Source organism: Amphritea atlantica, from assembly GCF_900111095.1.
GTDB lineage: Bacteria > Pseudomonadota > Gammaproteobacteria > Pseudomonadales > Balneatricaceae > Amphritea > Amphritea atlantica.
The window spans coordinates 1-111,394 of the sequence record NZ_FOGB01000002.1 but is presented as its reverse complement, the minus strand read 5'-3'; the positions used below and the strand labels follow the sequence as shown (position 1 = coordinate 111,394).

102 protein-coding genes are annotated in these 111,394 nt (G+C 51.5%); 64 read left to right on the top strand and 38 right to left on the bottom strand.

What is annotated here, in order from left to right:
* The first annotated feature begins 359 nt into the window (after positions 1-359).
* Both BMY09_RS03750 and BMY09_RS03745 read left to right on the top strand, forming a co-directional pair.
* Positions 360-758: an HPF/RaiA family ribosome-associated protein gene (locus tag BMY09_RS03750; RefSeq protein ID WP_175483434.1), complete on the top strand. Its 399-nt coding sequence runs from the start codon at positions 360-362 to the stop codon at positions 756-758.
* Entirely contained in the window at positions 758-1,432 is a 675-nt protein-coding gene (locus BMY09_RS03745) for a Bax inhibitor-1/YccA family protein (protein WP_091354233.1), read from the top strand. Before BMY09_RS03750 ends, BMY09_RS03745 begins: the two co-directional genes overlap by 1 nt.
* 137 nt (positions 1,433-1,569) lie before the next feature.
* On the opposite strand, the gene BMY09_RS03740 is transcribed toward BMY09_RS03745, so the two are convergent.
* Positions 1,570-1,767 carry a hypothetical protein gene (locus tag BMY09_RS03740; protein WP_091354231.1) on the bottom strand — a complete coding sequence of 66 codons (198 nt, stop codon included), beginning with the start codon at positions 1,765-1,767 and terminating at the stop codon, positions 1,570-1,572.
* A 278-nt stretch (positions 1,768-2,045) separates the two neighbouring features.
* On the bottom strand, positions 2,046-2,777 hold the full coding sequence (locus BMY09_RS03735) for an NUDIX hydrolase (protein WP_245756493.1): 732 nt from the start codon (positions 2,775-2,777) through the stop codon (positions 2,046-2,048).
* A 147-nt stretch (positions 2,778-2,924) separates the two neighbouring features.
* Between BMY09_RS03735 and BMY09_RS03730 the strand changes: the two genes are divergently transcribed.
* Together BMY09_RS03730 and BMY09_RS03725 are read left to right on the top strand one after the other, a co-directional pair.
* Complete coding sequence (locus tag BMY09_RS03730; protein ID WP_091354226.1) at positions 2,925-3,941, top strand: SPFH domain-containing protein; 1,017 nt, start codon at positions 2,925-2,927, stop codon at positions 3,939-3,941.
* Entirely contained in the window at positions 3,941-4,876 is a 936-nt protein-coding gene (locus tag BMY09_RS03725) for a diacylglycerol kinase catalytic domain-containing protein (protein ID WP_091354224.1), read from the top strand. Before BMY09_RS03730 ends, BMY09_RS03725 begins: the two co-directional genes overlap by 1 nt.
* Before the next feature lie 104 nt (positions 4,877-4,980).
* On the opposite strand, the gene BMY09_RS03720 is transcribed toward BMY09_RS03725, so the two are convergent.
* The 7 genes from BMY09_RS03720 to dnaA form a co-directional block, all read right to left on the bottom strand.
* Positions 4,981-5,820, bottom strand: coding sequence for a type II toxin-antitoxin system HipA family toxin (locus tag BMY09_RS03720; protein WP_091354222.1), 840 nt, complete (start codon positions 5,818-5,820; stop codon positions 4,981-4,983).
* Between the two features lie 161 nt (positions 5,821-5,981).
* Positions 5,982-6,302, bottom strand: coding sequence for a HipA N-terminal domain-containing protein (locus BMY09_RS03715; protein ID WP_091354220.1), 321 nt, complete (start codon positions 6,300-6,302; stop codon positions 5,982-5,984).
* The gene (locus tag BMY09_RS03710; protein WP_091354217.1) at positions 6,290-6,598 is read right to left on the bottom strand and encodes a helix-turn-helix domain-containing protein; all 309 of its coding nucleotides are present in this window, start codon (positions 6,596-6,598) and stop codon (positions 6,290-6,292) included. Before BMY09_RS03710 ends, BMY09_RS03715 begins: the two co-directional genes overlap by 13 nt.
* A gap of 598 nt (positions 6,599-7,196) precedes the next feature.
* Positions 7,197-9,623, bottom strand: a complete 2,427-nt coding sequence (gene gyrB / locus BMY09_RS03705; RefSeq protein ID WP_091354214.1) for a DNA topoisomerase (ATP-hydrolyzing) subunit B — start codon at positions 9,621-9,623, stop codon at positions 7,197-7,199.
* A 28-nt stretch (positions 9,624-9,651) separates the two neighbouring features.
* Positions 9,652-10,731 carry a DNA replication/repair protein RecF gene (gene recF / locus BMY09_RS03700; RefSeq protein WP_091354211.1) on the bottom strand — a complete coding sequence of 360 codons (1,080 nt, stop codon included), beginning with the start codon at positions 10,729-10,731 and terminating at the stop codon, positions 9,652-9,654.
* 56 nt (positions 10,732-10,787) lie between these two features.
* Entirely contained in the window at positions 10,788-11,891 is a 1,104-nt protein-coding gene (dnaN, locus tag BMY09_RS03695; RefSeq protein WP_091354209.1) for a DNA polymerase III subunit beta, read from the bottom strand.
* Between the two features lie 29 nt (positions 11,892-11,920).
* Positions 11,921-13,537: a chromosomal replication initiator protein DnaA gene (gene dnaA / locus BMY09_RS03690; RefSeq protein WP_091354206.1), complete on the bottom strand. Its 1,617-nt coding sequence runs from the start codon at positions 13,535-13,537 to the stop codon at positions 11,921-11,923.
* Positions 13,538-14,057: 520 nt separating this feature from the next.
* Here dnaA and rpmH point away from each other — a divergent pair.
* The 4 genes from rpmH (at position 14,058) to mnmE (ending at position 17,984) form a co-directional block, all read left to right on the top strand.
* A complete protein-coding gene (gene rpmH / locus BMY09_RS03685) occupies positions 14,058-14,192 on the top strand; it encodes a 50S ribosomal protein L34 (protein ID WP_091354204.1) in 135 nt (44 codons plus the stop codon).
* Positions 14,193-14,216: 24 nt separating this feature from the next.
* The gene (gene rnpA / locus BMY09_RS03680) at positions 14,217-14,594 is read left to right on the top strand and encodes a ribonuclease P protein component (RefSeq protein ID WP_091354201.1); all 378 of its coding nucleotides are present in this window, start codon (positions 14,217-14,219) and stop codon (positions 14,592-14,594) included.
* Positions 14,595-14,621: 27 nt separating this feature from the next.
* On the top strand, positions 14,622-16,292 hold the full coding sequence (yidC, locus tag BMY09_RS03675) for a membrane protein insertase YidC (RefSeq protein WP_091354199.1): 1,671 nt from the start codon (positions 14,622-14,624) through the stop codon (positions 16,290-16,292).
* Between the two features lie 324 nt (positions 16,293-16,616).
* Positions 16,617-17,984: a tRNA uridine-5-carboxymethylaminomethyl(34) synthesis GTPase MnmE gene (gene mnmE / locus BMY09_RS03670; protein WP_091354196.1), complete on the top strand. Its 1,368-nt coding sequence runs from the start codon at positions 16,617-16,619 to the stop codon at positions 17,982-17,984.
* A 5-nt stretch (positions 17,985-17,989) separates the two neighbouring features.
* On the opposite strand, the gene BMY09_RS03665 is transcribed toward mnmE, so the two are convergent.
* From BMY09_RS03665 to BMY09_RS03655, 3 genes are all read right to left on the bottom strand, one after another.
* Entirely contained in the window at positions 17,990-18,832 is an 843-nt protein-coding gene (locus BMY09_RS03665; protein WP_091354194.1) for a helix-turn-helix transcriptional regulator, read from the bottom strand.
* A gap of 87 nt (positions 18,833-18,919) precedes the next feature.
* Positions 18,920-19,786, bottom strand: a complete 867-nt coding sequence (gene aguB / locus BMY09_RS03660; protein ID WP_091354192.1) for an N-carbamoylputrescine amidase — start codon at positions 19,784-19,786, stop codon at positions 18,920-18,922.
* 79 nt (positions 19,787-19,865) lie between these two features.
* Complete coding sequence (locus BMY09_RS03655) at positions 19,866-20,957, bottom strand: polyamine ABC transporter substrate-binding protein (RefSeq protein ID WP_091354189.1); 1,092 nt, start codon at positions 20,955-20,957, stop codon at positions 19,866-19,868.
* 133 nt (positions 20,958-21,090) lie between these two features.
* On the opposite strand from BMY09_RS03655, the gene trxC reads away from it, so the two are divergent.
* The 17 genes from trxC to BMY09_RS03570 all read left to right on the top strand — a co-directional run bounded on the left by trxC (position 21,091) and on the right by BMY09_RS03570 (position 35,735).
* Positions 21,091-21,528 (top strand): thioredoxin TrxC, encoded by a 438-nt coding sequence (trxC, locus tag BMY09_RS03650; RefSeq protein ID WP_091354187.1) that lies wholly within the window; start codon positions 21,091-21,093, stop codon positions 21,526-21,528.
* A gap of 911 nt (positions 21,529-22,439) precedes the next feature.
* A complete protein-coding gene (gene mnmG / locus BMY09_RS03645; protein WP_091354185.1) occupies positions 22,440-24,329 on the top strand; it encodes a tRNA uridine-5-carboxymethylaminomethyl(34) synthesis enzyme MnmG in 1,890 nt (629 codons plus the stop codon).
* On the top strand, positions 24,329-24,961 hold the full coding sequence (gene rsmG / locus BMY09_RS03640; protein ID WP_175483432.1) for a 16S rRNA (guanine(527)-N(7))-methyltransferase RsmG: 633 nt from the start codon (positions 24,329-24,331) through the stop codon (positions 24,959-24,961). The genes mnmG and rsmG overlap by 1 nt, the downstream gene beginning before the upstream one ends.
* Entirely contained in the window at positions 24,958-25,755 is a 798-nt protein-coding gene (locus tag BMY09_RS03635) for a ParA family protein (protein ID WP_091354180.1), read from the top strand. Before rsmG ends, BMY09_RS03635 begins: the two co-directional genes overlap by 4 nt.
* Positions 25,756-25,758: 3 nt before the next feature.
* Positions 25,759-26,640, top strand: a complete 882-nt coding sequence (locus BMY09_RS03630; RefSeq protein ID WP_091354177.1) for a ParB/RepB/Spo0J family partition protein — start codon at positions 25,759-25,761, stop codon at positions 26,638-26,640.
* A 208-nt stretch (positions 26,641-26,848) separates the two neighbouring features.
* Positions 26,849-27,265, top strand: a complete 417-nt coding sequence (locus BMY09_RS03625; RefSeq protein WP_091354175.1) for an ATP synthase subunit I — start codon at positions 26,849-26,851, stop codon at positions 27,263-27,265.
* Positions 27,266-27,280: 15 nt separating this feature from the next.
* Positions 27,281-28,123, top strand: coding sequence for a F0F1 ATP synthase subunit A (atpB, locus tag BMY09_RS03620; protein WP_091354173.1), 843 nt, complete (start codon positions 27,281-27,283; stop codon positions 28,121-28,123).
* Between the two features lie 83 nt (positions 28,124-28,206).
* On the top strand, positions 28,207-28,431 hold the full coding sequence (gene atpE / locus BMY09_RS03615; RefSeq protein WP_425424959.1) for a F0F1 ATP synthase subunit C: 225 nt from the start codon (positions 28,207-28,209) through the stop codon (positions 28,429-28,431).
* A gap of 63 nt (positions 28,432-28,494) precedes the next feature.
* Positions 28,495-28,965 (top strand): F0F1 ATP synthase subunit B, encoded by a 471-nt coding sequence (locus tag BMY09_RS03610; RefSeq protein ID WP_091354167.1) that lies wholly within the window; start codon positions 28,495-28,497, stop codon positions 28,963-28,965.
* 12 nt (positions 28,966-28,977) lie between these two features.
* Positions 28,978-29,517 carry a F0F1 ATP synthase subunit delta gene (locus BMY09_RS03605; protein ID WP_091354164.1) on the top strand — a complete coding sequence of 180 codons (540 nt, stop codon included), beginning with the start codon at positions 28,978-28,980 and terminating at the stop codon, positions 29,515-29,517.
* 15 nt (positions 29,518-29,532) lie between these two features.
* On the top strand, positions 29,533-31,077 hold the full coding sequence (gene atpA / locus BMY09_RS03600) for a F0F1 ATP synthase subunit alpha (RefSeq protein WP_091354162.1): 1,545 nt from the start codon (positions 29,533-29,535) through the stop codon (positions 31,075-31,077).
* 74 nt (positions 31,078-31,151) lie between these two features.
* Positions 31,152-32,015 (top strand): F0F1 ATP synthase subunit gamma, encoded by an 864-nt coding sequence (gene atpG / locus BMY09_RS03595; RefSeq protein WP_091354160.1) that lies wholly within the window; start codon positions 31,152-31,154, stop codon positions 32,013-32,015.
* Positions 32,016-32,052: 37 nt separating this feature from the next.
* Positions 32,053-33,429, top strand: a complete 1,377-nt coding sequence (gene atpD, locus BMY09_RS03590; protein ID WP_091354157.1) for a F0F1 ATP synthase subunit beta — start codon at positions 32,053-32,055, stop codon at positions 33,427-33,429.
* Between the two features lie 35 nt (positions 33,430-33,464).
* Complete coding sequence (locus BMY09_RS03585) at positions 33,465-33,890, top strand: F0F1 ATP synthase subunit epsilon (RefSeq protein ID WP_091354156.1); 426 nt, start codon at positions 33,465-33,467, stop codon at positions 33,888-33,890.
* Between the two features lie 149 nt (positions 33,891-34,039).
* A complete protein-coding gene (locus BMY09_RS03580; RefSeq protein WP_091354153.1) occupies positions 34,040-34,726 on the top strand; it encodes a CsgG/HfaB family protein in 687 nt (228 codons plus the stop codon).
* Between the two features lie 11 nt (positions 34,727-34,737).
* Complete coding sequence (locus tag BMY09_RS03575; RefSeq protein ID WP_245756492.1) at positions 34,738-35,100, top strand: DUF4810 domain-containing protein; 363 nt, start codon at positions 34,738-34,740, stop codon at positions 35,098-35,100.
* Complete coding sequence (locus tag BMY09_RS03570) at positions 35,100-35,735, top strand: DUF799 domain-containing protein (RefSeq protein ID WP_091354151.1); 636 nt, start codon at positions 35,100-35,102, stop codon at positions 35,733-35,735. The genes BMY09_RS03575 and BMY09_RS03570 overlap by 1 nt, the downstream gene beginning before the upstream one ends.
* A gap of 105 nt (positions 35,736-35,840) precedes the next feature.
* On the opposite strand, the gene BMY09_RS03565 is transcribed toward BMY09_RS03570, so the two are convergent.
* The 5 genes from BMY09_RS03565 to BMY09_RS03545 all read right to left on the bottom strand — a co-directional run bounded on the left by BMY09_RS03565 (position 35,841) and on the right by BMY09_RS03545 (position 40,269).
* Positions 35,841-37,580 (bottom strand): flotillin family protein, encoded by a 1,740-nt coding sequence (locus BMY09_RS03565; RefSeq protein WP_091354149.1) that lies wholly within the window; start codon positions 37,578-37,580, stop codon positions 35,841-35,843.
* Positions 37,581-37,597: 17 nt separating this feature from the next.
* Entirely contained in the window at positions 37,598-38,260 is a 663-nt protein-coding gene (locus tag BMY09_RS03560; protein WP_091354146.1) for a YqiJ family protein, read from the bottom strand.
* The gene (locus BMY09_RS03555) at positions 38,253-38,942 is read right to left on the bottom strand and encodes a PspA/IM30 family protein (protein WP_091354145.1); all 690 of its coding nucleotides are present in this window, start codon (positions 38,940-38,942) and stop codon (positions 38,253-38,255) included. The genes BMY09_RS03560 and BMY09_RS03555 overlap by 8 nt, the downstream gene beginning before the upstream one ends.
* Positions 38,935-39,429, bottom strand: coding sequence for a hypothetical protein (locus tag BMY09_RS03550; protein ID WP_091354142.1), 495 nt, complete (start codon positions 39,427-39,429; stop codon positions 38,935-38,937). The genes BMY09_RS03555 and BMY09_RS03550 overlap by 8 nt, the downstream gene beginning before the upstream one ends.
* 99 nt (positions 39,430-39,528) lie before the next feature.
* Positions 39,529-40,269 carry a TrmB family transcriptional regulator gene (locus tag BMY09_RS03545; RefSeq protein WP_091354139.1) on the bottom strand — a complete coding sequence of 247 codons (741 nt, stop codon included), beginning with the start codon at positions 40,267-40,269 and terminating at the stop codon, positions 39,529-39,531.
* A gap of 137 nt (positions 40,270-40,406) precedes the next feature.
* Between BMY09_RS03545 and glmU the strand changes: the two genes are divergently transcribed.
* From glmU to BMY09_RS03520, 5 genes are all read left to right on the top strand, one after another.
* Positions 40,407-41,774, top strand: coding sequence for a bifunctional UDP-N-acetylglucosamine diphosphorylase/glucosamine-1-phosphate N-acetyltransferase GlmU (gene glmU, locus BMY09_RS03540; RefSeq protein ID WP_091354136.1), 1,368 nt, complete (start codon positions 40,407-40,409; stop codon positions 41,772-41,774).
* Positions 41,775-41,786: 12 nt separating this feature from the next.
* Positions 41,787-43,616 (top strand): glutamine--fructose-6-phosphate transaminase (isomerizing), encoded by a 1,830-nt coding sequence (gene glmS / locus BMY09_RS03535; RefSeq protein WP_091354134.1) that lies wholly within the window; start codon positions 41,787-41,789, stop codon positions 43,614-43,616.
* 316 nt (positions 43,617-43,932) lie between these two features.
* Complete coding sequence (locus BMY09_RS03530) at positions 43,933-45,891, top strand: methyl-accepting chemotaxis protein (RefSeq protein WP_091354131.1); 1,959 nt, start codon at positions 43,933-43,935, stop codon at positions 45,889-45,891.
* Between the two features lie 317 nt (positions 45,892-46,208).
* Positions 46,209-47,582, top strand: coding sequence for a DUF1800 domain-containing protein (locus BMY09_RS03525; RefSeq protein WP_139203128.1), 1,374 nt, complete (start codon positions 46,209-46,211; stop codon positions 47,580-47,582).
* Positions 47,583-47,584: 2 nt separating this feature from the next.
* Entirely contained in the window at positions 47,585-48,775 is a 1,191-nt protein-coding gene (locus tag BMY09_RS03520; protein WP_091354126.1) for a DUF1501 domain-containing protein, read from the top strand.
* Positions 48,776-48,827: 52 nt separating this feature from the next.
* Here BMY09_RS03520 and BMY09_RS03515 read toward each other — a convergent pair whose 3' ends face one another.
* Positions 48,828-50,840 carry a sigma-54-dependent Fis family transcriptional regulator gene (locus BMY09_RS03515; protein WP_091354124.1) on the bottom strand — a complete coding sequence of 671 codons (2,013 nt, stop codon included), beginning with the start codon at positions 50,838-50,840 and terminating at the stop codon, positions 48,828-48,830.
* A 371-nt stretch (positions 50,841-51,211) separates the two neighbouring features.
* On the opposite strand from BMY09_RS03515, the gene BMY09_RS03510 reads away from it, so the two are divergent.
* The 8 genes from BMY09_RS03510 to BMY09_RS03475 all read left to right on the top strand — a co-directional run bounded on the left by BMY09_RS03510 (position 51,212) and on the right by BMY09_RS03475 (position 62,929).
* Positions 51,212-53,356, top strand: a complete 2,145-nt coding sequence (locus BMY09_RS03510) for a hydantoinase/oxoprolinase family protein (RefSeq protein WP_091354121.1) — start codon at positions 51,212-51,214, stop codon at positions 53,354-53,356.
* A gap of 34 nt (positions 53,357-53,390) precedes the next feature.
* Complete coding sequence (locus BMY09_RS03505) at positions 53,391-55,724, top strand: hydantoinase B/oxoprolinase family protein (RefSeq protein ID WP_091354118.1); 2,334 nt, start codon at positions 53,391-53,393, stop codon at positions 55,722-55,724.
* Positions 55,725-55,839: 115 nt separating this feature from the next.
* On the top strand, positions 55,840-56,340 hold the full coding sequence (locus BMY09_RS03500; RefSeq protein ID WP_091354115.1) for an acetone carboxylase subunit gamma: 501 nt from the start codon (positions 55,840-55,842) through the stop codon (positions 56,338-56,340).
* 113 nt (positions 56,341-56,453) lie between these two features.
* On the top strand, positions 56,454-56,906 hold the full coding sequence (secB, locus tag BMY09_RS03495) for a protein-export chaperone SecB (RefSeq protein ID WP_091354112.1): 453 nt from the start codon (positions 56,454-56,456) through the stop codon (positions 56,904-56,906).
* A 661-nt stretch (positions 56,907-57,567) separates the two neighbouring features.
* Positions 57,568-58,824 (top strand): cytosine permease, encoded by a 1,257-nt coding sequence (codB, locus tag BMY09_RS03490; RefSeq protein WP_091354110.1) that lies wholly within the window; start codon positions 57,568-57,570, stop codon positions 58,822-58,824.
* Complete coding sequence (locus BMY09_RS03485; protein ID WP_091354107.1) at positions 58,824-60,041, top strand: PucR family transcriptional regulator; 1,218 nt, start codon at positions 58,824-58,826, stop codon at positions 60,039-60,041. The genes codB and BMY09_RS03485 overlap by 1 nt, the downstream gene beginning before the upstream one ends.
* A gap of 13 nt (positions 60,042-60,054) precedes the next feature.
* A complete protein-coding gene (gene codA, locus BMY09_RS03480) occupies positions 60,055-61,311 on the top strand; it encodes a cytosine deaminase (protein WP_091354104.1) in 1,257 nt (418 codons plus the stop codon).
* Between the two features lie 127 nt (positions 61,312-61,438).
* Positions 61,439-62,929: an FMN-binding glutamate synthase family protein gene (locus BMY09_RS03475; protein ID WP_091354102.1), complete on the top strand. Its 1,491-nt coding sequence runs from the start codon at positions 61,439-61,441 to the stop codon at positions 62,927-62,929.
* A gap of 60 nt (positions 62,930-62,989) precedes the next feature.
* Here BMY09_RS03475 and BMY09_RS03470 read toward each other — a convergent pair whose 3' ends face one another.
* Together BMY09_RS03470 and BMY09_RS03465 are read right to left on the bottom strand one after the other, a co-directional pair.
* A complete protein-coding gene (locus BMY09_RS03470; RefSeq protein WP_091355220.1) occupies positions 62,990-63,196 on the bottom strand; it encodes a PA3496 family putative envelope integrity protein in 207 nt (68 codons plus the stop codon).
* 208 nt (positions 63,197-63,404) lie between these two features.
* A complete protein-coding gene (locus tag BMY09_RS03465; protein ID WP_091354099.1) occupies positions 63,405-64,286 on the bottom strand; it encodes a MurR/RpiR family transcriptional regulator in 882 nt (293 codons plus the stop codon).
* Between the two features lie 241 nt (positions 64,287-64,527).
* Between BMY09_RS03465 and BMY09_RS03460 the strand changes: the two genes are divergently transcribed.
* Positions 64,528-65,664 carry a TRAP transporter substrate-binding protein gene (locus BMY09_RS03460; RefSeq protein WP_091354096.1) on the top strand — a complete coding sequence of 379 codons (1,137 nt, stop codon included), beginning with the start codon at positions 64,528-64,530 and terminating at the stop codon, positions 65,662-65,664.
* Between the two features lie 172 nt (positions 65,665-65,836).
* Positions 65,837-66,094 carry a hypothetical protein gene (locus BMY09_RS21995; protein WP_139203127.1) on the top strand — a complete coding sequence of 86 codons (258 nt, stop codon included), beginning with the start codon at positions 65,837-65,839 and terminating at the stop codon, positions 66,092-66,094.
* Between the two features lie 70 nt (positions 66,095-66,164).
* Here BMY09_RS21995 and BMY09_RS03455 read toward each other — a convergent pair whose 3' ends face one another.
* Both BMY09_RS03455 and BMY09_RS03450 read right to left on the bottom strand, forming a co-directional pair.
* The gene (locus BMY09_RS03455; protein WP_091354093.1) at positions 66,165-67,544 is read right to left on the bottom strand and encodes a TRAP transporter large permease; all 1,380 of its coding nucleotides are present in this window, start codon (positions 67,542-67,544) and stop codon (positions 66,165-66,167) included.
* The gene (locus tag BMY09_RS03450) at positions 67,541-68,095 is read right to left on the bottom strand and encodes a TRAP transporter small permease subunit (RefSeq protein ID WP_091354092.1); all 555 of its coding nucleotides are present in this window, start codon (positions 68,093-68,095) and stop codon (positions 67,541-67,543) included. The genes BMY09_RS03455 and BMY09_RS03450 overlap by 4 nt, the downstream gene beginning before the upstream one ends.
* Positions 68,096-68,287: 192 nt before the next feature.
* On the opposite strand from BMY09_RS03450, the gene BMY09_RS03445 reads away from it, so the two are divergent.
* The 9 genes from BMY09_RS03445 (at position 68,288) to BMY09_RS03405 (ending at position 78,765) form a co-directional block, all read left to right on the top strand.
* A complete protein-coding gene (locus BMY09_RS03445; RefSeq protein WP_091354090.1) occupies positions 68,288-68,884 on the top strand; it encodes a YjaG family protein in 597 nt (198 codons plus the stop codon).
* Positions 68,884-69,144 (top strand): hypothetical protein, encoded by a 261-nt coding sequence (locus BMY09_RS03440; protein WP_091354087.1) that lies wholly within the window; start codon positions 68,884-68,886, stop codon positions 69,142-69,144. The genes BMY09_RS03445 and BMY09_RS03440 overlap by 1 nt, the downstream gene beginning before the upstream one ends.
* A 17-nt stretch (positions 69,145-69,161) precedes the next feature.
* Complete coding sequence (locus BMY09_RS03435; protein ID WP_091354085.1) at positions 69,162-69,596, top strand: hypothetical protein; 435 nt, start codon at positions 69,162-69,164, stop codon at positions 69,594-69,596.
* Positions 69,597-70,191: 595 nt separating this feature from the next.
* Complete coding sequence (locus BMY09_RS03430; protein ID WP_091354082.1) at positions 70,192-70,998, top strand: response regulator; 807 nt, start codon at positions 70,192-70,194, stop codon at positions 70,996-70,998.
* Between the two features lie 50 nt (positions 70,999-71,048).
* Positions 71,049-71,411: a response regulator gene (locus tag BMY09_RS03425; protein WP_091354079.1), complete on the top strand. Its 363-nt coding sequence runs from the start codon at positions 71,049-71,051 to the stop codon at positions 71,409-71,411.
* Between the two features lie 13 nt (positions 71,412-71,424).
* Positions 71,425-71,919, top strand: a complete 495-nt coding sequence (locus BMY09_RS03420) for a chemotaxis protein CheW (RefSeq protein ID WP_091354077.1) — start codon at positions 71,425-71,427, stop codon at positions 71,917-71,919.
* Between the two features lie 41 nt (positions 71,920-71,960).
* Positions 71,961-74,102, top strand: a complete 2,142-nt coding sequence (locus BMY09_RS03415) for a methyl-accepting chemotaxis protein (RefSeq protein WP_091354073.1) — start codon at positions 71,961-71,963, stop codon at positions 74,100-74,102.
* Positions 74,103-74,123: 21 nt separating this feature from the next.
* Positions 74,124-77,954 carry a response regulator gene (locus BMY09_RS03410; protein ID WP_245756491.1) on the top strand — a complete coding sequence of 1,277 codons (3,831 nt, stop codon included), beginning with the start codon at positions 74,124-74,126 and terminating at the stop codon, positions 77,952-77,954.
* Positions 77,955-77,967: 13 nt separating this feature from the next.
* Positions 77,968-78,765: a hypothetical protein gene (locus tag BMY09_RS03405; protein WP_091354070.1), complete on the top strand. Its 798-nt coding sequence runs from the start codon at positions 77,968-77,970 to the stop codon at positions 78,763-78,765.
* Positions 78,766-78,772: 7 nt separating this feature from the next.
* Here BMY09_RS03405 and BMY09_RS03400 read toward each other — a convergent pair whose 3' ends face one another.
* Positions 78,773-79,717: an NADP-dependent oxidoreductase gene (locus tag BMY09_RS03400; RefSeq protein ID WP_091354067.1), complete on the bottom strand. Its 945-nt coding sequence runs from the start codon at positions 79,715-79,717 to the stop codon at positions 78,773-78,775.
* Between the two features lie 145 nt (positions 79,718-79,862).
* Here BMY09_RS03400 and BMY09_RS03395 point away from each other — a divergent pair, with 145 nt between their 5' ends.
* Together BMY09_RS03395 and cysZ are read left to right on the top strand one after the other, a co-directional pair.
* The gene (locus tag BMY09_RS03395; RefSeq protein WP_091354063.1) at positions 79,863-80,087 is read left to right on the top strand and encodes a hypothetical protein; all 225 of its coding nucleotides are present in this window, start codon (positions 79,863-79,865) and stop codon (positions 80,085-80,087) included.
* Positions 80,088-80,113: 26 nt separating this feature from the next.
* Complete coding sequence (cysZ, locus tag BMY09_RS03390; RefSeq protein WP_338024085.1) at positions 80,114-80,914, top strand: sulfate transporter CysZ; 801 nt, start codon at positions 80,114-80,116, stop codon at positions 80,912-80,914.
* Between the two features lie 57 nt (positions 80,915-80,971).
* Here the strand turns inward: cysZ and phoR are convergent, their stop codons facing one another.
* The 4 genes from phoR to BMY09_RS03370 all read right to left on the bottom strand — a co-directional run bounded on the left by phoR (position 80,972) and on the right by BMY09_RS03370 (position 84,544).
* The gene (gene phoR, locus BMY09_RS03385) at positions 80,972-82,285 is read right to left on the bottom strand and encodes a phosphate regulon sensor histidine kinase PhoR (RefSeq protein WP_091354056.1); all 1,314 of its coding nucleotides are present in this window, start codon (positions 82,283-82,285) and stop codon (positions 80,972-80,974) included.
* 9 nt (positions 82,286-82,294) lie between these two features.
* A complete protein-coding gene (gene phoB / locus BMY09_RS03380) occupies positions 82,295-82,990 on the bottom strand; it encodes a phosphate regulon transcriptional regulator PhoB (protein WP_091354052.1) in 696 nt (231 codons plus the stop codon).
* A gap of 104 nt (positions 82,991-83,094) precedes the next feature.
* On the bottom strand, positions 83,095-83,985 hold the full coding sequence (gene ubiA, locus BMY09_RS03375) for a 4-hydroxybenzoate octaprenyltransferase (protein ID WP_091354048.1): 891 nt from the start codon (positions 83,983-83,985) through the stop codon (positions 83,095-83,097).
* Between the two features lie 16 nt (positions 83,986-84,001).
* Positions 84,002-84,544, bottom strand: a complete 543-nt coding sequence (locus BMY09_RS03370; protein ID WP_245756490.1) for a chorismate--pyruvate lyase family protein — start codon at positions 84,542-84,544, stop codon at positions 84,002-84,004.
* A 90-nt stretch (positions 84,545-84,634) separates the two neighbouring features.
* On the opposite strand from BMY09_RS03370, the gene BMY09_RS03365 reads away from it, so the two are divergent.
* Positions 84,635-85,210, top strand: a complete 576-nt coding sequence (locus tag BMY09_RS03365; RefSeq protein ID WP_091354040.1) for a DUF1415 domain-containing protein — start codon at positions 84,635-84,637, stop codon at positions 85,208-85,210.
* 28 nt (positions 85,211-85,238) lie between these two features.
* On the opposite strand, the gene BMY09_RS03360 is transcribed toward BMY09_RS03365, so the two are convergent.
* Positions 85,239-86,753 (bottom strand): diguanylate cyclase, encoded by a 1,515-nt coding sequence (locus BMY09_RS03360; RefSeq protein WP_091354036.1) that lies wholly within the window; start codon positions 86,751-86,753, stop codon positions 85,239-85,241.
* A 241-nt stretch (positions 86,754-86,994) separates the two neighbouring features.
* Between BMY09_RS03360 and BMY09_RS03355 the strand changes: the two genes are divergently transcribed.
* Positions 86,995-87,288: a hypothetical protein gene (locus tag BMY09_RS03355; protein WP_091354033.1), complete on the top strand. Its 294-nt coding sequence runs from the start codon at positions 86,995-86,997 to the stop codon at positions 87,286-87,288.
* Positions 87,289-87,349: 61 nt separating this feature from the next.
* Here the strand turns inward: BMY09_RS03355 and phoU are convergent, their stop codons facing one another.
* The 5 genes from phoU to BMY09_RS03330 form a co-directional block, all read right to left on the bottom strand.
* On the bottom strand, positions 87,350-88,084 hold the full coding sequence (gene phoU, locus BMY09_RS03350) for a phosphate signaling complex protein PhoU (protein ID WP_091354031.1): 735 nt from the start codon (positions 88,082-88,084) through the stop codon (positions 87,350-87,352).
* A 16-nt stretch (positions 88,085-88,100) separates the two neighbouring features.
* A complete protein-coding gene (pstB, locus tag BMY09_RS03345; protein ID WP_091355214.1) occupies positions 88,101-88,934 on the bottom strand; it encodes a phosphate ABC transporter ATP-binding protein PstB in 834 nt (277 codons plus the stop codon).
* 24 nt (positions 88,935-88,958) lie between these two features.
* Positions 88,959-90,647, bottom strand: coding sequence for a phosphate ABC transporter permease PstA (gene pstA / locus BMY09_RS03340; protein WP_091354028.1), 1,689 nt, complete (start codon positions 90,645-90,647; stop codon positions 88,959-88,961).
* 26 nt (positions 90,648-90,673) lie between these two features.
* Complete coding sequence (locus BMY09_RS03335) at positions 90,674-92,950, bottom strand: ABC transporter permease subunit (protein ID WP_091354025.1); 2,277 nt, start codon at positions 92,948-92,950, stop codon at positions 90,674-90,676.
* A gap of 160 nt (positions 92,951-93,110) precedes the next feature.
* Positions 93,111-94,082 (bottom strand): PstS family phosphate ABC transporter substrate-binding protein, encoded by a 972-nt coding sequence (locus BMY09_RS03330; RefSeq protein ID WP_091354022.1) that lies wholly within the window; start codon positions 94,080-94,082, stop codon positions 93,111-93,113.
* A gap of 219 nt (positions 94,083-94,301) precedes the next feature.
* Here BMY09_RS03330 and BMY09_RS03325 point away from each other — a divergent pair, with 219 nt between their 5' ends.
* Positions 94,302-94,700: an acyl-CoA thioesterase gene (locus tag BMY09_RS03325; RefSeq protein WP_091354020.1), complete on the top strand. Its 399-nt coding sequence runs from the start codon at positions 94,302-94,304 to the stop codon at positions 94,698-94,700.
* Positions 94,701-94,707: 7 nt separating this feature from the next.
* Here BMY09_RS03325 and BMY09_RS03320 read toward each other — a convergent pair whose 3' ends face one another.
* The 4 genes from BMY09_RS03320 to BMY09_RS03305 form a co-directional block, all read right to left on the bottom strand.
* Complete coding sequence (locus BMY09_RS03320; protein ID WP_091354019.1) at positions 94,708-95,937, bottom strand: nucleoside recognition domain-containing protein; 1,230 nt, start codon at positions 95,935-95,937, stop codon at positions 94,708-94,710.
* Positions 95,938-96,022: 85 nt separating this feature from the next.
* A complete protein-coding gene (gene uvrD / locus BMY09_RS03315) occupies positions 96,023-98,239 on the bottom strand; it encodes a DNA helicase II (RefSeq protein ID WP_091354017.1) in 2,217 nt (738 codons plus the stop codon).
* 286 nt (positions 98,240-98,525) lie between these two features.
* Positions 98,526-99,476: a homoserine kinase gene (locus BMY09_RS03310; RefSeq protein WP_091354014.1), complete on the bottom strand. Its 951-nt coding sequence runs from the start codon at positions 99,474-99,476 to the stop codon at positions 98,526-98,528.
* 16 nt (positions 99,477-99,492) lie between these two features.
* The gene (locus BMY09_RS03305; RefSeq protein ID WP_091354011.1) at positions 99,493-99,780 is read right to left on the bottom strand and encodes a DUF2782 domain-containing protein; all 288 of its coding nucleotides are present in this window, start codon (positions 99,778-99,780) and stop codon (positions 99,493-99,495) included.
* A 115-nt stretch (positions 99,781-99,895) separates the two neighbouring features.
* Here BMY09_RS03305 and polA point away from each other — a divergent pair, with 115 nt between their 5' ends.
* Complete coding sequence (gene polA / locus BMY09_RS03300; RefSeq protein WP_091354008.1) at positions 99,896-102,637, top strand: DNA polymerase I; 2,742 nt, start codon at positions 99,896-99,898, stop codon at positions 102,635-102,637.
* Positions 102,638-102,933: 296 nt separating this feature from the next.
* Here the strand turns inward: polA and yihA are convergent, their stop codons facing one another.
* Complete coding sequence (yihA, locus tag BMY09_RS03295) at positions 102,934-103,560, bottom strand: ribosome biogenesis GTP-binding protein YihA/YsxC (RefSeq protein ID WP_091354004.1); 627 nt, start codon at positions 103,558-103,560, stop codon at positions 102,934-102,936.
* A 205-nt stretch (positions 103,561-103,765) separates the two neighbouring features.
* Between yihA and BMY09_RS03290 the strand changes: the two genes are divergently transcribed.
* The 9 genes from BMY09_RS03290 (at position 103,766) to tatC (ending at position 110,899) form a co-directional block, all read left to right on the top strand.
* A complete protein-coding gene (locus BMY09_RS03290) occupies positions 103,766-104,368 on the top strand; it encodes a c-type cytochrome (RefSeq protein WP_091354001.1) in 603 nt (200 codons plus the stop codon).
* A gap of 131 nt (positions 104,369-104,499) precedes the next feature.
* A complete protein-coding gene (locus BMY09_RS03285) occupies positions 104,500-105,123 on the top strand; it encodes a thiol:disulfide interchange protein DsbA/DsbL (protein WP_091353998.1) in 624 nt (207 codons plus the stop codon).
* Between the two features lie 149 nt (positions 105,124-105,272).
* Complete coding sequence (locus tag BMY09_RS03280) at positions 105,273-106,808, top strand: GGDEF domain-containing protein (RefSeq protein WP_091353994.1); 1,536 nt, start codon at positions 105,273-105,275, stop codon at positions 106,806-106,808.
* A 100-nt stretch (positions 106,809-106,908) separates the two neighbouring features.
* The gene (gene ubiB, locus BMY09_RS03275; RefSeq protein WP_091353992.1) at positions 106,909-108,546 is read left to right on the top strand and encodes a ubiquinone biosynthesis regulatory protein kinase UbiB; all 1,638 of its coding nucleotides are present in this window, start codon (positions 106,909-106,911) and stop codon (positions 108,544-108,546) included.
* A gap of 104 nt (positions 108,547-108,650) precedes the next feature.
* Entirely contained in the window at positions 108,651-109,040 is a 390-nt protein-coding gene (gene hisI / locus BMY09_RS03270) for a phosphoribosyl-AMP cyclohydrolase (RefSeq protein WP_091353989.1), read from the top strand.
* 8 nt (positions 109,041-109,048) lie between these two features.
* On the top strand, positions 109,049-109,384 hold the full coding sequence (locus BMY09_RS03265; protein ID WP_091353986.1) for a phosphoribosyl-ATP diphosphatase: 336 nt from the start codon (positions 109,049-109,051) through the stop codon (positions 109,382-109,384).
* Between the two features lie 111 nt (positions 109,385-109,495).
* Positions 109,496-109,741, top strand: a complete 246-nt coding sequence (gene tatA / locus BMY09_RS03260; RefSeq protein WP_091353983.1) for a Sec-independent protein translocase subunit TatA — start codon at positions 109,496-109,498, stop codon at positions 109,739-109,741.
* A 17-nt stretch (positions 109,742-109,758) separates the two neighbouring features.
* Positions 109,759-110,142 (top strand): Sec-independent protein translocase protein TatB, encoded by a 384-nt coding sequence (gene tatB, locus BMY09_RS03255; protein ID WP_091353981.1) that lies wholly within the window; start codon positions 109,759-109,761, stop codon positions 110,140-110,142.
* Complete coding sequence (gene tatC / locus BMY09_RS03250) at positions 110,129-110,899, top strand: twin-arginine translocase subunit TatC (RefSeq protein WP_091353978.1); 771 nt, start codon at positions 110,129-110,131, stop codon at positions 110,897-110,899. The genes tatB and tatC overlap by 14 nt, the downstream gene beginning before the upstream one ends.
* Positions 110,900-111,394 lie beyond the last annotated feature (495 nt).

Genomic DNA, 111,394 nt, shown 5'->3' with positions numbered 1-111,394 from the left:
GCGATAAAACACTCGCCGCGAGGGCGCACCTCCCACCCAACATCCTAGAATGGCTACATCTGTAGGAGCCCTTTTCAAGGGCGATAAAACACTGACCGCGAGGGCGCGCCTCCCACACCAGCATCCGACAATGGCTGTATCTGTAGGAGCCCTTTTTAAGGGCGATAAAACACTCGCCGCGGGGGCGCGTCTCCTACAACAGCAGGAAGCAGTGTAACCGCCTGAAGTTAAACCATTTCAATCATAAGATCGGTTTTTTCGATCTATTTTTATATTTAATTCGAATATTACTTGCTGTTTTCTGGCCCTAAGATAAAACCTCAATGCACTATATCCCTACCAGAATGCAGGAGAGCAAGATGAAAATTAATCTGAAGGTTCGCCATGTTTCTATAAAAAAAGGGCTGGAAGAGTATGTCCGCCGGCGGATGACGTTTGCACTGGCATCACGATATGACCAGACAAATCAAATTAATGTCACTCTTTCCGATATTAATGGCCCGCGAGGGGGCGAAGATAAGCGCTGCCAGGTACGCATCCTGATCGCAGGGCAGCGCGATATCGTCATAGACGATGTGCGGCAAAACTGGCAGGAGGCGATTGATAGCGCCGCCTCACGGGCCAGCAGAACTCTTACACGACGCCTGGCTCGCACACGCAGCAAGGGCATCCGTCCCAAAAACAGGTTGCTCAACGAATCGCAGCTGGGGACAGAAACAGAATACGACGAATATTTGTCTGTAGCAGGAGAACACTAATGGACAAGCCTATCAGCTCAAGCCCGGCATATGCTGCGGGCTCCGACTCAACCCGCATCCAGAACCGGGTGCTTAAAAACACCTATATGCTGTTGTCGATGACACTGCTGTTCAGTGGCGCGACCGCAGGCCTCTCCATGGCCCTGAATCTTCCACATCCAGGTATCATTATTACCCTGGTTGGCTACTTCGGTTTGCTGTTCGCCACCTCGAAGTTTCGTAACAGCGGTTTAGGCATCGTCTGCGTATTTGCACTGACCGGATTTATGGGGCTAACCCTGGGACCGATACTGAGTGCCTATATGAGCTTGCCAAACGGCGGACAGATCATCATGAATGCCATGGCGGCAACCGGGGTTATCTTCCTCGGCCTGTCAGCCTATGTTGTCACCACCAATAAAGACTTCAGCTTTATGGGCGGTTTTTTAACGGTCGGCATTCTGGTGGCGTTCCTGGCCGGTATCGGCGCGTTTTTCTTTGAAATAGCCGCGCTGTCTCTGGTGGTTTCCGCCATGTTTGTGCTGTTAATGTCGGGTCTCATCCTCTACGAAACCAGCAACATCATCCACGGTGGTGAAACCAACTACATCATGGCGACAACCACACTGTTTGTGTCGATCTTTAATCTATTCACCAGTCTGCTTCATCTGATGGGGTTTATGAGTGATGAGTAAAGCGGCATAAAACAGGGGGGTCACCCCACTAAATTCACCTCAGAGGACACCGGAAGCACAGAGATAAAACGCTAACGGGGGAGGAAAAGCCAACAAAAAGCCCGCAACTGCGGGCTTTTATCATTGAGATTAACCTATTAGCTGGTAATGCATTCAGGGCAGGGCGCGGAAGGCGCACACTGATACATCGCCGCTTCATTCAACGGCGCAGCAGCGTTACTGCGCGAGCCCAGGTAAAGCAGTTTTTCTTTGTCAGGCAGGGAAGCACAGGTCTCGTTATGCACCACAAACTCACCCGCCGCATTTGCACCCGTTTCCACATAGAACTTAGCCATATCAATTTCTCCTGTAATTATTAGTCTGTGGCAGCTACAACAGGGCTTCCACCACATCTTTGACCACGATGGCCCGACTGAATAGTCAGATAAAAACCGGGGAAATAGCCTGGAAAGGCTGTAAGTTATTCAACGAATCTACGCTGATTTTGTGCCTTACAGAACAAAACCGGACCATTTGTCACCCACAAACGCGGTCAACAGAGGAAAGAGCAAAAACTATTCCGGGTTATGGCAAACATAGAGAAGCTCAGCTACGCCAGGAATAATGAACCGACTTAATCTTCCAGGTTTCGCACAAAACGGTATTGCTCAGCATCTGCGGCAAGCCGGTATAAAATAGCCGGTCTCCCGGCGTCTTTTCGGAACTTACCGGTATCCTCCAAAAGGTTTGCCTGTTCAATACGGCGACGAAACGAGCGTTTTTGCAACGGTTTGCCAATGAGCAGCTCATGCAGGTGCTGCAACTCAGGAAAAGTAAACTCCTCCGCCAGGGCATAAGCGGGCACGATAGAGTAGAGCGCTTTTTGCTTTAGCCTTTCACGACCAGCCTCAATGATCGTCATATGATCAAACGCCAGTGTCATCTCCGGCAGTTGTTCAACATCAACCCATTGCGCATCAGCCACCGTTGCTATTCTGACCTCGCAGGCCTGATAAGCCATCAGCGCGGTATAACTGACCGTAACCGACCAGCCCCGTTTATCACGCTGGTTGTTGCCATAGCTGGCCAGTTGCTCAAGGTAGGGCGCAGTTATTCCGGTTTTATCCTCAATGACACCATTAATAGCCTGTGTCAGATCAGCCACCCGATGGACATCGATAAATCCCCCCGGTAACCCCCATTTGCCCAGCTCTGGATGACTCGCCCGTTCCACCAGCAACACCTTTAACACGCCATCATGATAGGTAAACAGTGCAGCATCGACGGTTACCAAAGGGCTATCGAACTGCTTTGGGTCATATTGCTGCAGGTAAGTTGCTTCATCCATTACTGATTGTTCTGACATATTCAGGCTGCTTTAGGGTTTAGAAGGGGATAACGCCATTCTAATTAATTTGTGTCTTTTTGTCACTTAGTGCTTGACACAATAAGTGACCATAAGCCACTATTTATATTAGTGACATAAAGACACTATATTGAAGGAGAGATAATCATGTTTGGAATTAAATTCTTTAAAGCCGACGCAGCAACGTACGCCATTAAAACAGCCAACGGTAAAGTCCGCCGAAAAGGCCAGGGCATCAGTTTCTGGTATAACCCGGCGACAGCCTCCATTGCCTGTGTGCCGACCAGCGTGCAGGAAGCCTCATTTATCTTCAACCTACAGACAGAAGACTTCCAGGAGGTGCGGGTTCAGGGGCAGCTGAGTTATCGCATTGTTAACCCCGACCAGTTGGCGGAGGTGATGAACTACACCGTGAGCCCCAGAGAAAACCGTTATACAACAGAAGACCCTTTGCGCTTAGATGATCGCATGATCCGCTTCGTACAAAACCGCTTTCAGGCAGATATACAGGCCGTCAAACTAAGAGAAGCCCTGAAACTGACGAAACAACTCATGACGAACACTCAGCAGGGGCTGGCAGTTGAACCAGCACTGCAGACCCTGGGCATCGAGGTGGTGGATCTGAGTATCACCGGCATTACTCCCGCGCCGGAAACCGTCCGGGCACTGGAAGCGGAAGCCCGGGAGTCGATTCTCAAAGAAGCGGATGACGCCATCTATCTGCGCCGGAAAGCCGCGGTGGAACAGGAAAGAACCATCCGGGAAGCCGAGTTACAAACCGATCTGGAAGTGCAGAAAAAAGAGCAGGAAATTAAACAGGAGCAGGTTACCAACGAGCGCAACCTGATGAGGGCCAGAAAAGAGATCGAACAAGAGAGACTTCAGGCCGATATCGAAGCAGAAAGTCAGCGAATCCAGCTGGTACAACTGAATGCTAAAAACGGCAAGATTGAAGCGGAAACACAGGCCTACGCGATTGAAGCGCAACTGAAAGCCTATCAAAGCATCCCCGTGGAAAGCCTCAAAGCCATGGCGATGAGCAACATGCAGGCCGATCAGCTGTTCGCCTTTGCTTTCGATTCTTTAGCACAAAACGCCGCGAAAATTGGTGAGTTAAATATCTCTCCAGATCTGTTCTCTCAACTGATGAAAAAGGCCGGATAATGACTACGACAAATCAAACCCGCTATGTCCTGGTATGGCGCAAAACAAGGCTTGAAGAGCTGGTAGGGCGGTTTAATACCTGGCCTCAGGCGCAATTCTACCTCGAACACAATCAGGCTGATCCCAGTGACTATCTGGCCGAGCATGATCTTTACCGACAGCGCGTACAGGAGATCGAGCAGGTATTAAAAGCCCGTGGGCGGTTTCAGTCCCTCAGCCGTCAATACCTGCCCAGCTTCCAGTTCGGGCCAGATGATGTGGTCGTGGTGATTGGTCAGGACGGTCTGGTGGCAAACACCCTGAAGTACCTCGACGGACAGCCGGTCATCGCCATCAACCCCGATCCTCAGCGCTGGGATGGCATCCTGCTGCCTTTCGAAACGAAAGACCTGGACAGTGTCATCAGCACCGTCAGCAAAGGACAATCTACCGTTAATGAGATCACCTTTGCGCAGGCGCGAACCAATGATGGCCAAACCCTGTTAGCCATCAATGATCTGTTTATCGGGCCAAAAAGTCACACCTCAGCCCGTTATTCCCTGACCTGGGACGGGCAGACGGAACAGCAATCCTCGTCGGGAATCATCGTCTCCACAGGGTTTGGCTCTACCGGCTGGTTTGCGTCCGTCTTGGCCGGTGCTGTTGGTGTCATGAAAGAAACCGGCACTCAGAACCACCCTCTACAGGGTGGGTTTGACTGGAGCGCACAGAAACTGCAATTTGCCGTGCGGGAACCTTTCCCCAGCCGAACCTCATCCACCTCATTAGTGTTTGGCGAGGTAAGCCTGAACAAACCACTGAGTTTAGAATCCATGATGCCGGAGAATGGGGTTATCTTCTCCGATGGTGTGGAAAATGACTACTTACTGTTTAACTCTGGCTGCAGGGTAACTATTGGGCTGGCAGAAAAGCGGGGGAGGCTGGTAATGGGATAACCGGTAGGCAGGCGAGTATCGTTACACTAAACTCACCACAGAGGACACCGAGGGCACAGAGATAAAGCTCTAACGGAGAAGGGCCACGCTCAGTATGATTAAAGCTACTCATTTGATTGAGGTTTTTCAGCACAAATAGCTCTATATCTGAGCGCCAGCAAATCTTTCATCTTCTCCTTGAGATGTTCCGGAACATAGGATCTATCAATCAGTTGATTAGCCAGCCCTAGTTTCTTCCCGAATGATTTTATTGCCTTCTCAGCAGCAACAGATCTCAGGCCTATCTTTTCAGCTAACATCATGAAGTCCTGCTTGGTGTAGTAACCAAAATAGTCATGAGCCTCAGAAAAAACTCCTTCCTTTTCACTTTCTAATAAAGGCATCGCCAACTGGCCAATGCCATCCGTCGGATAAAACGCTGTGCACAAGATATCGTAATTCGGAGTTAACCTATCGTAGGTAAGGCCTTTGTTATCGGGCTGCCGAATAACGCTGAAGTTCTTTAAGTGCTGATCGTCATTACCAACCAGATAAGAAAGCAGAACCCTCTTAAAATATTCGTTCTGCACGGCCATTTTATTTCCAGTCACTGTCCTCAGCAGTACCCCGGCAGCTTCATACGAGCTGTCATACTTATCATCTTTTAAACGGTCTGAAAGGGAGCAGAGATCTTCCTGATGCAACTTCCCTGTTGAGGTCCGATCATATCGCTTGGTGATATATGCTTTTTCTCCATCTGAAAACTCAACCAAACCAGACTCAGCGGTCTCTATTCCCATCGCACGGCTAATGCCCATACAAAGGTGCTCCATTTCAGCACAGGCCTCTAAACCATCGGGGGACGGCTTTAATATATACTCGCCATCACTTGTTGTTGGTACTAAGGCTGACGTATCAGAATCTACTTTCAATGAAAGTTTCTGCTGAACCCCGGAAATGGACATGCCTTTAGTGAACTGGCGACCTTTTTGAAAAAACGCCTATCGAGAAACACCTAAAGCCGCCGAAACTTTGTCGGAACCATAAAAGGCCTTAGCCGCAACATCTTTCATCAGCGGATTTTTATTGCTACTCGCCAGCGCTTCTAACGAGATATAACAGTGTGTCATGGCTGAGCTTCCTTCAACGTTACGGCTCCGGCTAAATCATCTCCGTTTTGCAACAACAGTCCAAACGTGTCTCTTTCATCAATTTTCTGGTTGACTGACTGAACCTCTTTCATCCAACCCTCAGCTGCCAAATTTTCAAAAAAAGGAAACAATACATCAGACTTAAACGGCTCTTGCTGCAGAGGTAGCCTGTATGAGAGAGGAGCCCCGTCAGCAAAATAGTCAGGCTTGTATTGAAACTCAAAACCACCACCGTCTATTTCTCTCAGCTCACCAGCCACTTGAGCGTTAAAAAATACAATTGCTATCCTACCCATAGCTTTTTACCCAGCGCAGCCAATACTGCGATCATAAGCTCAGCCTTCACATTAGTCTGACCCTTTTCAATTTTTGAAATGGTCATATGAGATACGCCACTATAGGTAGCAAGATCCTCTATCGTCACGCCCTGATCCTTCCTGGCTTGTTTAACGACTTCAGCTAAAGACTCAATTGGTTTGAAGTCTTGCTGCTGACGAAGCAATGAGAGTTCAGCAGCCTGCTTCTCATAAAGCACCCCCAAGTCGGTCAGGAAAGACTGGACTTCAGCGTTAGAGAGTTTCGTATCGCTCATCAGAACATAACCCCTTGCTTATTTTTAGACTAATCTAAAGACAATTTATAAGTAATAATAGATAAGTCAAAGCAATATGTAAATTATTGCTTATTTTTAGACTATAAATAGCAAAAAAATAATAGATAGCTTATTTTTAGTGTTGTAACAAACACAGTAACTCATGAACGAGTGAGTTCAGCGTATCTGAGCCGATTGATCAGCTTATTGATCTTGACCCTTTCATTAGGTGGTAACACCGCACTAAACTCACCACAGAGGACACCGAGGGCACAGAGATAAAGCAATAACGGAGGAGAGAAATTAAAAGGGGTCAAAGCCCTTTTACCTAAGAGTACCTCAAAGAGAAATCGACTCAATTAGCCGAATCAACTATCTCGCACGTTGATGATCCCCTCTATGAAACCGAGGATTGAAGTTTTCCCATGCTTTTGGAAAAGAAAACGCGCAGGGAAGTTGGCGAGGCCGACCAGGCAGTGGGCGGTTTTTAGATTATTATTCGATATTAAGTTTGCACAAACACAAGTAATTTTCAGACATAAAAAAGCAGCCATTTCGGCTGCTTCTTCGTTTATGTCACCCTAAATGACAACACCCATCAAATATCCAGATTGGACACATTCAACGCATTGGTCTCGATAAAGTCACGGCGCGGCTCTACTTCATCGCCCATCAGGGTGGTGAACAGCATATCTGCAGCGATGGCGTCGTCGATGGTGACGCGCAGCATACGGCGCTGTTCCGGGTCCATGGTGGTTTCCCATAGCTGTTCCGGGTTCATCTCGCCCAGTCCCTTATAGCGCTGGATGTAGTAGCCGCGTTTGGACTGTTCCATCAGCCAGTTAAGACCGGTGGTAAAGTTGGAGGTGGGCAGGGTGCGTTCGCCACGTTTAAAGTAGGCGGTCTCTTCCAGCAGTCCGTCTAGGGTGTCACCCAGACTGGTCAGCGCGTTGTAATCGCGGGACTCGAAGAATGCCTGGTCAAAGGTGTAGTGATGGCTAACGCCGTGCTGAATCACTTTTACGCTGGGCAGGAAGATGCCCTGGTGCTCCATATCCTCAGCAGCGGAGGAGGTGTAGACATCACCACCATCCAGATGGTCACCCAGTCCATCGCAGACCTGATCGATCCATTCGGCAACCTTCTGTTCATCTTTCAGATCATCCTGTGTCAGGCGAGTGGTATAGACCATCTGCCGCAGAATCGGCTCAGGATAGAGGCGGGAGAGACGGATAAGCATCTTATCAACGGCGCGATAACGGTTAACAATCTCTTCCAGACCGGTGCCGCTGATTGGTGGAGCATCGGCATTCACATGCATCGATGCGCCTTCCAGCGCGCCCTGCAGCAGGTAGTTTTCCAGCGCATCATCATCTTTCAGATACTGCTCCTGCTTACCTTTTTTGATCTTATACAGAGGCGGCTGGGCGATAAATACATGGCCGCGCTCGATAATCTCTGGCATCTGCCGGAAGAAGAAGGTGAGCAGCAGGGTGCGGATGTGTGATCCATCCACGTCGGCATCGGTCATGATAATGATGGAGTGGTAACGCAGTTTGTCGGCGTTAAACTCTTCCCGGCCGATACCGGTGCCCAGTGCGGTAATCAGAGTGCCGACTTCGGCTGAGGCCAGCATCTTGTCAAAACGGGCTTTCTCGACGTTGAGGATCTTACCCTTCAGCGGCAGAATCGCCTGCGATTTACGGTTGCGGCCCTGTTTGGCTGAACCACCCGCAGAATCACCCTCCACGAGGTAGATTTCAGAAAGGGCCGGATCTTTCTCCTGACAGTCGGCCAGCTTGCCGGGCAATCCGGCGATATCCAGGGCACCTTTACGGCGGGTCATCTCACGGGCTTTACGCGCCGCTTCCCGGGCACGGGCAGCATCGATCATCTTCGATACAACCGCTTTGGCGTCCTGAGGGTTTTCCTGCAGGTAATCGTTAAGCTGCTCATACATCGCCTGCTCAACCGCAGTTTTCACCTCAGAGGAGACCAGTTTGTCCTTGGTCTGGGAGGAGAACTTAGGGTCGGGCACTTTAACCGATACGATGGCGGTGAGACCTTCCCGGCAATCATCACCGGTGGTGGCGCCTTTAGCATTCTTATTGAGCTTTTCCGCTTCGATATAGTTGTTCAGGGCACGGGTGAGGGCGGTCCGGAAACCGGACAGGTGAGTACCACCATCACGCTGAGGGATGTTGTTGGTAAAGGAGTGGATATTTTCCTGATAGCTGTCGTTCCACTGCATCGCCACTTCAACGCCAACACCATTCTCATGCATAACATTGATATGGAACATCTTGTTAACGGGGGTTTTGTTGGTGTTGAGGAAATCAACAAAGGAGCTCAGCCCCCCTTCATAGGCAAACAGCTCCTCTTCACCGCTGCGCTCATCCTTAAGCCGGATAGCCACACCGGAGTTGAGGAAGGAAAGCTCCCGCAGGCGTTTCGCCAGGATATCGAATTTAAACTCGAGCTGGTTGTGGAAGGTATCTTCAGAGGGCCAGAAGCGCACTGAGGTGCCGGAGGTTTCTGTCTGACCAACCACTTTCAGCGGCTCATCGGGAACACCGTGGCGGTAGGTCTGCTCATAGACATCGCCTCTGCGGCGGATAGTCAGTCTCAGCTCGGCAGAGAGGGCGTTAACTACTGAGACACCCACACCGTGGAGACCACCGGAGACTTTATAGGAGTTATCATCGAACTTACCGCCGGCATGCAGTACCGTCATGATAACTTCGGCCGCCGATACCCCTTCCTCTTCATGCAGTTCAGTCGGAATACCCCGGCCGTTGTCTGACACCGTGACGCTGTTATCGCCATGGATCGTCACTTTTATCTCACTACAGTGACCGGCCAGCGCCTCATCGATCGAGTTATCAACAATCTCGAAAACCATATGATGCAGACCAGTACCATCGTCCGTATCGCCAATATACATTCCCGGGCGCTTACGAACCGCATCCAGTCCCTTTAGGACTTTAATACTGGAAGAATCGTATTCCTGATTTTCGACGCTCATTCAGTTCTCCTGGCTTGCTTTCCGGGCGCTACAGGCACCCGTCTTGTATGTTGAAAAAACGTAACCCGGCTGGCTCTGACCAGTACTCCGTCAAAGCATCCTTATCAACACAGGTGATAAAGCACTGACTGGCTGTTTTTTCTAAATAGTTACAGAACAGTCGGCTATGGTGCTGATCCAGCTCTGACGGTAAATCATCGATCAGATAGATACAGGCCCGACTGTTCAATTTGTAAAATAAAACTCCCTGCGCCAGTTTAAGGGCGCTCACCACCACCTTTTTCTGCCCCCTTGAGAGACGTTCTGACGCGGTGTGGCCATCTACCTTAAGCCGCAGGTCGGCCCGTTGCGGACCGGCACTGGTGTAACCCTGACGCAGATCGCGTTCAAAGTTTTCATCCAACACCTGATCCAGGCCACGTTTTTTGTCCCAACCGGGACTAAAACTCAGATCGATGCTGATGCCCTCAAGCAGGTCAGCAAGGATCAGATCAAATTCGGGTTTTAATGCTTCAATATACAGTTCGCGAAGCGTATTCAGCTGCTCCGCGTAGCTAATAAATTCCTGGTCCCAGACCACCCGAATCCGTTGCTCGATTTTACCATATTTCAGCAGAGAATTTCTCTGTTTTAATACCCGTCTGAAACCACGCCAAAGCCTTATAAATTCAGGATTTGAGTGAAATGAGCCCCAGTCGAGAAATTGCCGCCTGATGGCCGGACTACCTTCGAGAATCATGAAGGTTTCTGAGTTGATCACCTGGATCGGTAACAGCTCGGCGAGGGTGGTGATATCGATGTTATTGCCGGCATAGCGGATGCGGCAATCGCTCTCCAGATTGCGCTCCACTCCCAGGGGCTGACTGACGCCACTACCCATCGCATCCAGCTGAGCAAACACGGTGCAGCGCTGTGAACCGGTCTGGATCAGATGGTTGAGCTTATTGGTGCGAAACGAACGGCACAGACCCAGCAGGTGGATCGCTTCAAGCACACTGCTTTTACCGCTGCCATTGGCACCGTGAATAATATTGATACTGGGTGAAGGCGCGAGACTGAGGTCGCTGAGATTGCGAACCGCACGAATATTGAGTTGGGTTATCGGCATATCGGCTATATAAGGAGGGGAGGTATAGGAAGGGGGCCTGTGGCCCCCTAACAGAATTACATCCGCATCGGCATAACAACGTAGAGAGAGTTGGCATCGTCCAGCCCCTCAATCAGCGCACTGCTGTTAGAGTCAGCCAGGGTAAAGCGCACCACCTCAGAGCTGACAATCGACAGCACATCCAGCAGGTAGTTAACGTTGAAACCGATCTCCAGGGTATCGCCTTCATAATCCACAGCAACGGTTTCTTCCGCTTCTTCCTGCTCCGGGTTGTTGGCCATCACCTGAAGATAACCGCTGGTCAGCGACAGACGCACACCACGGTATTTTTCGTTCGACAGAATCGCAATCCGGCTGAATACCTGGCGCAGCTCCTGACGGGTGCCCAGCATAAACTTGTCGCCACCCTGTGGAATAACGCGCTGATAATCGGGGAACTTGCCATCAACCAGCTTAGAGGTGAAGGTGAAATCACCAGCGTGAGCGCGGATATGGTTGGCACCGACCACCAGTTTTACCTGATCATCGCCGCTTTGCAGCAGACGGGCCAGTTCGAGGATACCTTTACGGGGCACGATAAACTGATGGTTTGCCGGACCGTTGGTATCGACCTGTGCAACACTGGTCGCCAGACGGTGACCATCGGTAGACACCGCGCGCAGGCTGTTCTCGGTGATCTCCAGCAGCATCCCGTTAAGGTAGTAACGGACATCCTGTTGGGCCATAGAGAAACCGGTCTGATCGATCAGATGGCGCAGCTGACTTTGCAGAACATTCAGCTCAAACGATTCAGGACTGTCTTCAACATTGGGGAACTCAGCCGCCGGCAGGGTAGAGAGAGTAAAACGGCTGCGTCCCGCTTTGATCACCATCTTCTGACCCGTGAGAGTCAGTTCGATCTGGGCTGAATCCGGCAGGGATTTACAGATATCCATCAGTTTACGTGCCGGCACGGTGATCGAACCCGCTTCAGCCGGTTCATCCAGCTGCACCCGGCCCACCAGTTCAACTTCCAGATCGGTTCCGGTCATCGACAGCTGATCACCCTCTGCAACCAGCAGAATGTTGGAAAGCACTGGCAGTGTCTGACGACGTTCCACAACACCTGCAACCAGTTGCAGTGGTTTAATTAGCGCTTCTCGCGAAATAACAAATTTCATCTTTTTGCTACCCTTAATTGATCAGCCTGCTACGCGGTCAGATGACGCAACAGATTCTGATAATCCTCTCTTATATCCGTATCGGTCTCACGCAGCGAAGCTACTTTACGGCAACCATGCAGTACTGTGGTGTGGTCCCGTCCACCAAAAGCATCGCCAATCTCAGGCAAGCTGTGATTGGTCAGCTCTTTAGACAGGCTCATAGCGACCTGTCTTGGCCGTGCCACAGAACGACTGCGTCGTTTCGAAAGCAGGTCCGATACTTTGATCTTATAGTAATCGGCTACAACCCGCTGAATGTTATCAATACTAACCTGTTTATCCTGCAATGCCAGCAGGTCTTTCAGTGATTCTTTAATAAAAGGTGTGGTGATCGCATTTCCGGTAAAATGGGCATTGGCAATCACCCGTTTCAACGCCCCTTCAAGTTCACGGACGTTGGAGCGGATCTTCTGCGCCAGGAAGAAAGCGGAGTCATCCGGCAGACGCACCTGGGCCTCTTCTGCCTTTTTCATCAGAATCGCCACCCGGGTTTCCAGCTCCGGCGGTTCAATCGCCACGGTCAGACCCCAGCCAAAGCGGGATTTCAGCCGCTCCTCAACACCGTTGATCTCTTTCGGATAGCGGTCACTGGTGAGGATCATCTGCTGGCCACCCTCGAGCAGCGCATTGAAGGTGTGGAAAAACTCCTCCTGGGAACGCTCCTTACCGGCAAAAAACTGAATATCATCGATCAGCAGAGCATCTACAGAGCGGTAATAACGCTTAAAATCGTTGATCGCATTCAGTTGCAACGCCTTTACCATGTCCGCCACAAACCGCTCAGAATGCAGGTAGACAATCTTCGCTTTCGGATTGCGTTGTAACATCTCCATCCCCACCGCATGCATCAGGTGGGTTTTACCCAGACCGACACCACCGTAGATAAACAGAGGGTTATACGAACCACCGGGGTTATCGGCCACCTGCTGAGCCGCCGCCAGCGCCAGTTGGTTGGACTTACCCTGAACAAAGGAGTTAAAGGTAAACGACTGGTTCAGATTGGACTGATGGCGCACGCTACCCTCAACATCGACACTGCGTGACGAGCCTGACTGGGCAGAAGGGGGCACAATAATTTCACGGTGGTTGATCGGCTGAAAGCTGCTGTCATCAATTGCCAGCTGCTGCGGAGCATTTTCTTCCACCGGTTGAGGTCGTGAAGCAGCCTGAGGCCGATTATCAAAGCTGTTCTGGGAATCAAAACTGCCTTGAGAGTCAAAGTTAGCCTGGGAATCAAAGTTGCCCTGATTATCATAGCCAGAGGAGAACGACCCGGAATCATCGAAGCGGTTGGCCGGACGACGAGCCGGTGCCGGCGGTGGTGCAGGGCGGGCAGGGCGCTGAGAGAAACCATTGGCGCGGCCTGCGATATCGATACTGACTTTGGCTGCGATATCACCACTGACCGTGTTGACGATCTCACGGATGCGGTTAAGGTATTTATCGCTCACCCAGTCCTTAACAAACCGGTTCGGTGCCAGCAAAACCAGCCCGGTATCAGACTCTGGTGACACCTTCAGAGGCCTGATCCAGGTATTGTATTGTTGGGAGGGGAACTCATCCTGAAGATTCTGAAGACACTGTTCCCACAACTCAGCCGACATAGCTAATCCTTAAACATCCTCTGTTTTCACTGCTGTTGAGTGACCGAGAACAAGACCGTAAACGTAAAAAATAATAGCAGATAATACCCTTTAAACGCCCGCTTATCCACAGTTAGACGCAATCTGTTGCTAATTCTTTTCTGCTGGTTTTTCAAACAATTAGCAAAGATTCCACAGTTTGCGCGGGAAACAGCGGGGCGATGCAAAAAACTATCCATACTTTAAAAACAGTTAATATTCAGACCTATCAACAGAGTATCTATCTGTTTTTATTACTTTAATATGAGTTAATAACAGATTATTGTGCATATCTGAAAATAACGCCTGAGAATAATGTTACAAAGGCCAGAAACGGCTTTATTATCTGTCTGAAAAAGATCGTCACAGCTTTTTTATGATTGATGTCAGGAATTGTTTGCAAAGCGGATATCTTTTCTCTACAATTTCGCGTCTGTTTTTGACCGTGGGATTCAGCCAACCTTACTGATACCACCACACTGTATGTTAGTAGGACTGACCAATGAAAAGAACATTTCAACCAAGTAACCTGAAGCGTAAACGCACTCACGGTTTCCGTGCACGTATGGCAACTAAGAACGGCCGTGCTGTTATTAACCGTCGTCGTGCTAAAGGCCGTAAGCGTCTGTCAGCATAATTTTTTGCCTGTCAGGCTCTCTGAATGAATGAATTCAGCTATCCCCGCCAGTTAAGACTTTTAACTGGCGGGGATTTTAAACAGGTATTCAGCCGAGCCAGCCTCAAGGTGTCAGATAAACATCTGTTGATCCTTGCCCGTCCAAACGATCTCGATCATCCCCGTGTCGGCTTTGTCTTCTCCAAAAAAAATATCCGTTTAGCTGTTAATCGTAACCGCGTTCGGCGTATCATTCGCGAGTCTTTCCGTCTTAATCAGCATAAGCTGCCTAATGTCGATATCGTTATTCTGGCCAGACAGGGTCTGGGAGATATCGAAAACAGCAACGTTCACGCCCTTATTAATAAGAGCTGGAACCGCCTGATTGGCCGAGCCAAGGCAAAATCTGACAAATCAACTTAAAACTTATAACTGAATGGTCCAGAAACCATGGATGTACAGCGCATTATATTGATCGCAGCACTGGCAATTATCTCCTATATGCTGGTGCTTCAATGGAACCAGGAATACGGTGCTCAGCCGGTAGCGGTTGCCCAGACCGAGTCTGTTTCAGCCTATCAGTCCAGTAACGAAACTGCGGCTCCGCAAGCGGGTGATCTGCCTCCAACGACAACTGAGGTGGCTGCTAACAACGATCTGCCGGAAGCTCAGGCCGTTGCGACAACAGCACAGCAACAGCTGATCTCTGTTAAGACCGATGTTCTGGAGCTGCTGATCGATACTAAGGGTGGCGATATCATCCAGTTGACGCTGCCAAAGCACAAAGCAGCGCTGAACGATGATAAACCCTTCGTGTTGCTGGAGCAGAATGGCAATCGTACCTATGTATCTCAGAGTGGTCTGATCGGTAAAGATGGTCTCGACGCTAAGAAAGAGGGTCGGCCGCAATACACCACAGCCAAAAACAGCTATCAGTTGGAAGGCGACAAACTGACCGTTGATCTGGTGCATACCGGTGATGACGGCGTTGTAGTCACCAAACGTTTCGTCTTTACCAAAGGCAGCTACAAGATTGAACAGGATTTCCTGATCAACAACGGTTCTGCTGAAGTATGGCAGGCTAAGCTGTTTGGTCAGATCAAGCGTGACGGTTCAAAAGACCCTTCGCAAACCACCAGTATGGGGATGCAGGCATTTCTGGGTGCAGTGTTCTCTACCGCGGATGAGCACTACGACAAATTTTCCTTCAAAAAGCTGGATGAAGCCAACGTTAAGAAAACCAGCTTGGGTGGTTGGGTTGCTATGTCCCAACACTATTTCCTCAGTGCCTGGATCCCAGCGCAGGATCAGGAAAATAACTATAGCAGCCGGGTAAGCAACGGTAACTATATTGCCGGTTTTGTCGCACCTGAGTTTTCTGTTGCACCTGGTGAAACAAAAACCGTTAGTGCAGGTTTCTACGCCGGACCAAAAGAGACCGATCTGCTGGAACAGGCGGCACCGAATCTGGAGCTGACGGTTGATTACGGCATTCTCTGGTTCATCGCCACACCGTTGTCCTGGTTGCTGAAAACGATTCACAGCTTTGTGGGTAACTGGGGTGTCTCTATCATCTTTATTACCATCATCGTTAAAGCCCTGCTGTTCCAGGTAAATGCGAAAGCATTCAAATCGATGGCTAAGATGCGTAAATTTGGCCCCGAGATGACCCGTCTGAAAGAGCTGTATGGCGATGACCGTCAGAAGATGTCTCAGGCAATGATGGAGCTGTACAAGAAAGAGAAGATCAACCCACTGGGAGGCTGTCTGCCTATTGTTGCGCAGATGCCAATATTCATCGCTCTGTACTGGACGCTGATGGAGTCGGTTGAACTGCGTCATGCACCCTTTGCACTGTGGATCAATGACCTGTCGGTGATGGACCCCTACTTCATGCTGCCCATCCTGATGGGTGCGACCATGTTTATTCAGCAGTTGCTGAACCCGACCCCTCCCGATCCGATGCAGGCGAAGATTATGAAGATGCTGCCAATCGTCTTCACCTTCTTCTTCCTCTGGTTCCCGGCTGGTCTGGTACTGTACTGGCTGGTGAACAACATTCTGTCGATTACACAGCAGTATATAATCAACAAGCAGATAGAAGCTGAAGGCAGTAAGTAAGCCTTCACTAACTTAGAAAAAAGGCCTCTGATGAGGCCTTTTTTTCGCTTCGCTTAAGTAGCCAGAACGGAAACTCCGTTTCCTGCTAGTGGTTAGACGCGACTACGTCGCTTGCTAGAAAAAGCTTAAGAGCCTCTCAACGTTTTAGGCAATAGCACGATTGCAGGCTTTTTCTAACGATTAGCGAGCACGCAGTGCCGTTCTGGCTACTTAAGCGAAGCTGCGTCTGAGTTGTGATAAAATCCCATCTTCTCAAAGTATATAATAAAGCGCTTATATCAAAGCTCTTATATCAAAGCGCTTAAAAAAGTTTCCGAGGCTTCAATGACGCTGATTAACCAGGACACCATCGCCGCACAAGCAACGCCGCCAGGACGCGGAGGCGTGGGTATTGTCCGGGTTTCAGGAAAGCTGGCTGCAACGATTGCCCAGCAGGTGGTGGGCTTTGTGCCTAAGCCTCGCTATGCCCATTACGGGCCATTCTTTGACGCCGATAATAATCAGCTGGATCAGGGATTAGCACTCTATTTTCCCGGGCCGAACTCCTTTACCGGCGAAGATGTGCTTGAGCTTCAGGGCCATGGCGGTCCGATTATCATGGACTTTATCCTGCGCCGGGTGGTGGAGTGCGGTGCGCGACTGGCCAATCCCGGTGAATTTTCCGAGCGCGCCTTTCTCAACGATAAACTGGATCTGACGCAGGCTGAAGCGATCGCCGATCTGATCGATTCCAGTTCTGAACAGGCTGCCCGCTGCGCCCTGAAATCTTTGCAGGGAGCATTCTCCGAGCGGGTACATCAGTTGGTTGAAACGCTGACCCAACTGCGCATCTATGTCGAAGCCGCTATCGACTTTCCGGAAGAGGAGATCGATTTTCTCGCCGATGGCAAGGTCGCCGGTGATCTGCAGCGCATTATTGATAAACTGGCAGAAGTTAAACAGGAAGCACGGCAGGGCAGTATCATCCGTGAGGGGATGAGTGTGGTGATCGCCGGAAGACCCAATGCGGGGAAATCCAGCCTGCTGAATGCGCTGGCAGGTAAAGAGTCGGCGATTGTTACCGATATCGCCGGTACTACAAGGGATGTGCTGCGCGAGCATATCCATATCGATGGTATGCCACTGCATATTATCGATACAGCAGGGCTTCGGGATGCCCCCGATGAGGTTGAGCGGATCGGTATCAGCCGCGCCTGGGATGAGATTCAGAAAGCCGACCGGGTGCTGCTGATGGTGGATGGTACAACAACCGCCACCGATGACCCGGAACAGATCTGGCCTGAGTTTGTCAGCCGGCTTGAAGACAGAAGTAAGATCACGGTGATCCGTAATAAATGCGATCTGACCTCGGAACAGCCGGTTATTGGTGAGCATGATGGCCATACCCTGATCTCTCTCTCGGCCAAAGCGGATATCGGTGTGGATAACCTGCGCCAGCATCTGAAAGACTGTATGGGCTATGCCAATACCACCGAGGGTGGTTTTCTTGCCCGGCGTCGCCATATCGATGCCCTGAACCGGGCGGAAAGTTTACTCCTCACTGGCCAGGAACAGCTGATCTACGGCGGCGCCGGAGAACTGCTGGCCGAAGACCTGCGTCAGGCACAGCAACATCTGAGTGAGATCACCGGTGAATTCAGTTCCGATGATCTGCTGGGACGGATCTTCAGCTCATTCTGTATCGGTAAATAATCGGCTCAGCGATATTTGATAGGGTCTTCCATCGAGCCGACAGGCACATTTTTAAGACACTCCAGAAAGATGGAGAAGAGTTCTCCATGGGAGGTGATCTCAAGTTTCTGGTGGATACGTTTGCGATAAACCTTAACGGTTTCCGGGCTGATCTCCAGTAACCGGGCAATCGATTTACTGGAGTGTCCGCGAAGAATACACCTGACAATTTCGCATTCCCGGTCACTCAGGCATGAGGAGCCAAATAACTGAAACGCCTTTTCCAGATGGGCTCCAACCCGTCCGGTATCCTGAGACAGATCCGATCTGATCTCCGGCCAGTGACTTCGGATCAGTGATATAAACAGTGATTCAACCAGGTCTAAGCGATGCAGGTCATCGGTTGTCAGAGCTGATCGGTTATCTCTTAGCCCCAGGGACAGATGGATCTGAACGCTCTCATTGATATTCACAATCAGAGAGGTTTCATCCCGTAGCCGGGTAGGGACATAAAAGTTTTTAAAATAGTCGCTTTCAAAGAAGTCATCGGGCGCGATATCTCTGAGATGATAAAAACCATCTTCCACACGTTGTTTAGACAGCTCGTAAAAAGGATCGAGTAGATAAGCCCCCTCAAAGTAAGGAATCCAGCAGTTCTCTATCTCTCTTTTATGGAAATCATTAAACAGGGGGCGGGGCAGTTCACCAGGAATAAAGGCATAACCCATGACAGTGTCATATGCCGAGAGGTATTCACAGATTTGGCAGAGTAAACCCGGGAACTCATCTGTACCGATGGCCGCCACCGCCTTAGCACTGAGATCAAAAACCTCTTTTATCTCCTTATTACTGATCAGCGGTGTATGCATTGGGTTTCCTGAGTTTATAGGCTTCTCCTTAATAGTATAGGGTTCCGATAAAGATAAAAACGGGCCATATTAACGGCCCGGATGTTGTTAAAAGTGAGCAAAAGATAGTATTTCTTTATAGTGTTCAGGTCTGCGGTCTCTGAATAGCCCCCAGCCGTCTCTCTGTTTTGCTATCTGATCCAGATCGAAACTGGATAACAGAACCGTTTCGCTGTCACTATCACCATCAGCAACCAGTTCGCCTGTCTGATCGGCGATGAACGATGAGCCATAGAATTTTATCGGTGTGTTACCCTCAGTCTCCTGACCTGTTCGGTTGGATGCGATAACCGGCAGGATATTTGCGGCGGCATGCCCTTTCATCACATTCCGCCAGTGATCGGCGCTGTTATGATCCGGATCGGATGGTTCACTGCCTATCGCTGTGGGATAAAAAATCATCTCGGCTCCCTTAAGAGCCATAATACGCGCGGCCTCAGGAAACCATTGATCCCAGCAGATACCCACTCCAATCCTGCCATAGCGGGTATCATGAACCATAAACCCGGTATCCCCGGGACTGAAATAGTATTTCTCTTCATAACCCGGGTTTTGTGGAATATGCATTTTCCGATAGGTATCACTCACTGATCCATCGGCATCGATAACCACCAGAGAGTTAAAACGGGTATTTCCCGCGCGTTCGAAAAAAGACAGTGGTAACACCACCTCTAACGCTTTAGCCAGCTCAGAAAAGTGCGCTATCAGCCCGCTTTCTTCGACGGTTTTTGCCAGCTCATTGTGACAACTATGCTGCTCAGCACAGAAATAGGGGGTTTCAAATAGTTCCTGTAACAACACAATCTGCGCACCTTGCTGAACAGCCTGCCTGACCAGTTGTTCCGCTTTGGCCACGTTGCTCTGAATATCCCATGTGCAGGACATCTGAGTCGCTGCGACGGTTACTTTTCTCATTCTGTGTCTCACTAATCGTTGTTATTCAAAGCCTGCAGCCAAACCTGACTACAGACTGACAGCATTCAGAAACAGGTCTTCATCGTCCTGTTTTAATCGATGTCCAGGCACTGGTTAACCTGCGATCAAATTTTGCTGTATGCGCTTTTTGTGAGAAGAGATTCGCTTTCAGCTCTTCATCAGGATAGATCCCCTGATTGGTGCGTATTGCCTCATCCAGAAATGGCCCAACCTTGGTGTTCGGCACGGCATACATGACGAAGTTCGATATATCCGCAGCATTTTCAGGTTTCAGAAGGTAGTTAATAAATTGATGGGCCGCGTCGCTGTTAGTGCTATCAGCAGGTATCGCTACCAGGTCAAACCATGCAATAGTGCCCTCTTTTGGGATGGCATATTTAAGGGTTGATTTCATACCCGCCTCATCTGCTCGTTTCTGGGCACGGAGAAGGTCACCGTTATAGCCAATCGTCACACATACATCACCATTGACCAGATCCTTAACAAGGTTCCCCGAGTTAAAGTACTTTATATTCCCGCGCACTTTCTTGAACAGATCAGTCGCTTTACTCAGGTCTGCTCTGTCTTCACTATTGGGATCAAGTCCCAGATAATTTAAAGTAATCGCCATTATTTCTGAGGGTGAATCCAGTAAAGCGATACCGCAATCTTTCAGTTTCGAAGATATCTGCTGATCAAAAATCAGATCGAGAGTATTAAATGGACGGTCTCCTAAACGCTGCCTGAGCATATCTTCGTTGTAACCCAGTCCAATTGTCCCCCAGGCATAGGGGATACCAAAACGGTTACCCGGATCATTCATCTCTGCATTTTTAAGTAGCGCTGGATCAAGGTTGCGATAGTTAGGAAGTTTTGATCGGTCTAATTCCTGATAAATACCTGCTTTAGCCTGGCGCTCAAGGAATGAGCCGGAGGGTACAACCAGATCATATCCTGAGTTGCCTGCCATCAGTTTCGCTTCAAGTACTTCATTGGAATCATAAACGTCATAGTTAACTTTGATCCCGGTGTCAGCTTCAAAGTTTTTAATAACCTCCGGCTTTATGTAATCCCACCAGTTATAAACGTTGAGAGTCTGTGACTCTGCCGCCGCAAACCCTGAAAAACTTAACGCCAGGCCTGCGACTAAACTGATCTTTATTATTTTCATGATGTATCACCATTACCATTGATTGCGTTGATCTTTAGCCTAGAAGTATTTGAAAGTGCCCGGTATCCCCACTACGTGGTACAATTTTCCTGTTTATAATTCATCACTGACAGATATAGCAAAGGTGGTATCAATGGCCCTGAATATCAGCTGCCCGGGTTGTTCGACCCTCAACAAAGTGCCTGCAGAGCGTCTTCAGGACGGCCCGAAATGTGGTAAATGCAAACAGCCACTGTTTCAGGGCAAACCAGTAGATCTGACAGCAGCAAACTACCAGAACATGGTGACCCGTAATGATATTCCGGTTCTGGTTGATTGCTGGGCCAGCTGGTGCGGCCCCTGCAAGCAGTTTGCTCCGGTATTTGAACAGGCTGCCGGGCTGTTTGAACCGAAACTAAGACTGGCCAAGCTCGACACTGAAGCTGAGCAGACCATTGCCGCACAACTACAGATCCGTTCCATTCCCACCCTGATTCTGTTTAAGCAGGGCAGAGAGAGTGCCCGAATCAGTGGCGCTCTACCTCTGGGACAACTAAAGCAATGGCTGAACCAAAACGGGGTTGATCTCTGATCACCCCCTGATTTTCTCATCTAAACCTGCCGTTTCCTCTCCAGCATCACCCAGCCCGATTTATCCCCAACGCTACTGCGCGCTGTATACAACACGCCAGCAAAAGTTATAAACAGTTATTAAAAATCCACACATTAGAAAATAGTTATATTTTTCATACTCTTACATTAACCATCTTCAAGAGGAATAAAATTTATCAACACTTTTCTGTGGATAAGCTTTGAATTAACAGCGTATAAACTGTGCAGAGCCGGTGCTTATCTTATGCCACTTGAAAATTTAGCAACTGAGTCATCATTCGCTCATCGGTAAAACATTGTTGCTCCGGGCAGGTGAAACAACTGATAGCCCCTGTATAGAATCACTAATATGGCCAACATCAGGCTGATTCGCTTCAGATCGGTTATCCAAACGATAGATCAGCCGTCGCCACACCATTCTTTACAGCAGAGATGTTCTGGATAAACCTGCCTGGCAACAGAATTTATCCACTAATTCCTGTGTATAAACTGTATAACTGTATGGGAACAACCGCTTAGCAAAACTGTGCATAATAGTGTCTGTGCATAAACAGCCTGGTTATACACAGCTCTGTGACACCCTGTTCAGAGGTTAAACGCAGCTATACAACAGGGTTATATGATCATTAATCTATTGATAAATAAGTAATAAAATTGGTTATCAACTGAAAAACGCTGCCTCATTAATAGAAGTAAAAATAAAGAACATATCTTAAGAACATATTTAACTTATATATAAAAGATTAAAAAAAAGTAACCGATTAAAAGGTGTACAAAGTTTAACCATTTCTATATTGACCCCTTAGGTTTATACTTAGCGCCTTTTTCTGAGCCACTGCCTTCAGGCATAACAACCCGGGCTCTCTTCAATTAGATAATGAGGTTAAGTGAGTGGACTATCCTGACCACTTTGATGTGATTGTAATTGGTGGTGGCCATGCCGGTACTGAAGCTGCATTAGCTGCAGCCCGGACAGGCGTTAAAACCCTGCTGTTAACCCATAACATTGAAACCCTGGGCCAGATGTCCTGTAATCCGGCGATTGGTGGTATCGGTAAAAGTCATCTGGTTAAAGAGATCGATGCGTTAGGTGGAGCGATGGCGATTGCCACCGATAAGGGGGGGATTCAGTTCCGTACCCTCAACTCCCGTAAAGGTCCGGCAGTACGTGCCACCCGCGCGCAGGCAGATCGTATTCTCTATAAAGCGGCGATTCGTGAAATTCTGGAAAATCAGCCAAATCTACAACTGTTCCAGCAGGCAGCGGATGATCTGATTGTGGAAGGCGAGTCGGTCAAAGGGGTGGTAACACAGGCGGGTCTGCGTTTCTTTGCCAATAATATTGTGCTTACTGTCGGTACTTTCCTCGGTGGTAAGATCCATATTGGTCTGGATAATTACTCAGGCGGACGTGCAGGTGATCCTCCCTCAATCGCGCTGGCTGACCGGTTACGGGAGCTGCCATTACGGGTTGACCGGTTGAAAACCGGCACACCACCGCGCATTGATGCCCGCAGTGTCGATTTCAGTGTGATGCAGGAACAGCCGGGTGATACTCCGACTCCTGTGATGTCGTTTATGGGTTCTCTGGCAGATCACCCCCGTCAGATCAGTTGTTATATTACCCATACCAATGAACGTACCCATGATATTCTGCGTTCCGGACTGGATCGTTCACCGATGTATACCGGAGTTATCGACGGCGTCGGTCCGCGCTACTGTCCATCAGTGGAGGATAAGATCGTCCGTTTCGCCGACAAAACCAGTCATCAGGTATTTGTTGAGCCGGAGGGTCTGACCACCCATGAACTGTATCCGAATGGTATCTCCACCAGTCTGCCCTTTGATATTCAACTGGCAGCGGTTCGCTCTATCAAAGGCTTTGAAAACGCTTTTATTACCCGTCCAGGGTATGCGATTGAATACGATTATTTCAATCCGCAGGATCTGAAACATACGCTGGAAACGAAACTGATCAACGGTCTTTACTTTGCTGGTCAGATCAATGGCACTACCGGTTATGAAGAGGCCGGTGCCCAGGGATTGCTGGCGGGGGTTAACGCCGCCTTGCGGGCACAGGAGAAGGAGCAATGGTATCCCCGTCGGGATGAAGCCTATCTGGGAGTTCTGGTGGATGATCTGATCACCATGGGCACCTCAGAGCCTTATCGTATGTTTACCAGCCGGGCCGAATATCGCCTGATTCTGCGGGAAGACAATGCCGATCTGCGTCTCACAGAGAAGGGCCGTGAACTGGGCCTGGTGAGTGATGAACGCTGGCAGCGTTTCTGCGATAAGCGCGAAGCGATTGAACTTGAGAATCAGCGCCTCAAAGAGACCTGGATTCAACCGGGTAGCGCTGAAGCGGAGCTGCTCAACGGGCAACTGCAGCAACCGATTAGCCGGGAATATAATCTGCAGGATCTGGTTAAGCGGCCAGAACTGAATTACGCCGCGGTTGCCGGGCTGAAAGGGGAGCCCGTGAGCGATCCCCAGGTAGCGGAACAGGTCGAGATTCAGATCAAATATGCCGGATATATTGATCGTCAGAAAGAGGATATCGATAAGGTTCGCCGCCAGGAAGATACGCTGCTGCCGGTTGACTTCGATTACGCCTCGGTGGGTGGTCTGTCCAATGAACTGACCGCCAAGCTGGAGCAGGTCCGACCTGAAAGTATCGCCCAGGCAGCCCGGATTCAGGGCATGACACCGGCGGCGATCTCGCTGTTGTTGATCCACCTGAAAAAGAAACAGATGACCAATAAAAAGGCTCAGGCTTGATGCAGCAGTATCGAAACTTACTGGAACAACAGTGTCATCAGATCGGCCTTCAACTGAGCGATGCGCAGTATGAGCAGCTATTGCAATATCATGCACTGCTGATCAAATGGAATAAAGCATTCAACCTGACGGCGGTCCGCTCTCCCGAAGAGATGATCAGCCGGCATCTTATCGATAGTCTCAGCGTGCTGCCCTATATCGATGTTGAGCGTCTTATTGATGTCGGTAGTGGCCCGGGATTGCCGGGTATTCCCCTGGCGATCTGCCGTCCGGATCTGCCGATCACTCTGCTGGATAGCAATATTAAAAAAAGCCGTTTCCAGTTTCAGGCTAAAGCCGAGCTGAGACTGGACAATGTTGCAGTAATCCATGAGCGGGTGGAAAAATATCATCCGGATACCCTTTTTGATGGGGTTATATCAAGGGCATTTGCCTCATTACAGGATATGATTCACTGGACTTCACATCTGTGCTCTGACACGGGTGTTTTTCTTGCAATGAAAGGAATGTATCCTGAAGAGGAGATTGAGTTATTACCCGAGTCGATTAATCTGCGTCAGAGTATCCGGCTAACCGTACCGGGCACCGATGGCGAGCGGCATCTGCTGATGTTAGGGAGAACTTCAACGTGACCAAAATATTAACCATCACCAACCAGAAAGGTGGCGTGGGTAAAACCACAACCTGCGTGAATCTGGCAGCTTCACTGGCAGTCACCAGGAAGCGTGTGCTGATGATTGATATGGACCCTCAGGGCAACGCCACCATGGGCAGCGGCGTGGATAAGCACAACCTGAAAAACTCCGTTTATGAAGTGCTGATTGGTGAAGCAACCCTGGAAGAGTCGATTATCAGAAATGCTCCCGCGGGCTATGATATCGTCGGTGCTAACGGCGATCTGACCGCCGCTGAAGTTGAGCTTCTGCAGCTACCGCGGCGCGAATTCCGGATGAAAATGGCGCTGGAGAAAGTCCAGGATCAGTATGACTTTGTACTGATCGATAATCCCCCCTCGCTGAACCTGCTGACGGTTAACGCGCTGGCCGCTTCCAGCGGTGTCATCATCCCGATGCAGTGTGAGTATTATGCGCTGGAGGGGATCAGTGCACTGGTGGGAACGATCAATAAAATCAATAAGCGGCTCAATCCTGAACTGAAGATTGAAGGGATTTTGCGCACCATGTTCGATCCCCGTATGAGCCTGACCAAAGATGTCTCTGACCATCTGGTGGAATATTTTGGCGATCAGGTGTATCGCACCGTGATTCCGCGCAACGTACGTCTGGCGGAAGCCCCCAGTCATGGGCTACCGGCACTGATGTATGATAAAAATTCCCGGGGTTCGGTGGCCTATCTGGCGTTGGCGGGGGAGCTGATTCGCAGATCGGCTCAGAATGATAAACAGGCAGACAAACAGGAAGGCTGATCGATGGCGGTTAAAAAGCGTGGTTTAGGGCGGGGGCTGGATGCACTGTTATCAACCAGTACTAAATTTGCTGAGGACGCTGTAACCGATGCGAAGTCGGAAGGTGGCGATGGCTATCGGCTGATGCCGATTGATCAGATTCAGCGGGGTAAATACCAGCCCCGTCGGGATCTTGAACCTCAGGCACTGGAAGAGCTGGCAAACTCTATCAGAGCTCAGGGGGTGATGCAGCCCATCGTGGTCCGCCCGGTGGGTGAAAATCTGTATGAGATTATTGCCGGCGAACGTCGCTGGCGGGCCAGTCAGATGGCAGGGCTTGAGGATATTCCTACCGTAATTCGTGATGTGCCCGATGAAGCGGCAATTGCGATGGCGCTGATCGAGAATATTCAGCGGGAAAACCTCAACCCGATGGAGGAAGCGATCGCCCTGGATCGCCTGAAAATCGAGTTTGAACTGACCCAGCAGGAGGTTGCTGATGCGGTGGGTAAATCCCGCTCTTCGGTGACCAATCTGCTGCGTCTGATGCATCTCACCGATGAGGTGAAAAAGATGCTCGAATACGGTGATCTTGAGATGGGTCATGCCCGGGCATTGCTAGGTATGGATGGCCCGGATCAGATTATCGCTGCCAAAGAGGTGGTGGGTAAAAATATGTCTGTGCGGCAGACAGAAGACCTGGTGCGCAAGCTGCAGCAGAAAAAAAATGAGCCCGCTAAAGAGCCTAAAAAACCTGATCCACTGCTTAAAGATCTGTCAGATTCGCTTTCCAGCAGGCTGAACAGCAAAGTATCCATCAGCGAAAATGCCGCCGGTAAGGGGAAAATTACCATCGCTTATGAAAACCGCGAAAAATTTGAAGCGATCCTTAAAGCCCTGCAATAATTAAGGTTTTTCTGCAGCGTAAGATCGCTGCAGATACCGCTACTAGGGTATTTACTTAGTTCTTCTACTCTGCAGGTCTAATACAAAAGTGCAAATCGGCCTGAATCGTGTTGAAGCTGATGCATTAAGCCCCTATAATGCGCTGGCTGTGAAAGGACGTGTTTACGGTTTTTTTACACAGATGAAGGGAAACTGAGGCTGTATTTATATGAGAAAAGGGCACCGGAAACCTGGCGTTCATACTCGTATCGCCTTGCAGCAGTTTAGGAAAGTCTTCCTGATTCAAGTAGTTAGTTTAGTAATAATTGCGGGAGTTTTACTTCTGCATAGCCTGAGTGCGGCCTGGTCATCCCTCTGTGGTGGTCTGATATTTTTGCTGCCCAGCTATGTGTTTGTCTATCGTGCACTGGTTGTGCAACAGACAAAAAGTACTCCTGGCGCTGTTATCCGGCAGCTGTATACGAGTGAAATATGGAAAATGGGCTTATCCATCGCACTCTTTATTGCGGTGTTTATCCTGATTCAACCTCTGAATCCATTTTCCCTATTTGGCACTTATATATGGCTTCAGCTGACCGGCTTTATTGCCCAGCTGAGGCTGAATAACAGTTTCTTAAAACTTTGAATGAGAGAGATAGTAATGGCTAGCGAAATGACTTCCTCAGCCTACATATCCCACCACCTGACGAACTGGACGTTTGGTGTGCATCCTGAACACGGACTGGGTTTTGCCCATACCGCTGAAGATGCTGCTGCGATGGGATTTTGGGCAATTCACGTTGATACCATGCTGTGGTCTGTAGGTTTGGGCCTGTTTTTTATCTGGATGTTCCGCAAAGTTGCTAAATCAGTAACTTCCGGTGTGCCAGGCAGCACTCAAAACTTTGTTGAAGTGATCATCGAGTTTATCGAGGATAACGTTAGCAGTATCTTCCACTACAAAAATGCGTTGATTGCCCCGCTGGCACTGACCATTTTTGTCTGGGTCTTCCTGATGAACACTATGGACCTGGTGCCAGTTGACTGGATTCCGTTCCTGACTCAGAAGATCGGTGAAGCGTTCGGAGCTGATCCACATCACGTCTATATGAAGGTCGTACCGACTACCGATATCAACGCAACCCTGGGGATGGCGATTGCGGTGTTTGGTCTGATTCTGTACTACAGCATCAAAATGAAAGGTATTGGGGGTTTCCTGGGTGAGCTGGCATTCCAGCCGCTGGGTAAATGGATGCTGCCATTCAACTTGTTCCTGGAGATCGTAGGCCTGCTGGCGAAGCCGGTATCACTGGCGCTGCGACTGTTCGGTAACATGTATGCAGGTGAGATGATCTTTATCCTGATCGCTCTGCTGCCGTTCTGGGCGCAATGGCTGTTGTCAGTGCCATGGGCGATCTTCCACATTCTGGTAATTACGCTGCAGGCGTTCATCTTCATGGTTCTGACGATTGTCTATCTGGCCATGGCGCATGAAGACCACTAAGTAGTTGTAATAACTGAATAATTAAACGATTTCTTTTTAAACTTAAACTTTAGCAATTAAATATCGGAGAAAAACTGATGGAAATGGCATTGCTGTACATCGCTGGTGCACTGATGATGGGTCTGGGTGCTGTAGGCGCCGCTGTAGGTATCGGCATCCTGGGTGGTAAGTTCCTTGAAGGTGCTGCACGTCAGCCTGAGCTGATCCCACTGCTACGTACTCAATTCTTCATCGTAATGGGTCTGGTTGACGCCGTACCTATGATCGGTGTTGGTCTGGGTCTGTACGTACTGTTCGCTGTTGCATAAGTAGAGCTACATACGTCCCTTTATGGGTAACTACTTTTTAAGACAACCGCGAGAGGTAATGGCGTGAATATCAATCTAACCATCTTTGGTCAGATCATTGCATTTGCCTTCTTCGTTGTATTTTGTATGAAATATGTCTGGCCACCAATTACTGGTGCGCTGGCAGAACGTAAGAAGAAAATTGCAGAAGGTCTGGACGCTGCAGACCGTGCTCAACGCGACTTGGAACTGGCTCAGGAAAAAGCCATGGCCGATATGCGTAAGAGCAAGGAAGAAGCAGCCGCCATCATTGAACAGGCTAATAAGCGAGCTAACCAGATCGTTGATGAAGCAAAAGAGAAAGCACGTGAAGAGGCTACCCGCCTTGTAACGGCTGCTCAGGCTGAAATCGATCAGGAAGCAAACCGTGCCAAAGAAGTTCTGCGCGCTGAAGTTGCTGCTCTTGTAGTAGCCGGTGCTGAGAAAATTCTTGAAGCGTCTGTTGACGCTAACGCGCACGCTCAGCTTGTTGAAAAACTAGCTGCTGAGCTTTAAGCGAGGTTTACGATGGCTGAACTCAATACAGTCGCTCGACCTTATACCAAAGCCGCTTTCGAGCACGCTGTGGCAAAGGGAAACCTGGACCAGTGGTCTGATATGCTGACTACTGCAACTGCAGTGGCGCAGCATGAGACGATGAAACTGGTTCTGGGTAATCCCGGACTGACCAGCGAGCAGAAAGCTGATGCAATGATTACCGTCTGTGAAGAACAGATGGCAGATCCGTCGGCAAAGAACTTTATCTCTTTACTGGCCGAAAATCAGCGTCTGGCTTTGTTACCAGAGATCTCTGCGCAGTTTGAACAGTTGAAAGCCAATCAGCAGCATTCTGTTGAGGTAAGTGTGACAACTGCCTTTGATCTGGGCGAGCAGCAGCAACAAAAATTAACTCAGGCACTGAGCTCCAAGCTGGGCCGCGAAGTGAGTCTGACTACCGAGGTGGACAAGTCCATTATCGGTGGTGTGATCGTTCGAACCGACGATATGGTTATCGACGGCTCTATTCGTGCTCGACTGGCTAAGCTAGCCGAAGCAATGAACTCCTGAGTGTGAGGATTAAACATGCAGCAACTGAATCCATCTGAGATCAGCGAGATTCTTAAGAGCCGCATCGAGAAACTTGATGTCTCTTCTGAAGCCCGTAATGAAGGTACTATCGTCAGCGTTTCTGACGGTATCATCCTGATTCACGGCCTGGCTGACGTAATGTACGGGGAGATGATCGAATTCCCTGGCGGTATCTACGGTATGGCGCTCAACCTTGAGCGTGACTCTGTAGGTGCTGTAGTACTGGGTGACTATCAGGGTCTGGTAGAAGGTATGACCGCGCGTTGTACCGGCCGCATCCTGGAAGTACCTGTTGGTCCGGAACTGCAGGGTCGTGTAGTAGACGCCCTGGGTAACCCGATCGACGGTAAAGGCCCTATTGAAACTAAACTGACTGACCCTGTCGAAAAGGTTGCACCCGGTGTAATCGAGCGTCAATCAGTTGATCAGCCAGTACAGACTGGTCTGAAATCTATTGATGCGATGGTGCCAATCGGCCGTGGTCAGCGTGAGCTGATTATCGGTGACCGTCAGATCGGTAAGACTGCGATCGCGATTGACGCTATCATCAACCAGAAAGGTACCGGTGTTAAGTGTGTCTACGTAGCGGTTGGACAGAAACAGTCCACTATCGCAAACGTTGTACGTAAGCTGGAAGAGCATGGCGCGATGGAACACACCATCGTTGTCGCAGCCGGTGCCGCCGATCCTGCAGCGATGCAGTTCCTGGCGCCTTATGCTGGTTGTTCTATGGGTGAATACTACCGTGACCGCGGTGAAGACGCTCTGATCGTATACGATGACCTGACTAAACAGGCCTGGGCTTATCGTCAGATCTCCCTGCTGCTGCGCCGCCCACCGGGCCGTGAAGCATACCCAGGTGACGTATTCTATCTTCACTCACGTCTGCTGGAACGTGCTGCGCGCGTTAACCCAAACTATGTTGAGAAGTTTACTAACGGCGAAGTTAAGGGCCAGACCGGTTCCCTGACTGCACTGCCAGTAATCGAAACACAGGGTGGTGACGTATCTGCATTCGTACCAACCAACGTTATCTCCATCACCGATGGTCAGATCTTCCTGGAAGCAGACCTGTTTAACTCAGGTATCCGTCCGGCGATCAACGCTGGTCTGTCTGTATCCCGTGTAGGTGGTGCAGCGCAGACTAAGGTCATCAAGAAGCTGGGTGGTGGTGTACGTCTGGCTCTGGCTCAGTATCGTGAACTGGCGGCATTCGCTCAGTTTGCATCTGACCTGGACGATGCAACCCGTGCTCAGCTTGAGCATGGTCAGCGCGTAACCGAGCTGATGAAGCAGAAGCAGTACTCACCAATGTCTGTCGCAGACATGGGTCTGAGTCTGTACGCTGCTAACGAAGGCTTCCTGAACGATATCGACCTGAACAAGATCCTTGATTTTGAAGCAGCCCTGATCTCTTACTTCAACAGCGAGTACGCTGATGTAATGGCTAAGATCAATGAAAGTGGCGACTACAATGACGAGATCGCGTCTCAGTTCAAGGCTGGTATCGAAAAGTTCAAATCTACCCAAACTTGGTAACAGCTCATTTGAGTGGGGGTCTGCATAAGTGATTATGCAGACCTGAACTAAGTAAAGGTTTAATAGGTGGAACTATGGCAGCCGGAAAAGAGATAAAGACGCAGATAGCCAGTATTCAGGGCACACGTAAGATTACCAGCGCTATGGAAATGGTGGCTGCATCTAAAATGCGTAAAGCTCAGGATCGTATGCAGGAAAGCCGTCCTTACGCCCGGATTATCCGTGGCGTGATTCAGCACCTGGCGAAATCCAACCCTGAATATAAGCATCTGTATCTGCAACAGCGCGAAGTAAAGCGTGTCGGTTTCATTGTTGTCGCAACCGACCGTGGTCTCTGCGGTGGCTTGAACATTAATGCGTTCAAGGCAGCACTTGCCAAGATGAAAGAGTTTAAAGACTCAAATATCGAGATCGATATCTGTGCTCTGGGCTCTAAGTCTGTAAGCTTCTTTAAAACATTTGGCGGTAATGTAACCGCAGCAAAATCTGGTCTGGGCGATAAGCCTGAAGCAGCTGAGCTGATCGGTACCGTTAAGGTGATGCTGGATGCTTACGATGAAGGCAAGCTGGATATGCTGTATGTGGTATCTAACGATTTCGTAAATACCATGACGCAGAAGCCACAGGTAGAGCAGATTCTTCCGCTGAAAGCAGAAGACGATGATGACCGTCTTAACCATCACTGGGATTATATCTACGAACCCGATGCACGCGAGCTGTTGAACGGCTTACTGGTTCGTTACATTGAGTCCCTGGTCTATCAGGCCGTGGTTGAGAACAATGCCTGTGAACAGGCAGCACGAATGCTGGCGATGAAGAACGCAACAGACAACGCCGGCGATCTTATCGATGAGCTCCAAATGGTTTACAACAAAGCTCGTCAGGCTGCGATTACTCAGGAAATCTCTGAGATCGTAAGTGGTGCTGCTGCTGTATAAGGCAGTTAACAGGTTTAAATGTTAAGAGGATCCGAACATGAGTAGCGGACGTATTGTTCAGATTATCGGCGCAGTTGTCGACGTGGAGTTTCCACGTGACAGTGTACCGAAGATCTATGATGCACTGACTGTTGAGGCCAAAGGCCTGACACTTGAAGTTCAGCAGCAGCTGGGTGATGGTGTGGTACGTGCAATCGCTATGGGTCAGACCGAAGGTGTAAGCCGTGGTCTGACAGTAGTTAATACTGGTGCGCCAGTTTCTGTGCCTGTGGGTACAGCAACACTGGGTCGCATCATGGATGTATTGGGTAACCCAATCGATGAGTGTGGACCTATCGGCGAAGAAGAGCGTATGCCTATTCACCGTTCTGCACCTTCCTATGCTGAGCAGGCAGCTTCTAACGAGCTGCTGGAAACCGGCATCAAGGTAATCGATCTGGTATGCCCATTTGCGAAGGGTGGTAAAGTTGGTCTGTTCGGTGGTGCCGGTGTAGGTAAAACCGTAAACATGATGGAACTGATCCGTAACATCGCGATCGAGCACTCAGGCTTCTCCGTATTTGCGGGTGTAGGTGAGCGTACTCGTGAGGGTAACGACTTCTACTACGAGATGAAAGAATCCAACGTACTGGATAAAGTATCTCTGGTATACGGTCAGATGAACGAGCCTCCTGGTAACCGTCTGCGTGTAGCGCTGACCGGCCTGACCATGGCTGAGAAGTTCCGTGACGAAGGTCGTGACGTACTGTTGTTCGTTGACAACATCTACCGTTACACCCTGGCGGGAACCGAGGTATCTGCACTGCTGGGTCGTATGCCTTCAGCGGTAGGTTACCAGCCAACACTGGCGGAAGAGATGGGTGTTCTGCAAGAGCGTATCACCTCTACCAAGACCGGTTCTATCACGTCTATCCAGGCGGTATACGTACCTGCGGATGACTTGACCGATCCATCACCAGCAACCACCTTCTCGCACCTGGATGCGACAGTCGTACTGTCTCGTCAGATTGCCGAGCTGGGTATCTACCCTGCGGTAGATCCGCTGGACTCCACCTCTCGTCAGCTGGATCCACTGGTTATTGGTCAGGATCACTACGACACTGCCCGTCAGGTGCAGGGTGTACTGCAGCGCTATAAAGAGCTGAAAGACATCATCGCGATTCTGGGTATGGACGAGCTGTCTGAAGAAGATAAGCTGGTAGTAACCCGTGCTCGTAAGATTCAGCGATTCCTGTCTCAGCCGTTCTTCGTAGCTGAAGTATTTACCGGTTCTCCAGGTAAGTACGTTTCTCTGAAAGACACTATCGCAGGCTTTAAGGGTATCCTGGCCGGTGATTATGATGATCTGCCTGAGCAAGCGTTCTACATGGTTGGCGGTATCGACGAAGTGGTTGAAAAAGCTAAGAGCATGTAAGTGCGCTTAGTTAACCTTTTAAAAAGGATAACAACATGGCTATGACTGTTCATTGTGACATCGTAAGTGCTGAAGAAGAGATCTTCTCTGGTCTTATCGAGTTCGTTTCAGTGACAGGTAGCCTGGGTGATCTGGGTATTTACCCGGGTCACGCTCCGCTTCTGTCGGAACTGAAACCAGGTCCTGTAGAGCTAAAGAAACAGGGTGGTGAGCAGGAGATTTTCTACGTTTCCGGTGGCTTCATTGAAGTTCAGCCACACAAGGTCTCTGTCCTAGCGGACGTTGCACTGCGTGCGGGTGATATCAACGAAGCGGCCGCAGAGGAAGCGAAGAAGCATGCTGAACATGTGATGGCTGATAAGAGCAGCGAACTGGATTACTCCCGTGCGACTGCTCAACTGGCCGAAGCTGCAGCACAACTGCGTACTATTCAGCAGATTCGTAAGAAGATGGGTAAATAATCCTCTCTTACTGAACTGCTACTCGAATAAAAAACAGCCTCCGGGCTGTTTTTTTTGGTTTTGAGGGAGGACAATTAACCTAAGTCTTTATCCGATCTGAAGCACACTTCGCTGCCTGCTGCAGATGAATTTAAAAAAGGATTTATTGTATGTTTATTAAACACAAAGGACTGGCTGCAAAATCAGCGGTTGTTCTCTTCAGCGCCGTTTTAGTAACCGGCTGTGCTACAGAGAGTCACCGACAAATTGAGCCACAGAAAGTCGAAACCTATCGCGCAACTTATCAGGGGCCGCGCACCACACTGGTGGTGGGTAATTTTGATAACCGTTCTAACTACCTGCAGGGGATGTTCTCAGCCGACAACAACCGGCTGGGTAATCAGGCACAAACTATCCTCAAAACACATCTGCAACAAACCAACCGTTTTAATGTTGTTGATCGCCAGAGTATGGCTGATCTCAAACAAGAGGCGGGCCTGAGTGGCGTGAAGCAGAAAATTCAGGGGGCACGTTATGTTGTTACCGGGGATGTCACAGAGTTTGGCCGCAAAGTCACCGGCGATAAGCAGCTGTTTGGTATCCTCGGCAAAGGTAAAACCCAGACGGCTTACGCGAAAGTTTCACTGAATATTGTCGATGTTGTTACCTCACAGATCGTCTACTCAACTCAGGGTGCTGGTGAATATGAGCTGTCAAACCGTGAAGTCATCGGTTTTGGTGGCGCGGCGGGCTATGACGCAACGCTGAATGGTAAAGTGCTGAATTTTGCCATTATGGAAGCGGTGAATAATCTGGTTACCGATATGCAGAACGGTACCTGGAAGATCGAACAATAAGGAGTGTCTGAGTGAAAATTTTTGCGCTGTTGTTCGTTAGTATCACTGTTTTACTGGGGGGCTGTGCAACCCAGGACAACAGCCTCTATTATTGGGGATCATACGAAGCGATGATTTACGAGATGTATGTTGAACCCGGTAATGCCCCGGCGGCATTGCAGATCACTAAACTGGAGGAGGATATTCAAAAGTCAGATGCGCTGGGTAAAAAAGTGCCTCCGGGGTTGTACGCCCATCTGGGGATGATGTACGCCGCCGAAGGTAAAGCAGGACTGGCTCAGCAAGCGTTATTGAAAGAGAAAGCAATCTATCCCGAGGCAACCGCCCTGGTTGATACGCTGCTGAAGAATCAGAAACAGGGAGTTAATCAGTAATGCTACGTTCTATCGTATCTGCATCGTTTATGCTGCTGGTGCTGCTCAGCAGCGGTTGTGCAACCCAGGAGCGTTATGATTATGCTGCGCTTGAAGCCAGCAAGCCCCGTTCTATTCTGGTGATTCCACCGATGAATAACTCCATTGAGATCAATGCGTCGAATATCTATCTGTCGACGTTATCGAGACCACTGGCAGAAAAAGGCTACTATGTATTTCCGGTTGCAGTGATCAATCAGTTTCTGCAGGAAAATGGATTGCAATCACCGGCTGATATGCACGATGTACCGCTGGAAAAGTTCGCCGAGCACCTTAATCCGGATGCCATCCTTTATGTGGTGATTGAAGACTGGGGACAGAAGTATGAGATTCTCTCTTCAACCACCGTTGTTAAAGCGAATATGAAGCTTGTGGATGCCAAAACCGGCAAGACCCTGTGGGACACTCAGGTTTCCTACGCTCAGGGCTCCGGGGATAACGGTGGTGGCCTGGTGGGTATGCTGGTGCAGGCTGTGGTGGACCAGGTGGTTGGCACGATTGTCGATCCGACCCCCGGGGTTGCCCGGACAGCCAATAATATCGCAATTAACAACCAGGGACGGGGGCTGCTTAATGGCCCGTACCGGGCTCAGTAATACTCTTAAATTGTTGACCGATTGATAAATAGCGTCGGTTAATTGCAGCTAAATAAAAACCACCTTTGCAGGTGGTTTTTTATGTCTGCAGATAGAGCAGCGACTCTAGGATCTAGTCAGTTCTTTGTCTGCCAGGGCTGAAGTTAAACCGTTCAGAGAATCGCCTTTCAGACCGATCTCTTCGAGCAACCCGTCAACCAGAGGGGCCTGGGCTTTGTACCGCAGGGCACTGCTAACCATCTGATCTGCCAGGCTGGAGGCGTTAGCTTCACCGCCTTCGGTCACGCTTGAACCCGAACCGTTCAAACCATCAACCTGAAAGATTTTAATACCATCGATCTGCTCCATCGGCTTAACACTTTCACGGATAATGTCCGGAAGCCGTTCGATGACTGCCAGTTTGATCTGACGGGTGATCTGCTCAGCTGCAAGCAGGTTCTCGGCTTCATTGAGGGCGCGCTTGCCTTCCGCATCGACCCGGTTGCGGATCTCAGCAGCTTCAGCGGAGAGTTTTTCAGACTTGTTCTGTGCTTCCGCACTGATCAGTTGCTTATCAGCATCGGCATGGGCTTGAATACGTACCGCTTCAGCATGATCTTCTGCAGCTTCCTTCTCAGCCTGAGCACCGACTTTGATACTGATAGCGTTGCGTTCTGCTTCTTTTGCCGCTTCCACCAGCTCGATCTGTTTATCACGCTCAGCAATCTCGGTTTCCCGCACAGTGATGACCTGTTCATCGGCTTTCACCGCTTCAGAGCGGGCACGACTTGCTTCGGCTTCGGCAACCGATTGCTCAGTAGATTTTTGGGCAATAGCGATCGATTTATCCTGTTCAGACAGTTCTAACGTGCGGCGCTTTTCAATTTCAGCACTTTCAATCGCTTTGCTTTTTTCAATCTCTTTCTCCCTCAACAGGCGGGCCATGCCGATACGGCCCTCTTCGACTGCCTGCTCGGAACTGATGCGGGATTGTTCTGTTTGCTGCTCGGCGACAATCTGGGCCTGTTCTGCAGCACGTTTGTTCTCTGCCTGTTCGCGCATGATCTCCGCTTCGATGGTCGCTTTACGGATTTCGACCTCGCGGGATTGTTGCAGTCGGGCATATTCCTGATCACGGGTGATCTCTAAACGCTGCTTTTCCGCCTCAAGGTTTTTACTGGCGATACTGACCTCAGTTTCCTGTTCGATCTCATTACGGCGTTTGCGGCGCTCTTCAATCGCCTCTGTCAGTTTGGTCAGACCCTCGGCATCGAAGGCGTTATCCGGATTAAAATACTGTTTACCTGTCTGGTCGAGACCGGTGAGAGACACGGATTCAAGTTCGAGGCCGTTTTTTAACAGGTCTTCAGAAACCACCTGCTGCACTTTTTGCACGAAGTCGACCCGCTGTTCATGCAGTTCGTACATCGCCATCTCGGCAGCTACAGCGCGCAGGGCATCAACAAATTTACCCTCAACCAGCTCTTTCAGAGCTTCCGGTTCCATGGTGCGCATACCCAGTGTCTGGGCGGCGTTGGCGATAGACTCTACGGTGGGCTGAACGCGGACATAAAACTCTGCCAGAACATCGACGCGCATCCGGTCGCGGGTGATCAGTGCCTGCTCATTGGCCCGTTTCACCTCCAACCGGAGCGTATTCATATTGACCGGAATGATCTCGTGCAGCACGGGTAAGACGATCGCGCCGCCGTTGACAATCACTTTCTGTCCACCAAAACCCGTGCGGACGAAAGAGGTTTCCTTTGAGGCACGACGATAGAGTCGTGCCATTATTAAGCCGATGGCGATAAGGCCAATAATTATGATGGCAGCAACAGTGCCAAGTTCAGTGATGTCGAAGTACATAATCTGAATAATTCCTTTTATTGATTAACGAGGTTTGGGTTGGTATTTGGGATCACGATAAAGGTACTCTGTTGCTGTTTAATGATAAGCACCTGGGACCCCTGAGGCTGATCTGGCTGGTGTTTGTCAGGCTCCACCATCAGATAATGGGTTTGCCCATGCTGATCTTTGACTTTAGCCTGAGCCGGGCTGCCCACCCGGGCTGTTCCGGTGGTGACCACGGCGACTCTGCCGATAAAGCTATCACTGGATACCGCTTCGGATTCATCTTTTGGCAATACACTGGCGACCCCTTTGACTGAAACCCGTGTCAGGGGAAGCGTCAGTAACGTTGCCGGAATGATCGCCAGCCAGTTGTACAGCAGATGCCCGGTAACAGCGCGATACATACTCTGCACAAACAGACCGGCAAGGCCGAAATAGGTGAGCAGGATAATCAGCAAAACCAGAAAGGGTACCTGGCCAATATAAAACCAACCGAGTATCCGGCTGATAAGGCCGCTATCGGGAATATCCGCTGCATCAACATCGACACTGAGATCCGGTAACAGTGTTTCCAGCATGGAGGAAAATGCCAGCCCGACAACAAGGCCGGCGCCTTCAAGCAGCGCCAGAATCACCATCACTGTCAGCGAGAGAGTGAAGGGGAAGTTGCCACTCAGGGTGAGAAACTCAAACATTACCGCTGTCTTCACTGTTTGACTTAAGCAACGCCAGGCGCTCTTTAATGCGATTGGTGCGGTTAAGTTCGTCCAGCTCCGCCAGTTTCGCAGCGTTTTCAGCGCTGTTTTTGTTTACATTGGAATAGGCGGTCTGTTTTTCAATAATCCGCTCAAATGCAGATTCGGCTTTAGCCACTTTGGCTGCAACATCGGAGCCGCTGTTTTCGGCGCTCTGATGGTCCGGGATAGCCGAGGCATTTTTCAACGCCAGCAGCTTTTGCAGTTCCTCTTTCATCTCGCGCTTTTTAGCCGCCAGTGCCTGGATATAGCCATCAAGCTCTTTCTCTTTTTCACCCGCTTCAGAGATCGACTTTTCCAGCACCGGAATCTGCGCTTCGATATCCAGCTGATGGGCTATCCCCGCTTCGGCAAGGTCCTCTCTGCCTTCGGCCAGCGCAACCTGTATTTTGCTACTCAACTCTTCATGCAGACCGCTGGTTTCCATCAAGCGGGTGCTGGCCTGGTGTTTTCTGGCGGCTATCTGCCCCAGCTCAACTCTGACCTGATCGATCGCGCTGTCCACCTCTCTCAGCGCCTCCTCCAGAATCATTTCAGGTGCCGAATCTTCTATTGAGTTAACCAGTGCATTGAGACTTCCACTGATTATGCGGCCAACCCGGCTGGTAATTGACTCATTCATCGTTCACTCCTTGGACGTTCATTAATTCATCTAGTTTGTGTCGCACGTTGTCTAGTATGTCTGGATTGTGACTGCTGCTCAGGGGTGGTTTCAGCTGGCGCAACTGTTGCCCGGTGGTATTCACCAGTAGCTTGAGACACTCACGTTCATACAGCTGAATGGCGTCGTCTGACTGTTTAATATTGCCCGCATGGAATAGCAGTGAGGACAGGGATCTTTCCAGCCAGTAGTGCTGGGTTGCCAATAGGGAGGATTGTTTCTGACAGCGGGATTCTGCCTGTTCAATAACTGCCAGGGCCGGAGCAAGATAGCCCGACGCTCTTTGTTTAGAGTCTGCCAGTGAGTGTGGTGCGTGTTCTTCTTTACGTACTTTGTTAATAATAAAGCGAAGTTTGTCACTGGGTGTAACCGCATCAGGTGCCGTAAAGTCAGCCAGAAATGCGGCTTCGGCAGGGGAGAGTCGAACACTGATAGGGATAGATTTCATTGCAAAGCTCCATTTGCATCAATTAGGTTCCATCCAAAACTGAGCTATATATATCAGTATACAATCGTAAACAGCAAGCAAAACGGAATTATTTTTTGCTTACAACAGTCCCCACAGGGTATCAAAGATGATCTTCTGGGCGGCGGCCACCTCTTTCGATTCAATCACCACTGCCGTTGGGTAGTTGGCCGATGCCAGGGAGATAATCGCGCATTTGGGGGGATAAACGGCGATATAGGCGGCATCAACCCTACCTTCAGTTTTAATCCACTTACGGGCGCTGAGTTCCGCATCTTCACCGCCGTCTCCGATGGCGATCACTTTTACTTCGATACCCTTCAGAATTCGCTGCGCAGTAAAGTTAGGAAACGGGCGATAAAGGTGGGGTCGTATCGGCTTTGAAGAGAATACTGAATAGCTCTTAGGTTGTTGCGTCTCGACGGTGTTGAGTATATCCCTGAGAACCTGTTCGATGCCGCTGTCCCCTTCGTAATAGCTGACATTGGCAGTATTAAAGTCGGGCATCAGGTGGTGCAGCTCCGGTACGACACGGTTTTTCAGCTGATCGATAGCCGAATTGAGAGAGTGACGTCGCTCCTCTGCCATCTGTAGCAATACCTCAGGCTCGCGGGCGGAAAACAGCCGACGTTTGCCTTTTGGCAGATAGGTGACCAGCCCTTTCTGCTGCATCTCTTTCAGGCAGTCGTAGGTTGTGCCGCGATTGATTCCCGCTTTTTCGGCAACGGTGCGGATCGCACTGGGGCCCAGAGAGAGCAGCGCGCGGTAAAGGGTGATCTCCCGGGGTGTCAGTCCCAGCAGCTTAAACAGTTCATTATTCATAATTGTCAATTTTTCTCTGACATTTAATATTGCATCTGAAACCAGTTAGATTAAAGTTCTGTTAAATTACTGTTTGTGTCAACAGCAGCGGGTCGCCGGATCGGCCATTGCTGTAATTAACCAGGGATACCTCTGTTTTGAATACTCTTGATATCGTTATTCTGGCCGCAGGCCAGGGTAGCCGGATGAAATCAACTCTGCCTAAAGTGCTGCACACCATTGGTGGCAAACCGATGCTGCAGCATGTGATCGATAGCGCCAAGGCACTGGAAAACGCCCGTACCCATATCGTTATCGGACATGGCGCGCAACAGGTAGAAACCGCGCTGTCAGGACAGGCTGTACAGTTTTCTTTGCAGGCTGAACAGCTGGGGACCGGTCATGCAGTGGCTCAGGCAATGCCAAATATCTCTGACAATGGGGTAGTACTGGTACTCTATGGTGATGTACCGCTTACCCGGCCTGAAACCATGGCCGAGCTGGTGAAGATCGCAGAGCGTGGACAGTTTGGTTTACTGACGGTGAATCTGGCAGATCCGACCGGTTATGGCCGGATTGTACGTAGCGATGCGGGCGATGTTGTAGCGATTGTAGAACATAAGGATGCCAGTGATGCGCAACGGGCAATCACCGAAGTGAATACCGGTATTCTGGCGCTGCCAACGGCGCTGTTAAGAGAGTGGATACCGCAGCTTTCCGCAAATAATGCTCAGGGTGAATACTATCTCACCGATATTATCGCGATGGCGGCAGAACAGGGCGTCCGTATTCAGGCGATTCAGCCAGCCACCGAACAGGAGGTGCAGGGCGTTAATAATCGTCTGCAACAGGCCGAACTGGAGCGTTGGTATCAGCGGCGTCAGGCGGAAGCACTGATGCTGGACGGGGTTTCGCTGGCAGATCCGGCGCGGATTGATGTGCGGGGAGAGGTCAGCGTGGGTCATGATGTGGCCATCGATATCAATGTGATTCTTGAAGGAAAGGTGGAGATTGGTGATAACGTTACCATCGAAGCCAACTGTATTATTAAGGATTCGGTAATCGGTTGCGGCACCCATATCAAAGCAAACTCCCTGCTGGATGAAGCGGTGGTGGCGGACAACTGTGATATCGGTCCCTTTGCCCGGCTGCGGCCCGGCAGCCATCTGGCAAACAACGCCAAAATTGGTAACTTTGTTGAGACCAAGAAAGCGAATATCGGTGAGGGTAGTAAGGTAAACCATCTGAGTTATATCGGTGATGCCGAGGTTGGGGCAGACGTCAATGTCGGTGCCGGCACCATTACCTGCAATTACGATGGCGTTAATAAGTCGACCACTGAGATTGGTGATGGTGCTTTTATCGGCTCAAACACGGCGCTGGTGGCACCGGTTAAAGTGGGGGCAGGTGCGACCATCGGCGCAGGCTCTACTATCACAAAAGAGGTTCAGGCGGATCAACTCGCTATTACACGCGCTAAACAGACTAATCTGAATAACTGGCAACGGCCGGTTAAAAAATCATAAGGAAGCAGAGTTATGTGTGGAATAGTAGGGGCGATTGCTGGCCGGAATATTTCAGCGATTCTGCTGGAAGGCCTTAAACGACTCGAATATCGGGGCTATGACTCTGCGGGTATGGCCGTTTTAAATAGTCAGACAGGCCAGCTTGATCACCTGAAGCGGGTGGGCAAGGTGGCACAACTGGATGCGGCCCTGACCGGATCGCCTCTGCCGGGTTATCTGGGGATAGCGCATACCCGCTGGGCAACTCATGGTAAGCCGGAACAGCGTAATGCTCACCCGCATCTGTCTGCTGACCGTATTGCTGTCGTGCATAACGGCATCATTGAAAATCATACCGCGTTGAAAGCAGAGCTGGTCGCTGACGGATATCAGTTTTTATCCGACACCGATACCGAGGTGGTGACCCACCTGATCTACCGGGAAGTGATGGCCGGTAAAAGCCTTGAAGTGGCGTTGAAAGAGAGCTTAAAGCGGCTGGATGGCGCCTATGCGCTGGCAGTTATCGATCAGCAGCAGCCGGATCTGCTACTGGCGACCCGCATGGGTAGCCCGCTGGTGATCGGAGTGGGCGTTGAGGAAAATTTTATCGCCTCTGATCCGCTGGCTCTGTTGCAGGTGACTGATCGCTTTATCTATCTGGAAGAGGGGGATGTTGCTGCCATTACCCGCTCAGATATTAAGGTTGAGAGCCTTGCCGGTGAGCCTGTCACCCGTGAGGTGCAGCGCTTTGAGCATGGTCATGATGCGGCAGATAAAGGCCTGTATCGTCACTATATGCTCAAAGAGATCTATGAACAGCCGGATGTGATCGCCCGGGTGCTTGAAGGTCGGATCCATCAGGGACATGTGCTGGAGCAGGTATTTGGCAGCGGTGCATCGGAGCTGTTTGATCAGGTGAAAATGGTGCAGATCGTCGCCTGTGGCACCAGCTATAACGCCGGTGTGGTGGCCCGTTACTGGATCGAAAAACTGGTGGGTATCCCCTGTATGGTGGAGGTGGCCAGCGAGTTCCGCTATCGCAAAACGGTGTGTATGCCTGGCACACTGTTTATCACCATCTCCCAGTCCGGTGAAACTGCCGATACCCTGTCCGCACTGCGGGAGGCGAAAGAACAGAGCTATCTTGGATTTTTGTCTATCTGTAATGTTGCTGGCAGCTCTCTGGTGCGTGAGTCCGATCTGGCGATCATGACCAATGCCGGACCGGAAATTGGCGTGGCGTCAACCAAAGCCTTTACCAGTCAGCTAGTGGTACTGATGCTGACCACCCTGGTGCTGGCGCGCCGCTACGGTTTTGACGATGAGCAGGAGATCGTTGCCCAGCTGGAGCAACTGATTGGCCTCACTGAGCAGGTGTTGGCGCTGGATCCGCAGATTCAGAAAATGGCTGAGCATTTTGTCGATAAACACCATGCCCTGTTTCTGGGGCGTGGCACTATCTATCCTGTTGCCGTTGAAGGCGCTCTCAAGTTGAAAGAGATCTCCTATATCCATGCAGAAGCTTACCCGGCCGGTGAGTTGAAACATGGTCCTCTGGCGCTGGTAGATGAGGATATGCCGGTCGTGGCGATCGCACCGAACAACTCCCTGCTGGAAAAACTGCAGGCGAATCTGGAGGAGGTGCGTGCAAGGGGCGGAAAACTGTTCCTGTTCGCCGATTCCAAAGCCCAGGTGAAACCCGGGAATGATCTCGAACTGATCACCCTGCCGGATGTACCCACGGTGATGGCACCGATTATCTACTCAATACCGCTGCAACTGCTGGCCTATTATGTCGCTTGTCTGAAGGGCACCGATGTGGATCAGCCGCGTAACCTGGCGAAATCGGTCACGGTGGAGTGATGGTTACCTGATAGCGCTGTAATTTTTGTCGTTAGGTTATAGGGAGAGAACCCGAAATACTGACGACAACGAGTCATCTCCGGGCCTGATTTCGAAAAACAGATCGTTTTAGTTTTCAGGCCCTGTCTTTCTGGCGGGTATTTTCTCCCTGCACTAACGTCGTTTTTGTTACCCAATCTGGTTGTCATACGAAAGTATAGTATGGCGGTTTCTGCCATAATCGCCTCCGTTACATGACCGATATCAGGCTGATTCGATCTTTAGCGGTCACGGATGATGTTTCTGACACAACAATAACGATTCCCCGAGCCGTACTATGAAAATTCGTACAAAATTGCTGGCCTTCATTACTGTATCGGTCATTGTGCCAATCCTTATTATCTCTTCATTTTCAATATATGAAGCCAGAGTGACGGCGCTGGATAACTTTGAAACCAGCAGTCGTAAAGAGATCACTCAGATCGATAATGCGTTTACCCTCTTTTTTAAAGCCATTGCCGATAATGTAACTTACGTGGCGGATCTTCCGCTGGTGAAAGATAACAGCTTCAATTTATCCAATTTTCTTAATGGGCCTGGTAGTTTCAAATCACATCTGAGTGCCGGGGGAAAGGAGGCGGAGCTGTTCCGTATTTACGAGAAGTTTGGTCAAACCCATCCCGGGCTGGCTTATGTGTATTCCGGTCGTGCTGACGGCGGTTACATTCAGTGGCCTGATGTTGCCATGAAAGATGCGTACGATCCCCGTCCCCGTCCGTGGTATAAAAAAGCACTGGAGCATCCTGGTGAGGTAGTGCGTACCGAGGCTTATTACTGGGCGGGTGACGACGCCACCTTCGTCGGTACCGCTAAGACGATTACTGACAGTTCAGGCAAGGTTATCGGGGTGCAGTCGATGGATGTCTCTGTAAAACAGCTGACGGAGATTGTGCAGCAGATCAAAATTGGTGAGCGTGGGCATATCCTGCTGATTGAAGACAACGGCACGGTGTTAGTTGATCCACTCTTTCCCGAGCATAACTTTAAAAAAATCGATGAGCTGAACAGCCCGCTGTTTAAGCAACTGGCATCGGTGGACTCTGGTTTACTGGAGGTGGAGCGAAACGGCGAACACTATCTCGCCAAAGTGGTTAAATCCTCTGCACTGGGATGGCGTTTTGTGGCGTTGGTACCCTCCAGTGAGGTTTATCAGACGGCCAATAATATTGCCTGGTTATCGCTGGTTATCGCCGCGCTTCTGATAGCACTGTTTATCATCATCGGTGCTTTCTTTTCCAAGCTGATTACCCGGCCGATCGACAGTGTGGCTGCGGTTTTGAAAAGCATCGCTGAGGGCGAGGGGGATCTGACTACCCGGTTACCGATCACATCAAATGATGAGGTCGGTGAGTTGTCCCGGTCATTCAATCAGTTTATTGAAAAGCTGCAATCGATCATTCAACAGATTGTCGGCCTGTCGGGTGATCTGAAAACCAGTGCTGATGCCGCAGCAGAGAGCGCCAATAACTCTATGGATGAGGTCAAACTGCAGCAGGATCAGATTACTCTGGTAGCGACATCAGTCGAGGAGATGTCGGCGGCGACGCAGGATATTGCCGCGAATGCTGAAAACACCTCCCATGCCGCCAGTGAAAGTGCCCGTTTTAGTCAGCAGGGTCAGGCGGTAGTGATGAAAGCCCGGGATTCGATTGGTGATCTGGCGGGAGAGGTGAGTACGGCATCGCAGGTCATCCTTAAGCTGAGTGAACACTCACAGCAGATCAACTCGATTCTGGGGACAATTCAGGGAATAGCAGAGCAAACCAACCTGTTAGCGTTAAATGCCGCAATCGAAGCGGCCCGGGCAGGCGACAATGGCCGTGGTTTTGCGGTGGTGGCCGATGAAGTTCGTAGTCTTTCACAAAAAACCACTGTATCCACCGCGGATATACGCAATATGATTGCGACACTGCAGTCAACCATGCAACAGGCTGTATCTATTATGGCCAGCAGTGAAGCGATGGCTCAGAGCTCTGTTGAAGAGGCGAACCAGGCTTATGAACAGCTGATTCTGATAACCGATTCAGTCAATAATATCAGCGATATGTCTGCTCAGATTGCAACCGCAACCGAGGAGCAGAGTATGGTTAACAGTGGTATTGCTGAGAATACCAGTCGGATCAAAATGATTGCCGATCAGATGTTGGAAAATGCCGATACCCGGCTGGCACGATCCCGTAAACTGCATACGCTTTCTGAAGGTATGCATGGCCAGGTAGGGCTGTTCAAAGTCTGAAGCGCTTAAACGAACGCGATACCTCAACAGGGTTATATCGGCGGAGCCGGAAAATGCATCCAGCACTCCACTTCGCCGATATCATAGCCCCGGCAGAACCGGGCACTATTCCTGAACTGATCATTCCGGCAGGTGTCTTAACCATGATGGCGCCGATCATTTATTCAATACCGCTACACAGATGTGAAACATAACCGGGCAGTATTACCGGTTTTTTGTCTGGCATCGCCGGCTTAATCTATTAAGCTGATAATCGATAAATTTTCTTCGCCCGCTTTACGTAGTGATCGCTTGCCTCAAACCATGGGAGAACCGGGGTGACAACATTTTCTCAGTATCGCGCTATGAACCGCTTTGGATTAGGTGCCGGGCCGTTAGATCTGAATGCTGCTACCGCTGATCCTAAGGGGTGGCTGCAGCAACAGCTCGAAGTCGAACAAGATCCGGGCCCTCAGGTTCCTGATGCAGCGACCAGCTTAAGCGCTTTTTATGAGTGGCGTAATGAGAGAAAGCGGCTGATGGGCAGTGAGGAATCTGAAAACAGGGCTCAGGAGCTTACGTTACTACAACGGGGATTAGCAGCGCAGGAACAGAGTAACTTCTTTAAGCGTTTTGAGTATGCAGCACATACCCGAACCCCTTTCAGAGAGCGGCTAGTCCAGTTTTATAGCAATCATTTCAGTGTTTCCCGTAAAGGCAAAAGGATGATTTCGCTGGCCAGTGTTGCTTATGAAAATGAAGCGATTCGGGCGCATCTGGATAGCTCTTTCGCCGATATGTTGCTGGCGGTGGTGTCCCATCCGGTGATGCTGTTTTATCTGGATAATAATAACTCTGTCGGCCCTGGCTCGCCTGCGGGTAAAAGGTCTAAGCGGGGGCTGAATGAAAATTTAGCCCGCGAGATTATGGAGTTACATACCCTGAGTGTTAACGGAGGCTATACGCAGCAGGATGTTCAGGCGTTGGCGAAGATGATTACCGGTTGGGGATTTGGTGGCTATAACAACAGGAACCCGGCTATTAAACAGGGAGAGTTCTTTTTCTATAAACAAAATCATGAACCGGGTCCTCAGGTTTTACTGGGCCGTCACTATGACTTTCAGGGATTAGAGCAGGGCAGAGCCGCATTAATTGATCTGGCGCTGGATCCTTCCACGGCGCGCTTTCTGGCAACAAAGCTGGCAACACATTTTATCTCTGATACCCCTCCGCCTGAGGCTATCAGTATTCTGGAGCGCAGTTTTCTGGACAGCCGGGGCCATCTGCCGACCCTGCACCGTACGCTGGTCAATCTTGAGGCCGCCTGGGACCCTGCGCATAAAAAATTCAAAACGCCTAACGAATACCTTCTGTCGGCGGTCAGGGTCTTTGATCTGCCGTTTAACGGACGTATCAGAAAGCTTATCAGGTCTGGTTTAGTCAACCTGAATCAGCGACCGTTTTTTGCCGGGTCTCCCGCCGGGTGGCCGGATGATACCCGCTACTGGAGTTCTGCCAGTGCTTTGAAAAAACGGATCGAATGGGGACTGGCAACAGGGGCTTCTGCCAATACCGGGCTGCATAAAATTGAGCAGGCCGTTGCAATGCTGCCAACAGATGCGGGTGACTTACAGCTGGCAATGAAGCGGGCAGCAAGTCCGGCACAGGCGGCCGGGCTGATGTTAGCCTCACCAGAATTTCAGTGGAGATAATCATGGCATCAGCAATTAACCGCCGTCAGTTTATAAAAGCCTGTGCTGTTTTAACACTGGGCTTCACGACGCCAATATCCTTTGCTCAGGACCACCGCGATCCCCGTATGGTGGTGCTGATCTTAAGAGGGGGGATGGATGGTCTGGCTGCGGTGCCAGCTTATGGTGATCCAGCTTATCGGTCCGGCCGCGGCAAACTGGCGCTGGGAACGCCAGATACGGTTGAAGGGGTGATCGATCTGGATGGATTCTTTGGTTTAAACCCGGTTTTTGAAAACCTTGCGCAGATGTACGCCGGGCGGGAGGCTTTGTTGTTTCAGGCGATTGCGCCACCCTACGCCAAACGCTCACACTTTTATGCGCAGGATGTGCTGGAAACCGGTCTGACTAACCCTGCAGGCAGTGCAAGTGGTTGGTTATACAGGGCTTTACAAGGTTTAAGTGAAGGCCGTAATCCCGAAAAGTATGGCTATTCTCTGGGGGCAGGCATCCCCCGTATTGTGCAGGGAGCAGTGCCTGTGGGGGCCTGGGCTCCGGATCGGCTACCCGATCCTGATGAAGACACCTTGCAGCGTTTAATGGCGTTATATGAACAGGACAGCTACCTTGGCCCCAAGGTGCGGGCGGGCTTCAACGCGGATGAGATGATTAACTCCATGGGGGGAAAGCTCAGGGGCGGTAACAACCTGAAAACAGTGGCTAAAGCGGCAGCCCGTTTTCTGATCCGTGACGACGGCCCCAGAGTTGCCGTGATGGACTGCGGTGGCTGGGATACCCACGCGTGGCAGGGCACCACAAAAGGCCGTTTGGCGAACCGGTTTCGTGAACTTGATACGGTGCTGGCAGGATTAAAACAGGATATGGGCTCTGTCTGGGATCAGACAGCGGTGGTGATTGTCACTGAGTTTGGCCGCACCGTTGCAGTGAACGGGACGTCCGGTACTGATCATGGTGTGGGAGGCGCGGCCTTTTTGCTGGGCGGTGCGGTTAACGGCGGGCGTGTACAGAGTGACTGGCCGGGACTGGCGAAACAAAACCTGTATGAAGGCCGCGATCTTAAGCCGACGCTGGATATGCGGGCGCTGTTTGCGGGTGTGCTGCATCAGCATATGGGACTGGATCGGGGCTTTATTGAGGAGCAGGTCTTTCCTGGCTACCGGGATCAGGTTAGTGGATTGGTTCGCGCCGGATAGTTCTCCTGATTGTTCTCTGAGTTGTTATGCTGATCCCTACTGTGACATCCGGTTAGCCTAAGGCAGAGCGGTCAATCCCATACTTACGTAGTTTGATATACAGCGTGCTTTTGGCGATATTCAGTTGTCGGGCTGCACGGGTGAGGTTGCCTCCCTGTTCCTGAATCACCCGGCAGATGACCTCTCTTTCCGCCTGATTCAGCGGGTTATCAGTTTCGTCTGCTGTTGCATCCGCTGGCGCGGTAACTGTTGTCGTGCCTGGCTGCAACATCAGGTTTGCCGGAAGGTCTTCGGGGCTGAGTTGTTCCGCATCGGTGAGAAAATAGGCGGCGGTGATCAGATTGCTTAACTCACGGATATTGCCGGGCCAGAGGTGTTTTTCGAGCAGTGACCGGAGTTCAGGACTGATCTGCTTTCTGATCCCACCATGTTGTTCTGCCAGCCCCGCAAGAATATGTTCTGCCAGCAAGACAACATCATCCCTGCGCTCTCTTAACGGCGGAATCGTCAGGGTCATCGACGAGATCCGATAGTAAAGGTCCATTCTGAAGCGTCCTTCAGCAACTTCCTGGGCCAGATCCCGGTTGGTCGCCGCAATCAGGCGGAAATTAACCTTGCGCGGTTGTGTCTCACCGATGCGGCAGATCTCTGATTCCTGCAGTACCCGCAGGAACATCGGTTGCAGATCCAGTGGCATCTCACCGATTTCGTCCAGGAACAGGGTACCACCGTTGGCCGCTTCAATTTTACCCGTCATGCCGCCCCGTCGGGCGCCGGTAAAGGCGCCATCAACGTAGCCAAACAGCTCTCCGGCGAGCAGGTCTCGGGATAAGCTACCGCAGTTAAGGGCGATAAACTTCTGGCTGCTGGCGGGGCTCATCTCATGCATCGCACTGGCGAACAGCTCTTTACCCACACCGGTTTCCCCCTGTAACAACACCGGAATCGGTGCTTTTGCCAGCCGGGCTGCCTGCTGAATCGATTTGATGAACATAGGGTTGCGGCCCACCAGTCTGGAAAAACCGCTGCCGGTATCCTGATTGGCGGCTGGTGGTCCGCTTTTTATCGCAACAGAGGGCGCGCGAGGCGCTGGGAAAGGGATCACTGCAATATAGCCGATCTGTTCCCCCTGATGTATCAGGGGTTCAATCCATTGCGGATCGAGCTGATCGAGGATAGCAGCTGAGCGTTCAGTAAATCGGCCCTCTTCATTGAGTGTGAGTATCGGATTGCTGGGGTTTAGGTCAATTTTAAGGCCGCGCGAGGCGAGTACGCGAACGGCCTGATGGTTAGTACGTACCAGGCGTCCATTCAGATCCAGCAACAGCAGTCCGTCGTTACCCGGGGCTCCGAAGCGATCCAGAGTGACCCCTAACAGCAGATCACGTTTAGCCATCTGTAGTTGTGCCAGCTGCCCCTCAATACGCCGGGCACCGGAAACCGCCAGCGCCAGGCAGTAGTCATGCAGGGTGTTTTTCAGACCGGAGATATTCACCGCCCCGAGTATTTTGTTTTCGAACGGGTCCCGGATCACTGCGGCAGAGCAGGTCCAGTTATTGATGTTTTCGCAGAAGTGCTCAAAGGCATGCACCTGTACTGCCGAGCCAACATTGAGGGCAGTGCCGATGGCGTTGGTTCCGGCCACACTTTCATTCCAGTTGGCACCGGGCACAAGGCTGAAATCATTGGCGAGATCGCGGGTATGGTCATCACCGTTTGAGCACAGAATCATTCCTGAAGGTGCCACCAGATGCATAATGGTGCCGGAATCCGCCAGCAACTCTTTGGCATCCTGCATAATCGGTTCTGAGGCGGAGATCAGTTCGCGGTAACTCTCTTTCAGAGACTCCAGCTGCTGCTCATCCAGTTCGATGGTTTGATTGGCCACCAGCGGATTGACCGAGTCTGACACGCAGCGCTGCCATGAGGCCCGGATCAGCGGGCGCACAGAATCATCAGAGAGTGAGCCCTGACTCAGGAGCGTCTCTCTGGCTTTGGCTATCTTCCGGGGATGCTCAACTGCAGCAGACCCTCGCAGGGTAGTTTTCACATTCGTGGCATTCATAGTTTTATTTTTATAGTTCTTGATGCGTTGTTTTATTCTGAACCTACCGCCAGGGTTTTTCAATTGTCTATTTTTTGTGCGGTTATTCCCCGGATGGATCTTATTCCCCTATCTGCGTCTGCAGTGATTCCGTTGTCTGGATAAGCGTCTGATTAACGGTCGATGACCGACCGATTATCGAACTGTTTATCTGTGCTTTTTCAGTCACATAGGCATATTAAAACTTTAACTTATTGTTTTGTATGGATATTTGTCTGTTGGCATGGCCGGTGCAATTTAACAATCCGATCAGTTGCGGCTGATTGCAGAACTTACACCGGCAGATCTCACCGGGTAAGCAGAAACAATAAAAATAACATGAGGATACGATCTTGAATCAATTAACTAATCCAGTTGAAGTTCTTGGGATAGATGCCGGCGGCACTATGACCGATACATTCTTTGTGCGGGCCGATGGGGAGTTTGTCGTTGGCAAGGCGCAAAGTAATATCAATGAATCACAGGCGGTACTGGAGTCCAGCACTGATGCGCTGGCGCACTGGGACCGTAAGGTTGAGGATGTATTTCCGGAGATGGTCACCTGTGTCTTTTCGGGTACCGCCATGCTTAACCGGGTGGTGGGCCGTAAAGGGCTGCGCACCGGTCTGATCGTCAGTAAAGGGTTTGAAGATTTTCATCGCATGGGACGGGCGATCCAGAGCTATCTGGGTTATGCCTTTGAAGACCGGATCCACCTGAATACCCACCGTTATGATGAGCCACTGGTGGATATTAAGGATACCCGCGGGGTGACCGAGCGGGTGGATTCTCAGGGCAATGTGGTGATTGCCGTGCGTCTGCATGAAGCCCGTGAAGCGGCCCGGGAACTGATTGAACAGGGCTGTCAGGCGATCGTTATTAGTCTGCTCAGTTCCTATCTCTACGAAGACCATGAGAAAGCGGTGCGCGATGCCTGTAAAGAGGTTGCCCGCGAAATGGGTGTGGATATTCCGGTATTCGCATCGGTGGATTACTACCCGGTACGGAAAGAGAGCCATCGCACCAACACCACCATTCTGGAAGCTTATGCGGCGGAGCCATCACGGGCAACGCTGGGCACGATTAGTGACAGCATGAAAGCGGTAGGCGGTCAGTTTGACCTGCGGGTGATGGCCAGCCATGGCGGCACCATCAGTTGGAAAGCCAAAGAGCTGGCCCGCTCGCTGGTATCGGGTCCTATCGGCGGGGTTATCGGGGCTAAATACCTGGGTGAAAAACTGGGTTATGAAAACATCGCCTGTTCCGATATTGGCGGCACCAGTTTCGATATGGCGCTGATTACTAAAAACAACTTTGCCATCCATAAAGATGGCGATATGGCGCGACTGGTGCTGTCTCTGCCGCTGGTGGCGATGGATACCATCGGTGCCGGTGCGGGTAGTTTTGTGCGTATCGACCCCCATGCAAATGCGATCAAGCTGGGGCCTGACAGCGCCGGTTATCGTGTCGGCACCTGCTGGCCTGAAGGTGGTGTTGATACGGTGTCTGTCACCGACTGCCATATTATTCTCGGTTATCTCAACCCGGAAAACTTCCTCGGTGGCATTCTCGAGCTGGATGTAGACCGTGCCCGGCGTGAAATTAAACGTCAGATCGCTGATCCACTGGGACTGTCAGTAGAGGATGCGGCAGCAGGTGTTATCGAGCTGCTGGATCTGTCGCTGCGTCAGCATCTGCGGGCGATGATCACCGGTAAGGGTTACAGTCCGACCGATTTTGTCTGCTTCTCTTACGGTGGTGGTGGCCCGGTACACGCTTACGGTTACACCAAAGGGCTGGGCTTTAAGGAAACCATCGTGCCCGCATGGGCTGCGGGCTTCTCCGCCTTTGGCTGTGCCACGGCTGACTTTGAATACCGTTATGACAAGAGTGTTGATATCGGTATCACTGATGAATCGACTCAAGGTGAGATCGCTGACGCCACTACAACCCTGCAGGCTGCCTGGAATGAGCTGCGTGACAAGGTGCTGGAAGAGTTCCGCATCAACGGCTTTAAGGATGAAGAGGTGACGCTGACACCGGGATACTCCATGCAGTATCTGGGACAACTGAACGATCTGGAGATCGATTCGCCGCTGACGGTGCTCTCCGGCGCTGAAGACTGGGATGTGCTGGTGCAGTCATTCAACGATACCTACGCCCGGGTATACGCCGATGCCGCCCGCTCTCCTGAGCTGGGATATGGCATTACCGGTGCGATTATGCGTGGCTCGGTGGTCACTAAGAAACCCAATATCCCAGAAGAACCGGATGCTGGCCCAACGCCCTCTGAGGAATCCCGTCAGGGTACCCGTCCGTTCTATTACGAGAAGGAGTGGGTCGACGCTGACATTTTCAAAATGGAGCTGCTGCAACCGGGTAATGAGGTTAAAGGGCCTGCGGTGATTGAGTCTGATGCCACAACCTATGTGGTGCCACCCGGCTTTGAGACCTTCCTGGACGTGAACCGTCTATTCCACCTGATTGAATCCAAGTAATCCGATAATAAATACAAGAAATTGAGGAAAACAGATGACTATTCAAGAAAAAATAAATGGGGCAGGTACCCGACCAGCCAGTTTGTTACCGAGCGGGCTGACACTGAATGACCATCGTAATCTGATTCTGAAAAGAACGGAAGAGACCGGTCATTATAACGGCCTGGAGACGCTGGAGTTCAAAGAGTCTGACCCGATCGGCTATGAGCGGATCTTCTCCAAGCTGCGTGCCGGGCTGGTTAACTCCCGCGAGGTCGCCAAGAAAATTGCCGCCTCTCCGATTGTCGAACAGGAGGGTGAGCTCTGTTTCACCCTCTACAACGTTGCCGGTGACTGTATTGCCACCTCAACCGGGATCATTATCCATGTGGGCACCATGGGGGCGGCCATTAAATATATGATTCAGAACAACTGGGAAGCTAACCCCGGTATTAACCCCGGTGATATGTTCACCAATAACGACTGTCAGATCGGTAACGTGCACCCCTGTGATATCGCCACTATTGTGCCGATCTTCCACGAAGGCAATCTGATCGGCTGGGTCGGCGGTGTTACTCACGTCATCGATGTGGGTGCGGTAGGCCCGGGCTCTATGTCCAATGGTCAGATTCAGCGCTTTGGCGACGGGGTGCAGATCACCTGCCGTAAAACCGGTGTCAACGATACTCCGCTACGGGACTGGTTGCATGAGAGTCAGCGCAATGTGCGCACGCCGAACTACTGGATTCTGGATGAAAAAACCCGCATTGCCGGTTGTCACATGATCCGTGATCTGGTGGAAGAGACGGTGCGTGAAGAGGGGATGGAAGCCTATGAGAAGTTCGCTACCGAGGTGATTGAGGACGGTCGCCGGGGTCTGGTGAGCCGGATCAGAGCGATGACCATTCCCGGTAAGATCAAAACCGTGGCTTTTGTGGATGTGCCTTATGCCCATGAAGATGTGGCGGTGCCATCACCGTTTGCCAAAGTTGACACCATTATGCATGCCCCCTGTGAGATTACCGTCAAACCGGATGCCACCTGGCGTCTCGACTTTGAAGGTTGCAGTCGTTGGGGCTGGCACACCTATAACGCCAACCCGGTCGCCTTTACCAGTGGTATCTGGGTGATGATGACCCAGTCGCTGGTACCCACCGAGCGGATCAACGATGGTGCCCGTTACGCCACCGAGTTCCGTCTGCCAAAAGGTACCTGGACCAACCCGGATGACCGACGTACCGCCCATGCGGATGCCTGGCACTTCCTGGTGTCCTCCTGGAGCTCATTGTGGCGCGGTATCAGCCGTACCTACTTTGGCCGTGGCTATCTGGAAGAGGTGAATGCCGGTAACTCAAACCCCTGTAACTGGCTACAGGGCGGTGGTATCAACCAGGAGGGCGAGATCCATGCGGTCAACAGCTTTGAAACCGCCGCCTGTGGTACCGGTGCCTGCGCAGTGAAAGATGGTCTGAACCATGCGGCGGCGATCTGGAACCCCGAGGGCGATATGGGGGATATCGAGATCTGGGAACTGGCTGAGCCGCTGCTCTATATGGGCCGCACCATCAAAACCAACACCGGTGGATACGGTAAGTATCGTGGTGGTCTGGGCTTTGAAACTCTGCGTATGGTCTGGGGATCTGCCGACTGGACTATGTTCTTCATGGGCAACGGCTATATGAACAGCGACTGGGGTCTGATGGGTGGCTACCCGGCGGCAACCGGATACCGTTTTGAAGCCCATAACACCGGTCTGCTGGAGCGGATCCAGGAGGGTAAATCACTGCCGCTGGGTAAAGACCGTGATCCGGGCCAGTGTGAGCTTGAGAAGCACCTGGGGCCTGATGCACTGGTGAAACGGGATAAACAGTGTATTACCACCGAAGCGATCTTTGAAAATGGCGATCTCTATCTCAACTATCTGCGCGGCGGCCCGGGATTTGGTGATCCGCTGGACCGTGCTATTGCCGATGTTGAAAACGATCTGAACCAGAACTTCGTCTTGCCGGAGTTTGCCGAAAAGGTCTACGGCGTGGTGATTTCGCAGGATAAGGATGGCACCTGGACGGTGGATGGTCAGAAAACCATTGCCCAGCGTGGCGCGATTCGTAAAGCCCGGATCGCCCGGGGTAAGCCTACCCGTCAATGGATGGAGTCTGAGCGCCAGCGCATTATCGATAAGGATGCTTCGGTGCAGGTGCAGCAGATGTTCGCCTCCAGCTTCCACCTGTCAGAGCGGTTCCTCAATGAGTTCAAAACATTCTGGGATCTGCCGGCCAGCTGGGAGCTGAAAGAGGAAGAGCTGGGTATTCCTATGTTTGGTGCCAAGCATCACATGGACCTGAGCGAACTGCCTGATGTACATCCTGTAATCATGACTGAGCAGTAAAAGATTGACGGAGGGGTGCCCGGCACCTCTCCTGATCACCTTAAAAAGCTATTAACTCAACTCTGAAACTCAGTTCTACAAACTCAAATCTAAAAACAATAAAGAGAGACCGATTATGTCAAATTTCACAAAAAAACAGGTGTCCGATCTGGTTAAAGGCAGCCTCGACTGGGATACCCTGCACATGATGCTGTCCATGCCTAAGGACAAAGAGCGTTATGCCAACTATATGTCCGTATTGCAGGATCAGGTGTCCTGGGACGATAAGATCATCATGGCGTTTGGCCCGCACCTCTATCTGGCCGAAACCACCGCCGATAAAACCCTGGTGACCAAGTGCTCCTGTGGTCATGACTTTGGTGACTACCGCACTAACTGGAAACTCAATGCGCTGGTGTATGTGCGCGATGATGAGGAGAAGATGCAGGAGGTTTATCCAAAGCTGATGGCGCCTGACACCAACTGGCAGGTCTACCGTGAATACTACTGCCCGACCTGTGGTGTGATGCATGATATCGAAGCGCCAACGCCCTGGTATCCAGTGATTCATGACTTCCAGCCCGATATTCCTGCGCTGTTTGACTGGCTGGATCTGCCTGCCCCGGTTAACGCGTAATTGAAGCGGCTTGGATAGGACACACTTCCGGTCGCAGTTGGCCGGAAGTTTTCCTCACCGCGCACATAAGTCACTCACTTTTCCCACCCTCTTAACTAGCAAGGGAGTATCCCATGTCAGATAACAACCAACAGCATCAGGGCGCAGACTCGCCCTTTTTTGCTCTGCAGAAGATCTATGTTAAAAACTCATCCTTCGAATCACCCAACTCAGCCAGGGTGTTCCGCTCAGAGTGGCAGCCCACGGTAACGATGGATCTCAACACAGCCTTTGAGCAGATTGAAGAAGGTCTTTATGAGGTGGTGCTGTCAGTTTCGGTCACGGCGAAAAACCAGGATCAACTGGCGTTCGTGGCAGAGGTTGATCAGGCCGCGATGTTTATGATTTCCGGTTTTCCCGCTCAACAGCAGGCGGAGGCGCTGGGTTCGGCCTGTCCCGCAGTGATGTTCCCCTATCTTCGTGAAACCATTGATCAGTTGATGGTGAAGGGCGGTTTCCCGCCACTGATGATGGCGCCGGTAAACTTCGATGCATTGTATGCCGAGCAGAATCGCAAATCAGCATAACCATCGGGTTATCAGAGAGTCTGTGGGAAACAGCTCTGAAGTACAGGCCATGGAAGGTATCCCTTTTATCTCTGTCGATCGGACCGGGGGAGGCACTCAATGTCAGAAAGCCGACGTCTGTTATTGCTAAACATTCAGTCCCGTAGTCATTTAGCTCAGTGGCAGGCTTGCCTTTGCCGAATGTTGTTGTCGGGTGTGTACCTGCTGCAAAGGGCCGTGAACTGCTTTGATCAGAAGCTTGCCGAGCAGATAAGCAAAAGTGAAGAAACAGATTCAGCCCGACATTGACACAGGCCATGTGAGCCGCGATGAAACGCCTCACCCGGCTTGATGTGGGCGCTCCATCTACGGAATAATCAAACAGATTTGTTGTGCAGATCTGTTATCCGGTTTTGAATATTGCTGCCAGAACCCTCTGGATATTGTCGCTAAATAGGGCGATCGCAATCAAAATGCGCGAAAATGATGCGCTCTTATCCGGACATCGTTCATCGTAAAATATAGTTTTTGTGCATAGTGCACTGTGAAGCTTTAATCAATAAAGTTCAGCAGGAACAGCACTTAAATTGGTTACCTATTTAACTTTAGGGTGGTATAAGCTTTGCTGCTAACAGGTTGTACAAAAAATTCAATCAACCTGAAAAGTTTAGCGGAGCCTGATATGGAACCATCGGATTATCCACTGAGTGAAGTGCCTGAAACTGATCGTAAAGGCCTGCTCTCTACATCTGTGCTATTGCTCGGTTTTACCTTTTTTACTGCCACCATGTGGGCTGGCGGTACCCTGGGTAAGGCCTTTTCTTTCGGTGAGCTGATGCTGGTGATTATGCTGGGCAACCTGTTGCTCGGCATCTATGCGGCGGCGCTTGCTTATATTGCCTGTAAAAGTGGTCTGAATTCGGTATTGATGGGGCGCTTCTGCTTTGGTGAGATCGGCAGTAAATTGTCAGATTTTATTCTGGGTTTTACCCAGATCGGCTGGTATGCCTGGGGTACTGCGACGGTATCTACCGTACTGGTTAAAACCACCGGACTGCCTGCCAGCTTTGAAACGCCCCTGATGATCGGCTTCGGCATGGCCTTCTGTATTACCGCCATGATTGGTTACCGTGGCCTGGACTGGTTATCCCGGTTAGCAGTCCCCTCCATGATGCTGTTTATTCTCATCAGCCTGTATACCGGGATGATCGATATCGGTGGTTTCGGAGGGCTGATGATGCAGTCGCCAACTGAGAGCCTCAGCTGGGCTGCGGCAGTCACTATGATTATTGGTACCTTCGTCAGTGGCGGAACGCAGGCAACTAACTGGAGCCGGTTTGCTAAAACACCGAAAATTGCCGTGATCGCAACGCTGGCAGCATTCTTCTTTGGTAATGGTCTGATGGTGCTGACCGGCGCGCTGGGGACCATGATCTATCAGCAGGCGGATATTGTTGATGTGATGATCGCCCAGGGGTTTGTGGTGCTGGCGGTGCTGATGCTGCTGATGAATATCTGGACCACTCAGGACAATACCATCTATAACTTCGCGGTGGCGGGTTGTAATCTGCTGCGCACCGATAAGCGCCGCCTGGTTACCGTTGTTGGCGCCGCCATCGGTACCGTGCTGGCCGTCGGGGGGATGTATAACCTGCTGATCCCATTCCTTATTTTGCTGGGAACCTTTATCCCGCCGATTGGTGGTGTGATTATGGCTGACTTCTGTTTTAACCATAAAGGCAACTACCCCAAACTGGCGACGCAGCCTTTGCCTGCGTTCAACTGGCTGGGGCTGGCGGCCTATGGTATCGGTTCGCTCGCAGCTTACAGCTCGCCGATTTTGCCGCCGGTGGTTGGGGTGCTGGTTGCGGTGATCAGCTACACCGCTTTGCTGCGGCTGCCGTTTGCCAATTCGTCCCCTGATATTGTGAAAAGCTAATGCCAATACTCTGTGCTGATATTCCCCGTTTGCCAGGCCTTGAGAGTATTTGCCTGGTCGCGGGGCTGCGTGGCAGCCAAATAACAGTTCGCTGGCCCTATGTGGCGGAAGATGAAACCCTGGGGCCGTGGTTGCGGGGTGGAGAGCTGATCTTCATTACCGGCATTAATCAGCGGCGCAGTGAGCAAAACCTGCAACAGCTGATTCGTGAGGCGGTTGAACACAAGGCCGCCGGCATTGTGATACTGACAGGATCTGAGTTCATTCGCTCGATTCCGGCCAGTGTCAAAGCAGTTGCCAATGAACTGGGGTTTGCGCTGTTTGAGCAACCCTATGCGCTGCCGATGGTGCAGGTGACCGAGGTAATCAGTAACGCCATTGTGCAGGATAATCTGATTGGTCAGTCGACCCGGTTGTTCCTCACCCGCCTGATCAATGGCTATGCGGATACGCCGGAGCTGATCCATCTGCGCGCGGCTGATCTTGGGTTGAGTGATACCCGGCCCTATGCGGTGCTGGCGTTGCGGCTGAAAGGTTTTAGTCAGCGTCTGAGTCGTGATGATCCGGCGGATCAGTGGAAGTTTATCCATGAGCGAGCGCTGCTCGGGGAGCAACTGACAGAGTTGCTGATGCGCAGGGGGATTGACTGGCCGGTGCTCGAGTATGAGCAGGACTTGTTAGCCATTTGGCCAACGACCGCGGCGCACTCTCCGGCACTCTCTGATGAGTTGACTCAGGCCCTTGAGCGATTAAAGCCCGATCTTGAGGTGTTTGCCGGTGTCAGTGATCTGCAACCGGGGCTGAGCACCATTGCGAAAGCTGCGGAACAGGCCCGGCATGCGGTGCAGTTTGCGGTGCAGCAGGGTCAGGCATTGTTTTTTTATGATCAGTTAGGGATTGCCCGGTTGTTTGATGCCATTCCTCAACGTAGTGTGTTAGCACAGTTTTGTCAGCAGCAACTGGGGTCTCTGTGTTTTGCCCGTGATCCCCGTTCGACTATGCTCAAGGAGACCCTGAGCCAGTTTATGAACTATTTTGGCAATCAGCAGCAGGCGGCTGAGTCGTTGGGAATTCACCGGAACACCCTCAGTCACCGGTTAAAACGGATTGAGCAACTGATCGATTGCCCGCTGAATGACCCCTTTGCCCGGCTGAATCTGCAAAGTGCATTATTGATCGAGCAGATTCTGTTTCAACATCACAATATAGAGAGTTAACGCGAGAATACCTATGGAGATTGTCAACGCTCGTCTGCGACAGAGTACGGCGCTGTATACCCTGGAGATCGATAATGGATATTTCACAGCGATCAGCAAACAGGACAACCGGGTAAGCGCGACAGCTGATCAGATTGATGCCGATGGCCAGCTGGCCTGCGCCCCGTTTGTAGAACCCCATATCCATCTGGATGCGGCCCTGACGGCGGGTGAACCCAACTGGAATCAGAGTGGCACTCTGTTTGAGGGGATCGAGCGCTGGGGCGAACGTAAACCGCTGCTTAATGAAGCGGATATCCGCCGCCGGGCTTTGCAAACTATCGAGTTGCTGGTGCAGAACGGCGTGCAGTACATCCGCACCCATGCCGATGTCAGCGATCCCAGCCTGGTGGGATTGCGTACCCTGTGTGCCTTGCGTGATGAGCTGGCCAGTAAGATAGAGATTCAGGTGGTGGCATTTCCTCAGGAAGGCTTACTCTCTTTTCCGGGCGGGCTCGGGTTGATGGAGGAGGCGTTGCAGATCGGTGCCGATGTGGTGGGGGGGATTCCCCACTTCGAATATACCCGTGAGCTGGGTGAAGCGTCGATGAAGAAGGTGATCGGACTGGCGCAGGAATATGATCGGCTGGTGGATGTCCACTGTGATGAAACCGATGACCCGAACTCTCGCTTTCTTGAAGTGTTGGCGGCCGAAGCGCTGTTCAATAATATGGGGGCGAAAGTTACCGCCAGCCACACTACCGCGATGGGCTCTTACGATAACGCCTACTGTTCAAAGCTGTTCCGCCTGCTGAAAAAATCGGGCATTAATTTTGTCTCCTGTCCCACTGAAAGTATCCATCTGCAGGGGCGCTTTGACAGCTATCCCAAGCGTCGTGGCCTGACGCGGGTGAAAGAATTGAATGAAGCCGGTATTAATGTCTGTTTTGGCGAGGACTCCATTTTTGATCCCTGGTACTCACTGGGAAATGGTAAGTTGCTGCGCAGCCTCGATTTTGGTCTGCATATCTGCCAGATGATGGGTTATGCCGACTTCAGTCAAGCGCTGGACTTTATCAGTGACAACAGTGCCCGGACACTCAATGTTGATCATCGCTATGGTATCGCCGTCGGTAAGCCCGGCAGCTTTATTCTGCTTGATGGTGAAGATGACTATTCGGTGATTCGACGTCAGGGTGAAGTGCTGTTATCGGTACGCAATGGCGATGTTATTATGCAGCGCGAGCCTGCCTATGTGGTCACGCCTCAATGGATTACCGGTGTTGACTGACGCTGATTGAGATTATCTACCCTCCATTTTGATTATTGTTACCGTAGGCAATGCCGGAATAACAGGATAGGATTGGCACTGGCATTTTTTGTGATGCGCGGATAAACATACTCAAGGAGTTAGGAAGATGATCGATCCCGTCAGTAGCTTTGCGATTGAATTCGTAGCAATTCTGGGCGGCATCCTGCTGTTGATCTTCGTCGGTGGGCTGATTGCCGCACTGATTATTTATCAGATCGATAAGCATCAGACCCAACAGACCATTCGCCGTAACTATCCGTTGTTTGGTCGCTTCCGTTATATGTTTGAACATCTGGGGGAGTTTTTCCGGCAGTACTTCTTTGCCATGGATCGCGAGGAGATGCCGTTCAACCGGGCGCAACGTAGCTGGTGTTACCGCGCTGCAAAGAATATCGATAATACTATCGCCTTTGGTTCATCCCGGGATCTGCGGGTGCCGGGGACCTATTATTTCCTCAACTGCCCCTTTCCGACGCTGGAGGAGGATGCAGCTAAAAATCAGCCGCTGCGCATTGGGCCCTATTGTCGTCAGCCCTACGATGCTAAATCGTTTTTTAATATCTCCGGTATGAGTTATGGCGCTATCTCAAAACCCGCTATACGGGCGCTGTCAAACGGTGCCCGTGAAGCGGGCTGTTGGATGAATACCGGCGAGGGGGGATTATCGCCCTACCATCTGGAGGGCGGCTGCGACATCGTTTGCCAGATCGGTACCGCTAAATATGGCATGCGTGATAATCAGGGCTTACTCAGCGACGATAAGCTGAGAGAGAAGGCCGCCTATAATCAGGTACGGATGTTTGAGATCAAGCTGAGTCAGGGGGCTAAGCCTGGTAAAGGGGGGATGCTGCCAGGTGAAAAAGTGACCGCTGAGATCGCCGCCATCCGTGGTATCCCCGAAGGGGTTGCCTCGATCAGCCCGAACCGCCATCCCGAGGTTGATAGTGCCGATGATCTGCTGGATTTGGTCTGCCATATCCGCGAGGTTACCGGGAAGCCGGTTGGCTTTAAGCTGGTGTTGGGTTCAACTGACTGGCTGGATGAGTTTTGTGAACGGGTGGTTGCCCGGGGGCTGGAACATGCGCCGGACTTTATTACCCTGGACAGCAGTGATGGTGGTACCGGTGCTGCGCCGATGCCGCTGATGGATAGCGTCGGGCTGCCGTTACGGGAGAGTCTGCCAATCCTGGTGAACAAGCTGATTATGCATGGCTTGCGTGAGCGTATCCGGGTGATCGCGTCGGGTAAGTGTATCAACCCCACTGATGTGGCTGCGGCACTCTGCATGGGCGCTGATTTCTGTGTCAGCGCACGGGGCTTTATGTTTGCACTGGGGTGCATTCAGGCGCTGCAGTGTAATAAAAACACCTGTCCTACTGGCATTACGACTCATGATAAGGATCTGCAGCGGGGGCTGGTGCCGGAGGATAAAGCGGTCAGGGTGACTCACTACCATGATAACCTGGTGCATGAAGTGGAGATGATTGCGCACTCCTGCGGTGTGCCGGAGCCGAGAAAACTGAAGCGCAAACATGCCGCGATAGTGATCGACAGTGGCCGCTCGGTACCCCTGGATATTCTTTATCCGGAGATGTAGTGGTGCCAAAGCAAATAAAAAAGCCTGCGCAGATCTGGCAGGCTTTTTTATTGTCAGGCTTCAGATATCATCAAACCAGAGTTCATCGTTAATCTGATATTCCAGCTCTTTGCGCTGTTTGTGTTCTTCGATTGCCCGTCTGACTGCCAGGCTTTTCTGGCTGGCTAGTTTTTGTTGAGCCTGCTTCTCTTGCTCCTCAATACCGACGATGATATCGAAGACCGTTGTTTGGATTTCATTCAGATCCTGATCTTTCCGTATAAGCATAGCATGTACTCCTATACCCTCTGTAAAGTCCACCTGAAAGCCCATAAATCTGACAGGCTAACAGACCGCCTCGCATTTCTGATTAACAGGGAATCTCTTTTTTATACCAGAAAAAAGAGAATTTCAATGAGTCAAAGGCCTTATAAGCGGCGATAACGGGGAAGATAGTGACGTAAAAATGTTACAAAAAGAGGAAATTCCGGGCGATTTATTCTTCTGGTTTGCGCAGAGGCAGGCGCTTATCGTTCTGACGCAGACTTTTCAGGCTGCGCTTGATCGTTTTCAGGTGGTCCAGCAGGCCTGGTCCCAGTTTCATCGCGACTCCCACTGCGAGAACATCGATCACCACCAGATGAACCACCCGGGATGACATCAGCGTACTGAGGTCTTTATCCTCTTCCAGATCGATATGGATGGCGATACTGGCCAGGTCGGACAGCGGGGTGTTGCTGGGGCAGAGCGAGATAACGGTGACACCGGCATCTTTAACCAGTTTAACCGCATGTAGCAGATCTTTGGTTCGGCCGGTCTGGGAGATCGCGATGACAACATCCTGCTCTGTCAGGGTGGTCGCTGAGATCATCTGCATATGCGGATCAGAGTAGGCAGAAGCGGCAATCTTCAGACGGTGAAACTTATGCTGGGCGTCGTTACACACCGGGGCGGATGCGCCAAAGCCATAGAGTTCCAGCCGGTTAGTGCTGGCGATGGCATTGATCGCTTCTTCCAGGGTATTGGCATCAAGCTCCTCCCGCACCCGCATCATATTGCCTACGGTTGAGTCGAAGATCTTTTGCTTGAACTCGCTGACGGTATCTTTGCTGTTCAGTGAGAACTGTTCAAAGTTGGCGTTGCTGGCAAGCCCCTGAGCGAGGGTCAGCTTAAAGTCCTGAAATCCATCGTAGTGGAGTGCACGGCAGAAACGCACCACGGTCGGCTCACTGACATTCGCTTCTGAGGCCAGATCGACAATACGCATATGGATGACATCCGATGGATGCTCCAGAACGTAATCGGCAACTTTCTGCTCTGATTTTCGCAGACTGGTTTTTGCGTCAGTAATAGATTTAAGAAGATTAAGCGGCTGCAAGCTGGTTTCCGTTCTCAGGTTAGGCGTAACGCAGGAGAGTATATCAGTAATTCAGCTTAATAGAATAAATGCGTCTCTTAATCCTGCTGCATTTTATCTTTGCTGATTAATCGATGGGGCTGTGCTTACTATTTGAAATTGCAGCCTTTATGACTTGGTGCTATGTTCAGTGGGTTATAGATAAAAAATACAATAACGTTAGACAGTTAGATAACTAAAATGACGATTAGGGAGAAGCCTTGTGAAACGTCGTGAGATTGTCAAAGTCCTTGGTCTGGGCGTTGCTGCTGCTGGCCTGGCAGCCTGTACCGAAGAGAAAAAAGAGGTTGCTGATTGTAAACCGGCAGCACCGCAACCTGCCGCACCGGCCGTTGCAACAAAGCCGGAAACCATTGAATGGAAAATGGTAACCACCTGGCCGAAGAATTTCCCTGGGCTGGGGACGGGTGCTAACTATCTGGCTGACCTGATTGGTCAGATGACCGGTGGTCGTATCCATGTGAAAGTTTATGGTGCTAAAGAGCTGGTGGGCGCGCTGGAAATTTTTGATGCGGTTTCCCGGGGAACCGCGGAAATGGGGCATGGCGCTTCCTATTACTGGAAGGGTAAATCTCGTGCTGCGCAATTCTTTGCTGCGGTACCGTTTGGTCTGACGGCGCAGGAGATGAACTCCTGGCTCTATCATGGCGGCGGTATGGAGTTGTGGGAAGAGGTGTATGGGGAGTTTGGGCTTATCCCTGGTGCGGCCGGTAACACCGGGGTGCAGATGGGCGGCTGGTTCAACCGGGAGATCAACTCGGTTGACGATCTGAAAGGTCTGAAAATGCGGATTCCGGGGCTGGGTGGTGAGGTGCTTAAGCGTGCCGGTGGTACTCCGGTGCTGCTGCCAGGCGGCGAGATCTTCCCATCGTTGCAATCCGGTGCCATCGATGCGACAGAGTGGGTTGGACCCTACAATGATCTGGCGTTTGGTCTGCACAAAGCGGCTAAATACTACTATTACCCTGGCTGGCATGAGCCAGGTACAACGCTTGAATGCTTTATGAACAAGGAAGCCTTTGAGAAGCTGCCGGAAGACCTGCAGGTTATCGTCCGGAATGCGATCCGGGTGGCTAACCAGGATATGCTGGCTGACTTCACCGCTAAGAATAACCGGGCGTTGGAGCAACTGGTGAATGAGGAGGGTGTCGAGCTGCGTCCGTTCCCTGACGATGTGTTGAAGCAGATCAGAACGCTGTCTGATGAGGTTGTAACTGAAGAAGCCGCTAAGGATTCTATGACGCAGAAAGTATTCGATTCTTTCGTGAAGTTCCGCGAGCAGGCGATCAAGTGGCATGCGGTTTCTGAGCAGGCTTACCTTAACGCCCGTACGCTATAAGCGCTTATTAACTTAGAAATGAAAGACTAAAAGCAGGCAATATGTCTGCTTTTTTATTCCCTAAAGAAAACATATTAAATATAAATGTTATAAGCAGAATTCTGATTTTCAGGGGTATTTCAGGAAGCCCTCATATATTAAGGCTGAACTAACGATATATGAGGAAGTAGACATGACTATTAAATTTTTAACAGGTATTACTCTGGGGCTAGTAATGGTCTCATCTGGCGTATTTGCTGCCAGCCCTACTTTGAATGCCCCTTATTCCAATGATGTATTCAACAATTTTAAAGTTAATTCCAACTACGGAGTTCATGGTTCAGAAATGCGGAGCATGTCTATGCCTGATCAATCTGTTGGTGTTGATAATGCAATGAGTAGCGACATAATGACTCCGATGTGGAGTTGGGATGCTGATTCATCAAGGTAAGTAAAACAGCCTTTTATATAAAAAAGCCTCATGGTGTATACCATGAGGCTTTTTTGACATTGGCTCTGATCTAACCATAAACCAGATGTGGCAGCCAGGTGGCCATCGCAGGCCATTGTGCAAGGGCCATCAGGGCCACCAGCTGAATCATAATAAACGGAATCACACCGCGGTAGATCTGCATGGTTGAGATAGTTTCCGGAGCTACTCCACGGAGGTAGAACAGGGCAAAGCCAAACGGCGGCGTCAGGAACGAGGTTTGCAGGTTGAGGGCGATCATCACCCCAAGCCAGATCGGATCAAGTCCCATTGCCAGCAGAATAGGGGCAACAATCGGTACCACGACAAAGGTGATCTCGATAAAGTCGAGGAAGAAGCCCAGCAGGAAGATCACCAGCATAACCAGTGCTACCGCACCAAACACCCCTCCGGGCAGATTAGACAGGAAGTGGCGTACCAGATCATCCCCACCATAGCCACGGAACACCAGCGAGAAGATTGATGCACCTACCAGAATAATAAACACCATCGAACTGACCTGTGTGGTGGTGCGCATCACATCCTGAAGGATGGACAGGGTGAAACAACGGCGAGCCATCGCCAGCACCATTGCGCCCACTGCACCGACTGAAGCGGCCTCTGTGGGAGTTGCCCAGCCTCCCAGAATTGAGCCCAGTACCAGACCAACCAGAAAAACCGGGGGTAACAGTGCCGAGATCACCCGTTTAAACATGTTATCCATGGCGTCCCGTTCATCTTTTGGGATCGCAGGCACGGTGTCGGGGTGGAAGATCGCCTTAAAGATCAGGTAGACGATATAGGCACCTACCAGCAACAGGCCGGGCAGCAGTGCACCAAGAAACAGGTCGCCGACAGTCACTGTTTTGGGGGAATAGATTCCCTGATCCAGTTGCGCCTGCTGATAAGCTGAGGAGATAACATCACCCAGCAGTACCAGCACAATTGAGGGCGGGATGATCTGTCCCAGCGTGCCCGAAGCACAGATGACCCCGGTGGCGACCTTCGGATCATAACCCCGGCGCAACATGGTGGGCAGCGATAGCAGCCCCATGGTGACCACTGTCGCACCGACGATACCTGTGCTGGCGGCCAGCAGCATGCCAACAACGGTGACTGATATACCCAAACCGCCCCGGAGCGGGCCAAACAGTGCAGCCATAGTATCCAGCAGTTCTTCTGCAATTTTGGATTTTTCCAGCATCACGCCCATAAAGACAAACAGGGGCACGGCGATCAGCACCGAGTTATTCATAATACCGAACAAACGGTTGGGCACCGCTTCCAGGAAGCTTGCCTCAAAGTGACCGGTCATTATGCCGATAGCGGCAAATATCAGCCCGGTGCCCGCGAGGGAAAACGCCACTGAGTATCCCAGCAGCAGAACAAAGATGGCGCCGACAAACAGCAGTAAGGGTAAAAATTCCATCATAACGGGTGCTCCTGAGCGTCGGCTTCAGTCAGATGTGCCTGGCCGGTCAGTACCAGCAGGTTGCGTAACAGTTCAGCAATGCCCTGTAACACCATCAGTACCGGCATCAGCAGCAGTGAGCTTTTGAGAATGTAAAGCGCGTCAATCCCTCCGGCCTCCTGAGAGCCTTCCATTGTATGCCATGAAAACATCACATAGTCCCAGGAGATCCAGAGAATAAACAGTGAAACCGGCAGCAGCAGAAACAGAGTGCCGACGATGTTGATGATCGCCTTGCCCCGTTCGCTCAGGGGGCGGTAGAAGATATCCACCCGGACATGGCCGTCATGCTTGAGCGTATAGCCTGCGCCAAGCAGAAAGACAAAGCTGTGCATATAGATGACGGATTCCTGCAACTGAATGTTGCCAATATTGAGGATATAACGCATTACAACGACAACAAAGGTCACCAACACCATCAGCAGAGTTAACCAGGCAATGCTGCGCCCGGTCCACTCGCTGAGACTGTCCAGTCCTCTGATGACCGCTACAATCGGATTCTTGTTATTCATGGTTTAACTTCCGCTAAGAGCTGACTTTGCATTTGAAGTATACAGTAAAAAAGCGAATCGAATCAGCGGATTAATCAAGGCTGCTCTGAACACCGAAACCGTCTGGAGTGTTGCAGTAAATCAAGTATAACTGCTGCAAAATGATTCCTGCGCGGTACAATAGGATCGAAATAGAGTCTGGGGGAGTATCTGATGTCACAATGGTCACTGGAAAAAGAGCTGCAAGCGCTCGATGGATGGCAACTGAGCGCCTTCTCCGTGGCGCTGACGGAGCGGATGTTTCCCAACTTTGCACTGTTTTCTACCCTGCTTGAGTTTGGTGATCGCGATCAGGTGCGCAGCATCCTTGATGGTGTCTGGAATAAGCTCGGTAATACCGGAGCGAAAATGAACTTCGAGGTGCAGCAGGCTAATGTGGAAGCCAATATGCCTGATCTTGACGAATTTGATATGTATGGCGCATCCCCGGCTCTGGATGCGATGGTCGCGCTGTATTCAACCATCAACTGTTTGTTGGAGCCGAACCGGACAGAAGCGGCCAGTGTTGGCAATCTGTCACTGGAGTGCGTCGCGACCTTTATCGAGGTGACTGCCGACGCCGATATGTCCGATGAAGAGCTGCTGGTCTATATCAGCCATCATGAGATGATGCAGCAGGAAGAAAGCTTTCAGGAAGAGGTGATTAACCGGCTGGCGGCGATGAAGAGTGCCTCGGCTGCAGCTATTCAAGACCTGAAATTGCTGGCTGCAAATGAGGGCGTCAGTAATATTGGAGTCAGTGAAGAGTAATGTTACGACTGGGTCTGATATTGCTGATACTCCCCGGTGTGGTTTTGATGGGGGTGTTCTGGTCTGAACTGAGCAGCGTCAATGAGTGTCTCTCTGCAGGAGGCTCATTTGATTATATGGCAGAGGTCTGCGATATGCAGGCATCGCATCCATTTATCCCCTTTGCTGTTCGTAATCCGCAGTTTGTAAATTTGACGATGCTGGCCAGCGCGGCTGGCTTTTGTTGTTGTCTGCTTGGACTCTATGTTCGCAGGCGTTGAAAAAGGATTTAAGAGTTATGCGACGTTTTTGGCTGGGTCTGCTATTGGCGATTATTGTGGGCGTTTTTTACAGCTGGCTGAACGCACCTGAATGGCTGGAGAGCTGGAATGAAGAACACCAGACGATGGTGGAGCAACAGCGTCTTGAAGGTATCTCGGCCGGCCAGCAAACCGATCAGCAAGGCTGTCTTACGGATGCGTTGCAACGGGTAGAGCAGTGTGATGACTCTGAATACCGCTGTACGGTCAGTGGCGGAACATACTTTAAAGCGTGCTGGGAAAGCAGCCAGCCAACAGTGGGTATCTGCAATAACATCCCTCCTTTTCATGAGAAGGCCACTGAAGATGATAAAGCCTGGGTAAAAGATCGCTGTACAGAGCTGGGCTTGCTGGCGAAAGGGTGTCGACTGATTATGCGACAACAACAACAGCTCTGCAGTGATGCGCCCTGATTGTATAGGGCTTTTAATGGCATATTACCCAGTTTGGGAGGTTGTTTTGCCGGCAGAAGCTGCGCCAGATCATTGACTTCCTGTTACTGTATTTTCTGGCTTAGTATTTGATTTTTAAGAAACCCTTCACCGCTGCTGCGTTCGTTTACAGAGATCTTAACTGGACGCTGCAGTCAATAAATCAATCCTGACTGACTGTCTTGGTCTTGTCAAAACCTTACATAAGCCGTAGTTTGATACAGCTGTTTGAACCCGGCGCTGACTGACCGGTTCAGCAGAAAAAGAAGCACTTGTTTTACAGACAATAAATATAACAAAGGTCAATTGGCGCTGCTTAAGATCAGGCGGGCCAGTTTGGTTTATGTAGAGCGTGATATCCGCAAAATCTAAAGTCGCTGAGGCGCTTAAGTAAACGGATAGTGTGTTGGTCTGAAGCGGTTTAAAGACTCTGTAACACTTTACCTCCATCATTGTTGCCCCCCTTTGTTCGAATATCTGTTAAGCGCTTTTTTGATTAGATAAAGCCGTTTTATGTTAATGCCCGCCCGCCGGGGTGGAATAGATGTTTTGCTGTAGTGGTTAATCAGGAAATACCATGAATATTGGAACTATAGGCTTTCCCGCCGATCAGCAGCAGAAGCTGGCCAGGATACTCGAACTATCGAGAAATCAGCGTTACGAACTGGTGGCCTTTGATCCACAGATGCCGCCGGATCTGTTATTACTTTTTGGTGAGGAGGCAACGGCTGATCCTGCTCTGGAGCAACTGTCCGCTGGCTATCGCTCGCGAATGATTCAGGTCAGTAAGGAGGTTCCATCGGAGAGTGGACTGGGACATATCCGCTACCCGCTGGTATCGTCGCGGGTCATCCGCACCCTGGATGAGATGACCTCAGAAAATGAAGAGTCGGATGATGACCTTCAGGCTGCCGCTGTCGCAGCAGAGGAACGTTTCAGAAAATATACAGAAGTAACGGCTGATCTGCCGCAACCTGTCACGCAACAGGATCACTACCGGGTACTGGTGGTGGATGACAATAGTGCGATGCAGCAGGCCCTGACGCTGGAGCTGGAAAAACTTCCCGCCGCCGTTGAACTTGCTTACGCCGACACCGGTGAGCAGGCACTGGACCGCGTAAACGATGGGCCATTTGATTTTATTTTTCTGGACGTGGTAATGCCCGGTATTGATGGCTTTGAAACCTGCACCCGGATGCGTGAGCTACCGACATTGAAGAAAACCCCGATTATTATGTTAACCTCGAAAACCTCGCCTCTGGATGAGGTTAAGGGGATTATGGCCGGCTGTTCCACCTACCTGACCAAGCCTATCGATCCGGAGGAGTTCCAGAAGGTCATCGGCCGGGTGTCCAGTTGGGTTAATGAGTTTAAGCGAAACTAGATAAGTGTTATGCCAGAGAGTCTGGCAACTGAATATTAAATGGAGTGGTAATGAGTAAGAAAATTCTGGTCGTTGAAGATGATCCCGTACAGCAGCAGCGTATCTGCACAGCACTTCAGGCTGTTGATGCTGAGATTATTGTGGCGGCGAATGGTCAGCAGGGGGTTAGCAAGGCCGTTGAGGAGAGACCGGATCTTATTCTCATGGATGTTGTTATGCCTGAAGTGGATGGTTTTGCCGCCTGTCGTCAGATCACTTCTGGCGATACGACCCGGGAGATCCCGGTCGTGATTGTTTCCAGTAAAAATCAGGAAGCGGATAAAGTCTGGGCACAGCTCCAGGGGGCCAAAGCGATGATTTCCAAGCCATTTTCCGATCAGGAACTGGTGGATCAGGTTAACGCCTTTCTCTGAGGTACCGATAGCAATGGAACAGCACAATATCACTGCGGACAGTGCAGCTGAAACACAGGGTCAATACGATCTTCGCCATGGATTCCGGGTTGGATTTCTGCAACTGCTGCTGCAGCCACAGGTCCGTTCTGAGTTACATCGCTGTGAGCGGCTGTGCGCTATTCCCGATACCCCCGACTGGTTTGTCGGGTTTATCAACCATCGCGGTGATGCTGTTCCTGTATATGACCTGGCAGCCTCTCTGGGGCTGGGTATAACCGATCCGAAAAAGGGATGGCTACTGCTGCTTGATGCACAGCCTGCGACCGCAGCAGTGCTGCTGCAGGAAACACCACAGGGGATCACCAATCCCGGCCGGGCCGATGCACCTTGCCCTGATCTGTTGGATGGCATCTCTAGTGGCGAATATCGCTATCAAAACTCGATCTGGTTTGAGTTTGATCACCGGGCCTACTTTTCCAGACAGAAGCAGCGCTTTATCAAGACCGATTCCGCTCTCCCGGCCTGAAACGCTGGATAAAGCAGATATTGACACGGGGAATACCACGTATGACTTCATTCAGGCAGATAAAAACCGATAACAGCTCGCATATGTGGGAGTTCCGCAATATACGGATGCCCCTTAAGTTCGCGATAGCTGGCATTCTGATGGTGATAGGCCTCATCTTTATGGGCGCGTCCTATTACCAGACCATTGTCATCGATGAGCAGTCTGAGGAACGTTCTCAGCAGGTAAATGCCTTCTTGCGGCTAACGGGGAATATTGATGCGAATATCACTCAGGCCCGCTATTACGAAAAAAGCTTTCAGATTGGTAATGATCTGATGCAGCTGACGCTGTTTAACCGCACTATGGCGACGGTGGATCGGGATATACTCAAACTGAAGCAGTATCTGCAGACGCCTGAAGACCTGCAGCGGGTGTTGAAGTTGCAGGCCGTTATCGATAACTATCAGGATACCCTTTACGATGCCTCAGAAGCGGCCATCGTTGCAGGTCTGACACCTGATGAGGGGCTTTCCGGGGAGATGAGAACCCTGATGGCCGCTACCGGTGATCTGGTAGCCAGAACCCGTCAGCCACATTTGATCAGTTCATTCACTGCTCTGAACAGCAATATCAATGACTATATTTTCAGCGCCGGACAGGCGGCCTCGAAAAACATGGTTAAGCAGCAGATTGAGCAACTGAAGCGAGCGTTGCAGACGGCTGCCTCTGAACAGATCTCCCAGAGCCGTAACGCTCTGGCTGATATTACTGACGCTGAACAACTTTTCACTCAGTTATCTGATGCGGTTGAGCGCAGAGAGAGTCTGTTTCGTCTGCTGCCAGCGATCATTGTAGCGCTGGATCCACATATTATTCGTATTATCAAGCTGGCGGATAAGCAGAAAGCAGACAACAGTGCGTTACAGGCTGAAGAGACGCTCACCATGGTGAGTTACTTCTTTTTCTCCATGGCGATGATGATTGTGGCTTTGGCAGTGGCGATGTCGATTATCAAGTTTGGGGTGGTCGATCCGGTGAAAAAACTGCAGGAAACGGTTAACCGGGTGCGGGAAGGTGATGTGGATGCCCGCAGTCAGCTTGAGTCCCGCGATGAGCTGGGGCAGTTCGGTCTGGTATTGGATACCCTGCTGGACGAGAAAGAGCAGGCGTTGCAAACCAAAGAGCAGGAAAACCGTCAGCTCAACGGTTCGATCATCGAGCTGATCAAGAGCGTATTTCAGATCAGTCAACGGGACCTTACCGTCCGGGTTCCGGTGGCGGAAGATGTTACCGGCGCGATTGCTGACTCGATTAACCAACTGACAACCTCGATTGAGACTGTACTGAACGATGTAAATGCCGTCTCCCTGCGGGTAAATAATGCCTCAGTGCAGGTGAAGTCTCAGTCTGAAACCGTATTGACGTACGCCAGCCGGGAGCAGGAGGAGATCGTTGAAACCCTGCAGGGACTGGACTCTGCTATCAAGGCGATGGAGCTGATCTCAAAACTGGCGGTGCTGACCAACAACGCATCCCAGAAAGCGATTAAAACCTCGGAAACGGCGATGAGCTCGGTATCCCAGACGATTGGCAGTATCAATAAGATCCGTCAGACCATTCATGAGGCGGAAAAACGTATTAAACGTCTGGGCGAACGTTCCCAGGAGATCGGCGGTATCGTCAGCCTGATCAACAACATCTCCGAGCGAACCCACGTATTGTCCCTGAATGCGAGTATGCACGCGGCATCTGCCGGTGAAGCGGGACGGGGCCTGATGGTGGTGGTAGATGAAGTACAGCGTCTGGCGGAGAACTCCCGCGAAGCGACCTCTGAGATCGAATCTCTGGTTAACAATATTCAGCTGGAAACCGCAGATACTATCAACGTTATGAACACCGTAATCGCGGATGTGGTGGAGGGTACCCGTCTGGCAGAGGAAGCGGGTGAGCGGATGGATGAAACCCGTGCAACCACCCAGACACTGGTAGAATCGGTCGTGCGCATCGCACAGAACTCGGCCAGACAGGCCCGGGTGGCGAAAGATCTGCGGGTACGTGCAGGTAAGATCGATGAAACAACCCTGGCGACCAACAAGGAGATGCTGCAGCAGGCTGAACTCTCTGATGAGCTGGTAAGCGCAGCACAGGAACTTCAGCGATCTGTCAGCGTATTCAAGCTGGCGGCTCCGATCGCTTCCTGAGTCACCTGACAGGCAGATAGCATGATCCTTGAAAGTATCACCGCAGCAGAGCAGTTTCTGGCCCAATTACAGCGGCAGATGGATGACCAGCCCAATGCTTCAGACCTGACTGAGGCATTGCAACAGCTGGTCGATCCCTTCAGCGAGGCCGGGTTACTGGGCATTGCCGATGGCCTGGCATTATTTGCCGAGCAGCTCGAACAGCTTGATCAGATTGAAGAACCTTCCGAACAGCGGGTGCTGTTACTGGATTTCCACAAAGCGCTGGATGATCTTATCCATCGGCCGGACAATGGTGTCTGGCAGTATCTTCTTGCCAGTCTGAGTGACAGCCACTGGCCGGAGCCGTTGCCGGAAGAGGATTGTGAGTTCCTGGCAGAGCTGCTGGCACAGGACTGCGATAAGCTGACCGCTCAGCTTTCTGAAGCGGTGTCTGCAACAGCGTTGGAGAGGGTGCCAGAAACCGTAGCAGAGGTTGAAGAAGCTACCAGCAATTCAATTCCTGGCCGTTGGGTAATACAGCTCAGTCAGCTTGCTGAACTGGATACTGATAGCGGCATAGTTCAGCTTCACCAGTTGGCAGAGGAGGCGGGTGATGAGGCGTATACCGGTTTTGCCGATCTGTTTGCCCTGCTGGCTGAACAGTGGCAATCGGAGTGCGACAATCCACAGCGCGCTGAACTGCAACAACAGGCAACCCAACTGCTGACCACGCTGCAACCGGACGCTGTGGCGACGTTGTTGTCACTGATGAGCGCTCCCTGCTGGCAGGAACCCTTGCCGGAGGATGACCGGGCGTTTCTACAGCCGCTGCTGATATCTGATCTGCAACAGCTGAATCCGCCCGCTCAGACTGTTTCCGATGCAGCTCTGTCCACTGATCCGGAGCCTCCGGTAGTGACTGTTGAGGTCGGGGCACTGCCTGAGCCCGCAGCTGTACCTTTCCCCGCAGAGCAATCCCCAGCAGAGCAACCTCCCGCAGAACATCCGCCGCAATTCTGTCAGGTGGCTCTGGAGCAGTTGCAACAACCGGGACCACAGCTGGATCCGGCGGTGCTGGAGATGCTTACCGGTTCGCTGCAACAGCTTGAATCGCTGTGGCAGCAGAACGGCGGCAACACTGATACGGCTGAAGCGCTGCTGGAAAAATCGCAAAAGCTATTAGACCCGGTGATTCGGGCGATGCATACGGTTCATCTGAGCGGTGCGGCGGACATTGTGCTGGGGTTACAGATCAATATCGACTGGTTACAGCGTTATCCGGCGCAGCTGCAGGGGCAAATGCTCTTGCAGATCAGTGCCCTGCTCAGTGATCTGGTCAGTTATCTGGACGACATTAACGATCTTTCCCGGCAGCAGGTGTTGCTGGATCAGCTTGAAGCGCTGGAGCTTCCCGCCAGTCCGACTGAAGAGCAGATCAGCTATATTGGCGGCTTATTGTCACTGGCAAGACTGCAAACTGCGCACAGTATTGAGCAGGAATGGGCTGACGACAGCGATATCCAGCTGGATATCGCCGCAGATATTGATCCCCAGCTGTTGGATATGTTGTTCAGTGAGTTGCCGGTTTTGTCTGAGCAGTTGTCAGAACAGCTTCAGTCTATAACCGAACGGCAGAACCCCGATGCGTTACGAGAGGCTCAACGTGCAGCACATACGCTTAAAGGTCTGGCCAATATGGCGGGTATCAGTGGTATAGCCAACCTGACTCACCGGCTGGAAGATATCTTTGAACTCTATACCGAAGCGGGACAACAGCCGGGTACACAGCTTTGCAATGACCTGACGGCGATAACCGATACACTGGCGATGATGTGTGAGTCAGTGATAAATCAGTCGGCCGCGCCTGAGAACGTCCGGGCCATGTTGCAGCTGTTAATGGACTGGCATTATCGCTTACGCAGTGAAGGGCTGGAACTGAGCGACAGCGAGGTTGTGCCAATACAGACACAGCCGTTAACCGCGCAGGGTCCGGATACTGAAACAGCGCTGTCTCTGACAGAGGAGGAGCCTCCCCAGGATGCTGCTGAGAGTTCCCGGGAACAGACCGTTTTCCGTGTTCCTCAGGCAACACTGGATGAGCTGATGCGTCTTGCCGGTGAAGGCACCACGCTGAATACCCAGTTAAATGAACAGATTACGCAGTTGCGCAGTTATGTCCGTCTCAGCCGCGATCGTCAGCGGATTTTGCAGCGGATTATGTTTGAGCTTGAGCAGCAACTGCACGAGCAGTTTACCATGCAGCCGGCAACCGATACCGACGACAGCTTTGATCCGCTGGAGATGGATCGTTATAACGAGATGCATACCAGTATGTCCCGGCTACAGGAGGCGGCTGCAGATATCCAGGAGGTAGAGCAACTGATGGACCGCCATATCCGTCGTACCGGAGAGCTGCATATTGTCCAGTCCGGGGTGCAGAAAGAGACGCTGGAGCAGGTGCTCAGTACCCGGTTGGTGGAGGTTAAATCGATCGCTGCCAGACTCCACCGGGTGGTCCGTCAGGCGTGTCGCAGTACCGGAAAACAAGCGGAGCTGATTATCGAGGGAGAGGCGGTCCGGATCGACAGTCATATTCTCAGTCAGCTCACCGACCCGCTGATGCATATTATCCGTAACGCGGTTGATCATGGTCTGGAAAGCCCGCAACAGCGGCAGCATCAGGGTAAAGCAGAGCAGGGGCGCATTGTGCTGCGCTTCTGGCTGGATCAGGATCAGGTCCGGGTGGAGTGTAGCGATGACGGCCGGGGTCTTGATGCCGAGCGGATTCGTGAAGTGGCTATTCAGCGGGGGCTGATCGGTACTGAGGTGCAGTTAAGCAAACGTGACGCTGAGCGGTTGATCCTGATCCCGGGATTCTCGACCCGGGATGAGATCAGTCAGTTATCCGGCCGGGGGATCGGCATGGACGTTGTGCATCAGCAGATCATGCGATTACAGGGCGTTCTGGATATCCACTCAGATGAGGGAGAAGGAACCACTTTCGCATTATCGATGCCCTCCAGTTCGCTGATGATTAAAACCCTGTTGGTGCGCGCCGGTGGACAGATCTATGCCCTGGCCAGCCATGGTCTGGAGCAGACCATGATATCGCTGGATGGAACGCTGAATGATACGGCTGAAGGGATGATATTTGAGCACAACGGCGAACAGTTTCCCGCTTACGGCCTGGAAGCACTGTTGGGTGAATACGGCACCCCCTACACCGCGGGAGAGGTTCACCCGGTATTGCTGGTTAATCTGGGGCAGGGTGAGAAGGTTGCGGTCATGGTGCGTGAGCTGCTCGCACACCGGGAACTGGCATTCAAGCAGATGGGGGATTATCTGCCTGACCTGCCGGGTATTCCCGGACTGACGATTCTCGCCAATGGTGATACCGCCGCTGTCATCGATCTGCCCGCCCGAATCCGTTATAAGCTGGCGAGTCAGCACAACCTGTTTAATCCGGTAGCGGTGCAGAGCGACCTGGGCCTGCCGAAGCTGCTGGTGGTGGATGACTCTCTCAGTGCGCGGGCTTCGCTGTCCACTCTGCTACGGGACACCGGCTATGATGTCAGTACCGCTATCGATGGCCTGGATGCGATGAATCAGATGCGTAAAAAACGTCCGGATCTGGTACTGACCGATCTGGAGATGCCACGGATGGGCGGCATGGAGCTGACCAGTACGATTCGTGGCCGGGAAGGGATGAGCGATATTCCGGTACTGATGATCACCTCGAGAAACACCCAGCGGCATCGTGATGAAGCTCAGAGCTCGGGTGTCAGTGTCTTTCTGACAAAACCCTGGACCGAAAATGCACTATTGGATCATGTGCAGACTCTGTTACAAACTACCACTCAAACAGCCTGAAGACAGTATTGATATGAAGACTAAAACAATCATCAAAGCATCAATCTCGACCCTACTAATGACCGTCTGTCTGGCGGGTTTAGCCCGGGCTGCAGAAATCAACACTCAGGCTGAGGCGATCGCTATGGCGGCACAGCAGCGGACGCTGACACAGGTGATGCTGAAAAGTTATCTGTTTTCTGCACTGGGGGTTCGTGCCCGTAACGCCGATGAGCAACTGACACAGGCAACTCAGACGTTTTCTGCGCAACAACAGCAACTGACCGATTTTGTTTCTGATAGGGCGGTGCAGCAACAGCTGGCACGGCTGGGGCAGAGCTGGCAGTCGACGCAAAAGCTGTATCAGCGCAAAGCCGATAAGATGCATTTTAAAGAGCTGTATTCCGGGAACGAAGCACTGCTTAGTCAGGCGGATGCCACTCTGGAAAAAGTTGTATTGGCGAACCCGGATGACAGCGCCCGGCCGCTGTCGTTGCTGGGCCAGCAAGAGCTGCTTTGTCAGCAGTTAGTGGTGCTTTACGCGATGACCGCCTGGGGCGTCGCGGCAGAGGCTGATACCTCTTATGACGCAATCTCCGGCGAGCTGCGCAGCAATATGGTGGCGTTGCAGGAACTGTCACAGAATACCCCTCAGATTAATCAACAGTTAGAGCAACTGAGTAATGCGCTGGAGCGGACCATTCAGGTATCTAAAGCCCGCCCCGGCGCTATGTTGCCCGCGCTGGTTGACCGTTCTGTGGTGAAGGTCGTGATGCAGTTAAAACAACTGCAGGCGGACTATCTCTCTCAAACGAACGCAGCAAACTCCTGAAGGCCGTTTAAGCCTGACCATTGACGGTCAGAATCAGTTTGCCGCAGACATGGCCGCTCTTGCTCAGTTCGAACGCTTCAGCGGCCTTTTCCAGCGGGAATGTCTCGCCGATGTGCAACTTCAGGTCCTCGTCGGCCACCAACTGCGCGATGCGGCTTAGCTGCTCTGCTGATGGTTCGCAGAAAATGGGCTCAACACGCCGCTTCTGAGCCGCTCCAGCGGCGATTACCTGCTCTTTGGTTACCGAGGGCAGGGTGACTAAGACGCCGTTGGGTTTGAGACAGGGCAGGGCTCCGATGCCGGTATCTCCCCCCACGCAGTCGATAATCAGATCCATGCTGTTGGTATACTCATTGAGACTCTGGGTATGGTAATCGATGGCACGTTCACACCCCAGTTCCGCAAGAAACTCATGATTGTGCATCGAGGCTGTTCCAGTGACATGGGCTCCGGCCCATTTAGCCAGCTGCACCGCAAGGTGACCCACGCCGCCCGCGGCACCCAGTACCAGCACCTGCTGGCCGGTTTGCAGTTCTCCTTTATTGAATAGTGCCTGCCAGGCGGTCAGACTGGCCGTGGCCAGACCGCCGGCCATGATCAGATCAACAGCATCCGGCAAGCGGGCGATCTGCGCGGCCGGTGCGGCGATATATTCGGCATAGCAGCCGGCAGGCTGAGGGAATCTGATCATACCAAATACTGCGTCATCGACCTTGTAACCCGTATCCCCCGGGTCGGCAATCACACCTGAAAACTCCCAGCCGGGAATAAACGGAAACTCTTCGATAAAGCCACTGGCACCTCCGCCGGAGCAGGTTTTCCAGTCAATCGGATTTACGCCTGTGGCGGTGGTCTTAACCAGCACCTCGCCTGGGTTAAGCTGAGGTTTGGCTTGTTTACTGTAAATTAACTCTTCTGTACCGCCAAACTGATGAATTGATATTGCATGCATAGGAGACTCCGGTGAATAAAAAGAAGAGGAAAAAAGGAACAGGAAAATTTTATATTCACATAAAGTTATAGGCTAAACCAGCCACTATTGCAGACTATTTCTGTTAATCTTAGCGCTCTGAATAGCAACGAATGGTGATGATAAAATGACTCTGGCAGTGGCGGAACAGCTGTTAATGATGGTCGGTCTTGGCGTATTTCTGGTGTCACTGATACTCTATGTGCTGCGCACCAGTGATTTCAAGTCGATAATTATATTCTGGCAGGCAACGATCAGTTTTACCAAACGGGAGTTTCTGATCAACCGGATAGGTCTGTCGATGATGGTGCTGGCTGTGATTGTGCGTTTTTATAACCACTTTTTTGCCTGATTTTGATCTGTTAACCCATTGAGGAAATGATGAAAGGAAATCCGTTACGCGGCGCAAACTTTTTTTTGCGTGGTCTGGCGATGTTGCCAGAGAAGGGAATTCGGCACTTTGTTGTGGTGCCTCTGTTGATCAATATTTTTCTGTTTACCGGCGCAATCTGGTTGCTGTTTGATCAGATGGGCTACTGGATCGACTATCTGCTCAGTTCAATCCTGCCGGACTGGGACTGGCTGCAGTTTTTACGTTATCTTCTCTGGCCTCTGATTGCAGCGTTGGTACTGATTTCGGTGTATTACAGTTTCAGTGTTGTAGCCAACATTATTGCGGCCCCGTTCAATGGCATTCTGTCCGAGAAAGTTGAGCAGCGTTTACGGGGGGTGACCATCACCGACTCCGGCTGGAAGGAGATTCTGGCGCTGATTCCCCGGACGGTGGCCCGGGAATTCTCTAAACTGTTTTACTACCTGCCGCGATTGCTGTTCCTGATGATTCTGACGTTTATCCCGGTATTGGGTATGGTGGCGCCGGTGCTGCTGTTTCTGTTCGGCTGCTGGATGATGGCGATTCAGTACTGTGATTACCCGATGGATAATAACCGGGTGAGTTTTCGCGATATGAAAGACTCCCTGAAGCAGCGTCGGCTGACCTCAGTGGGGTTTGGTGGACTGATCTCTGTCGGCATGATGATCCCTCTGCTTAATCTGCTGATCATGCCTGCGGCTGTAGTTGGCGCGACGATCTTCTGGGTTGAAGAGTATACTGATGGCGGTGAGATCGATCTTACAGGGTTAGCCGGTCAACGGCAGTTAAACGATAAGCGAGGCTGACGGGCTAAGCAGGCCGGGTGGGGGATTTTCTGAAAAACGTACCGATGGTGCGTTTTTTTACTGCCTGGCTCTGACTTTCTCGGCCGCGGGAATCACCAGTTCATGGGGAAAGTGACAGGTAAATGTGCTGCCTTTGCCCAACTGGCTGCTGATGGTGAGTTTGCCGCCGTGCCGCAGCATGACGTGTTTGACGATCGCCAGCCCGAGACCGGTACCGCCGCTGTCAGACGAGCGGCTTTCATCTACCCGGTAGAACCGCTCCTGTAAGCGGGGCAGATGGATGCTGTCGATCCCTGGTCCGTTGTCTTTGACGGCGAAATGCCCACCCTCTTTATCGGTCCACCAGCGTAGTTTGATATGGCCATCGGCGGGGGTGTAGCGCACTGCGTTGAACACCAGGTTTGAGATCGCGCTGTAGACCTCGGACTCCTGCCCCAGCAGGGCACTGTCTTGCTCCAGGTCCATCTCTATTATCTGATTCTTCTCCTGTCCCAGTACCAGGCCGTCTTCACGGATGCGCGCGATCATTGAGTGAATCGGAATTGGCAGTTCATCGGAGACATGGGCACTGGTTTCCAGTCGCGACAGCAGTAGCAGGTCGGAGACCAGGTTTTCCATCCGGCGGGACTGGCTTTCCATCTGGCTCAGGCCCCGGAGCATCGGCCGGGGAAGCTCCTGATCGAGAAAGGTCTCAAGGTAGCCCCGAATTACTGTCAGCGGCGTGCGCAGCTCGTGAGAGGCGTTGGCGACGAAATCCTGCCGGGTTTGTTCCAGTTGCTTGAGGCGGGTGATATCGCGGGCCACCAGAATCCGGTCACCGGCACCAAAGCGGGTAATGCGGTATTCCAGGACGGTATCTTTCTGTACCGGGGATGTCAGTTGCAGTGGATCATCGTACTGGCTTTTGCGGTAGTAGCGGACAAAGCGCGGATCACGCAGCAGGTTCATCACCGAGCGGCCCCGGTCGGTCTGGGTTTTCATCCCCAGGAGTTTTTCCGCGGCTCTGTTCCACCACTCCAGATGGTTCTGGGCATCGATAATGACGATGGCATCGCTGAGTGCGGCAGAGGATTGCTGAAACCGGTGGATCACATTACGCAGTGACTGGGCACGCTGAATCTGGCGTTTCTGATCCCGGGATATCTCATCAAACAGTTCCCCCCAGTAACCATTACTTTCCGGTACGTCGGTGTGGTCCTCGCGCATCAGCCAGCGCTGTAAGCGATTAAACTGTTTAACCTGATAGGCTCCCCAGAGACACAACGCCAGTGCCAGAGTCCAGCCGGGATAGCCGATAATAAACCCCAGAAACAAACTTACAACCACCGTTAGCAGGAGGTTGCCGGCTATTGTATGGCTGGAGTTGTACATAGGCTAGGCTCAGGCGACCTGGGAAGAGAATCGGTAACCGGTGCCGCGGACGGTCTGAATCAGGTAGTCGTGACGGTCACCCAGGGCTTTTCGCAGACGACGGATATGCACATCAACGGTACGTTCTTCGACGTAGACGTTGCCACCCCAGACCAGATCCAGCAACTGACTACGGGTGTAGGCGCGATCCTGATGGGTCATAAAAAACTGCAACAGGCGAAACTCGGTGGGGCCCAGTTCCAGTGGTTTCAGTTCTGAACTGACTCGGTGAGAAACCGGGTCCAGGGTAAGGCTGTCAACGGTGATCGGCTCTTCAACGCCTTTTGGCGTTGTACGGCGCAGCACGGTCTTCAGGCGGGCAACCAGCTCCCGGGGGGAGAACGGCTTGGTAATGTAGTCATCAATACCGGTTTCAAGTCCCTGAATCTTGTTATCCTCATCGGTTTTGGCCGTCAGCATAATAATCGGGATGTCAGAGGTCATTTCATCTTTACGCAGACGGCGCGCAAATTCGATACCGCTGATCCCTGGCATCATCCAGTCAAGCAGAACCATATCCGGTTTACGATCAACGATCATGGGATGTGCCGCCTGTGCGGAATCGGCTTCCATACAATCGTATCCCGCCATTTCGAGTGCAACAGCGATCATCTCGCGAATCGGAGCCTCGTCGTCAACAATCAGAACGCGTTTACCCGACGTCATGACCAATCACCTCATCTATTCATTCTATGTATTAGGACGGTCATATTAGATTATGAAACTGTTACAGAAATATGACAAAGTATCCTCTGTCGGGCTATTTGTCATCAAGTTGTCAGATAGTGGAGAAATAAGCCGATAAAAACCGACATTCCCGCGTAATTGTTGTTCAGAAAAGCAGTGAAGCATGCCTCCCGCTGACGCTCTCTGATCAGGTATTGCTGGTAGACAAAAAATCCGCCCATTCCCATCAGACCCAGATAGAACCAGAACGACAGGTTCAGGTTGATACCCAGCATGATAAAAATTGCCAGTGTCAGCAGTTGCAGCAATCCGATAATCGCTTTATCCATGTCGCCAAACAGCACGGCGGTGGATTTCACGCCGATACGGATATCATCGTCCCGGTCGACCATCGCATACATGGTGTCATAGGTAATGATCCAGAGAATGGCGGCGATATAGATCAGCCAGGCGATTTTTGGCACCTCATTCAGCGTCGCACTGAACGCCATCGGTATCGCCCAGGAAAATGCCATGCCGAGGACTACCTGAGGCAGATGGGTATAGCGCTTCATAAAGGGATAGGAGGATGCCAGTGCCACCGCAACGATGGACAGCCAGACCGTCAGTTGATTGGTAAACAGTACCAGTACAAATGAGGCTGCCAACAGTGCGGCAAACAGTATCAGCGTTTCCTGAGAGGATATTCTCCCGGATGGCAGGGGGCGTTGAGCGGTCCGTTTGACATGACCATCGATCTTACGATCCGCAAAATCGTTAATAACGCACCCGGCTGAGCGCATCAGGAAGGTTCCCAACACAAAGATAATGAGTAAACTGGCCGACGGAATCCCTGCTGCGGCAATCCACAGCGACCATAGCGCTGGCCAGAGCAGCAGGTAGGTGCCGATCGGTTTACTGACCCGCATCAGCTCGCCACAGGCTTTAAGTTTTTGCTGCCAGGCCGGGCTGATTATCTGTGTACCCAATTGCATAGTGATCAATCCGAATTTATTTATTGCCGTAGTGTACCTGTTGCAGGGCTGGCAGGAAAACCTCGGTTACCAGGAGTGGTTTATTCGCCAGGTAGAACAGTGAGCGTCGGGCCCAGGCTGTATCGCCGCAGTTCAGTGTCAGACGACTGATCTGCAAGGGGCCCCGTTTCATGGTTGGGTCGCGGAACAGAACACTACCCAGTGATCGGCACCCCAGTCCTTTCAGTTTTCGTTGCTTGCCGGTCAGCGTTGAAGCGGGAATGATGGTGCGGGCGAAGACCCAGGGCTGGTTATGGCCGAGTAACCGGACCTCCCGTATCAGCACTCTTTGCCGCGGATCAATATTCAGAGCCCGGGCTTCTGAACGGCTTGGGCGGCCCCACAGTTGGCGCACAACCTCGACTCTGAACTGACCCTGACTGGCCTGTACAAGATGTTGCGTTAACGATCCCCGGTCGAGCAGCCATCTGCGCCAGATCAGTGGCGCATCAGTAGTTGCAGGGCGTTTCAGGGTATACCAGCGGGTATTAAAACGGTTCTGACTCAGAGCGACAGGCACAATAAATTCTCGGCAAAAAAACTGGCCGTATAGTACCCTAGCTGAGGTGAAAAGTATCGGTTTCGCACCGTTCAGAATAGGGTAAAGGTTATGACTGAAGCACTGCGGGGCTATTCGCCCGCTGAGGTAGAAAAGATCACCCGGGAGTGGGTAGAAACGATGGTTGTTGGGTTAAACCTGTGTCCGTTTGCTGCACCGGTGGTGAGAGATAACACCCTGCGTTATGCGGTGACCACCGCTCAGGAGGGGGAGTCACTGGTGGCGGCGTTTCTGGCTGAGATTGAGTTGCTTCTGGCAGCTGACGAGAAGACGGTGTCGACAACGCTGTTTATTGTGCCCGACGGGCTGCAGGACTTTTACGACTATCTGGATCACCTGCGCCTGTTTGAAGAGTTGCTGGAGCAGGCCGGACTGGAGGGAGTGCTGCAACTGGCCAGCTTCCACCCGGCATATCGCTTTGAAGGGGTTCCTGAAGACGACCTGAGCCATTGGAGCAACCGCTCCCCCTGGCCCGCCTTTCACATCATCAGGGAAGCGGAGATGGGGCGTGCGTTGACCCACTATGCCAACCCGGAGCAGATACCGGAGCGAAATATTAAGTTATTACGAGAATTGGGACGGGAGGGGCTGATCAGGCGCTTTCCTCCCTTTGCGGATTACTGCTAAGCAGGATTTAAACGCCGTAATGGGGCGCTTAAGAGGTCAATCGTTCGACCCGGTTGCGGCCGTTATGCTTGGCTTTATAGAGGGCGCTATCGGCGTCCTGGAGCAACTGCCTGGGAGACAGGTCCCGGTTTGCTGGCAGTGCGGTGGCTATCCCCAGGCTGGCGGAGACCGGCTGATGAGCAAAAGCAGCCGCGTGGGGGATATTTAACGCGACAATGTTCTGGCGTATCTGCTCTGCCAGTACGCTCGCGCCCTCCTGATTGGTTTCTGGCAGCAGGATCACGAACTCCTCGCCCCCATAACGGCACACCAGATCCTGTGCCCGGCGGGCCGACGCCTGGATAGTACTGGCTATCTGCTGTAAACAGTGATCACCCTGGAGATGGCCATAGTTGTCGTTAAATGCTTTAAAGTGATCGATATCAAGCAGAATGACCGATATGGGTTGCCGGGATCGCTGGCCTCTGCGCCATTCGGTTTCAAAGTATCGTTCAAACTCCCGCCGATTGTACACCTGCGTAAGTGCGTCGATACTGGCGGCCCGGGAGAGCATATCGTGGGCACTTTTAAGTTGTAGCAGCAGGTTAATGCGTGCCCGGATAATATCAGGGGCCCGCGTCTGTATGAGATAATCGGCGATGCCCAGCTCGTAGAGTTCGACCTCCTCGGCGTCACTGATGGGAGGACCGATCACGGCGATGGGGACCCTCTGCTCTCGGACCTGGTGGGATATGGCGCGGCAAAGATCATTAAGGTCCCGCTGTTGTCCGGTATTATTCAGTAATATCAGGTCGGGGCAGCGCTCCTGTGATAACAGCATGTCGTGGAGTGCCTGCATCGACTGTGGCAGCAGAAGGTTGCTGTCATCCCGCAGTGTTGCAAGCACGCCCCACAGCTCTGTAATTTTTTCATCGCCGTAAATGGCTATCGTCATCTGATTCTGTTGCCGGGAGCGGCTGCTAAGCTCCTGATTTATCTCCGCCCCCCGGAGAAAGTCGAGTACCGATTTCTGATCCAGCAAGCCCGCCAGGCGGCGCCCGTCCTGGGCCTGTATCGTGGGGGTTTGCAAGCCGGGGTTGTGGGCTTCCCACTCGTTTTGCTGATATAGCAACGTCTCTTCACAGAGGCCATCGATATCCAGCTCGATGGGCAGGCCTGCCTCTTCAAGACAATCATAAATAACGGCAGGCGATGATATATCTTTGCCTTTGATCCAGAGTGCCCGGTACAGGCTGCGCAGAAAGGTGGTGGCCCGGTCGGGGTGCTTTAGTTGCACAGCGGTAATGCAGAGGGAAGGGAACAGACTGTTCCCCAGTGTTTGGGGCAGGGAGATGGTGATATCCGGCGCCCGGTGCCGAATAGTGAATATATCATTGGCCAGTTCGGCCATATTTTCTGCGCTGTCCTGATATGAACTGGCGATAGCGTCATGTTCCACCATGCGCCAGTCCACCCTGTGCATCAGGTTCTGAGAGCATAGCATTTCGTGTAATGCATAGCTGAAAGGGCAATTGATATCACCATGAACGATATATTCAGCCATCAGGGCTTCCCGTTATAATTTTTCTGACTTCCATTTGAGTCAATTAGCTATCGGCAGTAACCGTCTGAATCTGAACGATCTTCGTCAGTTTTCTTGTAAATCATCAAATACGTAGTACAACCGCTGTTTTAATTGCGATAAGATTGATCTGTAGCGCTCGAACTGGAACAGTTCGTGCTGTCTTTTTGCTGGCGGGCTGAGTGGTACGCAGAATTAAATGTAATAGATACAGGGTGGAAGCGTGTCAGTAGATTCAAAGAGGCAACCCCAGGGAGGGCTGGGGACTCGGAGTAAAAAACCGCGTAAAGCGGGTGAAGCGGTGTGCGATATGAAGGGTGACCTGTGGGATCTTGATGCGGTATTTCTGCTCTCGATGAAGCGGATTGCGCCCGGATGGAGTGGCGGTAACCTCCCCGAAGAGGTGATGTTTGAATTGAAGAATGCCGGGAGATATCAGGCCCACGATCTGGAGCTGACTGCCCAGCCGATCAGTGGCGGGAAGATCGCCCTGCGCATTTCTGAAACCGGTATCTGAGGTGTATTAAAAAGGCAGCTTTTCGCTGCCTTTTTAGTATCTGTCCGTCGTAGTCAGCAGATTATTTTTTCTGCTCAACTTCGCGTACGGTGCGTTTAATATCTTTCAGACTGCTATGGCGAACGTCGGTACCACTGACCAGATAGATCAGGTGTTCTGCCATATTGCGGGCATGATCACCGATCCGCTCCAGACCGCGCAGAATCCACATAACATTCATAATGCTGGTGATATAGCGCGGATCTTCCATCATATAGGTCATCAGGGAACGCATTGCGGTGCGGTATTCTGAATCGACCTCTTTGTCCTGTTTGGCCACCTTATAGGCCATCTCTGCATCGCTACGGGCAAACGCTGTCAGACAGTTTTGCAGCATATCGCGCACCAGATTACCAATGTGACGAACCTCCTGATAACCCCGGACGTTTTTGCCATCATTGGCCAGTTCTATTGCGTAGCGGCAGATCCGGCTGGTCTCATCGCCGATTCGCTCAAGATCGCTGGTCGCTTTACTGACAGAGATTATCAGGCGCAGGTCAGCTGCGGCGGGCTGACGACGGGCGATGATCAGTGTGCACTGCTCATCGATCATCATCTCCATATCATTGATCGCCTGGTCGCTCTTGCGCGCCTGTTCTGCCTTCTCGGTATCTCCGGCCACCAGCGCCTCAACGGCATCACTCAGCTGGCGCTCAACGAGGCCTCCCATGGTTAGCAATTCGGTACGGATCTGCTCCAGCTCTTCATTGAAGCTCTGGGAGATGTGATTGCTATGACGGTCCTGTTCGTAACTCACTATCGTTCTCCCCTAATTAACCGTAACGACCGGTAATATAATCTTCTGTTTGTTTTTTCGCGGGGTTGGTGAACAGGTGGTCTGTTACACCAAACTCGATCAGATCACCCATATACATAAATGCAGTGTAATCAGATACCCGGGCAGCCTGCTGCATATTGTGGGTTACGATTACGATGGTGAAATCTTTTTTCAGTTCATTGATCAGCTCTTCGATCTTCAGGGTTGAGATCGGATCAAGTGCTGATGCTGGCTCATCCAGCAGTAACACTTCAGGTTTGACGGCGATGGTCCGGGCGATAACCAGACGTTGCTGCTGTCCGCCGGACATACCGAGTGCACTTTCGTGCAGACGATCTTTGACCTCATCCCAGAGCGCAGCAGATTTCAGAGCCCACTCAACGGTTTCGTCGATAGTACGCTTTTTATTGATCCCCTGAATACGCAGGCCGTAGGCAACGTTTTCGTAGATACTTTTTGGGAATGGATTGGGTTTTTGAAACACCATGCCGACCCGTCGGCGCAGGTCGGCTACATCGACACCGCGCTCATAAATATTGTTGCCGTAGAGACTCATCTGTCCCTCAATACGGCAGCTGTCCACCAGATCGTTCATCCGGTTGAAGCAGCGTAACAGTGTTGATTTACCGCAACCTGATGGACCGATAAACGCCGTTACCCGGTTTTGCGGAATATCCATGTTAATGCCATGCAGAGCACGCTTCTCGCCATAGTACAGCTCGAGATCGCGTACTGTCAGAGCAATGGTTTCATCTTCCAGGCGCAGGCTTTGATTCTGGCGCTGCAGCGCGGAAATATCGATTGAATGGGTTTTAGCTTCCATAGTCATCATTAAACCTATCTAAAGTTCCGCTTACATCTCAAGCGCTTTGTATTTTTCACGTAAGTGGTTGCGGATCGCAATAGCAGACATATTCAGCAGTGCGATAACCAGAACCAGTAGCAGGGCGGTGGCATAGACCAGCGGCCGTGCTGCTTCAACGTTCGGGCTCTGGAAGCCCACATCGTAGATGTGGAAGCCCAGGTGCATAAACTTCTGATCCAGATGGATGAACGGATAGTTCCCATCCAGAGGCAGGCTGGGGGCCAGTTTTACCACACCCACCAGCATCAGTGGTGCAACCTCACCGGCGGCACGGGCTATTGCCAGTATAACACCGGTCATCATTGCCGGGCTTGCCATTGGCAGAACCACCTTCATCAGGGTTTCAAACTTGGTGGCTCCCAGTGCCAGGCTGCCTTCACGAACCGCCCGGGGAATCCGGCTCAGACCCTCCTCAGTGGCAACAATCACCACCGGAACTGTCAGCAGGGCGAGGGTCAGGGAAGCCCACATCAGGCCCGGGGTACCAAATGTTGGTGCTGGTTTTGCCGCCTGGAAGAACAGGTCATCGATGTTACCCCCCAGGAAGTAGACAAAGAAGCCCAGACCGAATACACCATAAACGATCGATGGGACCCCCGCCAGATTGTTCACCGCGATGCGGATCAGGCGGGTGATAAACCCCTGTTTGGCGTATTCCCGCAGATAGACCGCAGCGATTACGCCAAATGGTGTTACCAGCAGCGACATCAGCAGAACCATCATAACGGTACCGAAGATCGCCGGGAATATACCCCCTTCGGTATTCGCTTCACGGGGCTCATCACTGACAAACTCCCAGAGCTTCTCAGCGTAGTGGACCATTTTTTGCCCGATTCCCATCGCGTTGGGACGGAAAATGCGCACAATCTTGGCCAGCTGTACTTCAACAATCTGGCCGCCAGCGACTTCTGCGGTCAGAGAATCCCGGTTGATCTCGGTATACAGGTCCAGCAGGCGCTGCTGCAGGCCTTCATAATCGGCATCCAACTGCTTACGACGCTGGTTAATGGCTTCATAGGCGGCCGGGTCTTCAACATGTTTCAGTTGCAGGCCCCGCTCCTTCAGGCGCAGACGCTCAAGCTCGTAGTTGATCGAACCGATCTCATGCTTCTCAATTTTAAGGATATCCTCATGAATCCGCAGAGCCCGCTCGACACGCTTGTCCAACTCGTCCCACATCGCCATATATTCCGGCGATTGTTCATATCCATCGTAATGACTGATCTCTTTACCGGACTCTTTGAGTGAGCGCAGGTATCCATAAAGATTCCCCCACTCCCGGCGCTCAGCGGTAAACAGCATCACCGGACGGGTCTGGTCTTCGAAATAGTGCTCCAGTGCCCAGGTAAAGTCCGTGCCGTTGACATCACGGTTGCCTATTTTCAGCAGGTGACGAATGGAAAACTCATTGTCATCTGGTATTTTGATACCCGCTTCAATCAGCTGTTCGGTCAGTACTTCATGGGTTTCTACAATCTCACCAATGACCTTTTTTGACTGACCATCGATGGTGTAGGTGCCCTGCACAATGTCGGCAGGCCAGAAGTGGCTCAGACCGCGTACGGCGATCAGTCCCAACAGACCGATAACCATAATAATGCTGATAGCGACGGCTCCGGCGTTCAGCCACACCCAGGGTGAACCGGATTTAAACCACTCTTTTGCTGAGATGTTCATATCTGTTATTTCCTCACCAACCCAGGTTACAGGGAGCCATATTTGTTACGCAGCCGCTGACGGATCACTTCCGCCATGGTGTTTACCACAAAGGTAAACATAAACAGCACAAAGGCAGCCAGGAACAGAATGCGGAAGTGGGTGCTGCCGACCTCCGACTCTGGCATCTCCACGGCGATGTTTGCTGCCAGTGTGCGCATCCCTTCAAAGATATTAGCATCCATAATCGGTGTATTACCGGTGGCCATCAGAACAATCATGGTTTCGCCGACCGCACGACCCATACCGATCATAACGGCAGAGAAGATACCGGGGCTGGCGGTTGGCATCACAACGCGGGTGAGGGTTTGCCACGGGGTTGCGCCCAGTGCCAGTGAACCGTAACTCAGATGTTTTGGCACGGCGAAGATCGCATCCTCAGTGATTGAGAAGATGGTAGGAATTACGGCAAAGCCCATCGCGATACCGATCACCATTGCGTTGCGCTGATCGTAAGCGATCCCCAGGTCGTTAGTCAGCCAGTGGCGCATATTACCGTCAAACAGCGCCAGTTCCAGTGATGGGCTGATGGCGATACTGAACCAGGTGGCCAGGATGATAACCGGGATCAGCAGCAGCGCATCCCAGCCATCGGGTACCAGCCAGCGGATCTGTTTTGGCATCTGCGCCCAGAGGAAGGCGAAGGCGAGAATTGATAAAGGTAACATCAGCAGGGTGACAAAGATGCCCGGCAGATTTTCCTCCATAAACGGTGCCAGCCAGAGACCTGCGAGGAAGCCCAGAATAACGGTTGGCAGCGCTTCCATCAGTTCGATAAAGGGTTTTACCTTACGTCGCAGTGACGGCACCATAAAGTAGGCGGTATAGATTGCGCCACAGATCGCCAGCGGTGTTGCCAGGATCATGGCGTAAAACGCCGCTTTCAGGGTACCGAATGCCAGTGGCATCAGGCTGAACTTGGGTTCGAAGTCGTTGTTGGCCGCAGAGGACTGCCATACATATTCAGGCTTATCGTAACCTTCGTACCAGACTTTACCCCACAGTGAGCTCCAGGAAACTTCCGGATGCTCATTGTCGATATGCCAGAGTTTAAGTTTGCCGTTTTCTTCGATCAGCAGCGCATTGGCCCGCGGAGCCATGGTGATCATAGAAGCGTTTGCATCAGCGACTCTCTGCACCAGCACATTAACATTGGCGGTGGTGTTGTAAAGTCGCAGGTCGCCGGCTGTATCAATCGTGGCAAAGCCTTTGCGACGGTGTTCAATCGCCAGGTCAACCACCGGTGAAGTGCCGGTATCGAATGAGCGGATCTTAGTCATCTGCCAGGAGCCCTGCTCATCACGTACCAGAAACCACTCGGAGACTTCGCCCTTTTCATTACCCAGCAGGATTGCATTGCCACCCAGTAGCAGATCAAAGGTGGTGATCTTGCTGGAAGAGGCGTTCAACACCTGAGTGATGGTCGGATCATCATGATTACGCAGGCTGACAACCGCCATTTTGCCACCCTCTCCGGCAACAAATAACCAGGCAAGGTCCGGCATCAGCAGCATTTTCTTAATTTTGATGCCCAGGTCCGGTAGTGACGTTGTGGATTGCTCCAGTTCAACGTCGCCGGTAAACATATTCTCTGTCTGAGAGATAAAAACCGCTTTCAGGTTGCCCTCATTGCCCCCGATCAGTGCATAGCTGCCTTCATTTCCGCTGACGGTCAGTTGAGCGAGTGCAACGTTGGCAACACTGATAGGGTCCTTACCCAGAGGGTAGGTGATGGTGGGCAAAATCACCCGCTTGCCATCAGGATAGGTTGACTTGTATTCATGTTTGAAGACCAGCGCCTGACCGTTGCTCAGTCCCAAAGCGAAGGTGTGGCTGTTCTCGGACACCAGTGCAAAACTGGTGATGCTGGTATCGGCGGGTAGGGCTGCCTGAATACTCTCTATGACCTCACCGCTGGTGGTGCTGAAAAACAGCATTTCGCCGCGGTCAGTAACCCGTAAACCGATCTCTGCCTGCTCTTCCATCGCCATGTACAGGGTTTTACCCTTCCCGGGGACGGCGTAGGGTTCGACAACCTGGCCGTTCTGTTGCCACGGCTGTGCTTCAGCCGCACGAAACATCGGAATGACTTCATAGAGTAGATAGAAAAAGATCAAAAGGATCGCGATGATGACACTGACACCCCCCAGACCGATGCCAACGGTGGCAACCTTGTCTTTGAGGGCCCGGAATTTCCGTCCCCGACGGGCCGCCGGAGAATCAAAATCCAGATCAGGAATAACGGAACTGTTCTCAATATTCATGACATTTCTACAATTATAAAAAAGTTATGGCGCCACGATAAACTGACTTGATGACAGAAATGTTACAGAACTGTAATAAAACTTTTACATCATTAAAAAAGGAGCCATAAAGGCTCCTTTTTTTGGTGTGGGTCTGATAACCCGGGAATAAAAGTCTGTATTACAGACCCAGTTCCTTCATTTTCTTCTCAACCAGAGTGGCTGGCAGTGGGATGTAACCATCCTTAACAACCACTTCCTGGCCTACTTTAGACAGAACCATCTTCAGGAACTCACGCTCCAGTGGTGCCAGATCCTGACCAGGCTTCTTGTTCACATAGATGTACAGAGCGCGTGCCAGAGGGTAAGAACCGTTCAGAGCGTTATCGGGAGTCGCTTCAACAAATGGAGTACCGGCTTTCTTGGTCAGTGGCAGAGCACGAACAGAAGAGGTCTTGTAACCGATACCTGAGTAACCGATACCGTTCAGGGAAGTAGAAACAGACTGCACTACAGATGCAGAACCTGGCTGCTCGTTTACGTTGTTGCGGTAGTCACCTTTACACAGCGCGTGCTTCTTGAAGTAACCGTAAGTACCGGATACAGAGTTACGGCCAAAGATCTGGAAGCCCTGAGATGCGATAGCACCGGTAGCACCTACATCACCCCAGGTGTTAACGTCGTCAGTCAGACCACATTTACGGGTAGAAGAGAAGATCGCGTCAACCTGAGGAATGGTCAGACCTTCGATGGCGTTATCTTTGTTTACGAAGACTGCCAGAGCGTCGATCGCAACCGGAATAGCGGTTGGCTTGTAACCATATTTCTTTTCAAACGCTTCCAGTTCCTTGTCCTTCATCTTACGGGACATAGGGCCGACGTTAGACGTTCCTTCGGTCAGCGCGGGAGGTGCAGTAGAAGAACCGGCTGCCTGAATCTGAACGTTAACGTTTGGATAGTTACGTTTGAACTCTTCAGCCCACATGGTCATCAGGTTAGCCAGGGTGTCTGAACCTACAGAAGAAAGGTTTCCAGAAACACCAGAAGCTTTTGAGTAAGTTGGCAGGTTTGGATCCAGCAGGTCAGCTGCAGAAGCAGTTAGGCAGGTTGCTGTCAGTGCAACAGCCGCAAAAATTTTCTTCATTGGTTTCATTACAAGCTCCACAGAGTCGGGTTTGAATACGCTTTTAAAACGATCAGTATTAAATCGATGAGAGGAATATAAGGGCTATTTGTGACAAACATGTGACATATTGAAAAGTTTTCTGCTGCCGGGTTTGCTGGACTCACTTATTTTAGCTAGACCTGAGTTGGGTATTTGGTAGTAAAATATACCCAGCAAATATAAATACTATGCGGGAACACACCTGATATGAATACCGATAAGACTCTCTTAAAGCCCGAAGGTGAACTAAGCCTTCGTTGTCCTGCGTCCGGGGCAGCCGCCAATATGTTTGGTGATGTTTATGGTGGCTGGGTTGCTTCTCAGGCGGTTCTGGCGGCAGAGATCCGGGCGGCGGAAGCGGCAGAGGGCCGGGTTGCCACTGTCTCTATCGGGGCGATGAGTTTTATGGCGCCGGTGCTGGAGGGGACTATTCTGAGCTTTTATACCCGCATTAAAGAGCAGGGCACCAGCTCACTGCGAATCAATGTTGAGATCTGGGGTTGCTGTCCTGACGGCCGGGATCTGCGCAAAGTATCAGAAACGGAGTGTGTTCAGGTGGCTATCGATGGCCATGGTCATATCCGGGCGCTGGACTTTGGGCACTAACGCCTCGTTAGCCAAAAAACCAGTATCCCACCACAATTGCACTGATAATCCCTGCCAGGTCTGCGGTCAGTCCGCAGGCCAGGGCATGGCGGGTATGACGTACACCCACTGAGCCAAAATAGACCGCCAGTACATAGAAGGTGGTTTCCGTTGACCCCTGAATAATCGCGGCCATTCGACCGGCAAATGAATCTACCCCATGGGTGTTGATCGCATCCAGCATCATGGCCCGGGCCCCGGAGCCACTGAGTGGCTTCATCAGTGCGGTGGGCAGAGCATCCACGAAACGGGTATCCACCCCCAGCAGCGAGATACCCTCCCGCAGCAGCCAGATAGCACCATCCATCACGCCGCTGGCGCGAAACACGCCGATTGCCACCAGCATCGCCAGCAGATAGGGGATAATCATAATAGCGACTGAAAATCCCTCTTTTGCCCCCTCGACAAAGGTTTCATAGATATTCACTCCTTTCAGGTGGGCGGCCCCGAGAAAGCAGATAATGGCACTGAAGATCATCAGATTGCCGATCAGTGATGATTGCTGCTGCAACTGATCAACGGTGAGCGTGGCGAAGTAGCCGAGAAAGGCCAGCAAGAGGGCAAAGAAGCCTCCCAGATAGAACAGAGTTACCCGCTCCCACAAACGGATCTTCTGTACCCAGGCGACCGCCAGCAAACCCGCCAGGGTAGAGCAGCAGGTGGCGATCAGGATGGGAATAAACACCGAGGTCGGATCAGGCGAGCCCTGTTGGGCACGGTAGAGAAACACGGTGATTGGGAACAGGGTAACCGAGGATGTATTCAGCACCAGGAACAGAATCTGAGCATTCGTGGCACGTGCTTTATCCGGGTTGAGCAGTTGCAGATCCTGCATCGCTTTTAACCCCAGTGGCGTTGCTGCATTATCCAGCCCGAGTATATTGGCGGACAGATTCATGGTCATTGAGCCGATCGCCGGGTGCCCTTTGGGTACCTCAGGCATCAGCCGGGTAAACAGTGGGCTGAGACCATTGGCCATCTTTTCCACCAGTCCAGCCGCTTCCGCCAGCTTCATAATGCCCAGCCAGAACGCCAGTGTGCCGATCAGCCCCAGCGCCAGCTCCACTGATAGCTTTGACATATCAAAAGTAGATTGCACCATCCGCTGAAAAACGTCGGCATCGCCGAGTGCCAGCCATTGATACAGGCCGCCGAGAAAGGCGAGCAGGAAAAATCCCAGCCAGATTCTGTGTAGCATTGCCTCTCCCTCTCAGGCCGCTTATAAACACTGTATCGGCAGCCGTACCGGTTATAACAGTGTCGGCTGACCCTAATGCTCAGGGCTATGCCGGTTGCAGGTTCGCATAACCGACCACCAGCCATTTACTCCCTTCGGAATCAAAGTTGACCTGCACCCGGGCTTTGGGGCCAGAGCCTTCATAATTCACCACAATACCATCACCGAAAATCTGGTGACTGACCCGTTGCCCCAGAATAATCTGTGTTTCAGGCACCTCAGCGTGGTCAAACATTGATGGGCGTTGTGGTTGCCGCGCAGTCACCGGGCGGCTGACACTGGCGTTGAGGCGCACCTCTTCAAGGCAGCTATCCGGTATTTCGCGGATAAAGCGGGAGGGGCGGTTAAAGGTTTCATTACCGTGCAGACGACGGGATTCTGCATAGGTGATAAACAGTTTCTGCATCGCCCGGGTGATTCCTACATAACAGAGCCGGCGCTCCTCTTCCAGGCGGCCACCCTCCTCAATTGACATCTTGTGGGGGAATAACCCCTCCTCCATACCGGCCAGAAACACCAGCGGGAACTCCAGTCCCTTCGCCGAGTGCAGGGTCATCAACTGTACCGAATCCTGATGTTCTTCAGCCTGAGCCTCGCCGGCATCCAGCGCCGCATCATCGAGAAATGCCGTCAGCGGCGTGCTGTTCTCATTGCCTTCCAGGTCGGGTTGCCAGGTTGACAGGTACTGGCGCGCTGCGCTGATCAGCTCTTCAAGGTTTTCCACCCGGGCCTGGGCTTTCTCTCCTTTCTCTTTGAGGTGGTGCTCGATCAGCCCCGACCGTTTAATGGCATGTTCGGTCAGTTCGTGCAGATCGGTACCTTCGGTTTCCTGTGCGATCTGCTCGACCAGGTCGATAAAGGCTTGCAAAGCATTTGCTGCCCGGGCGGTGAGTTTATTCAGCTCAATCACCTCGTTCGCCGCCCGCCACATGGATACCCCCTCGGTGCGGGCATGTAAACGCACCTCTTCGAGGGTTTTGCCACCAATACCCCGGGTGGGCACATTGATCACCCGCTCCATGGCGGTATCGTCCTCCCGGTTGTTGATCAGGCGCAGGTAAGCGAGGGCGTTTTTGATCTCCAGGCGGTCATAAAAGCGTTGTCCGCCGTAGATGCGGTAAGGCATTCCGGCACGGATCAGCGCCTCCTCTAATACCCGCGACTGGGCATTGGAGCGATACAGAATCGCTGTCTCGCTGCGCAGATTGCCTTTTCTGACCCAGCTATCTATCTGATCAACAATAAAGCGTGATTCGTCCTGTTCATTGAAGGCCGCGTAGAGGGATATCAGCTCGCCATCTGCCTGATCTGTGCGCAACTCTTTACCCAGACGTCCCTGATTGTTGCGGATGACATCATTAGCCGCCTGCAGAATGGTGTTGCTGGAACGGTAGTTCTGTTCCAGCTTAACCACCATTGTTTCATGGAAATCCTGATTGAAACGCTGGATATTTTCGATCTTGGCGCCGCGCCAGCCGTAGATAGACTGGTCATCATCCCCAACCGCCATCAGTTTTTCCGGCTTCGGCTTACGTGGGTCCATTGGCTGGCAGAGCAGCTTCAGCCAGGCATACTGGATGGAGTTGGTATCCTGAAACTCATCTACCAGAATATAGCGGAAACGTTCCTGGTAATGTTCCAGCAGTGTGGGGTTGTGGTCCCGCAGCAGCTCCAGGCAACGTAGCAGTAACTCACCAAAATCAACCATACCTCCGCGGTCACAGGCATCCTCATAGGCGGCATAAACATTCAGCATCACCTGAGCATTAGGATCGCCACCAGCCTCGATATGGCGGGCACGCAGCCCTTCATCCTTCTGGGCGTTGATATACCACTGAAATTGCCGGGCCGGCCAGCGACTGTCGTCCAGATTCATCTCTTTAGCCAGCCGCTTAATCAGCCGCAGCTGATCATCGGAATCCATGATCTGAAAGTTTTCCGTCAGGCCGGCATCGCGCCAGTGAGCCCGCAGAATACGGTGAGCCAGACCGTGAAAGGTGCCAACCCACATGCCGCTGGGGTTGAGTCCCATCAGCTCCTCTATCCGGCCGCGCATCTCTTTGGCGGCTTTATTGGTGAAGGTCACCGCCATAATTGAGTAGGGGGAGAGCCCCTCGGTCTGCACCAGCCAGGCGATCCGGTGTACCAGTACCCGGGTTTTACCGGAACCGGCACCCGCCAGCACCAGCATGTTACAGACCGGAGCGGAGACCGCTTCCCGCTGGGCTTCATTAAGGGAATCAAGGAGATGGGATACGTCCATAGGGCTTCTTCAGATAGCTGTATAAATATTCAGTGGAGATTATAACGGCCGGGGCGGTCGGAGGCCAGACAGATCTTAAAGAGCCGTTGCTCGTCGCTCGAACGTCACAAAGAGCGTGACTTGCTCGTGACTCGAAAGAGCCTGCTTTACATTTGTAGGAGCGGCTTCCAGCCGCGATCAATATTGGAATATTTCCATTCGCGGCGGGTACGCAGAGGGCATGCTAAAGCCGCTCCTGGAATCAAAATTGTTATATTGGTTGTGCAGTCCAGGTTAATACCACGAGCTAGGGTAACGCCGCAGGGGTCTTAATCCGCTGTAGCAATATCCGGCGGAACTCTTCCGGGTCTTTGATCTTCTGGGTGGAGTTGGGGTCCAGCGCCGGGATCAGTCGGGATAACCAGAAACGCATCGCTGCGGTTCTCACCAGTTGGGGCCAGGCGAGGTATTCGTTGTCGTCGAAGGGTCTGACTTCGCCATAGGCGGTGAGCAGTGCCTGTTCCCGTTGCGGGTCAATCGAGCCATCCGGATTAACGCACCAATCATTGGCGACAATCGCCAGATCATAGAGCAGATAACCGGTGCAGGCATTGTAGATATCCAGAATCGCGCTCAGCTGATCGCCCTCAAACAGAGCGTTATCATGGAACAGATCCCCATGAATTGCACCCTGCGGCAGGTTCCAGGGTTGCTCCCTGAGTTGTTCAAACAGGGTTACTTCTGTGCGTAACAGTTGCGCATCTTCATCACTGAGCTTGCTGGCAATCTGCTGCGATTCCCGGCGCCACCAGAACACGCCGCGATGGGCCTGACGCTGCATATAAAAATCGAGACCTGCCTGATGAAACTGCCCCAGCGCGGCGCCTATCTGGCGGCAATGTTCCGGTGTCAGTTTCTCAATATGGTTGCCGGACAGTCTGGATTGCAGCAGCGCCGGGCGGCCATGCAGTGCTTTCAGGGCGATGCCGTTGCGATCTTTGAACGGAAAGGGCACCGGGCAACCTCGCTCAGCTAGCCAGGTGGTCAGTTCAACAAAATAGGGCATCTCATCATGAGTCAGCTCTTCAAAGAGAGTAAGTACATACTCATGTTTCCCGGCCCCATCATTCAGGGTGACAAAATAGTTGGTGTTTTCGATGCCGCCGTCGATCCCTTTGAAATCAACCAGCTCTCCGAGATCGAAATCCTGTAACAGGGTTTTCAGATCGGTGTTACTCACATGTGTATATACAGCCATAAATACCGCTTATTTTTTACCAGCTGAAAAGAATCCATTTAGGCAACATCAGACTGGAGTCTTCAAATCGCTGAAACTCCCCCTCTTCGGTGGGTCGCAGATAGTAAGTTTTGCCGACCACCGGCTTAACTTTTATCTCTTTCAGTTTACCGTTTACCCGATACTCAAAGTAGGTGGCCTTTTCTCCGTGGCGTATGGTGACCACCGGTTCATTGTCATCAAACTCTGGTAACACATCGGCACTGGCTGTTGGCACCAGAGAGATTGAGCACAGCAGGGTAAGCAGGATTAAAAATTTTTTCATAACCACTCCGTGAACTGAGACGCCCCTTCTGTGTCGGAGGCTAATCTAATATGATGGTACTTCCGGGCACCAAACCCGATAACAATATCTCCTGACGGACAATGACTGCAATACCATGACCGCAAATACTTCTCCTATTATCTTAGTCGATGGATCCTCATACCTGTATCGGGCATTTTTTGCTGCTCAGCAGGCCGATATGCGCACCTCTGAGGGAGTTCCGACCGGTGCCGTGCGTCTGGTCACCAGTATGTTACGCAGCCTGATAAAACAGTATCCCCAAAGTCCGGTGGCGGTGGTGTTTGATGCCAAAGGGAAAACATTTCGTGATGAGATCTATCCGGACTATAAAGCTCAGCGTCCGCCGATGCCGGATGATCTGCGTACCCAGATTGAACCGATCCACAATATTGTCCGGGCGATGGGCTTTCCGCTGGTCTGTGTGGAGGGGGTTGAAGCGGATGATGTGATTGGCACTCTGGCCCGTGAAGCGAGCGAGAAGGGGCTGCATACGATTATCTCTACTGGCGATAAGGATATGGCGCAGTTGGTGGACCAGCATGTCACGCTGATTAACACTATGAATGATTCCCATATGGATATCGATGGGGTCAATGAGAAGTTTGGTATTCCCCCGGAGCTGATTATCGATTATCTGGCGCTGATGGGAGATAAGGTCGATAACATCCCCGGTGTGCCAGGAGTTGGCGAGAAAACGGCTCTGGCGTTGTTGCAGGGAATCGGCGGGATTAAAGAGCTCTATGAAAATCTCGATAAAATTGCCGATCTGGGGTTTCGCGGCGCAAAAACGATGGCCAAAAAGCTGGAAGATAACCGTGAAGCCGCTGAGTTGTCCTACCTGCTGGCAACAATTAAAACCGATCTTGATCTGGAGTGTGGTATCGAGGATATTCCGCTGCCGGTAGCCGATAATGAGCAGTTGCTGCGGCTGTTTCAGCAGTGTGAATTTCGCAGCTGGATCAGTGAGCTGGATGCAGAGGCTGCCGAGGGAGCCAAAGCGTTAGAGAATGAATCGCAGCTGCCGGATGAGATCGTTTATGAAACTATCCTTACTCAGGATGAGTTTGATCGCTGGCTTAAGGTGCTGGAGGCCGCAGACCTGTTTGCTTTTGATACTGAAACAGACAGTCTCAACTATATGGAAGCAAATCTGATTGGTCTGTCGTTTTCGGTGGAGCCTGGAAAAGCGGCTTACCTGCCGGTTGCTCATGATTATATGGGGGCCCCGGCGCAGCTGGATCGCAATGAAGTACTGGCTCAGCTGAAACCTTTACTGGAGAGTGTGTCGCATAAAAAGGTCGGTCAGCATATTAAGTATGATATGAATGTGCTGGCCCGTTACGGGATTACGCTCCAGGGCGTTGCCTTTGATACCATGCTCGAATCCTATGCCCTGAACTCCACCGCTTCGCGCCATAATATGGATGATCTGGCGGATTTCTATCTGGGGGTGAAAACGGTTAAGTTTGAAGAGATCGCCGGTAAAGGCAAAAAACAGCTGACCTTTAATCAGATCGAGATGGAACAGGCGGCCCCTTATGCTGCTGAAGATGCCGATATCACGCTGCGCCTGCATCAGGTGCTGAATACAAAGCTGCAGCAGGATCCGACACTGGAATCTGTCTTCTCCGATATTGAACTGCCCCTGATTCAGGTGCTGGCGCGCATGGAACAGCAGGGAGCGATGGTGGATGCGACGCAACTGGCGATCCAGAGCCGTGAGCATGGAGAGCGTCTGGTTGAGCTGGAGAAAAAAGCCCATGAGCTGGCGGGCGGGCCTTTCAACCTGGGGTCTCCTAAACAGCTGCAGGAGATTCTGTTCGAGCAACAGAAGCTGCCGGTGATCAAGAAAACCCCCAAAGGGGCCCCCTCAACCGCTGAAGAGGTGCTGCAGGAGCTGGCATTGGATTACCCATTGCCGAAGGTTATTATTGAACATCGCGGTCTGAGTAAGCTGAAGAGCACCTATACCGATAAGCTGCCGCAGATGATCAATCCTGCCAGCGGTCGGATTCATACCTCATACCATCAGGCGGTGACCGCCACCGGTCGGCTTTCCTCGTCGGATCCTAATTTGCAGAATATTCCGATCCGTTCCGCAGAGGGGCGGCGGATCCGGCAGGCGTTTGTTGCTCCACAGGGTTACAAACTGGTTGCGGCCGATTATTCTCAGATAGAGCTGCGGATCATGGCGCACCTGTCACAGGATAAAGGCTTATTGAATGCTTTCGCCCACGGGGAAGATGTTCATAAAGCCACCGCCGCCGAGGTGTTTGGTGTGGCGCTGGACAGCGTCACCTCTGAGCAGCGCCGCAGTGCTAAAGCGATCAACTTTGGTTTGATTTATGGCATGTCTGCTTTTGGTCTGGGAAAACAGTTGGGTATCGGCCGGAATGAGGCGCAAACCTATATCAACCACTACTTTGATACCTATCCCGGCGTGCAGCGCTATATGGATGATATCCGTGCACAGGCCGCAGAGAAGGGCTATGTGGAAACCCTGTTTGGCCGTCGTTTGTATCTGCCGGAGATTAAAGCCAGCAATGGCATGCGCCGCCAGGCGGCCGAGCGCACCGCGATCAATGCGCCGATGCAGGGTACCGCTGCCGATATTATTAAGAAGGCGATGGTGAAGGTGGATAGCTGGTTACAAAATAGTGATAGTGGTGCCCGCATGATTATGCAGGTACACGATGAACTGATTCTGGAGGTTCCAGAAGACAATGTTGAGTCAGTGTCAGACCAACTGGTCGAACTGATGCAGTCGGCTGCGGCGCTGGATGTGCCTCTGCTGGTGGAAGCGGGGGTTGGTAATAACTGGGATGAGGCTCACTGATACTAGTAAGCTGACAGTGTTGTGTCTGGTGAGCAGTACTGCAGCAGTGAACTTTTCTTCTGAGTGTCACTCTTAATAGTATGAGAGTTATATTCTTTGCCCTGTGTTAATCACTCAGGGCCAGAACCCATGCCTGGGTTGGCTCTCATCATCAATGAAGCATATGAAAACAAATATGCCTTAGTGCTCTCGAAATCAAATGGTTCCCCTCCTGATGATTCCGGGAGCTTTTTTATGGCGCTGGCTTTGGGCTGTTACGGGGCAATGGCTGATGGCTCCAATGATCCGCTGAGCGACTATTCAGCCGCGCTATCTTCCTCGAGCAACCAGCGATTGAGGTGCTCGCGCAGTTGTTCAACCCCCGTGGTTTTCAACGCGGAAAAGGTTTGCACTGTTAACAATGGGTTATTTTTCACATCCAACTGTTGCTTCATCTTCAGCAGCGCATTCTGTGCTGCGCCACGGTTCAGTTTATCCGCTTTGGTCAGCAGAATGTGCAAAGGCATGGCGGCCTCACTGCACCACTGAATCATCATCAGGTCGAACTCTTTCAGCGGGTGGCGAATATCTACCATCAATACAACTCCGCGAAGGCACTCCCTGTTTTGCAGGTAATCGTCCAGATGTTTCTGCCAGTGCTCCTTCATGGCGATAGGCACTTTGGCATAACCATAACCTGGCAGATCTACGATGCGCACGCCTTCAACGTTGGTATCGAAGAAGTTGATCAACTGAGTCCGGCCCGGGGTTTTACTGGTACGGGCCAGCTTTGCGTTGGTCAGTGTGTTGATCGCACTGGACTTGCCGGCATTGGAACGACCTGCAAACGCGACCTCTGCTCCGGTGTCTTCTGGACACTGGCTAAGCTTGCTTGCACTGGTGTTAAAACGTGTCAGATGGTACTGAATTTGGGGTAAAGACATATACTTTTTGCCTATCAGCCTGTAAATACAGACATTTATCGTTCCAGTTTGTATGGATATTAGGTTATAATTCGGCCGGAATTCTACCTGTGGCTGTAATATTACACCAGCCCGGGTGTTGGTCAGGTCGCCCTGTTTCAGTCTGATTAGCTTCAGAGTGTGGCAGAAACCGTTAGCAATCTATAGCAAGAGTCTGGGTTAGTCGATGAATAAACTACTGATCGCCATACTGGCAAGCGTGAGTATCATAAGTGTTGCACATGCGGCGGGAGATGCTGCTGCAGGACAGGGTAAAACCGCAATTTGCGGTGCTTGTCACGGAGCTGATGGCAACAGTGCTGTCGGAAACTTCCCTAAACTGGCAGGGCAGAATGAGAGCTACCTGCTGAAACAGTTGCAGGATATTAAAGCGGGTAATCGTACCGTTGTTGAAATGACCGGTCTGCTGACCAACCTGAATGATCAGGATCTGGCAGACATTGCGGCTTACTTCTCTTCCAAGACCGTTCAGATTGGCGCTGCTAAGGCTGATCTGGTTGCCGCTGGCGAGAAGATCTACCGTGCCGGTGTCGCATCTAAAGGTGTGGCTGCATGTACTGCCTGTCACGGTGCACAGGGCAAGGGCATTGAAACAGCCGGTTATCCGGCTCTGAGTGGTCAGCATTCTCAGTACGTTGAAACTCAGCTGAAGAACTTCCGTTCCGGAGCACGGGCTAACGATCCTCAGGCGATGATGAGTACTGTTGCTGCAAAACTGAGTGATCAGGAGATCCAGGCGGTTGCCAGCTATATCCAGGGTCTGAATTAAGATTCAGCTCTGAGTCAGGAAAGGCAGCGTAAGCTGCCTTTTTTATTGGCAAAAAGATTTGCGCCGGGGTTGAACTTGACGCATATTGGCCGGTCATAAGAGTTTGATTTTCTGAAAGGTTGGAGAGAGATATGTTTAGAAAACTCGCCATCGGGTTGCTACTGACCCTCACTGCGGTTATCGCACAGGCTGAGGAATATAAAGCCGGCGTGAATTATGACGTGATTGCCATGCCAGTTCCTACCGCCGACAAAACAAAAGTGGAGGTGGTAGAGGCTTTTGGCTATCTCTGTCCTCATTGCGCCCACTTTGAACCGCTGCTTCACAGCTGGGTAACGAAACTGCCTGCGGATGTGGATTTTTCACGGGTCCCGGTGGTTTTTTCCCGCTCCTGGGAGCCGCTGGCCCGGGCATATTACTCCTCTGAGATTCTGCATGACCTTGATAAAACCCATCAGGCTACTTTTGATGCACTACATAAAGAGCGGCGGCGGTTTAATAGCATGGACGATCTGGTGAACTACTATGCTGATCTGGGGGTTGATAAAGATAAGTTCACCAAAATGATTCAGTCTTTCGCGGTGAATATGCGAATGAATCAGGGCGCTTCAAAGTTGAAGGGTTATGGTATTCAAAGTGTGCCGACCCTGATCGTAAACGGAAAGTATCGGATTACCGCTGATAAGGCCGGAGGGCATGCCGGTATGCTTAAAGTGGCCGAGTATCTGATTGAGCAGGAGCGCAATGCGCAATAACTGTATATAGATCAAAAAAGCCGCATTTAGCGGCTTTTTTATTGCATATTGAGTAGGGATCAACGCAGAGGCTCTGGCTTGTCGGTTATAAAGTGACATAAAATTGGGCCTCACTATTTTTATAGATTGGCTCTTCACAGGTATGAGAGATGGATCAGGACGACTGGAAAGAACGTTATAAAGCGCTTTCAGAGGAACTGGATCAGCTGCAGTCTCAACTCAATGATCGACCTCTTCAGCATCTGATATTACAGATGGCAGTGGTGCTGGATGGACAATCTGAACGGCTTGACCGATCGTTAACCGTGCTGTGTGAACAGCTCAAAGCGGATAAAGCGGGTAATCCCGAGACCATCAATCAGGTTGAAAAGCAGCTCAGAGGGTTGGATCTCGAACAGCAGCAACATCGTAAAGAGCTGCTGCAGGGGCTGCAGAAATGGATCTATCAGCTGCGCCTGAATCTGACCACTGATCTTAGTAATCAGCGCTTAAGCGTCATTGAGGAGGCGATGACGCCCTTCTCGGGACACCCCAGCGAAGTTGCCACTCTGATTAATGATCTGGTTGCCCTCCAGGCGCCGCTTCTGACTGACGATTTTACCGGCGGACGGTCGCAGGGCATTCTTGCAGAACTCGGGCATGAAGATGAGGAGCTGTTACAAAAAATCGCTTCCGAACTGCTCAGTCTGATGTCGGGTCTGCGTATTCCGCAGGGTGAGATGTCTCTGGCGCGGGAGTTAATCAGCCGGATTGAACGGGGTATATCGCTGAGTTGCCTGCCTGGTATTATTCAGGATCTCGTTGGGTTGGTGTCCCGCCTGAGCGCCTACAATAGCGAAGACTTTGAAGATTATCTGTTAAACCTCACCGGGCAGTTGGCTGAAGTGCAGGCCTATGTTGAAGCAAGCCAGAAGGATGGGCTACTGAATGAAGAGACAGCGCTTCTGAGTAACGGTATCCATCATGATGTGCAGGCGATTCACCAGGCGATGCAGGACTCAAATGACCTCCAGCAGTTAAAAAGTAATGTCTCATCACAGCTGCAGAATATTGTGAAATCGGTGGATCTGTTTAAGCAGAAAGAGGAAAACCGGGAGCGGCGGTTGCATGAACGTTACCTGCAGCTCCAGGAGCGCCTTGAGCAGATGGAGGAGCAAACTCAGCAGATGAAAGTGCATATGGAAGTTGAACGCCATAAAGCGTTGACCGACTCGTTAACTTCTCTGCCCAACCGTGCCGGCTATGATAAACAGATCGCCGCAGAATTTGATCGCTGGAAACGTTATGGCCAATCTTTTTCCATTGCGGTAGCGGATCTTGATCTCTTTAAGCGAATTAATGATTCCTATGGCCATCAGGCGGGAGATAAGGTGTTACGTCTGGTGGCCAGTATTCTTACCCGGCAATGCCGCTCTACTGACTTTGTCTCCCGCTATGGTGGTGAAGAGTTTGTGCTTCTCATGCCAGGGACATCGGCGGAACAGGCACTCACAGCCGTTGATAAAATCCGTCATGCGGTAGAGGGCAGCCCGTTTAACTTCCATGGTGAGCCGGTCAGAATCACCCTGTCGCTTGGGGTCGCAGAAGTACAGGCGGATGACACTGTTGAGACGTTATTTGGCCGGGCTGATAAAGCGCTCTATACAGCAAAACGCCTGGGGCGAAATCGTATTGAGCTGGGTTAACCTTTTCGGCTTCGGTGTGATGCAGCCCTTTACCTTGAGTGCCGAAGTGGGCAATATGCCTGCCTCACTCCAGAACAACTGACCACGGAACATAACAGCGGTGCGACGTTTACTCCGAATTTTCAAGATTGCACGGGTTTTTGCCCGATACCGGCTTGATACCCTTTTTGAACAACTTAACCTGCGTTGGTATGCCCGTGTCCTATTAATGCTCATGCTATGGCGCTACGTGATTCCGGTGGGGGGGCGTTCACAGGGCCAGCGGCTTCGTTTAGCGCTGGAGGAGCTGGGGCCGGTATTTATTAAGTTTGGTCAGATGCTTTCCACCCGACGTGACCTGTTATCTGATGATCTCGCTCTGGAACTGAAAAAGCTACAGGATCAGGTGCCGCCTTTTGAGAGTGCCTATTCGCAGCAGTTGATTGAGCGGGCACTGGGTGCCCCGGTCGAAGAGTTTTTTGCCGAATTTAATGCAACGCCCATGGCGTCTGCTTCGGTTGCACAGGTGCATGAGGCGCTGTTGTACAACGGTGAAGAGGTGGTGGTGAAAGTGATCCGCCCCGGCATCGAAAAAACGATCCGTAAAGATATGGCCGTGCTCTATACCATTGCTCAACTGGTGCAGGCGTTATGGGTTGAAGGACGCAGACTGAAACCTGTTGAAGTGGTGGCAGACTATGAGAATACGATCTTTGATGAGCTTGATCTGCGTAAAGAGGCGGCAAACGGTTCCCAGATCCGGCGTAATTTTGAGAACTCTCCGATTCTCTATGTGCCTGAGATCTACTGGGATCTGACTCGCCAGAATGTGTTGGTCATGGAGCGGATTCATGGTATTCCGGTGGCTGACGTTGAGCAGCTTAAAGCCCAGAATACCGATATGAAGAAACTGGCAGAGCAGGGGGTGGAGATCTTCTTCACCCAGGTTTTTCGCGACAGTTTTTTTCATGCGGATATGCACCCGGGGAATATCTTTGTCTCCCGGGAAAACCCCTCTGCGCCACAATATATTGCCGTTGATTTCGGCATAGTGGGCTCTCTTTCGCCGGAAGATCAAAGCTATCTGGCGCGTAACTTCCTGGCATTTTTCCAGCGCAACTACCGTCAGGTTGCACAACTGCATATCGATTCTGGCTGGGTTCCGGCGGATACCAATGTCCAGGCATTTGAAACCGCTATCCGCAGTGTTTGCGAGCCAATCTTTGAAAAGCCGCTGAAAGATATCTCGTTCGGTATGGTGCTGATGGGATTGTTCCAGACCGCCCGGCGCTTCAACATGGAGGTCCAGCCACAGCTGGTACTGTTGCAGAAAACGCTGCTGAATATCGAAGGGCTGGGGCGTCAGTTATATCCGGAACTGGATCTGTGGGAAACCGGGCAGCCGTTTCTGGAACGCTGGATGAAAGAACGAATGGGCCCCAAAGCGGTCTACCGTTCTATGAAACAGCAAGCGCCTGACTGGCTGGATAAGATGCCTCACCTGCCGCAGATGGCTTACGATGCGCTGAATCAGCTCAAGAGCCTGGATGATTCCCGGCGGCGGGATATGCTGGCTCTGAGTGTGGCCCGGCATGAATTGCAACAGCAACGCAGTTATAAATGGCGCTGGGTCGGGTTGATCTGCCTGGTAGCCGCGGCGGGTTTCTCTCTGGATGATCCATTCTTTACCATCCGGGAGTTACCGGCAATAAGCTGGCTGCTGGGTACGGCTGGCGTGGTGCTATTGCTGCGTCACTGAACTGAAACAATAAACTATTACTCTTGCGCCTCCCGTGATACGGGGATAGTAGTGTTACAGAGTATCAGGTATTCTTGCCTGCTTAGATTTTGAAGATTATCAATATGTCTGAACAATGGTTACAACAGATCAAATGGAACAGTGATGGCCTTGTGCCGGCAATTGCCCAGGACCACCTCACCGGCAAAGTGCTGATGGTCGCGTGGATGAATCAAGAGGCGCTGGCGCTGACGGTGCAGGAAAACCGGGCTATTTATTGGTCCCGCTCACGTCAGAAACTATGGCGCAAAGGCGAGGAGTCTGGCCATGTTCAGCAGTTACATGATATCCGTCTTGACTGTGATGATGATGTGATTCTGCTCAGTGTTGAGCAATTAGGCGGTATCGCCTGCCATACAGGCCGTGAACACTGTTTTTTTAAAACCCTCAAAGAGGGAGAGTGGGTCGCAGTTGAACCCGTTTTGAAAGATCCCAATACGATTTACGACAAGTAAGGCCTTATATGAGTGATGTATTGACACAGTTGGGCGACATCCTGGAGCAGCGCAAAGAAGCGACAGCTGAGAAGTCCTATGTTGCCAGCCTGCATGCGAAGGGACTGAATAAGATCCTGGAAAAGATCGGCGAGGAAGCAACAGAAACCATTATTGCCGCTAAAGATGCCGAATCAACCGGTGATACCCAGGATCTCGTCTATGAAACGGCCGATCTGTGGTTTCATACTCTGGTGGCGCTGTCTCATCTGGGAGTACGCCCTGAGGCCGTTGTGAATGAACTCGCCAGTCGGTTTGCGATGTCAGGTCTGGAAGAGAAGGCGTCCAGGACAGAGCAAAAGTAGTTTTAATGCTGTTCCAGAGCAGAGATAAAACGAGTAATCTGGAACAACCAAACATAATTCAATCAACGAGCGGATAGGCTCCGCCCAAGTAGTTAATCGGAGAACAATAATATGTTAGGTGGTATTAGTCTGTGGCAGTTAGCTATTCTTTTGGTCATTGTCGTACTGCTGTTTGGCACCAAGAAACTGCGTAATCTCGGTGGCGATCTGGGCGGTGCAGTTAAGGGCTTTAAGAAAGCGATGAATGAAGATCCCAAAGAGGAAGAGAAAAAACTGGAAAATGATGCTGACTTTGCTGAAACAGATAAAACTGAAGCAAATAAGCAGGCTAAAGAAGAGCCAAAAGCTGATAAATAACCGACAGGTAGCCGCAGATGTTTGATATCGGTTTTGCTGAGCTACTGATAATCGCTGTTGTTGGGCTGGTGGTGCTTGGGCCAGAAAAGCTTCCGGTTGCAGTGCGCACTGTAGGTCTCTGGGTGAGTAAAGCAAAAAGGACGCTTAGCAGTATTCAGTCAGAGATCAGTGAAGAGCTTCGCCTGGATGAGATGAAGCGTCAGATTGTCATGAAGCAGGATGAGCTTGACCGTGAACTTGACGAGATGCGTCGCCCCTCCTCTGAAGGTACCGCCGCAACACAAGTACAACAAACGACTCACAGCACGGTTGTAGACGATAAATCGGAGCAGGCGGGACAAACCCAACAATCTGAAGTAAAGCCTGAACAGGAAAATACCAAGGCCGATGATAGACCCTAACCAGACCCACTCAGAGGATGATCAGGAGCAACCTATTGTCTCCCATCTGGTAGAACTGCGTAGTCGCCTGATGCGGGCTTTGCTGGCAATTCTTATTCTGTTCCTCTGTCTGTTCTACTTTGCCAATAACCTATACGAAATCGTTTCTGCACCGTTGACCGCGCTGTTGCCAGCAGGCACCAGTATGATCGCGACGGATGTTACATCGCCTTTTTTTGCCCCTTTCAAACTGACACTGGTGCTGGCAATTTTTCTGGCGATGCCGCTTATCCTGCATCAGGTTTGGGGCTTTATCTCGCCGGGTTTGTATCAGCATGAGAAGCGTTTGGCGGTACCGCTCCTTGCATCCAGTATTGTGCTGTTTTATTCCGGTATCGCGTTTGCGTATTTTGTTGTCTTTCCACTGATTTTCGGATTTTTTACCAGTGTCGGACCTGAAAATGTTGCGGTGATGACCGATATCAGCAGCTATCTGAACTTTGTATTGAAGATCTTTTTTGCATTCGGCGTCGTTTTCGAAATTCCAATTGCTACATTGCTACTGGTGTGGAGTGGCATAACCGATGTTGAAAGCCTGAGAGCAAAGCGGGCATACGTGATTGTTGGCTGCTTTGTGCTGGGCATGTTACTGACCCCCCCGGATGTGATCTCGCAAACCCTGTTAGCAGTACCGATGTGGTTGCTTTTTGAACTGGGTATCGTTTTAGCAGTGATCGTTAAGCGCAAAGCGCCAGCAGAGGATGAAGCGGCGGAGTAGATTCAGGAGCTAGACGCTTCGCTTAATCAGGAGCTAGACGCTTCGCTTGCTAGTGGCGAGAACGGAAACTGCGTTTCCTGCTAGAAAAAGCAACGAAAAACATAAAACCGCCGTCAGGCGGTTTTTATGTTTTTGGATTCTGTTTTGCGGACGCTCTTACGAAGCAGGTTGTCACCGACCGATAAAGAAGGCTCTGCTAACCACTAGCAAGCGAAGCGTCTAGCAGCGGCGCAGCCGCGTTCTAGCCACTTGCTGTTAAAAACTCCAATACTGTTCATCAAATTGAAACTTTTTTCGCATCCCCTGTTGACTCCTCTGCCCCAGAATGTAGAATGCGCTTCCTCGCTTGAGACAGCCACCGGAAACGGTCTCTGAAACAGGTGAGGCTGTTGAGTTTAACGCCTTGATAAATCAGTGTTTACACGGTTTTTCAGGTGGCGATAAACAAAACAGGAAGTGGATCAGGCGGTTTGAAAATTTAGTTAAAATTCTCAA

Bases quoted from the DNA above. Each gene is read 5' to 3' on its own strand.
- BMY09_RS03750 (WP_175483434.1), top strand. From the start codon at position 360: ATGAAAATTAATCTGAAGGTTCGCCATGTTTCTATAAAAAAAGGGCTG.
- BMY09_RS03745 (WP_091354233.1), top strand. From the start codon at position 758: ATGGACAAGCCTATCAGCTCAAGCCCGGCATATGCTGCGGGCTCCGAC.
- BMY09_RS03740 (WP_091354231.1), bottom strand. From the start codon at position 1,767: ATGGCTAAGTTCTATGTGGAAACGGGTGCAAATGCGGCGGGTGAGTTT.
- BMY09_RS03735 (WP_245756493.1), bottom strand. From the start codon at position 2,777: ATGTCAGAACAATCAGTAATGGATGAAGCAACTTACCTGCAGCAATAT.
- BMY09_RS03730 (WP_091354226.1), top strand. From the start codon at position 2,925: ATGTTTGGAATTAAATTCTTTAAAGCCGACGCAGCAACGTACGCCATT.
- BMY09_RS03725 (WP_091354224.1), top strand. From the start codon at position 3,941: ATGACTACGACAAATCAAACCCGCTATGTCCTGGTATGGCGCAAAACA.
- BMY09_RS03720 (WP_091354222.1), bottom strand. From the start codon at position 5,820: ATGTCCATTTCCGGGGTTCAGCAGAAACTTTCATTGAAAGTAGATTCT.
- BMY09_RS03715 (WP_091354220.1), bottom strand. From the start codon at position 6,302: ATGGGTAGGATAGCAATTGTATTTTTTAACGCTCAAGTGGCTGGTGAG.
- BMY09_RS03710 (WP_091354217.1), bottom strand. From the start codon at position 6,598: ATGAGCGATACGAAACTCTCTAACGCTGAAGTCCAGTCTTTCCTGACC.
- gyrB (WP_091354214.1), bottom strand. From the start codon at position 9,623: ATGAGCGTCGAAAATCAGGAATACGATTCTTCCAGTATTAAAGTCCTA.
- recF (WP_091354211.1), bottom strand. From the start codon at position 10,731: ATGCCGATAACCCAACTCAATATTCGTGCGGTTCGCAATCTCAGCGAC.
- dnaN (WP_091354209.1), bottom strand. From the start codon at position 11,891: ATGAAATTTGTTATTTCGCGAGAAGCGCTAATTAAACCACTGCAACTG.
- dnaA (WP_091354206.1), bottom strand. From the start codon at position 13,537: ATGTCGGCTGAGTTGTGGGAACAGTGTCTTCAGAATCTTCAGGATGAG.
- rpmH (WP_091354204.1), top strand. From the start codon at position 14,058: ATGAAAAGAACATTTCAACCAAGTAACCTGAAGCGTAAACGCACTCAC.
- rnpA (WP_091354201.1), top strand. From the start codon at position 14,217: ATGAATGAATTCAGCTATCCCCGCCAGTTAAGACTTTTAACTGGCGGG.
- yidC (WP_091354199.1), top strand. From the start codon at position 14,622: ATGGATGTACAGCGCATTATATTGATCGCAGCACTGGCAATTATCTCC.
- mnmE (WP_091354196.1), top strand. From the start codon at position 16,617: ATGACGCTGATTAACCAGGACACCATCGCCGCACAAGCAACGCCGCCA.
- BMY09_RS03665 (WP_091354194.1), bottom strand. From the start codon at position 18,832: ATGCATACACCGCTGATCAGTAATAAGGAGATAAAAGAGGTTTTTGAT.
- aguB (WP_091354192.1), bottom strand. From the start codon at position 19,786: ATGAGAAAAGTAACCGTCGCAGCGACTCAGATGTCCTGCACATGGGAT.
- BMY09_RS03655 (WP_091354189.1), bottom strand. From the start codon at position 20,957: ATGAAAATAATAAAGATCAGTTTAGTCGCAGGCCTGGCGTTAAGTTTT.
- trxC (WP_091354187.1), top strand. From the start codon at position 21,091: ATGGCCCTGAATATCAGCTGCCCGGGTTGTTCGACCCTCAACAAAGTG.
- rsmG (WP_175483432.1), top strand. From the start codon at position 24,329: ATGCAGCAGTATCGAAACTTACTGGAACAACAGTGTCATCAGATCGGC.
- BMY09_RS03630 (WP_091354177.1), top strand. From the start codon at position 25,759: ATGGCGGTTAAAAAGCGTGGTTTAGGGCGGGGGCTGGATGCACTGTTA.
- BMY09_RS03625 (WP_091354175.1), top strand. From the start codon at position 26,849: ATGAGAAAAGGGCACCGGAAACCTGGCGTTCATACTCGTATCGCCTTG.
- atpB (WP_091354173.1), top strand. From the start codon at position 27,281: ATGGCTAGCGAAATGACTTCCTCAGCCTACATATCCCACCACCTGACG.
- atpE (WP_425424959.1), top strand. From the start codon at position 28,207: ATGGCATTGCTGTACATCGCTGGTGCACTGATGATGGGTCTGGGTGCT.
- BMY09_RS03605 (WP_091354164.1), top strand. From the start codon at position 28,978: ATGGCTGAACTCAATACAGTCGCTCGACCTTATACCAAAGCCGCTTTC.
- atpA (WP_091354162.1), top strand. From the start codon at position 29,533: ATGCAGCAACTGAATCCATCTGAGATCAGCGAGATTCTTAAGAGCCGC.
- atpG (WP_091354160.1), top strand. From the start codon at position 31,152: ATGGCAGCCGGAAAAGAGATAAAGACGCAGATAGCCAGTATTCAGGGC.
- atpD (WP_091354157.1), top strand. From the start codon at position 32,053: ATGAGTAGCGGACGTATTGTTCAGATTATCGGCGCAGTTGTCGACGTG.
- BMY09_RS03585 (WP_091354156.1), top strand. From the start codon at position 33,465: ATGGCTATGACTGTTCATTGTGACATCGTAAGTGCTGAAGAAGAGATC.
- BMY09_RS03580 (WP_091354153.1), top strand. From the start codon at position 34,040: ATGTTTATTAAACACAAAGGACTGGCTGCAAAATCAGCGGTTGTTCTC.
- BMY09_RS03570 (WP_091354151.1), top strand. From the start codon at position 35,100: ATGCTACGTTCTATCGTATCTGCATCGTTTATGCTGCTGGTGCTGCTC.
- BMY09_RS03565 (WP_091354149.1), bottom strand. From the start codon at position 37,580: ATGTACTTCGACATCACTGAACTTGGCACTGTTGCTGCCATCATAATT.
- BMY09_RS03560 (WP_091354146.1), bottom strand. From the start codon at position 38,260: ATGTTTGAGTTTCTCACCCTGAGTGGCAACTTCCCCTTCACTCTCTCG.
- BMY09_RS03555 (WP_091354145.1), bottom strand. From the start codon at position 38,942: ATGAATGAGTCAATTACCAGCCGGGTTGGCCGCATAATCAGTGGAAGT.
- BMY09_RS03550 (WP_091354142.1), bottom strand. From the start codon at position 39,429: ATGAAATCTATCCCTATCAGTGTTCGACTCTCCCCTGCCGAAGCCGCA.
- BMY09_RS03545 (WP_091354139.1), bottom strand. From the start codon at position 40,269: ATGAATAATGAACTGTTTAAGCTGCTGGGACTGACACCCCGGGAGATC.
- glmS (WP_091354134.1), top strand. From the start codon at position 41,787: ATGTGTGGAATAGTAGGGGCGATTGCTGGCCGGAATATTTCAGCGATT.
- BMY09_RS03530 (WP_091354131.1), top strand. From the start codon at position 43,933: ATGAAAATTCGTACAAAATTGCTGGCCTTCATTACTGTATCGGTCATT.
- BMY09_RS03520 (WP_091354126.1), top strand. From the start codon at position 47,585: ATGGCATCAGCAATTAACCGCCGTCAGTTTATAAAAGCCTGTGCTGTT.
- BMY09_RS03515 (WP_091354124.1), bottom strand. From the start codon at position 50,840: ATGAATGCCACGAATGTGAAAACTACCCTGCGAGGGTCTGCTGCAGTT.
- BMY09_RS03505 (WP_091354118.1), top strand. From the start codon at position 53,391: ATGACTATTCAAGAAAAAATAAATGGGGCAGGTACCCGACCAGCCAGT.
- BMY09_RS03500 (WP_091354115.1), top strand. From the start codon at position 55,840: ATGTCAAATTTCACAAAAAAACAGGTGTCCGATCTGGTTAAAGGCAGC.
- secB (WP_091354112.1), top strand. From the start codon at position 56,454: ATGTCAGATAACAACCAACAGCATCAGGGCGCAGACTCGCCCTTTTTT.
- codB (WP_091354110.1), top strand. From the start codon at position 57,568: ATGGAACCATCGGATTATCCACTGAGTGAAGTGCCTGAAACTGATCGT.
- BMY09_RS03485 (WP_091354107.1), top strand. From the start codon at position 58,824: ATGCCAATACTCTGTGCTGATATTCCCCGTTTGCCAGGCCTTGAGAGT.
- codA (WP_091354104.1), top strand. From the start codon at position 60,055: ATGGAGATTGTCAACGCTCGTCTGCGACAGAGTACGGCGCTGTATACC.
- BMY09_RS03475 (WP_091354102.1), top strand. From the start codon at position 61,439: ATGATCGATCCCGTCAGTAGCTTTGCGATTGAATTCGTAGCAATTCTG.
- BMY09_RS03470 (WP_091355220.1), bottom strand. From the start codon at position 63,196: ATGCTTATACGGAAAGATCAGGATCTGAATGAAATCCAAACAACGGTC.
- BMY09_RS21995 (WP_139203127.1), top strand. From the start codon at position 65,837: ATGACTATTAAATTTTTAACAGGTATTACTCTGGGGCTAGTAATGGTC.
- BMY09_RS03455 (WP_091354093.1), bottom strand. From the start codon at position 67,544: ATGATGGAATTTTTACCCTTACTGCTGTTTGTCGGCGCCATCTTTGTT.
- BMY09_RS03450 (WP_091354092.1), bottom strand. From the start codon at position 68,095: ATGAATAACAAGAATCCGATTGTAGCGGTCATCAGAGGACTGGACAGT.
- BMY09_RS03445 (WP_091354090.1), top strand. From the start codon at position 68,288: ATGTCACAATGGTCACTGGAAAAAGAGCTGCAAGCGCTCGATGGATGG.
- BMY09_RS03440 (WP_091354087.1), top strand. From the start codon at position 68,884: ATGTTACGACTGGGTCTGATATTGCTGATACTCCCCGGTGTGGTTTTG.
- BMY09_RS03435 (WP_091354085.1), top strand. From the start codon at position 69,162: ATGCGACGTTTTTGGCTGGGTCTGCTATTGGCGATTATTGTGGGCGTT.
- BMY09_RS03430 (WP_091354082.1), top strand. From the start codon at position 70,192: ATGAATATTGGAACTATAGGCTTTCCCGCCGATCAGCAGCAGAAGCTG.
- BMY09_RS03425 (WP_091354079.1), top strand. From the start codon at position 71,049: ATGAGTAAGAAAATTCTGGTCGTTGAAGATGATCCCGTACAGCAGCAG.
- BMY09_RS03420 (WP_091354077.1), top strand. From the start codon at position 71,425: ATGGAACAGCACAATATCACTGCGGACAGTGCAGCTGAAACACAGGGT.
- BMY09_RS03415 (WP_091354073.1), top strand. From the start codon at position 71,961: ATGACTTCATTCAGGCAGATAAAAACCGATAACAGCTCGCATATGTGG.
- BMY09_RS03410 (WP_245756491.1), top strand. From the start codon at position 74,124: ATGATCCTTGAAAGTATCACCGCAGCAGAGCAGTTTCTGGCCCAATTA.
- BMY09_RS03405 (WP_091354070.1), top strand. From the start codon at position 77,968: ATGAAGACTAAAACAATCATCAAAGCATCAATCTCGACCCTACTAATG.
- BMY09_RS03400 (WP_091354067.1), bottom strand. From the start codon at position 79,717: ATGCATGCAATATCAATTCATCAGTTTGGCGGTACAGAAGAGTTAATT.
- BMY09_RS03395 (WP_091354063.1), top strand. From the start codon at position 79,863: ATGACTCTGGCAGTGGCGGAACAGCTGTTAATGATGGTCGGTCTTGGC.
- cysZ (WP_338024085.1), top strand. From the start codon at position 80,114: ATGATGAAAGGAAATCCGTTACGCGGCGCAAACTTTTTTTTGCGTGGT.
- phoR (WP_091354056.1), bottom strand. From the start codon at position 82,285: ATGTACAACTCCAGCCATACAATAGCCGGCAACCTCCTGCTAACGGTG.
- phoB (WP_091354052.1), bottom strand. From the start codon at position 82,990: ATGACGTCGGGTAAACGCGTTCTGATTGTTGACGACGAGGCTCCGATT.
- ubiA (WP_091354048.1), bottom strand. From the start codon at position 83,985: ATGCAATTGGGTACACAGATAATCAGCCCGGCCTGGCAGCAAAAACTT.
- BMY09_RS03365 (WP_091354040.1), top strand. From the start codon at position 84,635: ATGACTGAAGCACTGCGGGGCTATTCGCCCGCTGAGGTAGAAAAGATC.
- BMY09_RS03360 (WP_091354036.1), bottom strand. From the start codon at position 86,753: ATGGCTGAATATATCGTTCATGGTGATATCAATTGCCCTTTCAGCTAT.
- pstB (WP_091355214.1), bottom strand. From the start codon at position 88,934: ATGACTATGGAAGCTAAAACCCATTCAATCGATATTTCCGCGCTGCAG.
- pstA (WP_091354028.1), bottom strand. From the start codon at position 90,647: ATGAACATCTCAGCAAAAGAGTGGTTTAAATCCGGTTCACCCTGGGTG.
- BMY09_RS03335 (WP_091354025.1), bottom strand. From the start codon at position 92,950: ATGAATATTGAGAACAGTTCCGTTATTCCTGATCTGGATTTTGATTCT.
- BMY09_RS03330 (WP_091354022.1), bottom strand. From the start codon at position 94,082: ATGAAACCAATGAAGAAAATTTTTGCGGCTGTTGCACTGACAGCAACC.
- BMY09_RS03325 (WP_091354020.1), top strand. From the start codon at position 94,302: ATGAATACCGATAAGACTCTCTTAAAGCCCGAAGGTGAACTAAGCCTT.
- BMY09_RS03320 (WP_091354019.1), bottom strand. From the start codon at position 95,937: ATGCTACACAGAATCTGGCTGGGATTTTTCCTGCTCGCCTTTCTCGGC.
- uvrD (WP_091354017.1), bottom strand. From the start codon at position 98,239: ATGGACGTATCCCATCTCCTTGATTCCCTTAATGAAGCCCAGCGGGAA.
- BMY09_RS03310 (WP_091354014.1), bottom strand. From the start codon at position 99,476: ATGGCTGTATATACACATGTGAGTAACACCGATCTGAAAACCCTGTTA.
- BMY09_RS03305 (WP_091354011.1), bottom strand. From the start codon at position 99,780: ATGAAAAAATTTTTAATCCTGCTTACCCTGCTGTGCTCAATCTCTCTG.
- polA (WP_091354008.1), top strand. From the start codon at position 99,896: ATGACCGCAAATACTTCTCCTATTATCTTAGTCGATGGATCCTCATAC.
- yihA (WP_091354004.1), bottom strand. From the start codon at position 103,560: ATGTCTTTACCCCAAATTCAGTACCATCTGACACGTTTTAACACCAGT.
- BMY09_RS03290 (WP_091354001.1), top strand. From the start codon at position 103,766: ATGAATAAACTACTGATCGCCATACTGGCAAGCGTGAGTATCATAAGT.
- BMY09_RS03285 (WP_091353998.1), top strand. From the start codon at position 104,500: ATGTTTAGAAAACTCGCCATCGGGTTGCTACTGACCCTCACTGCGGTT.
- BMY09_RS03280 (WP_091353994.1), top strand. From the start codon at position 105,273: ATGGATCAGGACGACTGGAAAGAACGTTATAAAGCGCTTTCAGAGGAA.
- hisI (WP_091353989.1), top strand. From the start codon at position 108,651: ATGTCTGAACAATGGTTACAACAGATCAAATGGAACAGTGATGGCCTT.
- BMY09_RS03265 (WP_091353986.1), top strand. From the start codon at position 109,049: ATGAGTGATGTATTGACACAGTTGGGCGACATCCTGGAGCAGCGCAAA.
- tatA (WP_091353983.1), top strand. From the start codon at position 109,496: ATGTTAGGTGGTATTAGTCTGTGGCAGTTAGCTATTCTTTTGGTCATT.
- tatB (WP_091353981.1), top strand. From the start codon at position 109,759: ATGTTTGATATCGGTTTTGCTGAGCTACTGATAATCGCTGTTGTTGGG.
- tatC (WP_091353978.1), top strand. From the start codon at position 110,129: ATGATAGACCCTAACCAGACCCACTCAGAGGATGATCAGGAGCAACCT.